Source organism: Nocardia sp. NPDC051570 (genome assembly GCF_044454005.1).
In the GTDB taxonomy this organism is placed as follows: Bacteria; Actinomycetota; Actinomycetes; order Mycobacteriales; family Mycobacteriaceae; genus Nocardia.
Map to the genome: position 1 here is coordinate 113910 of NZ_JBITDI010000002.1, position 110961 is coordinate 224870.

124 protein-coding genes, 2 pseudogenes and 1 riboswitch (2 of these 127 running past the window's edge) are annotated in these 110961 nt (G+C 67.6%); of the genes and pseudogenes, 62 read left to right on the top strand and 64 right to left on the bottom strand.

The window, feature by feature from the left end; all coding sequences use genetic code 11:
* A protein-coding gene (locus tag ACIA76_RS04040; RefSeq protein ID WP_397148226.1) for a DHA2 family efflux MFS transporter permease subunit crosses the window boundary here: on the bottom strand, positions 1–811 show its 5' portion. The gene continues 725 nt to the left of window position 1, outside the view; 811 of the gene's 1536 nt are visible here — the first part of the coding sequence; it begins with the start codon at positions 809–811; its stop codon lies beyond the left edge, outside the window.
* A gap of 174 nt (positions 812–985) precedes the next feature.
* On the opposite strand from ACIA76_RS04040, the gene ACIA76_RS04045 reads away from it, so the two are divergent.
* The 6 genes from ACIA76_RS04045 (at position 986) to ACIA76_RS04070 (ending at position 6484) form a co-directional block, all read left to right on the top strand.
* Positions 986–1225 carry a hypothetical protein gene (locus ACIA76_RS04045; RefSeq protein ID WP_397148228.1) on the top strand — a complete coding sequence of 80 codons (240 nt, stop codon included), beginning with the start codon at positions 986–988 and terminating at the stop codon, positions 1223–1225.
* Positions 1226–1239: 14 nt separating this feature from the next.
* On the top strand, positions 1240–2361 hold the full coding sequence (locus ACIA76_RS04050) for a flotillin family protein (protein WP_397148230.1): 1122 nt from the start codon (positions 1240–1242) through the stop codon (positions 2359–2361).
* A gap of 43 nt (positions 2362–2404) precedes the next feature.
* Positions 2405–2770, top strand: a complete 366-nt coding sequence (locus ACIA76_RS04055; protein ID WP_397149379.1) for a cold-shock protein — start codon at positions 2405–2407, stop codon at positions 2768–2770.
* 89 nt (positions 2771–2859) lie between these two features.
* A complete protein-coding gene (locus ACIA76_RS04060; protein WP_397148232.1) occupies positions 2860–3951 on the top strand; it encodes an ATP-dependent DNA ligase in 1092 nt (363 codons plus the stop codon).
* Complete coding sequence (locus ACIA76_RS04065; RefSeq protein ID WP_397148234.1) at positions 3948–5003, top strand: DNA polymerase domain-containing protein; 1056 nt, start codon at positions 3948–3950, stop codon at positions 5001–5003. The genes ACIA76_RS04060 and ACIA76_RS04065 overlap by 4 nt, the downstream gene beginning before the upstream one ends.
* 53 nt (positions 5004–5056) lie before the next feature.
* On the top strand, positions 5057–6484 hold the full coding sequence (locus tag ACIA76_RS04070; RefSeq protein WP_397148236.1) for a purine-cytosine permease family protein: 1428 nt from the start codon (positions 5057–5059) through the stop codon (positions 6482–6484).
* Between the two features lie 3 nt (positions 6485–6487).
* On the opposite strand, the gene ACIA76_RS04075 is transcribed toward ACIA76_RS04070, so the two are convergent.
* From ACIA76_RS04075 to ACIA76_RS04085, 3 genes are all read right to left on the bottom strand, one after another.
* Positions 6488–7111: a TetR/AcrR family transcriptional regulator gene (locus ACIA76_RS04075; RefSeq protein ID WP_397148238.1), complete on the bottom strand. Its 624-nt coding sequence runs from the start codon at positions 7109–7111 to the stop codon at positions 6488–6490.
* Positions 7112–7121: 10 nt separating this feature from the next.
* Complete coding sequence (locus ACIA76_RS04080; protein ID WP_397148240.1) at positions 7122–8267, bottom strand: acyl-CoA dehydrogenase family protein; 1146 nt, start codon at positions 8265–8267, stop codon at positions 7122–7124.
* A 64-nt stretch (positions 8268–8331) separates the two neighbouring features.
* Positions 8332–9018, bottom strand: coding sequence for a TetR/AcrR family transcriptional regulator (locus ACIA76_RS04085; RefSeq protein WP_397148242.1), 687 nt, complete (start codon positions 9016–9018; stop codon positions 8332–8334).
* 235 nt (positions 9019–9253) lie between these two features.
* On the opposite strand from ACIA76_RS04085, the gene ACIA76_RS04090 reads away from it, so the two are divergent.
* From ACIA76_RS04090 to ACIA76_RS04120, 7 genes are all read left to right on the top strand, one after another.
* On the top strand, positions 9254–10114 hold the full coding sequence (locus tag ACIA76_RS04090; RefSeq protein ID WP_397148244.1) for an alpha/beta fold hydrolase: 861 nt from the start codon (positions 9254–9256) through the stop codon (positions 10112–10114).
* A 23-nt stretch (positions 10115–10137) separates the two neighbouring features.
* A complete protein-coding gene (locus ACIA76_RS04095) occupies positions 10138–10347 on the top strand; it encodes a hypothetical protein (protein WP_397148246.1) in 210 nt (69 codons plus the stop codon).
* Entirely contained in the window at positions 10344–12308 is a 1965-nt protein-coding gene (locus ACIA76_RS04100; protein ID WP_397148248.1) for a hypothetical protein, read from the top strand. Before ACIA76_RS04095 ends, ACIA76_RS04100 begins: the two co-directional genes overlap by 4 nt.
* Positions 12309–12413: 105 nt before the next feature.
* A complete protein-coding gene (locus ACIA76_RS04105) occupies positions 12414–12860 on the top strand; it encodes a hypothetical protein (protein ID WP_397148250.1) in 447 nt (148 codons plus the stop codon).
* Positions 12861–12941: 81 nt separating this feature from the next.
* On the top strand, positions 12942–14408 hold the full coding sequence (locus ACIA76_RS04110) for an SDR family NAD(P)-dependent oxidoreductase (protein WP_397148252.1): 1467 nt from the start codon (positions 12942–12944) through the stop codon (positions 14406–14408).
* 314 nt (positions 14409–14722) lie between these two features.
* Positions 14723–15418, top strand: coding sequence for an O-methyltransferase (locus ACIA76_RS04115; protein WP_397148254.1), 696 nt, complete (start codon positions 14723–14725; stop codon positions 15416–15418).
* 27 nt (positions 15419–15445) lie between these two features.
* Complete coding sequence (locus tag ACIA76_RS04120) at positions 15446–15835, top strand: DUF2784 domain-containing protein (protein ID WP_397148256.1); 390 nt, start codon at positions 15446–15448, stop codon at positions 15833–15835.
* Here ACIA76_RS04120 and ACIA76_RS04125 read toward each other — a convergent pair.
* Complete coding sequence (locus ACIA76_RS04125; RefSeq protein ID WP_397148258.1) at positions 15816–15938, bottom strand: hypothetical protein; 123 nt, start codon at positions 15936–15938, stop codon at positions 15816–15818. The two genes, ACIA76_RS04120 and ACIA76_RS04125, sit on opposite strands and share 20 nt — an antisense overlap.
* 35 nt (positions 15939–15973) lie before the next feature.
* Positions 15974–16546, bottom strand: coding sequence for a TetR/AcrR family transcriptional regulator (locus ACIA76_RS04130; protein ID WP_397148260.1), 573 nt, complete (start codon positions 16544–16546; stop codon positions 15974–15976).
* Between the two features lie 102 nt (positions 16547–16648).
* Here ACIA76_RS04130 and ACIA76_RS04135 point away from each other — a divergent pair, with 102 nt between their 5' ends.
* Together ACIA76_RS04135 and ACIA76_RS04140 are read left to right on the top strand one after the other, a co-directional pair.
* A complete protein-coding gene (locus ACIA76_RS04135) occupies positions 16649–17851 on the top strand; it encodes an FAD-dependent monooxygenase (protein ID WP_397148262.1) in 1203 nt (400 codons plus the stop codon).
* Positions 17852–17955: 104 nt separating this feature from the next.
* A complete protein-coding gene (locus tag ACIA76_RS04140) occupies positions 17956–18975 on the top strand; it encodes a nucleoside hydrolase (RefSeq protein WP_397149381.1) in 1020 nt (339 codons plus the stop codon).
* 51 nt (positions 18976–19026) lie between these two features.
* Here the strand turns inward: ACIA76_RS04140 and ACIA76_RS04145 are convergent, their stop codons facing one another.
* The 5 genes from ACIA76_RS04145 to ACIA76_RS04165 form a co-directional block, all read right to left on the bottom strand.
* Positions 19027–20583, bottom strand: coding sequence for an adenylate/guanylate cyclase domain-containing protein (locus tag ACIA76_RS04145; protein ID WP_397148264.1), 1557 nt, complete (start codon positions 20581–20583; stop codon positions 19027–19029).
* A gap of 21 nt (positions 20584–20604) precedes the next feature.
* Positions 20605–21027 (bottom strand): hypothetical protein, encoded by a 423-nt coding sequence (locus tag ACIA76_RS04150; protein WP_397148266.1) that lies wholly within the window; start codon positions 21025–21027, stop codon positions 20605–20607.
* Positions 21028–21098: 71 nt separating this feature from the next.
* Complete coding sequence (gene meaB / locus ACIA76_RS04155; protein ID WP_397148268.1) at positions 21099–22106, bottom strand: methylmalonyl Co-A mutase-associated GTPase MeaB; 1008 nt, start codon at positions 22104–22106, stop codon at positions 21099–21101.
* Complete coding sequence (gene scpA, locus ACIA76_RS04160) at positions 22103–24376, bottom strand: methylmalonyl-CoA mutase (protein ID WP_397149383.1); 2274 nt, start codon at positions 24374–24376, stop codon at positions 22103–22105. Before scpA ends, meaB begins: the two co-directional genes overlap by 4 nt.
* Complete coding sequence (locus ACIA76_RS04165; RefSeq protein WP_397148270.1) at positions 24377–26239, bottom strand: methylmalonyl-CoA mutase family protein; 1863 nt, start codon at positions 26237–26239, stop codon at positions 24377–24379.
* A gap of 311 nt (positions 26240–26550) precedes the next feature.
* Here ACIA76_RS04165 and ACIA76_RS04170 point away from each other — a divergent pair, with 311 nt between their 5' ends.
* On the top strand, positions 26551–27234 hold the full coding sequence (locus ACIA76_RS04170) for a TVP38/TMEM64 family protein (protein ID WP_397148272.1): 684 nt from the start codon (positions 26551–26553) through the stop codon (positions 27232–27234).
* A gap of 2 nt (positions 27235–27236) precedes the next feature.
* Here ACIA76_RS04170 and ACIA76_RS04175 read toward each other — a convergent pair whose 3' ends face one another.
* From ACIA76_RS04175 to ACIA76_RS04200, 6 genes are all read right to left on the bottom strand, one after another.
* Positions 27237–27392: a hypothetical protein gene (locus ACIA76_RS04175; RefSeq protein ID WP_397148273.1), complete on the bottom strand. Its 156-nt coding sequence runs from the start codon at positions 27390–27392 to the stop codon at positions 27237–27239.
* Between the two features lie 113 nt (positions 27393–27505).
* Positions 27506–27676: a hypothetical protein gene (locus ACIA76_RS04180; RefSeq protein WP_397148275.1), complete on the bottom strand. Its 171-nt coding sequence runs from the start codon at positions 27674–27676 to the stop codon at positions 27506–27508.
* A 19-nt stretch (positions 27677–27695) separates the two neighbouring features.
* Positions 27696–29111, bottom strand: a complete 1416-nt coding sequence (locus ACIA76_RS04185; protein ID WP_397148277.1) for an amidase — start codon at positions 29109–29111, stop codon at positions 27696–27698.
* Between the two features lie 65 nt (positions 29112–29176).
* On the bottom strand, positions 29177–29758 hold the full coding sequence (locus ACIA76_RS04190; protein WP_397148280.1) for a histidine phosphatase family protein: 582 nt from the start codon (positions 29756–29758) through the stop codon (positions 29177–29179).
* Positions 29755–30609 (bottom strand): CbtA family protein, encoded by an 855-nt coding sequence (locus ACIA76_RS04195; protein ID WP_397148282.1) that lies wholly within the window; start codon positions 30607–30609, stop codon positions 29755–29757. The genes ACIA76_RS04190 and ACIA76_RS04195 overlap by 4 nt, the downstream gene beginning before the upstream one ends.
* 23 nt (positions 30610–30632) lie before the next feature.
* Positions 30633–30848, bottom strand: a complete 216-nt coding sequence (locus ACIA76_RS04200; RefSeq protein WP_397148284.1) for a CbtB-domain containing protein — start codon at positions 30846–30848, stop codon at positions 30633–30635.
* Between the two features lie 36 nt (positions 30849–30884).
* Positions 30885–31025: riboswitch (cobalamin riboswitch) on the bottom strand.
* 50 nt (positions 31026–31075) lie between these two features.
* Between ACIA76_RS04200 and ACIA76_RS04205 the strand changes: the two genes are divergently transcribed.
* A complete protein-coding gene (locus tag ACIA76_RS04205; RefSeq protein ID WP_397148286.1) occupies positions 31076–31273 on the top strand; it encodes a hypothetical protein in 198 nt (65 codons plus the stop codon).
* A 187-nt stretch (positions 31274–31460) separates the two neighbouring features.
* Here the strand turns inward: ACIA76_RS04205 and ACIA76_RS04210 are convergent, their stop codons facing one another.
* The gene (locus tag ACIA76_RS04210; protein WP_397148288.1) at positions 31461–31793 is read right to left on the bottom strand and encodes a transglycosylase family protein; all 333 of its coding nucleotides are present in this window, start codon (positions 31791–31793) and stop codon (positions 31461–31463) included.
* A 602-nt stretch (positions 31794–32395) separates the two neighbouring features.
* Between ACIA76_RS04210 and ACIA76_RS04215 the strand changes: the two genes are divergently transcribed.
* The 3 genes from ACIA76_RS04215 to ACIA76_RS04225 are packed head-to-tail and all read left to right on the top strand — an operon-like array spanning position 32396 to position 34988.
* Positions 32396–33145 carry an ABC transporter permease gene (locus tag ACIA76_RS04215; RefSeq protein ID WP_397149385.1) on the top strand — a complete coding sequence of 250 codons (750 nt, stop codon included), beginning with the start codon at positions 32396–32398 and terminating at the stop codon, positions 33143–33145.
* Entirely contained in the window at positions 33142–34200 is a 1059-nt protein-coding gene (locus ACIA76_RS04220; protein WP_397148290.1) for an ABC transporter substrate-binding protein, read from the top strand. The genes ACIA76_RS04215 and ACIA76_RS04220 overlap by 4 nt, the downstream gene beginning before the upstream one ends.
* Positions 34197–34988, top strand: a complete 792-nt coding sequence (locus ACIA76_RS04225; protein WP_397148292.1) for an ABC transporter ATP-binding protein — start codon at positions 34197–34199, stop codon at positions 34986–34988. The genes ACIA76_RS04220 and ACIA76_RS04225 overlap by 4 nt, the downstream gene beginning before the upstream one ends.
* Positions 34989–35144: 156 nt before the next feature.
* On the opposite strand, the gene ACIA76_RS04230 is transcribed toward ACIA76_RS04225, so the two are convergent.
* Both ACIA76_RS04230 and ACIA76_RS04235 read right to left on the bottom strand, forming a co-directional pair.
* Positions 35145–35447: a hypothetical protein gene (locus tag ACIA76_RS04230; RefSeq protein WP_397148294.1), complete on the bottom strand. Its 303-nt coding sequence runs from the start codon at positions 35445–35447 to the stop codon at positions 35145–35147.
* Positions 35448–35603: 156 nt separating this feature from the next.
* Positions 35604–36188 (bottom strand): TetR/AcrR family transcriptional regulator, encoded by a 585-nt coding sequence (locus tag ACIA76_RS04235; RefSeq protein WP_397148296.1) that lies wholly within the window; start codon positions 36186–36188, stop codon positions 35604–35606.
* Positions 36189–36295: 107 nt separating this feature from the next.
* Here ACIA76_RS04235 and ACIA76_RS04240 point away from each other — a divergent pair, with 107 nt between their 5' ends.
* Both ACIA76_RS04240 and ACIA76_RS04245 read left to right on the top strand, forming a co-directional pair.
* Positions 36296–36916, top strand: coding sequence for an SRPBCC family protein (locus ACIA76_RS04240; RefSeq protein WP_397148298.1), 621 nt, complete (start codon positions 36296–36298; stop codon positions 36914–36916).
* 26 nt (positions 36917–36942) lie between these two features.
* A complete protein-coding gene (locus ACIA76_RS04245; protein WP_397148300.1) occupies positions 36943–37260 on the top strand; it encodes a hypothetical protein in 318 nt (105 codons plus the stop codon).
* A gap of 176 nt (positions 37261–37436) precedes the next feature.
* On the opposite strand, the gene ACIA76_RS04250 is transcribed toward ACIA76_RS04245, so the two are convergent.
* Genes ACIA76_RS04250 through ACIA76_RS04260 form a run of 3 tightly spaced genes read right to left on the bottom strand, consistent with a single transcriptional unit; the run spans position 37437 to position 39286 of the window.
* Positions 37437–37562, bottom strand: a complete 126-nt coding sequence (locus ACIA76_RS04250) for a hypothetical protein (RefSeq protein ID WP_397148302.1) — start codon at positions 37560–37562, stop codon at positions 37437–37439.
* Positions 37563–37589: 27 nt separating this feature from the next.
* On the bottom strand, positions 37590–38855 hold the full coding sequence (locus ACIA76_RS04255; protein WP_397148304.1) for an SPFH domain-containing protein: 1266 nt from the start codon (positions 38853–38855) through the stop codon (positions 37590–37592).
* Positions 38855–39286 (bottom strand): NfeD family protein, encoded by a 432-nt coding sequence (locus ACIA76_RS04260; RefSeq protein WP_397148306.1) that lies wholly within the window; start codon positions 39284–39286, stop codon positions 38855–38857. The genes ACIA76_RS04255 and ACIA76_RS04260 overlap by 1 nt, the downstream gene beginning before the upstream one ends.
* Positions 39287–39452: 166 nt before the next feature.
* On the opposite strand from ACIA76_RS04260, the gene ACIA76_RS04265 reads away from it, so the two are divergent.
* Entirely contained in the window at positions 39453–40274 is an 822-nt protein-coding gene (locus ACIA76_RS04265) for a DUF3097 domain-containing protein (RefSeq protein ID WP_397148308.1), read from the top strand.
* Positions 40275–40327: 53 nt separating this feature from the next.
* Positions 40328–41137 carry a hypothetical protein gene (locus ACIA76_RS04270; RefSeq protein WP_397148310.1) on the top strand — a complete coding sequence of 270 codons (810 nt, stop codon included), beginning with the start codon at positions 40328–40330 and terminating at the stop codon, positions 41135–41137.
* A 59-nt stretch (positions 41138–41196) separates the two neighbouring features.
* Here ACIA76_RS04270 and ACIA76_RS04275 read toward each other — a convergent pair whose 3' ends face one another.
* The gene (locus ACIA76_RS04275; RefSeq protein WP_397148312.1) at positions 41197–41655 is read right to left on the bottom strand and encodes a nuclear transport factor 2 family protein; all 459 of its coding nucleotides are present in this window, start codon (positions 41653–41655) and stop codon (positions 41197–41199) included.
* 97 nt (positions 41656–41752) lie between these two features.
* Between ACIA76_RS04275 and ACIA76_RS04280 the strand changes: the two are divergent.
* Both ACIA76_RS04280 and ACIA76_RS04285 read left to right on the top strand, forming a co-directional pair.
* Positions 41753–42112, top strand: a pseudogene (locus ACIA76_RS04280) (FBP domain-containing protein); the annotation flags it as partial.
* Positions 42113–42128: 16 nt separating this feature from the next.
* On the top strand, positions 42129–42560 hold the full coding sequence (locus ACIA76_RS04285) for a pyridoxamine 5'-phosphate oxidase family protein (RefSeq protein ID WP_397148314.1): 432 nt from the start codon (positions 42129–42131) through the stop codon (positions 42558–42560).
* Between the two features lies 1 nt (position 42561).
* Here ACIA76_RS04285 and ACIA76_RS04290 read toward each other — a convergent pair whose 3' ends face one another.
* Entirely contained in the window at positions 42562–43149 is a 588-nt protein-coding gene (locus ACIA76_RS04290) for a hypothetical protein (RefSeq protein ID WP_397148316.1), read from the bottom strand.
* A 142-nt stretch (positions 43150–43291) separates the two neighbouring features.
* Here ACIA76_RS04290 and ACIA76_RS04295 point away from each other — a divergent pair, with 142 nt between their 5' ends.
* The gene (locus tag ACIA76_RS04295; protein WP_397148318.1) at positions 43292–44410 is read left to right on the top strand and encodes a glycoside hydrolase family 3 N-terminal domain-containing protein; all 1119 of its coding nucleotides are present in this window, start codon (positions 43292–43294) and stop codon (positions 44408–44410) included.
* Positions 44411–44413: 3 nt separating this feature from the next.
* Here the strand turns inward: ACIA76_RS04295 and ACIA76_RS04300 are convergent, their stop codons facing one another.
* From ACIA76_RS04300 to ACIA76_RS04310, 3 genes are read right to left on the bottom strand one after another with little or no spacing between them, the layout of a single operon-like run.
* Positions 44414–46711 (bottom strand): FtsX-like permease family protein, encoded by a 2298-nt coding sequence (locus ACIA76_RS04300; protein ID WP_397148319.1) that lies wholly within the window; start codon positions 46709–46711, stop codon positions 44414–44416.
* Positions 46708–47391 (bottom strand): ABC transporter ATP-binding protein, encoded by a 684-nt coding sequence (locus tag ACIA76_RS04305; protein ID WP_397148321.1) that lies wholly within the window; start codon positions 47389–47391, stop codon positions 46708–46710. Before ACIA76_RS04305 ends, ACIA76_RS04300 begins: the two co-directional genes overlap by 4 nt.
* Entirely contained in the window at positions 47388–47912 is a 525-nt protein-coding gene (locus tag ACIA76_RS04310) for a PadR family transcriptional regulator (RefSeq protein ID WP_397148323.1), read from the bottom strand. The genes ACIA76_RS04305 and ACIA76_RS04310 overlap by 4 nt, the downstream gene beginning before the upstream one ends.
* A gap of 134 nt (positions 47913–48046) precedes the next feature.
* Here ACIA76_RS04310 and ACIA76_RS04315 point away from each other — a divergent pair, with 134 nt between their 5' ends.
* Positions 48047–49216 carry a serine hydrolase domain-containing protein gene (locus tag ACIA76_RS04315; protein ID WP_397148325.1) on the top strand — a complete coding sequence of 390 codons (1170 nt, stop codon included), beginning with the start codon at positions 48047–48049 and terminating at the stop codon, positions 49214–49216.
* 159 nt (positions 49217–49375) lie between these two features.
* Here ACIA76_RS04315 and ACIA76_RS04320 read toward each other — a convergent pair whose 3' ends face one another.
* The 4 genes from ACIA76_RS04320 to ACIA76_RS04335 form a co-directional block, all read right to left on the bottom strand.
* Positions 49376–50206 (bottom strand): hypothetical protein, encoded by an 831-nt coding sequence (locus ACIA76_RS04320; RefSeq protein ID WP_397148327.1) that lies wholly within the window; start codon positions 50204–50206, stop codon positions 49376–49378.
* A 12-nt stretch (positions 50207–50218) separates the two neighbouring features.
* Positions 50219–50980 carry a hypothetical protein gene (locus ACIA76_RS04325; protein WP_397148328.1) on the bottom strand — a complete coding sequence of 254 codons (762 nt, stop codon included), beginning with the start codon at positions 50978–50980 and terminating at the stop codon, positions 50219–50221.
* Positions 50981–51151: 171 nt separating this feature from the next.
* Complete coding sequence (locus tag ACIA76_RS04330) at positions 51152–51652, bottom strand: VOC family protein (RefSeq protein ID WP_397148330.1); 501 nt, start codon at positions 51650–51652, stop codon at positions 51152–51154.
* A 19-nt stretch (positions 51653–51671) separates the two neighbouring features.
* Positions 51672–52481 (bottom strand): SDR family NAD(P)-dependent oxidoreductase, encoded by an 810-nt coding sequence (locus ACIA76_RS04335; RefSeq protein WP_397148332.1) that lies wholly within the window; start codon positions 52479–52481, stop codon positions 51672–51674.
* A 113-nt stretch (positions 52482–52594) separates the two neighbouring features.
* Between ACIA76_RS04335 and ACIA76_RS04340 the strand changes: the two genes are divergently transcribed.
* A complete protein-coding gene (locus tag ACIA76_RS04340; protein WP_397148334.1) occupies positions 52595–53035 on the top strand; it encodes a MarR family winged helix-turn-helix transcriptional regulator in 441 nt (146 codons plus the stop codon).
* A gap of 180 nt (positions 53036–53215) precedes the next feature.
* Here the strand turns inward: ACIA76_RS04340 and ACIA76_RS04345 are convergent, their stop codons facing one another.
* Positions 53216–53644 (bottom strand): DUF4254 domain-containing protein, encoded by a 429-nt coding sequence (locus ACIA76_RS04345; RefSeq protein ID WP_397148336.1) that lies wholly within the window; start codon positions 53642–53644, stop codon positions 53216–53218.
* A 44-nt stretch (positions 53645–53688) separates the two neighbouring features.
* The gene (locus tag ACIA76_RS04350) at positions 53689–53922 is read right to left on the bottom strand and encodes a hypothetical protein (RefSeq protein ID WP_397148338.1); all 234 of its coding nucleotides are present in this window, start codon (positions 53920–53922) and stop codon (positions 53689–53691) included.
* Between the two features lie 323 nt (positions 53923–54245).
* On the opposite strand from ACIA76_RS04350, the gene ACIA76_RS04355 reads away from it, so the two are divergent.
* From ACIA76_RS04355 to ACIA76_RS04365, 3 genes are all read left to right on the top strand, one after another.
* Complete coding sequence (locus tag ACIA76_RS04355) at positions 54246–55091, top strand: helix-turn-helix domain-containing protein (RefSeq protein ID WP_397148340.1); 846 nt, start codon at positions 54246–54248, stop codon at positions 55089–55091.
* Complete coding sequence (locus ACIA76_RS04360) at positions 55088–55297, top strand: DUF397 domain-containing protein (protein WP_397148342.1); 210 nt, start codon at positions 55088–55090, stop codon at positions 55295–55297. Before ACIA76_RS04355 ends, ACIA76_RS04360 begins: the two co-directional genes overlap by 4 nt.
* A 630-nt stretch (positions 55298–55927) precedes the next feature.
* Entirely contained in the window at positions 55928–56299 is a 372-nt protein-coding gene (locus ACIA76_RS04365; RefSeq protein ID WP_397148344.1) for a fucose-binding lectin II, read from the top strand.
* A 138-nt stretch (positions 56300–56437) separates the two neighbouring features.
* On the opposite strand, the gene ACIA76_RS04370 is transcribed toward ACIA76_RS04365, so the two are convergent.
* From ACIA76_RS04370 to ACIA76_RS04400, 7 genes are all read right to left on the bottom strand, one after another.
* Positions 56438–57004 (bottom strand): EF-hand domain-containing protein, encoded by a 567-nt coding sequence (locus ACIA76_RS04370; RefSeq protein WP_397148346.1) that lies wholly within the window; start codon positions 57002–57004, stop codon positions 56438–56440.
* Between the two features lie 204 nt (positions 57005–57208).
* Entirely contained in the window at positions 57209–57640 is a 432-nt protein-coding gene (locus ACIA76_RS04375) for a bleomycin resistance protein (RefSeq protein ID WP_397148348.1), read from the bottom strand.
* Between the two features lie 252 nt (positions 57641–57892).
* The gene (locus tag ACIA76_RS04380; protein WP_397148350.1) at positions 57893–58219 is read right to left on the bottom strand and encodes a hypothetical protein; all 327 of its coding nucleotides are present in this window, start codon (positions 58217–58219) and stop codon (positions 57893–57895) included.
* 259 nt (positions 58220–58478) lie between these two features.
* Positions 58479–60857, bottom strand: a complete 2379-nt coding sequence (locus ACIA76_RS04385; RefSeq protein ID WP_397148352.1) for a germacradienol/geosmin synthase — start codon at positions 60855–60857, stop codon at positions 58479–58481.
* Between the two features lie 78 nt (positions 60858–60935).
* The gene (locus tag ACIA76_RS04390; RefSeq protein ID WP_397148354.1) at positions 60936–61841 is read right to left on the bottom strand and encodes a polyprenyl synthetase family protein; all 906 of its coding nucleotides are present in this window, start codon (positions 61839–61841) and stop codon (positions 60936–60938) included.
* A 175-nt stretch (positions 61842–62016) separates the two neighbouring features.
* Positions 62017–62745: a hypothetical protein gene (locus ACIA76_RS04395; RefSeq protein ID WP_397148356.1), complete on the bottom strand. Its 729-nt coding sequence runs from the start codon at positions 62743–62745 to the stop codon at positions 62017–62019.
* 255 nt (positions 62746–63000) lie between these two features.
* Positions 63001–63945 carry a LysR family transcriptional regulator gene (locus ACIA76_RS04400; RefSeq protein WP_397148358.1) on the bottom strand — a complete coding sequence of 315 codons (945 nt, stop codon included), beginning with the start codon at positions 63943–63945 and terminating at the stop codon, positions 63001–63003.
* Positions 63946–64015: 70 nt separating this feature from the next.
* Between ACIA76_RS04400 and ACIA76_RS04405 the strand changes: the two genes are divergently transcribed.
* The 3 genes from ACIA76_RS04405 (at position 64016) to ACIA76_RS04415 (ending at position 67176) form a co-directional block, all read left to right on the top strand.
* Positions 64016–65182 carry a TDT family transporter gene (locus ACIA76_RS04405; protein WP_397148360.1) on the top strand — a complete coding sequence of 389 codons (1167 nt, stop codon included), beginning with the start codon at positions 64016–64018 and terminating at the stop codon, positions 65180–65182.
* 76 nt (positions 65183–65258) lie between these two features.
* Positions 65259–66239, top strand: coding sequence for an amidohydrolase family protein (locus tag ACIA76_RS04410; protein ID WP_397148362.1), 981 nt, complete (start codon positions 65259–65261; stop codon positions 66237–66239).
* Positions 66240–66273: 34 nt separating this feature from the next.
* The gene (locus tag ACIA76_RS04415; protein WP_397148364.1) at positions 66274–67176 is read left to right on the top strand and encodes an alpha/beta fold hydrolase; all 903 of its coding nucleotides are present in this window, start codon (positions 66274–66276) and stop codon (positions 67174–67176) included.
* Positions 67177–67330: 154 nt separating this feature from the next.
* Here ACIA76_RS04415 and ACIA76_RS04420 read toward each other — a convergent pair whose 3' ends face one another.
* From ACIA76_RS04420 to ACIA76_RS04435, 4 genes are all read right to left on the bottom strand, one after another.
* The gene (locus ACIA76_RS04420) at positions 67331–67903 is read right to left on the bottom strand and encodes a cupin domain-containing protein (protein ID WP_397148366.1); all 573 of its coding nucleotides are present in this window, start codon (positions 67901–67903) and stop codon (positions 67331–67333) included.
* A gap of 120 nt (positions 67904–68023) precedes the next feature.
* Positions 68024–69163: an FAD-dependent oxidoreductase gene (locus ACIA76_RS04425; protein ID WP_397148368.1), complete on the bottom strand. Its 1140-nt coding sequence runs from the start codon at positions 69161–69163 to the stop codon at positions 68024–68026.
* 54 nt (positions 69164–69217) lie between these two features.
* Positions 69218–70048 carry a class I SAM-dependent methyltransferase gene (locus ACIA76_RS04430; RefSeq protein ID WP_397148370.1) on the bottom strand — a complete coding sequence of 277 codons (831 nt, stop codon included), beginning with the start codon at positions 70046–70048 and terminating at the stop codon, positions 69218–69220.
* A 53-nt stretch (positions 70049–70101) separates the two neighbouring features.
* Entirely contained in the window at positions 70102–70578 is a 477-nt protein-coding gene (locus ACIA76_RS04435; RefSeq protein ID WP_397148372.1) for a MarR family winged helix-turn-helix transcriptional regulator, read from the bottom strand.
* 41 nt (positions 70579–70619) lie between these two features.
* On the opposite strand from ACIA76_RS04435, the gene ACIA76_RS04440 reads away from it, so the two are divergent.
* The 3 genes from ACIA76_RS04440 to ACIA76_RS04450 all read left to right on the top strand — a co-directional run bounded on the left by ACIA76_RS04440 (position 70620) and on the right by ACIA76_RS04450 (position 73976).
* Positions 70620–71531, top strand: a complete 912-nt coding sequence (locus tag ACIA76_RS04440) for an alpha/beta hydrolase (protein ID WP_397148374.1) — start codon at positions 70620–70622, stop codon at positions 71529–71531.
* 93 nt (positions 71532–71624) lie between these two features.
* Entirely contained in the window at positions 71625–73154 is a 1530-nt protein-coding gene (locus ACIA76_RS04445) for an FAD-dependent monooxygenase (RefSeq protein WP_397148376.1), read from the top strand.
* 153 nt (positions 73155–73307) lie between these two features.
* The gene (locus ACIA76_RS04450) at positions 73308–73976 is read left to right on the top strand and encodes a GDSL-type esterase/lipase family protein (RefSeq protein ID WP_397148378.1); all 669 of its coding nucleotides are present in this window, start codon (positions 73308–73310) and stop codon (positions 73974–73976) included.
* A 72-nt stretch (positions 73977–74048) separates the two neighbouring features.
* Here the strand turns inward: ACIA76_RS04450 and ACIA76_RS04455 are convergent, their stop codons facing one another.
* Both ACIA76_RS04455 and cspE read right to left on the bottom strand, forming a co-directional pair.
* Complete coding sequence (locus tag ACIA76_RS04455; protein ID WP_397148380.1) at positions 74049–74438, bottom strand: VOC family protein; 390 nt, start codon at positions 74436–74438, stop codon at positions 74049–74051.
* Between the two features lie 199 nt (positions 74439–74637).
* On the bottom strand, positions 74638–74847 hold the full coding sequence (gene cspE, locus ACIA76_RS04460) for a transcription antiterminator/RNA stability regulator CspE (protein WP_397148383.1): 210 nt from the start codon (positions 74845–74847) through the stop codon (positions 74638–74640).
* A gap of 509 nt (positions 74848–75356) precedes the next feature.
* On the opposite strand from cspE, the gene ACIA76_RS04465 reads away from it, so the two are divergent.
* From ACIA76_RS04465 to ACIA76_RS04480, 4 genes are all read left to right on the top strand, one after another.
* The gene (locus ACIA76_RS04465) at positions 75357–75485 is read left to right on the top strand and encodes an ATP-binding cassette domain-containing protein (RefSeq protein ID WP_397148385.1); all 129 of its coding nucleotides are present in this window, start codon (positions 75357–75359) and stop codon (positions 75483–75485) included.
* Positions 75486–75582: 97 nt separating this feature from the next.
* A complete protein-coding gene (locus ACIA76_RS04470; protein ID WP_397148387.1) occupies positions 75583–76965 on the top strand; it encodes a hypothetical protein in 1383 nt (460 codons plus the stop codon).
* A gap of 110 nt (positions 76966–77075) precedes the next feature.
* Positions 77076–77588, top strand: a complete 513-nt coding sequence (locus ACIA76_RS04475; RefSeq protein WP_397148389.1) for a GNAT family N-acetyltransferase — start codon at positions 77076–77078, stop codon at positions 77586–77588.
* A 145-nt stretch (positions 77589–77733) separates the two neighbouring features.
* Positions 77734–78342, top strand: coding sequence for a hypothetical protein (locus ACIA76_RS04480; RefSeq protein WP_397148391.1), 609 nt, complete (start codon positions 77734–77736; stop codon positions 78340–78342).
* A gap of 32 nt (positions 78343–78374) precedes the next feature.
* Here the strand turns inward: ACIA76_RS04480 and ACIA76_RS04485 are convergent, their stop codons facing one another.
* Positions 78375–79022, bottom strand: coding sequence for a GntR family transcriptional regulator (locus ACIA76_RS04485; RefSeq protein ID WP_397148393.1), 648 nt, complete (start codon positions 79020–79022; stop codon positions 78375–78377).
* A gap of 93 nt (positions 79023–79115) precedes the next feature.
* Here ACIA76_RS04485 and ACIA76_RS04490 point away from each other — a divergent pair.
* Both ACIA76_RS04490 and ACIA76_RS04495 read left to right on the top strand, forming a co-directional pair.
* Positions 79116–79643 (top strand): annotated as a pseudogene (locus ACIA76_RS04490) (YbhB/YbcL family Raf kinase inhibitor-like protein); the annotation flags it as partial.
* 631 nt (positions 79644–80274) lie between these two features.
* Positions 80275–80967, top strand: coding sequence for a DUF5995 family protein (locus tag ACIA76_RS04495; RefSeq protein ID WP_397148395.1), 693 nt, complete (start codon positions 80275–80277; stop codon positions 80965–80967).
* Between the two features lie 7 nt (positions 80968–80974).
* Here ACIA76_RS04495 and ACIA76_RS04500 read toward each other — a convergent pair whose 3' ends face one another.
* Positions 80975–81268: an antibiotic biosynthesis monooxygenase family protein gene (locus ACIA76_RS04500; protein ID WP_397148397.1), complete on the bottom strand. Its 294-nt coding sequence runs from the start codon at positions 81266–81268 to the stop codon at positions 80975–80977.
* 39 nt (positions 81269–81307) lie between these two features.
* Positions 81308–81799 carry a pyridoxamine 5'-phosphate oxidase family protein gene (locus tag ACIA76_RS04505; protein ID WP_397148399.1) on the bottom strand — a complete coding sequence of 164 codons (492 nt, stop codon included), beginning with the start codon at positions 81797–81799 and terminating at the stop codon, positions 81308–81310.
* A 115-nt stretch (positions 81800–81914) separates the two neighbouring features.
* On the opposite strand from ACIA76_RS04505, the gene ACIA76_RS04510 reads away from it, so the two are divergent.
* A complete protein-coding gene (locus ACIA76_RS04510; protein WP_397149388.1) occupies positions 81915–82655 on the top strand; it encodes a serine protease in 741 nt (246 codons plus the stop codon).
* 58 nt (positions 82656–82713) lie between these two features.
* Positions 82714–83220, top strand: a complete 507-nt coding sequence (locus ACIA76_RS04515; RefSeq protein WP_397148401.1) for a flavin reductase family protein — start codon at positions 82714–82716, stop codon at positions 83218–83220.
* 7 nt (positions 83221–83227) lie between these two features.
* On the opposite strand, the gene ACIA76_RS04520 is transcribed toward ACIA76_RS04515, so the two are convergent.
* From ACIA76_RS04520 to ACIA76_RS04545, 6 genes are all read right to left on the bottom strand, one after another.
* Entirely contained in the window at positions 83228–83965 is a 738-nt protein-coding gene (locus ACIA76_RS04520; RefSeq protein WP_397148403.1) for an MspA family porin, read from the bottom strand.
* A gap of 123 nt (positions 83966–84088) precedes the next feature.
* Positions 84089–85024 carry a phosphotransferase family protein gene (locus ACIA76_RS04525; protein ID WP_397148405.1) on the bottom strand — a complete coding sequence of 312 codons (936 nt, stop codon included), beginning with the start codon at positions 85022–85024 and terminating at the stop codon, positions 84089–84091.
* A gap of 208 nt (positions 85025–85232) precedes the next feature.
* Entirely contained in the window at positions 85233–85766 is a 534-nt protein-coding gene (locus ACIA76_RS04530; RefSeq protein WP_397148407.1) for a DUF2165 domain-containing protein, read from the bottom strand.
* A 69-nt stretch (positions 85767–85835) separates the two neighbouring features.
* Positions 85836–86084 (bottom strand): hypothetical protein, encoded by a 249-nt coding sequence (locus ACIA76_RS04535; RefSeq protein WP_397148409.1) that lies wholly within the window; start codon positions 86082–86084, stop codon positions 85836–85838.
* 143 nt (positions 86085–86227) lie between these two features.
* Positions 86228–86719, bottom strand: a complete 492-nt coding sequence (locus ACIA76_RS04540; protein ID WP_397148411.1) for a M15 family metallopeptidase — start codon at positions 86717–86719, stop codon at positions 86228–86230.
* A gap of 42 nt (positions 86720–86761) precedes the next feature.
* A complete protein-coding gene (locus ACIA76_RS04545) occupies positions 86762–87118 on the bottom strand; it encodes a hypothetical protein (RefSeq protein ID WP_397148413.1) in 357 nt (118 codons plus the stop codon).
* Between the two features lie 102 nt (positions 87119–87220).
* Here ACIA76_RS04545 and ACIA76_RS04550 point away from each other — a divergent pair, with 102 nt between their 5' ends.
* The 3 genes from ACIA76_RS04550 (at position 87221) to ACIA76_RS04560 (ending at position 89826) form a co-directional block, all read left to right on the top strand.
* Complete coding sequence (locus ACIA76_RS04550) at positions 87221–88090, top strand: helix-turn-helix transcriptional regulator (protein WP_397148415.1); 870 nt, start codon at positions 87221–87223, stop codon at positions 88088–88090.
* A 95-nt stretch (positions 88091–88185) separates the two neighbouring features.
* On the top strand, positions 88186–88350 hold the full coding sequence (locus ACIA76_RS04555) for a hypothetical protein (RefSeq protein WP_397148417.1): 165 nt from the start codon (positions 88186–88188) through the stop codon (positions 88348–88350).
* A 51-nt stretch (positions 88351–88401) separates the two neighbouring features.
* Positions 88402–89826 carry an FAD-binding oxidoreductase gene (locus tag ACIA76_RS04560; RefSeq protein ID WP_397148419.1) on the top strand — a complete coding sequence of 475 codons (1425 nt, stop codon included), beginning with the start codon at positions 88402–88404 and terminating at the stop codon, positions 89824–89826.
* A 1-nt stretch (position 89827) separates the two neighbouring features.
* Here ACIA76_RS04560 and ACIA76_RS04565 read toward each other — a convergent pair whose 3' ends face one another.
* Positions 89828–91504 (bottom strand): fumarate hydratase, encoded by a 1677-nt coding sequence (locus ACIA76_RS04565; RefSeq protein WP_397148421.1) that lies wholly within the window; start codon positions 91502–91504, stop codon positions 89828–89830.
* Positions 91505–91712: 208 nt separating this feature from the next.
* Here ACIA76_RS04565 and ACIA76_RS04570 point away from each other — a divergent pair, with 208 nt between their 5' ends.
* The 8 genes from ACIA76_RS04570 (at position 91713) to ACIA76_RS04605 (ending at position 98219) form a co-directional block, all read left to right on the top strand.
* Positions 91713–92192, top strand: a complete 480-nt coding sequence (locus tag ACIA76_RS04570; protein WP_397148423.1) for a MarR family winged helix-turn-helix transcriptional regulator — start codon at positions 91713–91715, stop codon at positions 92190–92192.
* A 136-nt stretch (positions 92193–92328) separates the two neighbouring features.
* Complete coding sequence (locus tag ACIA76_RS04575; RefSeq protein WP_397148425.1) at positions 92329–93222, top strand: STAS domain-containing protein; 894 nt, start codon at positions 92329–92331, stop codon at positions 93220–93222.
* Positions 93223–93237: 15 nt separating this feature from the next.
* Positions 93238–93627: an STAS domain-containing protein gene (locus tag ACIA76_RS04580; protein WP_397148427.1), complete on the top strand. Its 390-nt coding sequence runs from the start codon at positions 93238–93240 to the stop codon at positions 93625–93627.
* Positions 93617–94030, top strand: coding sequence for an ATP-binding protein (locus ACIA76_RS04585; RefSeq protein ID WP_397148429.1), 414 nt, complete (start codon positions 93617–93619; stop codon positions 94028–94030). The genes ACIA76_RS04580 and ACIA76_RS04585 overlap by 11 nt, the downstream gene beginning before the upstream one ends.
* Positions 94023–94661 carry a SpoIIE family protein phosphatase gene (locus ACIA76_RS04590; RefSeq protein ID WP_397148431.1) on the top strand — a complete coding sequence of 213 codons (639 nt, stop codon included), beginning with the start codon at positions 94023–94025 and terminating at the stop codon, positions 94659–94661. Before ACIA76_RS04585 ends, ACIA76_RS04590 begins: the two co-directional genes overlap by 8 nt.
* Positions 94658–96907 carry a SpoIIE family protein phosphatase gene (locus tag ACIA76_RS04595; RefSeq protein ID WP_397148433.1) on the top strand — a complete coding sequence of 750 codons (2250 nt, stop codon included), beginning with the start codon at positions 94658–94660 and terminating at the stop codon, positions 96905–96907. Before ACIA76_RS04590 ends, ACIA76_RS04595 begins: the two co-directional genes overlap by 4 nt.
* Positions 96908–96955: 48 nt before the next feature.
* Positions 96956–97768, top strand: a complete 813-nt coding sequence (locus ACIA76_RS04600) for an SAM-dependent methyltransferase (RefSeq protein WP_397148435.1) — start codon at positions 96956–96958, stop codon at positions 97766–97768.
* A 118-nt stretch (positions 97769–97886) separates the two neighbouring features.
* Positions 97887–98219: an STAS domain-containing protein gene (locus ACIA76_RS04605; RefSeq protein WP_397149390.1), complete on the top strand. Its 333-nt coding sequence runs from the start codon at positions 97887–97889 to the stop codon at positions 98217–98219.
* On the opposite strand, the gene ACIA76_RS04610 is transcribed toward ACIA76_RS04605, so the two are convergent.
* Positions 98216–99253, bottom strand: a complete 1038-nt coding sequence (locus tag ACIA76_RS04610) for an LLM class F420-dependent oxidoreductase (RefSeq protein WP_397148437.1) — start codon at positions 99251–99253, stop codon at positions 98216–98218. The genes ACIA76_RS04605 and ACIA76_RS04610 overlap by 4 nt on opposite strands.
* Positions 99254–99603: 350 nt before the next feature.
* On the opposite strand from ACIA76_RS04610, the gene ACIA76_RS04615 reads away from it, so the two are divergent.
* A complete protein-coding gene (locus ACIA76_RS04615) occupies positions 99604–100251 on the top strand; it encodes a cyclodeaminase/cyclohydrolase family protein (protein WP_397148439.1) in 648 nt (215 codons plus the stop codon).
* A gap of 18 nt (positions 100252–100269) precedes the next feature.
* On the opposite strand, the gene ACIA76_RS04620 is transcribed toward ACIA76_RS04615, so the two are convergent.
* The gene (locus ACIA76_RS04620) at positions 100270–101499 is read right to left on the bottom strand and encodes an alpha/beta hydrolase fold domain-containing protein (protein ID WP_397148441.1); all 1230 of its coding nucleotides are present in this window, start codon (positions 101497–101499) and stop codon (positions 100270–100272) included.
* A gap of 269 nt (positions 101500–101768) precedes the next feature.
* Here ACIA76_RS04620 and ACIA76_RS04625 point away from each other — a divergent pair, with 269 nt between their 5' ends.
* Entirely contained in the window at positions 101769–102512 is a 744-nt protein-coding gene (locus ACIA76_RS04625) for a L,D-transpeptidase family protein (RefSeq protein ID WP_397148443.1), read from the top strand.
* A gap of 1 nt (position 102513) precedes the next feature.
* Here ACIA76_RS04625 and ACIA76_RS04630 read toward each other — a convergent pair whose 3' ends face one another.
* Positions 102514–103365: a bifunctional 5,10-methylenetetrahydrofolate dehydrogenase/5,10-methenyltetrahydrofolate cyclohydrolase gene (locus ACIA76_RS04630; protein ID WP_397148445.1), complete on the bottom strand. Its 852-nt coding sequence runs from the start codon at positions 103363–103365 to the stop codon at positions 102514–102516.
* 208 nt (positions 103366–103573) lie between these two features.
* On the opposite strand from ACIA76_RS04630, the gene ACIA76_RS04635 reads away from it, so the two are divergent.
* A complete protein-coding gene (locus ACIA76_RS04635; protein WP_397148447.1) occupies positions 103574–104443 on the top strand; it encodes a YdcF family protein in 870 nt (289 codons plus the stop codon).
* 41 nt (positions 104444–104484) lie between these two features.
* Positions 104485–105270, top strand: a complete 786-nt coding sequence (locus ACIA76_RS04640) for a putative protein N(5)-glutamine methyltransferase (protein ID WP_397148449.1) — start codon at positions 104485–104487, stop codon at positions 105268–105270.
* 1 nt (position 105271) lies between these two features.
* On the opposite strand, the gene ACIA76_RS04645 is transcribed toward ACIA76_RS04640, so the two are convergent.
* Positions 105272–106099: an SDR family NAD(P)-dependent oxidoreductase gene (locus ACIA76_RS04645; protein WP_397148451.1), complete on the bottom strand. Its 828-nt coding sequence runs from the start codon at positions 106097–106099 to the stop codon at positions 105272–105274.
* Between the two features lie 95 nt (positions 106100–106194).
* Here ACIA76_RS04645 and ACIA76_RS04650 point away from each other — a divergent pair, with 95 nt between their 5' ends.
* The gene (locus ACIA76_RS04650) at positions 106195–106881 is read left to right on the top strand and encodes a TetR/AcrR family transcriptional regulator (protein ID WP_397148453.1); all 687 of its coding nucleotides are present in this window, start codon (positions 106195–106197) and stop codon (positions 106879–106881) included.
* Here ACIA76_RS04650 and ACIA76_RS04655 read toward each other — a convergent pair.
* The 3 genes from ACIA76_RS04655 to ACIA76_RS04665 all read right to left on the bottom strand — a co-directional run.
* The gene (locus tag ACIA76_RS04655) at positions 106878–108371 is read right to left on the bottom strand and encodes a flavin-containing monooxygenase (RefSeq protein ID WP_397148455.1); all 1494 of its coding nucleotides are present in this window, start codon (positions 108369–108371) and stop codon (positions 106878–106880) included. The genes ACIA76_RS04650 and ACIA76_RS04655 overlap by 4 nt on opposite strands.
* 68 nt (positions 108372–108439) lie before the next feature.
* Positions 108440–110323, bottom strand: a complete 1884-nt coding sequence (gene recD / locus ACIA76_RS04660) for an exodeoxyribonuclease V subunit alpha (protein ID WP_397148457.1) — start codon at positions 110321–110323, stop codon at positions 108440–108442.
* Positions 110320–110961: the final stretch of a UvrD-helicase domain-containing protein gene (locus ACIA76_RS04665; protein ID WP_397148459.1), read on the bottom strand. It continues 2811 nt past the right edge of the window; 642 of the gene's 3453 nt are visible here — the last part of the coding sequence; the start codon falls outside the window, past its right edge — the gene reads right to left on this strand; its stop codon occupies positions 110320–110322. The genes recD and ACIA76_RS04665 overlap by 4 nt, the downstream gene beginning before the upstream one ends.

Sequence of the window (110961 nt, forward strand, 5' to 3'; positions counted from 1 at the left end):
GATCTATCAACGGATGTTCGGTGCGCAACGCGTGGAAGACGAAGGCCACCATCAACACCAGCCCGAGCGCCGCCGGGATCAATACCCGCGCGGCCATGACCGTATGTTTCTCCGGAATCGAGGACACGCCGAACAGGAACAGCGCCAACCCGGGTGAGGCCAGCACCATTCCGAGCAGATCGAAGCTCTGCGACGGCTCCGGCCGGTCGGCGGGGAAGACCACCAAGGCCAGCACCAGCGCCACGATGCCGATCGGCACGTTGATCAGGAAGATCAGCTTCCAGCTGAATCCGATCAGCCAGCCGCCCAGGATCGGGCCGAGGATGGGTCCCAGCAGCATCGGCACGCCGAGCACGGCCATCACCCGGCCGATCCGCTGCGGGCCGGCGGCGTGGGTCATGATCGTCATGCCGAGGGGCATCAGCATGCCGCCGCCGAGGCCCTGGATCACGCGGAAGGCGATGAGCGTCTCGATATTCCATGCCGTCGCGCACAGCATCGATCCGAAGACGAACAGCACCAGCGCCATCATGTACAGGCGTTTGGTGCCGAATCGGTCGGCGGCCCAGCCGGTCAGGGGGATGACGCTGGCCAGGGCCAGCGTATAACCGGTCATCGACCAGGCGGCGACGGCGGTGGAGGTGTGGAATTCGGTCTGGAACTTCGGCAGAGCGATGGTGACAACGGTGATGTCCAGGATCGACATGATCGCCCCGAGGACGACCACACCGGCCACCTTGAAAACGGCGGCATCGAGTGCGTCCGATGCCGAGTCGGGCCCTGCGGCCCGACTATCCGGAGGTTGGGTCACCGGTTCAGCCTGCCAGGCGCGCCAGCGATATACCAGCACATTCTTCGGCCATCTGCGCTCACCCTCCACAGCCCGCGCGATCCTCGATCCGATCCCAGGTGGCGCCGTATTTCCGCGGCGGGCGTACGCTGAGAGGTCACCCGGTTCCCATTGCGGGGCAAGGAGATCGATGTGATGACCGACCCGGTGCACGGATTGACCGGTACGCTCACATCGCCGATCCGAGGCGCAGACATGCTCGGTGAGGTTCTGGTCGCGATCCGAGGGGGCACAGAAATCTACCTCGCGCGATCCACCCAGCCGCTGGCGGCGGGCACTGCGGTGCTCGTGATCGGCGTGAACCCGGGCCGGATCGTGGACGTAGTTCCCTGGATACCGCTCGACTTCGGACCGGGTGGGGATTTACCGAAATAACAAGGAAGACAACAGTGCTGGGGTACCACGTACCCGATCCCGACGAGGCCATGCTGGTCAGCGGCGGGCGCGCCAAGGACAACGCGCCATTTCGGGTGATAATCGGGCACGGCGCCTTCGTGGTGCCGATGTTCCGTAAGGTCCGCTATCTGTCGCTGTCGATGTCCGAGGCCGAGATCGGTGAGCGATGCGTCACCAAACAGGGTATTCAGCTGGATGTGCGGGCGGTGATCGCATTCAAGGTCGCCAACGACACGCCGTCGATCGTCAATGCGGCGCAACGGTTCCTGTCCGAGCAGGAGCGGGAGATGAGCGTCCTGACCGGACGGATCTTCTCCGGACATCTGCGCTCGATCGTGGGCTCGATGACGGTCGAGGAGATCATCCGCGAACGCCAGAAGCTCGCCGATGAGGTGCTGATGGCCTCGAAGGTGGAAATGAGCAGTATCGGGCTGTGGGTGGATTCGTTCCAGATCCAGTCCATCGATGACGGCAATCTCGGATACATCGCGGCGTTGGCCGCGCCGCACAATGCCGCGGTGCAGCGCGATGCGAAGATCGCGCAATCCCAGGCCGCGCAGGAATCGGCCAAGGCCGAACAGGAGTCTCAGCGCAGACAGGCCGAATATCAGCGCGAGACATCCATTCTGCGCGCGCAGTACCAGCGCGATATCGACAAGGCCAATGCCGAAGCGGCGCAATCGGGTCCGCTCGCGCAGGCCAACGCGCTGCAGGAGGTGCTCTCCGCGCAGGCCGTACAGGCCCGCAAACAGGCCGAACTGCGCGAACAGCAGCTGCAGGCCGAGGTGGTCAAACCCGCGCAGGCCGAGGCCGAACGGGTGCGCATCCTCGCGCAGGCCGAGGCCGATCGCACCCGCATCCAGGCCGATGCCGCGGCCTCCAACAACCGCATCGCCCTGGATCAATTGCTGATCGAACAGTTGCCGGAGATCGTCGCCCAGGCGGCCAAGGGTCTGTCGGGCGCCCATCTGACGGTCCTCAACGGTCCCGACGGCGTGGGCGAGCTCGTCAACGGGATGGTCGGACAGGGCCTGACGGTGTTCAATTCGCTGCAGAAGGCACTTTCGCCCAACAACGAACACAACACCAGCACGGTGGATAGAGTGCAGGAATAGGGACGGCGACGAGGAGCGGGTGTAGGTGTCGATCGGGAAATTGGTGTCCTTCGACAGTTCTCGGGGGTTCGGTTTCATCCGTCCGGAAGACGGTGGCCCCGATGTGTTCGTTCATGTGAACGACATCGGATTGGACGAGGACGAGCTGAGGCAGGGTCGGGTGTTCGAATTCGAGGTGACCGAGGGTGACCGGGGGCCGAAGGCGGTGAATCTGACCGCCGTCGGCGGGCAGCCCGCGCCGCGCCATCGCGGCGCCCGCACATCCGGGCAGCTCACCCCGACCGAACATAAGCGGCTGATCACCGAGTTACTACTGGATGCGAGCCCGGCCCTCACGGCCGGGGAGATTCTCACGATCCGCGACCGGTTGACGGATTTCGCGGATCAGCACGGATGGCTCGAGAACTAAGAGGCATACGATCTTGGCTGACAGTGTGCGGGCGATGAATTCTCTTCGCTCGCACCGTCCACATGCATGAGACTTCCGAGGAGGATCGTGTGGACCTGCCCGTCATGCCGCCCGTGAAACCGATGCTGGCGAAATCCGCGTCGGAACTGCCGCGCGATCCGGCGCTGTACTACGAACCGAAATGGGACGGCTTCCGCGCCGTCGTATTCCGCGACGGCGACGAGGTGGAACTCGGATCCCGCAACGACCGGCCGCTCACGCGGTACTTCCCCGAACTGGTGGAGTCGCTGCGCGCCGCACTCCCGCGGCGATGCGTGATCGACGGGGAGATCGTCGTGGTCACCGACCACGGCCTGGACTTCGACACGCTGCAGCAGCGGCTGCATCCGGCCGCCTCGCGGGTCAACAAGCTGGCGGTGGAGACCCCGGCCAGTTTCGTCGCCTTCGACCTGCTGGCCCTGGGCGATGAGGACCTGACCGAGCAGCATTTCGCGCAGCGTCGGCGGCTGCTCGAGACGATCGTCGACAACTCCGTGCCGCGACTGCATCTGACCCCACTGACGTCTGATCCCGATACCGCGCAGGACTGGTTCACCCGCTTCGAGGGCGCGGGCTTCGACGGGGTCATGGTCAAGGCCACCGATCTGCCCTATCTGCAGGACAAGCGGGTGATGATCAAGGTCAAACACGAGCGCACCGCCGACTGCGTGGTGGCCGGATTCCGTTGGCACAAGGACGGACAGGGCGTCGGCTCGCTGCTGCTGGGGCTCTACGACGACGAGGGCCACCTCCATCACGTCGGCGTCGCGAGCAGTTTCACCGCCGCGCGCCGCACGGAGCTGGTGCAGGAGCTGGCCCCGTTACGCGAGAACGCCCTGGACAATCATCCCTGGCGGCACTGGGCCGACGCCGCCGCCCAGGCCAAGGCCGACGGGAAGATGCCCGGCGGGGTGAGCCGCTGGACCGGCGGCAAGGATCTGTCCTGGGAGGCGCTGCGACCGGAACTGATCGCGGAGATCCGCTACGAACATGTGATGGCCGGGCGACTGCGCCACGGCGGGCGGCTGGTCCGCTTCCGCGACGACCGCACCCCCGAATCCTGCACCTACGCCCAGCTCGACGAGGTCGCGCCCGCCGAATTGGCCGATATCTTCGCCGAGGCGAAGCGGGCCCGGTCATGAGCGCATCGATCGATATCGAGGCCGACGGCCGGATCGTGCCGATCAGCAATCCGGACAAGGTCTACTTCTCCAAACACGGTGAGACCAAGCTCGATCTGGTGCGCTACTACCAGGCCGTGGCCGAGCCGATCCTGCGCACGATGGGCGAGCGACCCGTTCTGCTGGAACGCTATCCCGACGGCGCGGGCGGAAAGTCGTGGTTCCAGAAGCGAGTTCCCGCATCGGTGCCGGACTGGCTGCGGACCACGGTCGTGTCGACCCCCAACGGCACCACCAGCGACGCCCTCGTCGCCGCCGACCTGGCCCACATCCTGTGGGCGGTCAACCTGGGCTGCTTGGGATTTCACGTCTGGCCCACCCACGCGGGCGCCGCCGAGCAGAGCACGGCTCCGGTCGTCCACGACGCGGCCGGACAACCCCTGCCCCCGACCGGGGTGACCGACGAACTGCGCATCGACCTGGATCCGTCCCCCGGCACCACATTCGACGATCTGCGCGAGACCGCGGCCGCGACCCGCGACCTGTGCACCGAACTGGGCATCGACGCCCGCGTGAAGACCTCCGGCTCGCGCGGGCTGCACATCTACGTCCTGCTCGAGCCGCGCTGGGACGGCTATCAGGTGCGCACCGCCTCGGTCGCCCTGGCCCGCGAACTCGAACGCCGCCATCGCGACCTCATCACCGCGGCGTGGTGGAAGGAGGAACGCGGCCGCCGCGTCTTCGTCGACTACAACCAGAACGCCCCGCACCGAACGGTTTTCGGCGCCTGGTGCGTGCGGCCCAAGGTCGGCGGTCAGGTCTCCACACCGATCGCCTGGGACGAACTCGACACCGTCATCCCCGATGAGCTGACCCTGGCCACGGTTCCCGCCCGCGTCGCCGAACGGGGCGACCCCTGGGCCGACCGGACTCCCCAATCGATCGAGCCGCTGCTGGAAATGTCCGCGCGCGACCGGGATTCGGGCCTGATGGACGCCCCCTGGCCGCCGGTATACCCGAAGATGCCCGACGAGCCGCCGCGCGTCCAGCCGAGTAAGGCCCGCAAGGTCTGAACGGCTCCGCGAAAACCGTACTGTGCGTTCGGTTCGACTGGTTGTATCGACGTATGAGTCACGATCGACCCGAGGCCACCGCCCTCACCCCCGAACGTCGCACCATCGACGTCATTCCCGATGACGAGCGCCACGGGCGGCCGGTCAACCAGTTCACGCTCTGGTTCGGGGCGAATATGCAGATCACCGCGATCGTCGACGGCGCGCTGGCGGTGGTGTTCGGCGCCGATGCGATCTGGGCGATCGCGGGCACGCTGGTCGGGAACCTCGCGGGCGGCGCGGTGATGGCGCTGCATTCGGCGCAGGGGCCGCGGCTGGGACTGCCCCAGATGATCTCCAGCAGAGCGCAATTCGGGGTGCGCGGGGCGGTCGTGCCGCTGGTGCTGGTGGTGCTGATGTATCTCGGCTTCGCCGCGACGGGCACGGTGCTAGCGGGCCAGGCGATCGGGAAGTTGCTGCACAGCGAGAACCGGGCCGTGGGCATCGTGGTCTTCGGGGCGCTCACCGGTGTGGTCGCGGTGCTGGGGTATCGGCTGATTCACGTGGTGGGGCGGATCGCGACCGTGCTCGGCGTGCTCGGATTCACCTATCTGGCGGTGCGACTGTTCGTGCGCTACGACGTCGGCGCGCATCTGGGCGGACACGGTTTCGCGGCCGCCACCTTTCTGCTGGCGATCTCGCTCGGCGCGAGCTGGCAGTTGACCTTCGGACCGTATGTCGCCGACTACTCGCGCTATCTGCCGCGAAACACCTCCGCGCGCAAGACATTCTGGTTCACCTTCGCCGGCAGCGTGCTCGGCTCGCAGTGGTCGATGACCTTCGGCGCGCTGCTGGCGGCCTGCGCGGGCACGGCGTTCACCGTCGATCAGGTCGGCTTCATCGGCGCGCTCGCCGGTCCGGCCGCGGTGGCCGCGCTGATCTATCTGGTGATCGTGGTCGGGAAGCTGACCATCAACGTGCTCAACGCCTACGGCGGATTCATGTCCATCCTCACCACGGTGACCGCCTTCGATCCGCGCACGACCGTCTCCCGCACGACCCGCGCGGTGAGCATCCTCGGCTTCACCGCGGCCTCGATGCTCATCGCGCTGGCCGCCAGCGCCGACTTCCTCGACAACTTCAAGAGTTTCGTGCTCGTGCTGCTGCTGGTGTTCACCCCGTGGAGCACGATCAACCTCATCGACTACTACCTGATCTCGCGCGAGCGCATAGATATCCCCGCCCTCTACGACCCGACCGGCCGCTACGGCTCCTGGAACCTGCCCGCCCTGGCCTGCTACGCCGTCGGCATCCTCGCCCAGATCCCGTTCCTCGCCCAGAAGCTCTACACCGGCCCGATCACCACACTGCTCGGCGGCGCCGACATCTCCTGGCTCATCGGCATTCTCATCACCGCGGCGCTGTACTACCCGGTCGCCACCCGCACCGCCCGACCACCGCAGCGGATGATCCCGCCGGCGCGGACAGCCGCACTGTCCTAGCCGCTACGCACCGCGTTCGATCTTCGGAAAGGACTTGGTGACCAGGGCCAGCAGCATATCGGCGAGCAGGTGGTGGACCTGGGCGCGATTGAGGGAGCCGCGGGTGATCCATTCGCGCCCCGCGGCTTTCACCAGGCCGCCGTAGGCGCGGACCAGGGCGCGTAGTTCGTCGCCGTGGGCGGAATCGGCGAGGCCGACCATCTCCAGCAGGCGGTCGGCGGCCGCGTCGTCGGCGGCGTCGAGGATGCGCTGTACCTCCGGATCCTCGCCTACGCCCTCGTGGCCGGTCACCTTCACCCAGGTGCTGCCGTGTTCGCCGATGGTGTCCAGCAGCCACGACACGCTGGCGTCGACGCGTTCGCGGATGGTGCCGGTCGGCACGATCATCTGGCCCGGGCGCGGCAGCGTCACCATGCGGCGCACGACCGCCAGATACAGGTCGCGCTTATTGCCGAAGTAGTGGTTGATCAGGCCCCGCGCCACGCCCGCGCGCTGCGCGAGCTCGGCCGTGGACACCGCCGCGTACGGGCGTTCGCCGAACATGGCGATGGCGCAGTCGAGTATCTGCGCCCGCCGTTCGTCGGGTTCGAGCCGACGCCGGCGCGCGGTCGCCTCGGCGTCGGACATGGTCGTCGTATCAGAGTGAGCGGGCAATGAGATCCTTCATCACCTCGTTGGCGCCTGCCAGGATGCGCAACACACGCGCGCCCGTGTACAGCTGGGAGATCGGGTACTCCGTCATATATCCATAGCCACCGAACAGTTGCAGACAACGATCCACCACGATACCCAACTGGTCGGTCAGCCAGTACTTCGCCATGGCCGCGGTCGGAATGTCGAGCTCGCCGCGCAGGTGTTTCACGATCGCATCGTCGAGGAAGACCCGGCTCACTCGGGCGAGGGTGGCGCATTCGGCCAGTTCGAATCGGGTGTTCTGCATCGCGAACAACGGCTTGCCGAATGCCTCGCGGCCCTTGGTGTAGTCGACGGTCAGATCGACCGCCTTCTCCATCATCGCCACCGCCATGACCGCGGTGACCAGCCGCTCCTGCGCGAGCAGTTGCATCATCTGATAGAAGCCCTGCCCCTCGGCCTCGCCGAGCAGATTCGCCGCAGGCACCCGCAACCCGTCGAAGAACAGCTCAGCGGTGTCCTGCCCCTTGCCGCCGATCTTGGACAGGATACGTCCGCGCGTGAAACCCGGTGTGTCGTCGGCGATCTCGGCGAAGATCAGCGAGACCCCGGCCGCGCCCTTACCAGGATCGGTCTTGGCGGCGATGATGATGCCGTCGCACAGCCGGCCGTTGGAGATGAAGATCTTCGAGCCGGTGATGACGTATTCGTTGCCCTCGCGCACCGCGCGGGTCTTGATGTTCTGCAGATCCGATCCGGTGCCCGGCTCGGTCATTCCGATCGACAGCACCATCTCCCCGCTCGCGGCCAGCGGCAGCACTCGGCGCTTGAGCTCCTCGGAGCCGAACTGCTGGATATACGGCGCGATGATCGACGAGTGCACCGGCATGCCCAGCGCGCCGTCACCGAGATAGGCCTGCTCCTCGATGATGGCCGCCTCATGCGCGAAACTGCCCCCGCCGCCGCCGTATTCGCTCGGCACCGCGGCACACAGCAGCCCCAGCTCCCCCGCGCGGCGATACAGCTCGCGGTCGGGGTGGCCTTGCGCGGCGAATCGCTCCTCGTGCGGGATCACCTCCTTGTCGAAGAAGGTCCTCGCCAGTTCCCGGACGGCCTCGACCTCGTCGTCGCTCCATGCCGCGCGCGCCATCGTCGCCACCCTTCGTTCCTGCCCGATCTCGTGGGCACCAGAGTGCAGTTCTATTGGCATGCTGTCAATAAGACGGGTTGCGCGCCTGATTGACCTCGGCCAACGTCGTGAAGATCGGGGTCCGCGCATCGGCGGTGATGTCCTGGCGGCGCAGGAATCCGTCGATCAGCCCCCAGACCAGTTCGCTGGCCTGATCGACGAATTCCGCGGCGGCCGGTGCGGGCGCGGTCTCGAGCCACAGGTCGGTGATCGCCACGACCGCGCCGACCACGGCCCGCGCGAGATAGTCGATGCCCGCGGTCTCCAGCGGCACGGCCTCGGCGACCGCGCGGGCCAACTTGCCGAACCGGCGAGCGGCCTCGCGCCCCAGATCGAACTGCAACACCGCCCCCTCGCCGCTGCGCGCCAGCGGAGCCAGCGCCAGGAAGCGAAAGATGTTGGGGTGGGCGAGAATTCCCTCGGCATAGCCGGTGAACACCCGGCGCAGCGCCGCGCCGGGCGGCTGCAGCATCAGCGTCATATCCTCGCCGGTGGCGGCGAAGGCGCTGCGCGAGAACCGATTCGCGATCTCGGTGTACAGATCGGCCTTATCCGCGAACTGCCGATACAGCCGCGGCTTGGTGATACCCGCCTCCCGGGCGATATCGTCCATGCTCGGGCGGGGGCCGTCTCGATCGATCACCCGGATCGCCGCGTCGACGATATCGTCGCGACTGATCGGCGCAGTGGTTCTACTGCTGGCTCGGGACACGGTGACTCGGCTCCGATGCGGGGAGGAATGTCTGGGACGCGAGCATACACGTACCGCCGGTACGCGGCCTGCCACCGCAGCCGTCGAGGGCGATGAGCACGGCCGATCACTGTGATTCACTGCACACCGATCCGCTTCGCCGCGGCATTGCTTCCGGCGTTCCGTACTGCCAGTATCAGGAACCGTACTGGCGGTACGTATGGCGTGGCCCCGGCCACGCCCCGAGGTGAACGAGATGACCCCACTGCCCGACATCACCCCCCGCTCGCGGGTCGTGTCCGGACCCGGCGGCGACCTGGCCGTCCGCGAATACGGCGACCCGAAGGCCGACACCCTGGTGCTGGTGCACGGCCTCACCGACACCCAGCGCATCTGGAATCCGGTGGCGCACATGCTCGCCGACGGCTTCCATGTCGTGACCTACGATGTGCGCGGCCACGGCCGCTCCGCGAAATCCCCACGGCCACACGACTATCGGCTCACCGGACTCGTCGAGGACCTCTACGCCGTCCTCGACGCGACCAGCCCGCACCGGCCCGTCCATCTGGCCGGACACGGCTGGGGCGCGATCCAGGTGTGGGAGGCCCTGGGCGATCCGCGGGCCAACACCCGCATCGTCTCGGCCACCGCGCTGGGCGCACCCGGCCTCGACCACCTCGCGAACGCGTTGCGGGAACCGCGATTTCCACGCGCGCCGTGGTGGCGGCTGCCCGGCCTGGGCTGGCTGGTACTCGGTCGCAGACTGCTGCGCTGGCCGCGCATCCGCCGCGCCCCGCGTTCGGCGCTGCGCCTGTCGCCGGCGGATCTGCTGTCCGGCGCGCGCATCGTGGCGGCCAATCTCCCCCACCGCCTGCGACATCCGCGCGAGCGCCGCATCGCGGTGCCGGTGCAATTGATCGTCGATCGCGCCGACGCGGCCGCCCTGCCCGCCGTCGGCGCGCAGCTGCGCCGCGGCGTGGACCGGCTCTGGTGCTATCGCCTGCCCGCCGATCACTGGCTGCCGATCACCGAACCGCTGCTGGTGGTGGAGGCGATCGCCAACTTCATCGACGATCTGCGCGCCGACAACAGCCCGATCGAATACTCCCCGCGCTAGCCGAAAGACCTGGAGGCACACCCATGTCCGCCGAACTGCTGACCCGCACACTCGGGGCTCCGTTACCGGAGGAATTCACCCGGCTGTCCGATGCCGAACTCGGCGAACTGGATCGCCTGCTGCGCGAGGCGCAGATCCGGCGCGCGAAACGGCTTGCGGCGGCACTCGATTCGTCGATGGATTTCATCCCGCGACTGATGCGTCCCGCCGTGAAGAAGGCGCTGGGCCTGTGACCGACCGCCTGCTCGCCCGCGCCGAGACCACCAAACTCGCACGGCTGCTGGATATCCCGGATCCGGACGCGCTGGAATTCCTCACCGCACTGCCGCCGGAGGCGATCCGCGCCTTCCGCGAACGCGCCACCGATCTGCTGTTCGACGCCGACGGCCCGAAACTGCGGCGGATCGCCGCGGCCACCAAACTGGTCCCCACGCCGATCGCGGCCAGGGCCGCCGAACGCGCCTTCGGCCCCGGCCTGTGCGCGGCGGTCGCCGCCCAGGTCGAACCGGCCCGCGCGGTCGATATCGCCAAGGCGCTGCCCGCACCGTTCCTCGCGGAGGCCACGATCCAGCTCGATCCGCGCCGCACCGCCCAGATCATCCCCAAGGTGCCGCTGCCCATGGTGGTGGCGGTCGCGCGTGAATTGCTCTCGCGGGGTGAGCATGTCACGCTCGGCCGATTCGTCGGCGTGGTCTCCGAGGAGATGATGGCCGCGGCGGCGGAGGTGATGGACGACACCGATCTGCTGCGCACCGGCTACCTGCTCGAGGACAAATCCTCGATGGACAACCTGCTCGAGATCGTCGCCGCCCGTCTGCCCGGCGTCGTGCGCGCCGCCCACGAACAGGCCATGTGGGCCGAGGGCATCGACCTGCTCGCCACCGTGAACCCGGCCAACCGGGCCCGCATCGGCGATCTGAGCGCCCAACTCGGCGGCGAGATCCTCGACAGCCTGGTCGAGGCCGTCTACGAACTCGACGCCTGGGCCACCCTGCTCCCGGTCACCTCGGCCATGAGCCACGACAGCCTGGCCGTCTTCGCCCAGCGCCCGATCGTGCACACCGAGCCGGTGCTCACGGCGATCGTGGATGTGGCTCTCGACCACGGTCTCTGGCTGGATCTGCTACCGCTGGCCACCCACCTGCCCGCCCAGCCGCTGGCCTTCATCGCCGCCCGCGTCGCGGCCGAACCCGACCACGAACTAGCGGAGTTGATCGGCCAGGCCGATGCCGCCGACCTGTGGGACGCGATGATCCCGATCGCCCTGGCCATGACCGATCCCGAGCGCCGCCGGATGGCCGGCCTGCCGGTGATGCAGGATCCGGACGTGCTGCGGGCCATCACCGTCACCTGCGCGCGGCACGAATTGTGGTCGCAGGTCCTGCCTTTGGTCGACGCGCTGCCGGAGGCGGGCAAGAAGACCCTCGGCCTCTGCCTGGCCGAACTCACCGACAAGCAGGTGCGCGCGGCCGTACTGGCGGCCGCCGAGGGCGAGAACTTCGGTGTCCTGGTCGATCTCGCCATCGCCGAGGGCCTGTGGCTGGATCTGCTGCCGTGTGTCACCGAATTGGCGCAGGCGCCAAGGGAATTCGTGGCCGGTCGCGTCGCCGCCCACACCGACGAACGACTCGCCGAACTCGTCCGCGAAGCCGACGGTGCGGGACGCTGGGACGCGTTGATCCCCGTCGCCCTCGCCATGACCGAACCCGACCGCCGCCGCGTGGCGGGGCTGCCGATCCTGGCCGAACCGCAGGTGCTGCGCAAGGTGATCGACACCGCCGCCGCGCACGAACTCTGGCCGGAGGTCCTGCCGCTGGTGGACGCGCTGCCCCAGCAGGTCAAACCCACCATCGCCGCCTGCCTCGGCGACCTCACCCGCGAGCAGCTCCTGGCGGCCGTCCGCGCCGCCGCCGACAGCGCCGACATCCCGGCGCTGGTGGAGATCGCCCTCGCTCAGGACCAGACGGGCCGCGCCCGGATCCTCGACCTCATCGACGGCATGCCCGATCTCGACGACTTCCTCACCGCCCTGACTCCGGCCACACCCGAGGTGGTGTGGAACGCGTTCACCGAGGTGCGCGCCGAGATTCCGGCCGGGCTGCGCGAACGCCTGGCCGCACGGGCTCGTGAACTCGGCCACACCGGATACGCCGAAGGCCTCATCGATTCAGGTTTCGCGACACCGAACAACTAGCTACTGTTCAGTTATTGCCGATCCGGCGGCCCTTGCTCCAGGACCGGACGCTGCTCGAGGGATCGACCCAGGAGATCATCGCCAGGACTAGCGAACGGAGTTGTCATGACACGGGTTTCGCATGTTCTACTGCCCACGGCCGCCGCGGCGGCGGCTTTGCTCTGCGCCCCGCTTCCGGCCGCGACGGCCGACGTGGGCGGGATCGCGGTGATGTACACCGGCTCCGAGGGCCCGGTGATGGGCTGCCCGCATGAAGTCGGATTCAGCCTGTACGACCCGGTGCTACCCGACACCCGGGTCTTCATCGACGGTATCGAGACCGGACCGCTCAATCCCTATCCGTACAGCGGCTATTGGGTCCGCTGGACTCCGGACCGGCTGGGCTGGCACACCATCGAGATCGTCAATTCCGAACCCGGCGGGCGCGAATCCCGCAGGCGTCTGGACATCGCGGTGAATCGGGTCGGCATCAACGCGGGCAGTTCCTGCATCGCCAACGGTTTCCCGCTGCCGATGGATACGCAGAAGGGCACCCTCGGCCAGTTCCGGTAGGCGTGGGCGGGCCCACATGCGGGGCGATGCGACAATGGGCGCGGCAAACCGTTCCCGCACGAAGGGTCATACCCCAGCACGATGGCCGATCAGGACTCGACCACGATCACCGCCGCAGCACCCGAGCCGGTCATCGACCGCGACGAGCTCGCGGTCTGTCTGCGCGTGCTGGATCAGGCCGGACAGCTCGACAAGAACCATCCCGATTCGATCGCCGTGCAGCGCGCGGTCGGGTATCTGTTCAAGGAACTCAAGCGCCGGCGCCGGATCGAGGCGCGCGATGCGGTCTCCGAGGCCGACCGCGCGGTGGTCGCCGCCACCGCCACCGGATCGCCGAACCGGATCGACGACGAGACGGCGGGAATCCCGTTGTCCTCCAATACCTCCGACGGCACCGCGGGTGAACTGCTGCGGCCGCGGCCCTGCTACATCTGCAAGCAGCGCTACACCCGCGTCGACGCCTTCTACCACCAGCTGTGCCCGTCGTGCGCCGAGCTGAACCACGCCAAGCGCGACGCCCGCACCGATCTGTCCGGTCGCCGCGCCCTGCTCACCGGCGGCCGCGCCAAGATCGGCATGTACATCGCGCTGCGGCTGCTGCGCGACGGCGCGCACACCACCGTCACCACCCGCTTCCCCAATGACGCGATCCGCCGCTTCAAGGCCCAGCCCGACAGCGCCGACTGGATCCACCGCCTGCGCATCGTCGGCATCGATCTGCGTGATCCGGCCCAGGTGGTCGCGCTCGCCGACAGCGTGGCGGCCGCCGGACCGCTGGACATCCTCATCAACAACGCCGCCCAGACCGTCCGCCGCTCCGCCGGCTCTTACAGCGCACTGGTCGAGGCCGAGAACGGACCGCTGCCCGCGGGCGAGCTGCCCGACACCGTCAGCTTCGGCAAGACCATGCAGGCGCATCCCACCGCGCTGACCGCCTCGCTCACCCCCGCCCTCTCCGCGGCCGATATCACCGATCTCGCCCTCGTCGCGGGATCGGCCACGCCCGAACGCATTTCGCGCGGCGTGGCCATCGATGCGGGCGGTCTGGTCCCCGATCTCGCGCATACCAACAGCTGGGTGCAGACCGTCGGCGAGGTCGACGCCACCGAACTGCTCGAGGTGCAGCTGTGCAATTCGGTCGCGCCGTTCATCCTCATCTCCCATCTGCGCCCGGCGCTGGCCGCCTCCCCCGCCCGCCGCAAGTACGTCGTGAACGTCTCGGCGATGGAGGGCGTCTTCGCGCGCGGCTACAAGGGCGCGGGCCATCCGCACACCAATATGGCCAAAGCCGCGCTGAACATGCTCACCCGCACCAGCGCGAACGAGATGTTCGAGGCCGACCGCATCCTCATGACCGCGGTCGACACCGGCTGGATCACCGACGAGCGCCCGCACTACACCAAGATCCGCCTCGCCGACGAGGGCTTCCACGCACCGCTGGACCTGGTCGACGGCGCGGCCCGCGTCTACGACCCGATCGTGCGCGGTGAGAACGGCACCGACCTGTACGGCTGCTTCCTCAAGGATTACGCCCCCTCGAATTGGTGACCCACGCGATCCCCCAGGCCGGTCGGCTCCCTTCTCGGTGCTGGTTTTCAGTGGGTCGACACTACGGCCTGACATGTTCAGATGCGCATATCTGCGTATAGATATTATTGTGATTGCCGGTCCCTCGTCCTGGCCGCGCGGCACTCCCGCAACCCCAGGAATCTCGGCGTTCGCCGCCGCGGTGTGCCCGCGCATAATCGGGGGGCGGGTACGGTCCGAATACTGGAGGACATATGGGCGGCAAAGGATTTGGGGCGCGATGGCGGGAGCGGATACCGTTCGCGCGATGGTCGTGGGTGCGACTCGGGCTGGGAATGACCACCTTTCAGCGAACCGGCCAGGTCGGGGACGGACGGGAGGCGGCGCTGCGCGATCATGTGCTTGCCCATGCCGCGGCCGGCGATCCGGACGATGTGCTCGCCACCATCGACGATTTCGCGCGCCATCGCAGCATGCTGGTCACCATCGGTGACGAGAAGGGCCTGATACTCGATGCGGCCGTGCGGCGTTCGGCGCCGCGGCGGCTGCTGGAACTGGGCACCTACTGCGGTTACAGCGCGGTGCGCATCGGCCGGGCGATGCCGCCGGGCGCGCGGCTGGTGTCGGTGGAGTTCAGCGCCGCCAATGCCGAGATCGCCCGCGCCATCCTCGCGCATGCGGGCCTGGGCCAGCGGGTCACCGTCGTGGTCGGACGGATCGGCGACGGCGGAACCACGCTGCGCCGCCTCGCCGTCGATCACGGATTCGGTTTCGGCACATTGGATTTCACCTTCCTCGATCACGCCAAGACCTCCTATCTGCCGGATCTGCGCATCCTGCTCGCCACCGGCTGGCTGCATGCGGGCACCGTCGTGGTCGCCGACAACATGCGCCTGCCCGGCGCACCCGACTATCTGCGCTATATGCGTGAGCACGAGGGCGAGAGCTGGCATACGGTCGACCATCCGGCGCATGTGGAATACCAGTCACTGCTCAAGGATCTGGTCCTCGAGTCCGAATACCTCGGCTGAACCCGCGCCCGCGCCTACGCTGGAAGGATGTATCGACTGCTCGCCGAGGCGACCGTCGTGGTGCATTTCCTGTTCGTCGCCTACGTGGTGACGGGCGGCTTCCTGGCCTGGCGCTGGCGCTGGACCATCTGGACCCATGCGGCCGCGGCCGCATGGGGTTTCAGCACGGTGCTGTTCGGATTCGACTGCCCGCTCACATATCTCGAGAACTGGGCGCGCGGCCGCGCGGATGAGGCCGGACTGCCGCCGAGCGGATTCATCGACCACTACATCACCGGCGTGCTGTATCCCCGCGACGCACTCGAGCTGGTGCGCGTGCTGGTCCTGCTCGTGGTCGCGGTGTCCTGGATCGGCTACTGGCGACTGGCCCGGCCGCGCCGCCCGATCACCGATCCGCTCAGGCCAGCCGGGCGGTGACGAGATCGGCCACGGCGCCGGGCTTTTCGTCGAGATAGAAGTGCCTGCCCGGGAACGTCGTCAACTCGAACTCCCCCGTCGTATGCCCTTGCCACCGGCGCATCTGCTCGGGGGTGACGGTGGGGTCCGCGTCGCAATCTACTTGCCGCGCAGCGTTTTCACCGCCAGCTCGACATCGTCGCCGGTCAACGGGTCGCTCGCGGGGGCCAGCAGCCAGTGCATCGCCATACCCTGGAACAGGGCCAAGTACAGCTTGCCGACCGCGCGGGCTCGGTCGGCCGACAGCTCCGGATACACCTCGCGCAGCGTCTGGATCAGACCGGCGTAGGCCCCCTCGACCGCATCGGCCATGAACGCCTGCGACTCCGGCGAACGAATGATGTTGGTGGCGTTCTCTAAACTGAGCATCAGCTGCTCGTGGTAGTTCTGCACCACATCGAACATCCCGTTCCAGGTCGGCCCGAGCGACTCCCACAGCGAATGCCCCTCCCCCGCATCGCGGATCGCGGCATCGATGCCGTCGCCGATCTGGCTGCCCGTGGACATGGTGACGGCCTCGGAGATCAGCCGGTCCTTCGAGCCGAAGTGATAGCCGATCGCCGCCAGGCTCACCCCGGCGGCCGCGGCGATATCGCGGGCCGTCACCTTGGCGAGGCCACGTTCCAGTAGCGCCTTACGCGCCCCCGCCAGCAGGTCTTCTCGATTTCCCATCACCCCACCCTATCAGCGTCTTAGACATTTGTTCTAGACAGGTGTGCCACCATCGTGTTACACATTTGTCTAAGACATCCGAACAAGATGGGATACGACATCATGAGCACCCCCCACATCCTGATCTCCGGCGGCGGCATCGCGGGCAATGCCGTTGCGCTGCAACTGCTTCGGGCCGGAATCCGGGTCACGATCGTCGAGCGGGCCGCCGAGCCGCGGCCGGGCGGGCAGGCGGTGGATCTGCGCGGGCAGAGCCGGGAGGTCGCCGAACGGATGGGTCTCATGCCCGGGATCCGCAAGCTCCAGCTGCGCGAGACGGGTTGGAAGTGGATCAACGAGAAGGGCGAGGTGTATGCCCGGATGACCGCGGACATGTTCGGCGGCGAGGGCCCGGCAGCGGAGATCGAGATCCAACGCGGCGATCTCAATCAGGTACTGCTGGATCTGATTCATGAGCAGGGCGGAGAGCTGGACTATCGCTACGGCGAGTGGATCGAGCAGATCACGCAGGACACCGACGGGGTCTCTGTCACCTACGCCTCCGGCCCCAGCGAGCGCTTCGACCTGGTCATCGGAGCCGACGGCGTGCACTCGGCCACGCGACGACTGATCTTCGGCCCCGAGGAGCGCTTCGCCACCCATCTCGGCGGATATATGGCCTTCTTCACCATGCCCACCCCGGCGGATATGGAAGCGGACTGGCTGGTCGGACTCGGAATTCCCAGCGGCTTCTTCGGAATTCGCCCCGACCGGGATCCGTCGAGCGCCAAGGCTCTCATCACCCTGCGCTCGGATGCCGACCCCGCGCTGCACCGGGACGTGGCCGCCCAGCAGCGGTTCATTCACCAGCGCCTCGCCGACGCGGGATGGAAGGCCCCGCAGATTCTCGACGAGATGAGCCGCACGCCGGATTTCTACTTCGACGAGCTCGCCCGCATCGATATGCCCTCGCTGTCGTCGGGGCGGGTGACCCTGCTCGGCGACGCCGGATTCTGCGGCTCGCCGATGACCGGAATGGGAACGGCCATGGCCATCGTCGGCGCCTATGTGCTGGCCGGAGAGCTCGCCGCGAGCCCCGGCGATATGCCCGGTGCGCTGGCCCGCTACGAGGAGAAGATCACGCCGTTCCTGGACAAGGCCAAGGAGCTGCCGGGCGGCGGCATCAAGGCGATCTGCCCGAAGTCGAAGCTGGGCCTCCGGATGGGACGAATCGGCATGCGGCTGATGACATCTCGCGTCCTCTCGCCCCTGGCACGGAAGATGTTCACGCCCAGGACCGAGGATTACGTGCTGCCTACCTACTGAGTCCGGGCGCGACCACGGAGGGGAAATCCCCGGCCACCGATGTGGCCGGGGATTCGGCCGTCGTGACCCCTCGCTAGGCTCGTCTGGTGCGGCAGAAGATCATCATGGATGTCGATACCGGAATCGACGATGCGCTCGCCCTGCTCTATCTCCTGGCCAGCCCGGAGGCCGAGATCCTCGCGATCGCGTCCACCGCGGGTAACGTCCCCGCATCGCAGGTGGCCGCGAACAACCTTGCGCTGCTGGACCTGTGCCGCGCGCCCGAGATCGAGGTGGCGCTGGGTTCGCTCACGCCGCTGGCGATTCCGTTGCGCACCACCGAGGATACGCACGGGCCGCAGGGCATCGGATACGCGGAGTTCCCACCGTCACCGCGGACGCTGTCACAGCGATCGGCGGCACAGCTGTGGGTGGATCTGGTGCGCGCGCATCCGGGCGAGATCGTCGGGCTGTGCACGGGCCCGCTCACCAATCTCGCGCTGGCGCTGCGGCTCGAGCCCCGCCTGCCGCGACTGCTGAAACGGCTGGTGGTGATGGGCGGCGCGTTCAATCATCCCGGTAACACCACACCGACCAACGAATGGAATGTGCACGTCGATCCGGAGGCCTGGCAGGAGGTCTTCGACGCCTTCGCCGCGGCCCCGGCCGATCGCAGGCCCCTGATCTGCGGGCTCGATGTGACCGAGACGATCGAGATGTTGCCCGACCATCTGCCGCGGCTGGCCGAGCGCGCGGAAAGCATTCCGCGCCACGAGATCTCGGAGACCGATACGCCCGGTACCCGGTCGAAGGCGAGCAATCCGATCGTGCGATTCGTCACCGACGCGGTGCGGTTCTACTTCGAATTCCATCGCGCCCACGACCAGGGCTATCTGGCACATATGCACGATCCGTTCGCGGCCGCCGTCGCCCTGGATCCCGGGCTGGCCGTGACCCGTCCGGCCACCGTCGACGTCGAACTGGGCGGCACGCTCACCCGGGGCACCACGGTGGCCGACTGGGCGGGCATGTGGGGGCGAGAACCCAACGCCGACATCGTGATCGGGACCGATCCGGCGCGGTTCTTCGATCGGTTGATCGCCCGGGTGGGCGATTTCGCACACGCGGTGTATCCACCCGCTTGAGACAGGAGGTCGCGAACGCCGCCCGCCTGTTCGCCCTCGACTGACCCCTGCTCACGGGCGAGCCAGCCGAGTCGGCTGCACCCGGCCCCGCAGCGTCACCGATTCGCCGAGCGTCCATCGGGTCTGTTCGCTCGGATCGGCGCAGAGCACCGCGGCGGCCGACGCCAGCAGTCGGGCCGGATCCTGTTTCGCGAGTTCGCAGAGGCGGGCCGCCTCGTTGACGGCGTCGCCGATGACGGTGAATTCGTAGCGGCTGTGCGCGCCGACGTTGCCCGCGACGACGCTTCCGGCGGCAACACCGATTCCGGCGTCGAATTCCGTTGTGGCGGAGATACGTTCGCAGATCGCTCGGGCCGCGGCCAGAGCCGCGCCCGGCGGGTCGGGGATGGGGGCGGGGGCGCCGAAGACGGCGAGGGCCGCATCGCCCTCGAACTTGTTGACCAGGCCGCCGTGGCGTTCGACCTCGTCGACGACGATCTCGAAGAAGCGGTTCAGAATGCTGACGATCTCGGGGGCGGGACGGGTGGCGGCCATGGTGGTGGAGCCGGTGATATCGACGAACAGCGCCGCCGCCTCGAGTTCCTCGCCGCCCAGGCCCGGATTGCGGGCCAGCGCGGCGGTGGCGACATCGTGGCCGACGTGGCGGCCGAACAGATCGCGCAGGCGTTCGCGTTCGCGCAGGCCCGAGACCATGCGGTTGAAACCGCTTTGCAGCTCACCCAATTCGGTGCCGTCGTAGACGGTGACCGCGACGTCGAGGGCACCGTTCTCGACCCGGCGCAGCGCGTTGCGCACGCCGCGGATCGGCGCGACCGTCGCCGAGAGCGTCTGGGTCATCAGCAGCAAGCCGAACACCAGGGTCGCACCGCCCAGCGACAACACGCACACCGCGAGCCGCTCGGTACTGACCGACTCACCCGTCAGAGCCAGCACCGCCACGACCATCAACAGCGCCACCGGCGTCGCGGATCCGACGATCCACATCAGCACCGAACGACCGAACACACCGATCCCCCGCCGCCGTCGCGACGGCGCCGCATCGAGCACCCGCGCGGTGACCACCCGCAGCGCGAATTCGGCGAGCAGATAACTGTTGGCGCACACCACGATCGCGCTGAAACTCGTGCCCAGCACGAACTTCGGCAGGAACGCCGGATCGACGCTGGCGTACATCGGTGTCAATATCAGCATCCCCGCCAGCCACAGCACGGCCTGCTGCACGACCAGCCGCCGCGGCACCGTCGCGGCCGAAATCTGTTCCCGCTCGGTCGGAACGCGCTCGTCGTCGGTCGCCCAGCGCAGCGTGCGCAAACCCCACCGGGTCCCCCACACCAGTCCGATCAGCAGTGCCAACGCGATATAGAGCGGCGCGGCAACGAAATTCAGATATACCAGCGACCAGGTGAGCACCGGCGGACCGGGCAGCACGAACACGTCGAGCACGATCGCCACCGCGACGCCGACCAGATTGGCCATGATCAGCGGCAGGGTCAGCAACAGCTGCACCCGGATGCGGCGGCGCACCGCACCCTCCACTGCCGGGCCCAGCAGCCGAGATCCCCACGGCGCCGGACCCAGCGCCACGGGTGTCATGTCATCGTCGACCATGAGTGCAGCGTAGGGGCAAGATCACCCCCAGCGCGACGACCCGGCGACGAGGGCGCGAATGTAGTTCACCCGCCGCTCGGTATCGAATACCTGCTCGGGGCTGCCGACCGGCACCTGGGTGGCGTAGTAGAAGTCCGGTCCCTGCACGCTGACCTGGACGAAACCCTCGATACGTTGCTCGCGGATCGCCAGAAACAGCAGGCCGAGGAAGCAGGCGAGGACAAACAGCACCGCCAGCACGATGGCATAAGTCGGAATGCGCTCGCGGACGGTGGTCTGATGAGTGAGGATCCAAGTGGTCCCGGCCAGCGGATGCACGCCCGAGGGGGTGTAGACCAGGGTCGAGCTGCATCCGATATCGCCCACAGTGACCAGGATCGAATCACCGGGCGGATGATCCGGCGGCAGTGACATCGGCGGGCCGGCGATCGGATTCCGACTCATGGTCACATCGACGCTACTCGCCAGCTACTTCCACGCGATCGGATTGTACTGTTTGGAGCATTTCCAGAAAATCAGCGCTCGTCGAAGGCCCGCAGAATCTCCTGGGCGGCCAGCGCCGGGGTGAGCGAGCCGTCGCGGACCTGCTTCTCCACCTGGGAGCGAAGCGATTTCACGCCCGGATTGTCGGCCAGGCGGCGCAGCAGCTGATCGTGCACCATGGTCCAGGTCCAGTCGACCTGCTGGCGGCGGCGCTTCTCGGCGAATTCACCCGCCTCGGTGAGGATGCGGCGGTGTTCCAGGACGGTGTCCCAGAACGTGTCCAGCCCCGTGCCGTTGAGTCCGCTCATGGTGAGAACCGGTGGGCGCCACAGGGATTCGCGCGGATGGATGAGACGCATGGCGCCCTGCAGTTCGCGGGCGGCGGCGCGGGCCTCCACCTCGTGCCGGCCGTCGGCCTTGTTGACCGCGACCAGATCGGCCAGCTCCAGCACACCCTTCTTGATGCCCTGCAACTGATCGCCCGTGCGGGCCAGGGTCAGGAAGGTGAACACGTCGACCATATTGGCGACGGTCACCTCCGACTGGCCCACGCCGACCGTCTCCACCAGGATCACGTCATAGCCCGCGGCCTCGAGCAGCACGATCGTCTCCCGGGTCGCCTTCGCGACACCGCCGAGCGTGCCCGCGGTCGGCGAGGGCCGGATATAGGCGTTGCGCTCCACGGCCAGCCGCGCCATCCGCGTCTTGTCGCCGAGGATCGATCCGCCGGTGCGTGTGGAGGACGGATCCACCGCCAGCACCGCCACCCGATGCCCCTGCCCGATCAGATACATCCCCAGCGCGTCGATGAACGTGGACTTGCCCACGCCCGGAACACCGGTGATGCCCACACGATTCGAGTCGACGGCATCGGAATCGGGTGTCACCGCGAGCAGTAATTGCTGCGCGAGCTCCCGATGATCGGCACGGGTGGACTCGACCAACGTGATGGCCCGCGCCAGCGCGGCCCGTTCCCCCGCGCGGACCGACGCGGACAACTGGTCGATATCGATCGTGCGCCCCGGCGCGCGCTCGGTCATTCGGCCGCGGCGGGTTGTCCTGTGCCCCCGCCGATCTCGTGGCCGAGCTCGGCCGCCAGCTTCTTCAGCAGATCGATCGCGGCATCGGCGATCACCGTGCCCGGCGGGAAGATCGCCGCGGCGCCCGCGCGATACAGCTCGTCGAAGTCGCCGGGCGGGATCACGCCGCCGACGATGACCATGATGTCGGGCCGCCCGACCTCGGCCAGTGCCTCGCGCAGTGCGGGCACCAGCGTGAGGTGACCCGCCGCCAGCGACGACACGCCCACCACATGCACATCGTTGTCGGCGGCCTGTTGCGCCACCTCTTCCGGGGTCTGGAACAGCGGGCCCACATCGACGTCGAATCCGAGGTCGGCGAAGGCGGTGGCGATGACCTTCTGACCGCGGTCGTGCCCGTCCTGGCCCATCTTGGCGACCAGGATGCGGGGGCGGCGACCCTCGGCGTCGGCGAACTCCTCGACCAGTTCGATCGCCCGGCTGATATTGCTCACCTTCCCGGCCTCCTCGCGGTAGACACCGGACAGCGTGCGGATCTCGGCCTGATGCCGCCCGTAGACCTTCTCCAGGGCGTCGGAGATCTCTCCGACGGTCGCCTTCGCGCGCGCGGCGTCGATGGCCAGGGCGAGCAGGTTGTCACCCATGCCGCCCTCCGACGATGCCGCGGCCCTGGTCAATTCGTCCAGCGCGTGTCGCACCTGGACCGGATCGCGTTCGGCGCGCAACCGGAGCAGCTTCTCGGCCTGTTCGGTGCGCACGCGGGTGTTCTCGACCTTGAGGACCTCGATCTGCTGATCCTCTCGCACCTGATACTTGTTGACTCCGATCACCGGCTGCTGGCCGGTGTCGATGCGGGCCTGGGTGCGGGCCGCGGCCTCCTCGATGCGCAGCTTCGGGATGCCCTCCGAAATCGCCTGGGCCATACCGCCGTGCGCGGCGACCTCGGCGATATGCGCGCGGGCGCGCTGGGCCAGCTGATGGGTCAGCCATTCCACGTAGTAGGAGCCGCCCCACGGGTCGGCGGGCCTGGTGGTGCCCGATTCCTGCTGTATCAGCAGCTGGGTGTTGCGGGCGATGCGGGCGGAGAAGTCCGTCGGCAGGGCCAGCGCCTCGTCCAGGGCGTTGGTATGCAGCGATTGGGTGTGGCCCTGGGTGGCGGCCATCGCCTCCACACACGTGCGTGCCACGTTGTTGAAGACATCCTGCGCGGTCAGCGACCAGCCGGAGGTCTGCGAATGTGTGCGCAGGGCAAGCGATTTCGCGCTCTTGGGCTCGAATTCGGCGACCAGCTCGCTCCAGAGCAGCCGTCCCGCACGCAGTTTCGCGACCTCCATGAAGAAGTTCATCCCGATCGCCCAGAAGAACGACAGCCGCGGGGCGAACTGGTCGACGGCCATGCCCGCGTCCAGTCCGGCCTTGATGTACTCCACGCCATCGGCGAGGGTATAGGCCAGCTCCAGATCCGCTGTGGCACCGGCCTCTTGGATGTGATAGCCGGAGATGGAGATCGAGTTGAACTTGGGCATCTTCGCCGAGGTATAGGCGAAGATATCGGAGATGATCCGCATGGACGGCTTGGGCGGATAGATGTAGGTGTTGCGGACCATGAACTCCTTCAGAATGTCGTTCTGAATGGTTCCGGCCAGCTGTTCGGGCTTGACGCCCTGCTCCTCCGCCGCCACGACATACAGCGCCAGGATCGGCAGCACCGCGCCGTTCATGGTCATCGATACCGAAACCTGGTCCAGCGGAATCTGATCGAACAGCTCCCGCATATCGAGGATGGAGTCGATGGCCACCCCGGCCATGCCGACGTCACCGGTCACGCGCGGATGATCGGAGTCGTAGCCGCGGTGGGTGGCCAGATCGAACGCCACCGACAGGCCCTTCTGCCCGGCGGCGAGGTTGCGGCGATAGAAGGCGTTGGAATCCGCGGCAGTGGAGAAGCCCGCGTACTGGCGGATCGTCCACGGCTGGTTCACATACATCGTGGGGTACGGCCCGCGCACGAACGGCGCGATACCGGGCAGACTGTCGAGCGGATAGCCCTCGGCGGCAACGCGATCCCGGTCGGCCTTGGTGAAAACAGGTGGGACGTCGATACCTTCGGGCGTCGCCCACACCAGCTGATCGGGGGTCTGGAAGTTCGCGCCCGCGGCGGTCGCGACGAACTGTTCGACCTGCTCCGCGCTCACCTCGGCCGCGCGCGGCCGGTCCAGCGGCACCTCGGCGAAACTGCCGATCACATGCTTGAATTCGCGTGTCATCAGCTATGCTCCCAGCTTGTCGAGCAGCTCGGACAGGCCCGCCACCGCATCCATGCGGGCGGTGAGGAATCCGTCCGGCCGCTGCGCGCCGTCCAGGTCGGCGACCGCCTTCTCCGGTCCGGCCAGCAGCACGGTCACGATTCCGGCCGCGCGCAGGCGATCCACCGCCGCACCGGCTTCCGCGCCGTAGCGGGCGTCCGAGCCGCACAACACCGCCAGGGACGCACCGGATTCGGTCGCCGCGGCCGCGATCGCGTCGATCCCCAGCACGCCCGGATTCATCGTCTCGATTCCGCCGGAGGCGAGCAGGTTGGCCGTGAACATCACGCGCACATTGTTTTCCGCGACCGGACCCAGCGGCACCAGCAGCGCACTCGGCCGCGTGCCGTGGGCGGTGAGATAGGCGTCGGATCGGTCGCGCAGCCGCTCGAACGACGCACCGTAGCGGGCGATCCCGCCCGGGGTCCGGGCCGCCTCCGATAGTGGCTTCTCGCCCAGATTCGGGAATTCGTTCACCCCGGTGACGGCCGTCTTGCGGTGCGCCACATCCGAATCGCGCGTCGTCCTGGTCTCGGCGATGCGCTCGGCGAGCAGGCCCGAATCCAGTGCGGCGCGGTAGCCGCCCGCGCGCTCGATCTCCCGCATGAACTCCCATGCCGCGGCGGCCAGTGCGTCGGTGAGGCTTTCGACGTACCACGACCCCGCGCCCGGATCCTGTACGAAGCCCAGATGCGATTCCTCGAGCAGCAGCAGCTGGGTGTTGCGGGCCATCCGGTCGGAGAATGCCTGCGACACTTCCAGTTCCCCGGGCGGCAGCGCCGAGTCGAAGGGCAGCACGGTCACCAGATCCGCGCCGCCGACGCCCGCGCCGAACGCGGCCAGCGTCGTGCGCAGCATGTTCACCCACGGATCACGCTGAGTCATCATGGCCGCCGAGGTCACCGCGTGCTGGGGCGCATTGCCCAGATCCGGCGCGCCGAGCTCATGCGCGACGCGGGCCCACAATCGCCGCGCCGCACGGAATTTCGCGATCGTCGCGAACTGGTCGTCGGTGGCGGCGAAACGAAAACTCAGCTGCCGCAGTGCGTCGAGGGTGTCGATATCGGCCTCGGTGAACGCGCGCAGATAGGCCAGGCCCGCGGCGATCGCCGCACCCAGTTCCTGGGCGTCCGAGGCGCCCGCATTGTGGAACACCTCACCGGAAACCACCACGGTACGCACGGTTTCGGGCCGGGCGCAGGCGTGGCGCGCCAGCGCCACGGTGCCGTCGAGATCGATATCGGCGACCCCGGCGAAGCGGTTGGTGAGCGGGGCCGCGCCCAGGATCACGTGAATACCGTCGCGCTGCGGGGTCTGATACTCATCGAGAATCGAGAACAGCCGCGCGGCGGCCTCGGTGGTGTCGGCACCGGCCTCGAGGGTCAGCGGGGCGAGCTCGAACAGCAAGCCGTCCACCGCGATCGGCAGCTCGGCCACCGCCACGCCGTGCGCCCCGACGCCCAGCCACACCGCGCTCACACCGTTGTCGAGGCCCCCGAGGATCTGCCGGTTGACCGCGGCGGCATCGGGGCCGCCGAAGCGGGCGCTGACATACCAGCCGCGTCGCACATCCCGGGTCGCGTCGTTACCGCGCACGAATGGGAACTGTCCGGGCAGCGGCTGTTCGGGCAGCTCGTCGCGGCGGGTGTAGAGCGGGGAGACGGTCAGCCCGTCATAGGTCGACACCGCCAGCAGCCGCTCGGGCTCGTCGCCGAGTGCGGCGGGCTCCACCCTGCGGGCCTTGGCCAGCACCCCGGCCACGCCCTGGCGCCACGCGGCATATCCGGGCACCCGATCCCCTGGGCTCGGATCCGAATCGTTGCGCATCGCTGCTGTTTCCTCTTCCACTCTGGTCCGACACCTTCAGCTCTACCGGATACCCACGTTCGCGCCCAACCCTTCGCAGCGGCTTCGCAGTCCGCTGTGCGAGTCGTTCACAGTGGTTCACGAAACCCGTTCGAGCAGGTCGGGGGCCTGTCGATAAGTTAACGAGAATTCTCAGCCTGCGCCGATGTTACGCGCACCACAGCATCTCATCGGATCGCCGCGCCCCGATCACCAGGTACCGCACCAGAGTTCGATCTCTGTTCCGAAGGCCGTTCCCTACCGGCGGCGTCGCCGCCGGTAGCCTTGCGGCTGTGCTGAGGAGATTCCGCGACCCGCGCGTCCTGGCGCTGCTCGGGCTGATCGTCGCCCTGGTCGTGGCCACCCTGCTGGCGCCGCATCCCTCGCCGCAGCAGATTCGCGACTGGGCGCATTCGGTCGGTCCGCTGTTTCCGGTGGTCTTCTTCCTCGTGCACGCGCTCGTCACGGTCGCGCCGTTCCCGCGCACCGTCTTCACCCTCAGCGCCGGACTGCTGTTCGGTCCGGTACTCGGCATCACCCTCGCGGTGGCGGCGACCACGGTCAGCGCGCTGCTGGCGCTGCTGCTGGTGCGAACCCTCGATCGCGAACAGGTCGCCGCGCGGCTCAAACATCCCGCGGTGCGCGCGGTGGATCGGCGGCTGCAACGCCGCGGCTGGCTCGCGGTCGGCTCGCTGCGCCTGATCGCACCCGTGCCGTTCTCGATCATCAACTACTGCGCGGGCCTGTCCTCGGTGCGGCTGCTGCCCTATCTGCTGGCCACCCTGATCGGCGTCATCCCCGGCACGATCGGCGTGGTGGTGCTCGGCGATGCGCTCACCGGCCGGACGAATGCGGGGCTGCTGGTGCTGTCCGGGGCGTGCATCACCCTCGGCGTGGTCGGCCTGATCGTCGATGCCCGCTGGGGCGCGGCACAATTCACCGAACCGGCCGCCGAGGCCGAACCCGTCGACGCCTAGGCTCACCGCTCACCCAGCGCCGCACGAATCGTCTCGCACAGCCAGCGCTGCGCCGGATCGTCGTCGAGCCGGACATGCCACAGCAGACACACCTCCACCTCCGCGATCCGCACACCGTCGCCCAGGCGCTCGCCGCGACCGGGCCCGGCCGCGCCCATGAGGGTCGTGACCGCCTTGGTCTCCGGCGCCGAGCTCGGCCTGCGGACGGTGGGGTGACGGTGCTCGTCCTCGGTGCGCTCGTCGTCGGCGAATCCCTGCTGGCCCGGCGCGGTCAGTCGGCAGGGTTGGGACCCCGATAGGGCGCGTAGCCGCCGCTCGGATCGAGATACCGGGCCTGGTCGACCGCGTACAGCAGATCGGCCATGCCGCGCAGCGTCTCCGCGAGCGCGGCGATGGCCGCGTTCTCCCGTTCGTCGCCGGGCCAGGGCGAATCGGTGCTCATCGCAATGCCTTTCGAGAGATCAGCGCAGGGCGGTGGGACGACGGCGGTGATGTTCGGTGCGGCGCTGATAGGCGTCGGCGGCGCGCAGCACGGTGGCATCGTCGAAATGCCTGCCGCTCACCGACATCGACAGCGGCATCCCGTCGGCGCCGGGGCCGATCGGGAAGGCGACGGTGGGATTGCCCAGCGGATTCCAGTATCCGCAGTGCAGGCCCGCCAGCACCGCGACCGGATCGTACTGGTCCAGCTCCGCGACGAGGGTGGCGCCGCGATGTCCGGTGGGCGTCGCGATCAGGTCCACCTCGGTGAGCAGCGCCGCCATCCGGCGCTGCGCCAGATGCCGGACCCGTTGCGCCTGAACATAATCCGACCCACTCACTCCCGCACCCCCGGCGAAGGCGATGCGCGTGCCGCGGGCGTAATCGTCCCATCGCGAACGCAGCGTCGGATGATGAAAGGCGCCCGCCTCCGCGGACACCACGATGAGCGCCACGGCCATCAGCTCGGGGTACATCGGGAGCTCGACCGGAACGATCCGCGCCCCGGCCCGCCGCAACGTCTCCACCGCCGCGCCGAATCGCGCGGGCTGCCCGGGATCGGCGAGCCCCGCGGCGAAGCGGTTCAGATCGTCGACGCCGATGGTCACCCCGTCCAGATCGCCGACGAGGGCGGCCGGATAGTCGGGTACGGGTTCGGCGGCGCTGTACTGATCGGCGGCGTCGTACCCGGCCAGCACCGACAGCATCAGCGCGCAATCGGCGGCCGTGATCGCCATCGGACCGGTGTGATCGAGGGTGTAGGCCAGCGGCACCACACCGGATTTCGGCACCCGGCCGAAGGTCGGCTTGAATCCGGTGACGCCGCAGTAGGCCGCCGGAATCCGCAGGCTGCCCACGGTATCGGTGCCCACCGCGCCGAGGAACATCCCCGCCGCCAGGCCGCTGGCCGAGCCGGAACTCGAGCCGCCCGCCCAGCGCCGCGGATCCCACGGATTGCGCGGAATCGGGAAGGGCTTGTCCGGATCGGGCACGCCGATCGCGAATTCCATGGTCGTGGTCTTACCGGTCACGATCCCGCCCGCGGCCTCGAGCCGTCGCACCACCGCACTGTCGCCCGCCGACACGGCCCACGCCGGATCCAGCACCAGGCTCTGCGCGGTGGTCGGACCGGCCGAATGCGCGTAGATATCCTTGACCCCCAACGGAATTCCGTCCAAAGGCGCCAACGGCAGCCCTGCCGCGATCTTGCGGTCCACCCGCTCGGCCTGTTCACGGGCACGCTGATCGAATCGGGTCAGATACACCCCGAGGGTTTCGTCGTAGGTATCGGCCGCGGCCAGCGCCCGCTCCACCAGCTCGGTCGCGCTCACCGCACCGTCGCGCAGCGCGGCCGCGGCCGAGGCGAGGGTCGTTGGCGTCGAAGAGGTTTCGAACATCTCACCCCAATCGCTCGGTCCCCAGATCTTGCCACGGCGACCGGCGACGCGCCGGACGGAAACGCCTACCCGACAGGGGTCAGGGGGTGGGCCGTGGTGCGCAGGGTCCAGGCCGAGGGGCGGCCGTGCAGAGTGGTGACCGACAGCGGCGGAATGTCCACGCGCCACAAGGATTTCGGGGGCGCGTCGAGCGCGAGCAGGACCACGGCGCGCACGATCGCGGGATGGGTGACCGCGGCGATGCGCCGGGGCGATGCGGTGAGGGTCCCCAGCCAGGTCCGGACGCGCTCGAGCAGTTCGACGATCGATTCGCCGCCGGGCGGCCGATGAGCGGGATCGGTCAGCCAGGCCATGAGATCCTCGGGCGCGAGTGCGTCCATGGACCGCCCCGACCAGTCTCCGCAGCGCCAATCCCCCAGCGCCGGTTCGGATGTCGCGGCCAGACCCAGCCCCTCGGCGGTCTGGCGGGTGCGCAGCTCGGGCGCGGTCACGACGAGCTCGGCACGCTCGAGCCGCACCGGGCGGGCGGCGCGGGCCACCGCCCGCGCACCCGGCTCGCTGAGCGGTTCATCGGCCGGGAAGCGGGCCGCGGTGACCGCCTCGGTGACCGCATGGGTCACCAGCGCGAGCCGGGTGACCTCGCTCATACCAGCGGTGCCGTCGCGGTCTCGCCGCGCACGGTGTCGCGCCCGAACAGCCGGGTGCTCAGCGAGGCGAAGCCGACGCCGATCACGGTCCACAGGATCGCCTGCGCCAGCACCGAATACAGCCGGAAGTAGAACAGATCGTCGGCCGGGAACCCGGGGAAGACGATCCGGCCCGACGGATCGGTCAGCGGCTGCGGCGTCTCGGTCGCGAAATCGCCGTAGGCCTTGTCGACCGACAGATGTCCCAGTGACGGCAGCAGCGCGATCACCACGGCGATCACGACGACGAAGGCCACCGCGGACACCAGTGTCGCGTACCAATTGCCCAGGCGTGCCTGGAGTCTGCGGCCCAGCCAGATCGCCGCCAGCAGCAGCACCACGGAGAGCAGCATCATCAGCAGGTACAGGCCGGTACGCTCCTTGATGGACTCCGGATGCCCGATCGACGGCGGATTGGCCGGATACTTCAGGAACGGCACGGCATACAGCGCGAGGAACATACCCCCGGCGACCAGCAGCGCCAGTGGACGCGGGGCGAGGCGGCCGACCCGGCCGAGTGCGAGGGTGTACACCACCGCGAACAGCGCGCCCATGGCCAGACCGAAGACGATCACGCCGAATCCGAGTCCGATGTTGGACTGCACCGTGCGGGTGAACAGCTCCACGTCCTGGGTGTGGTCCATGCCGTGCCCGGCGGCCTTCTCCAGCGCCATCTGCGCATCGTCACGGCCGCTCTCGTAGTCGATGGCGCGCCCCATGACCGGCTCGGCCAGCACGCGGGCGAAGAGGAACGCCAGCAACCCGCCCAGACCGCCGAACAGCACGCCCAGGCCGATGATTCGCTTTTCCATTGTGTGAACTCGATTCCCGCGGACTAGTGGCAGGGGAATCCGAGGAAATGCCGGCCGTCGTGCACGAACTCGTGGACGTGCATATCGCTGCCGAAGATCGACACCGCGCCCTGATCGACGCCGATGAAGTACAGGGCCAGCAGCGCCAGCACCGTGGTACCGACCAACCACAGGGCGGTGCTGGGAATCGAGAGTGATACGGCGGGCGCGCCGGATCGGGGAGCGTAGGACGTAGCCACGAAAACTCCTTAACTACAGGGGATTACGCGTCCCCGTCGTCGGACAGTACCGGCGATGTGAGGGTCTGGCTCGCACCCCGGCGGGGTGCTCACAGTGGCGCGACCGCTCCGGCTTCACACCGGATTCCTCGACTCATCGCCCACTCACCATACGAAACCGCCGACTTCCAGGTCAATCGCCGCGCACCGCACACAACCGGTGCCGCCCGCCCCGGGCTCCGCACAGAGTGCGCAACGCTGATGTGCTCGACGCGCCGCTGCCCACCGCACGCGAGATCGAGGGCGGGAAGCACTGTTTCACACTGGTCGAGCAGGAGGATTCGACGGTGCGGCAGCTCATCGCCACACTCGATGGCGGGCGCGGACATCGAATCTTCGTCGGGACGCCAGAACAGGTTGCCGATGAATTGCATTGTTGGTTCTAAGCGGATGATTCGGAGGGTTTGACCATCATGCCGACGTATCTTCCGGGCGGGCTGGAGGATTTCATCGATCGGATGGCTCCGATCCTTCGGGAGCGCGGTCTGTTTCACACTGAATACACCGCGGATACAAGAAACGGTCCGCCCTCGACATTCGAGGGCGGACCGTCGTACGCGGGTTTCGCGAACCTCAGAGGTAGGAGCCGCACACGGGCCACGCGCCGGGGCCCTGGGTGGCGAGCACGTTCTCCGCGACGCGGATCTGCTCGGAGCGGCCGGCGTGGGCGGGGTTGCCCGAACCGCCGTTGGCACTCCAGGTGCCCTGGGTGAACTGCAGGCCACCGTAGAAACCGTTGCCGGTGTTGGCGCCCCAGTTGCCACTGGACTCGCATTCGGCGACGGCATCCCAGTTGTGACCGCTCTCCGCGGAGGCGGCGGCCGACAGGCCGAACGGAACGGCGACCAGAGCGGCGGCGACAGCGGTGAATCCGAATGCGCGGGTGAACTTCCGGTTCCGAGACATAGTGGGTTTCTTCCCCTGCGCCCAGCCGGCCCGGCGGCAATGCGTCACCGGGTCCCCGTCCCCAGGAATGTCGGGTTCGAACTCGGATCGTGGGACAGGGTTGCCGGTGTTCACCGATCCGAGTTGCGGCCCGCCTCTGCGAGCCGGAGATGACGGTAACCAGAAAATCGCTGCCAATCACGTAGCGATAACATAAACGCAGTCTCAACCGATGAATGAGACTGCCATCGTTTGCGCAGATCGCATGGGAAGAAACGCGGACTACATATCTGTAGTTACCCAGTCGTTATGTGGGTGAGATCACCGCTTGATAGTGATTCGGGTCGCAACCGCCTTGACAGGCCCGCGCGGGCATTCGAATCACGCTGAGCGTGGATCTGGGCAGGAGGCCGGTCCGCGGGCCAGGATCGGCCCGGATGGTCGCGGGCTCGTACCGATCGACCGGTCGGATCGGGTGCGAGAGAGGTGGCCACGGGGTGTCGGAGATCGGCCTGCGGAGAGTAAGGAGAGGGGCCGCAGGGGTCACCGTCCCGGCCGTCGCGGTATCACCGCGGCTGCGTCGCCTCGGGGTGCGGACGCTGTCGGTGATCGCGTTCGTGGCGCTGTGGTGGGCCGTCACCGCGGCCGCGCTGGTCGATCCGCAGTTCCTGCCCGGTCCGGGCGCGGTATGGCATGCGTTCATGCGGGCGAACAGCTGGCACGAGCTGGCGCCCGGGGTGCCGCGCGAGGTACGTGGCGAGCAGAACTACTTCCTGTGGGAGCACCTGGTCGCCAGCCTGCAGCGCATCGGCGCGGGCGCGGGCGCGGCGATCGTGCTCGGCCCGATCACGGGTTTCGTGCTGGGCACCTCGAAGGTCGTCGCGGCCGTGGTGGAGCCGTATCTGAACTTCCTGCGGGCGCTGCCGCCGCTGGGATATATAGGACTGCTCATCGTATGGTTCGGCATCGGCGACACCTCCAAGATCTGGCTGCTGTTCCTGGCGGCGTTCCCGCCGGTGGTGATCGCGACCGTGGCCGGGGTGCACGGGGTATCGATCGATCGGATCAATGCCGCGCGATCGCTCGGCGCGAACCGGGTCCAGGTCGTCACCCGGGTCCTGCTGCCCGCGACACTGCCGGAGGTGATCGGCGGCATCCGGGTCGCGATCGGCTTCGCGTGGACGACCGTGGTCGCGGCCGAACTCAACAACGGCATCCCCGGCGTCGGCGGGCTCGCCTATCTGGCCGGTCAGCGCCTGGACACGGCGCTCACGCTGGCCTGCATCATCGTCATCGGCATCACCGCGCTCGCGTTGGACGCGGCGATCAAGGGGTTCGGCGCGGTCGCCGTCCCGTGGAAAGGTAAAGCATGAGAACGACTTTCGCCGCCGTCGCGCTGGCCGGGGCGCTGACCATGGCACTGACCGGATGCGTGGAATCCGGGCGCACCGACTCCTCCCGGTCCACCGGTCCCGCGGTGGCCTGCCCGGTACCGGTCGACGAAACCTTCACCGGCAGTGTGCGTCTGGGGTATCAGGACATTCCCAACGGCGATCTGATCGTCAAGGACACCGGGTTGTTGAACACCTGCCTGCCGAACGGGAAGTTCACCTGGTCGAAGTTCGCCTCCGGCGCCGACGTGATCCAGGCCTTCGGCGCGAATTCCCTCGACGTCGGACTGCTCGGCAGCGCGGCACTGTCCCGGGCGCTGTCGGCGCCGCTGCGACAGAACCTGCGGGCCATCTGGATTCACGATGTGATCGGCACGGCCGAATCGCTGGTGGCCAAGGATCCCGCGATCACCTCGGTGGCCGCGCTGAAGGGGAAGCGGATCGCGGTGCCGTTCGCCAGCACCTCGCATTACAGCCTGCTCGCGGCGTTGTCGGCGGCCGGGATCGACAAGGATGTGCAGCTGGTCAATCTCGCTCCCGACGCGATTCTCGGTGCGTGGAAGGGTAATCAGATCGATGCGGCGTTCGTCTGGGAGCCGACGCTGGCGCAGCTGCTGAGCGACGGTCATATCGTCGTCTCGGCCGCCGAGACCGCCAAGGCGGGTAAGCCCACCTACGATCTGGCGGGCGCGCGGGCCGACTTCGTCGCGGCCAACCCGGCGTTCCTCCAGGTGTGGACCGCCGCGCAGAACTGGGCAGTCGGCCAGATCAACGGCGACCCGGCGGAAGCGGCCACCCATATCGCCGCCCAGCTCGGCATTCCGGTCGACGCGGTGCGCAGGCAGCTGGGTGAATACACCTACCTCGACGCCGGAACCCAGTCCGGCACCACGTATCTGGGCAGGCAGCTGGGCGCCGATCTGCGCGGCGCGGCGGAATTCCTGCTGAGCCAGGGTGAGGTGCAGGGCGTCGCCGCGCCCGAGGTGTATTCCGGCGCAAGCTATTCCGAGGCCGCGGCGAAGGTGGGCGCCAAATGACGACGGCCGTCGGCGACCGCGTGGTGCTGACCGGGGTGTCGAAGACCTACGACACCGCCACCGGCCGCACGGTCGCCCTGGCACCCACCGATCTGGTCATCGAGCCCGGCGAATTCGTCAGCGTGGTCGGGCCGTCGGGATGCGGGAAGTCGACACTGCTCAATCTGCTCGCCGGATTCCTCGCCCCGACCGACGGTCGCCTGCTGATCGGGCTCGATCCGGTCACCGGGCCCGCGCCCGAGCGCGGCGTGGTGTTCCAATCGCCGACGCTGTATCCGTGGCTGTCGGTGCGCGGCAATGTCGAATTCGGGCCGAAATGCCGTGGGGTGGACCGCAGGACACGCCGCGCCGAGGCGCTGCGGCTGCTCGATCTGGTCGGCCTCGCCGACGCCGCCGACAAGCGCCCCTACGAGTTGTCCGGCGGTATGCAGCAGCGCGCCCAGATCGCCCGCGTCCTGGCCAACGATCCGGGCATCATCCTCATGGACGAGCCCTACGGCGCATTGGACCAGCTCACCCGCGAACGACTGCAGGTCGAACTGCTGCGACTGTGGCGACGAGCGGGCAAAACCATTGTGTTCGTGACACATTCGGTGGCCGAGGCGGTCTTCTTGTCCACCCGCGTACTGGTGATGAGTGCCCGCCCCGGCCGGGTGATCGTCGACCGCACCATCACGCTGCCCGGTGATACCGCCGACGGCGTACGCGATCTCGCGGTCACCGCGACCCCGCAGTTCCAGTCTCTCAAATCCGAACTGGCACAGGCGATCTACGACGCGCACGGCTGAGCAGTGCGGTCATGCCGCCCCCAACGCGACGGCGGCCGAGCGCAGTTCATCGGCGGCTGGTGGGAAACCGGTAACGCTGTTGTGGTGAATCGGCCCGGCGCGCATATTCGGCGTCGATCCGAGCCGATCCACGGTCATCGTCGAGGAGAGCGACGGTTACATGCCGCTACCGGTCGGGGGCAGGCCCGGTGCGGGCTGGCCGGCATTGTCGCGGTCCCAGCCGCCGTCCTGGCGACGGTGCCAGTCGCCGGGGCCACGGTCGCGGCAGAAGTCGTCACGGTCCCACGGGTTGCAGTGATGGTGCCAGTCGTCGTCGACGAACTGCACCGACGGGCCGGATGCCGTGGTCTCCGCGGCCATGGCGGGTGCGGCAACCATGACGACAGGCACGGCCACCACCGCGGCGGCCGCACCGAGACGAGCCGCGATGCGACGTCGACGAATCGTTTGAACTGACATTGGGCAATTCCCTTCGGAGCGTACAAATACGCTGGTGTGCGCAGAGTCGGCCGCCTCGGGCCGCTCGACCGCTCACTACACTCGCCCTGCCTGTGGAACACCCCGGCCGACCGCTGTGAAGTTCCTGAACCCGGTATACCGCGCGGACCGATTCCCTCACGGCGTCGAGAGCCCGTCCACCTCGTCGGCGAACAGCACCGCCGGGTCGAATCCCATCCCGGCGAAGTGTCCGGCCAGTTCCAGCGACAGCACACCGTGCACCCGGGTCCAGAAGATCAGCGCGCCACGCCTGCGGCCGTGCTCGTCGGCGGGAGCCGCCGGGCCCCTGCCGTGCGCCTCGAGCAGCACGGTCATGATCTCGTCGGAGATCGCGGTGGTGTCGGCGGGCGCGTGATAGCCGGGGACGGGCGTTCCATAGACGAGGAAGTAACGCTGCGGATCGCTCAACGCCCAATCCCGCACGGTATAGGCCAGTTTCGCCACATCGGCCCCGGCATCGAAGGCCGCCCGGACGGTGTCGGCGAGGCTTCGGTAAGCATCGCGGATGAGTTCGGTGATCAACTCGTCGCGGCTGGCGAAGTACCGATACAGCGCGGGTCCGCTCATACCCACCTGTTTGGCGATCGCGTTGAGCGATAACGACGTTGCGCCCGCGGCGGCGATCTGACCCCAGGCGTGTTGCTTGATCTCCGCGCGCATCTGCATGCGATAGCGCTCTCGCGGACTCTTCGCCTCCGTCATGAGTTAGAGGTTATCACTTTTCCTATTGACTCTAACGAGACAAGCGTTATAGCCTCTAACCATTGTAAGAGGTACCAACACTCTGGGCCCTGACCAGGAGAACAACGATGAACACCACCCGCCGCGCCGCACTGCTGACCCTCGCGCTGACCGCCGGAATCCTCGGCGCCACCACCCCCGCCCTCGCCGCCGCACCGAGCGGATCGGCCATCCCCGCCGTGCCGCTGAGCTGCGACGGCAACACGATCGCCCCCGGCGCCGAGATCCACTACCGCACCGAGACCATGATCAAGGCGCCGCTGGACACGGTCTGGAATCTGCAAACCGATGTGGCCCAGTGGCCGTCGTGGCAGCAACCCGTCACGAGCATGCAGCGCCTCGATGCCGGACCGCTGCGCCCGGGCTCGCAATTCCGTTGGACCACACCGGCGCCCGCCACCGCCGCCTCCCCCGCGACCACCCTGGTCATCACCTCCACCGTGCAGCAGCTGCGCGATCGGCAGTGCCTCCGCTGGACCGGACCCGCGATCGGCGAGGGCGCCCGCATCGACCTGGGCACCCATGTCTGGAACTTCACCGCCGTCGAGGGCGGCACCCTGGTCCGCACCGAGGAGAGCTGGAACGGCCCGCAGGTCGAGGCCGATGTGCCCGCCTCCACCGCCCTGCTCGGCGGCGGACTCGAGGCCTGGCTGGCCGATCTCCGGACCGCCGCCGAGGCCCAGGGCTGAGCCGACCCGGCATTCAGGAGAAGACCATGTCCCCCAGCACATCTCGCGGCGTCATCATCGCGGCGTGGCTCGCACCCGCCCTCATCATCGGCCAATTCGCCCTCGTGGCAGCCGTTCCGGTCGCGATCGTGTCGATCGGCTCACTACGAAACCGGCGACTGCGGTGGTGGGCAACGGCACTCGCCACGGCCTACGCGATCCCGCTCTGCCTCTGGATACTCCGGCCCGATCGCGCGCCGAGCCTGTCCAAGGACATCCATCCCGCCCTCGCGGCGCTCGTCGTCGCGACGTCCGTCACGGTCGCGGTCGTCGCTCACCGCACACGCGGACGCGCCACAGCGTAACCTGCTGGGCGGCAACGGACGCTCGTTGCTTTGATCGAATCGAAAGGGCTAGCACATGGAACTCTTGGGTGTCGTCGCACAGTTCTTGACCACGATGATCGGGGCGCTCACCGGTAGCGCGGCTGCCTGATCGGTACGTCCCCGGGGTCGACGGTCACAACCGTCAGCCCCGGGGGTTATCCGGTTCGGGCAGCGGGCCACTGGTCGAGCATGGTCGGCAGCGGCAGGATCGGATTCAGTAATCCGTTCAGCCACAACCACATTCGCACCCCGATGTGCTCCTGCGGATAGGTGCTGCGCATCGGACCGGCCTCGATCCCCGTGCGCGGTCAGCGCCCCGGATACTCCGGCGGCTGCCACGGGCGGGCCTGATCGTCGCCGCGGGGCTGCGGCTGGGACTGCGGCGGCTGATACGGCTGCGGCGGCAGATATTGCGGCGGCTGCGCCTGCCCGATTCCGGGCTGCTGCCCCAGGTTTCGCGACAGCGCGGACGGCGGGGATTCCGCCGGGGTGGCCGCCGCGGCCTCGGCCGCCCGCACCGCGCGCTCGGCGGCCGGATCGGTCTTGACGTCGAACCAGTCGGCGACCTCGTCGGAATCGTCCTCGGGCCGCGCACCGGTCTCGCCGTCGGGGCTGGCCTCGTAGCGGAATACGCCGTCCTCGCCGCGCTCGCCGAACTGCTTGGCGAAACCCTCGAGCGCCTTGCCGAAATCGCTGGGCACCACCCACACCTTGTTGGCGTCGCCCTTGGCGACCAGCGGCAGGGTCTGCATGTACTGGTAGGCAAGCAGTTCCGGGGTGGGCTTACCGGATTTGATTGCGGCGAAGACCTTCTCGATGGCCTTGGCCTGGCCCTGGGCCTGCAGATACGAGGCGGCCCGCTCACCCTGGGCGCGCAGGATCCGGCTCTGCCGTTCACCTTCCGCGGACAGGATCGCCGACTGCTTGGAACCCTCGGCCGAGAGGATCTGCGCCTGCTTGGCGCCCTCGGCGGTCTTGATCTGCGCCTCGCGATTACCCTCGGCGGTCAGGATGATCGCGCGCTTCTCACGGTCGGCCTTCATCTGCTTTTCCATCGACTCCTGGATCGACGGCGGCGGATCGATGGCCTTGAGCTCCACGCGCGACACCCGCAGACCCCAGCGGCCGGTGGCCTCGTCGAGCACGCCGCGCAGCTGGGAGTTGATCTGATCGCGGGAGGTCAGCGTCTCCTCCAGGGTCATGCCGCCGACCACGTTGCGCAGTGTGGTGATGGTCAGCTGCTCGACCGCGGCGATGTAGTTGCTGATCTCGTAGACCGCGGCCTGCGGGCTGGTGACCTGGAAGTACACCACCGAGTCGATCTGCACGGTCAGGTTGTCCTGGGTGATCACCGGCTGCGGCGGGAAGGAGACGACCCGTTCGCGCAGGTCCACCCGGGCCCGCACCCGATCGGCGAACGGCACCAGCAGCGTCAGCTGACCCGACACCGTGCGCGAATAGCGGCCCAGGCGCTCGATGACTGCGGCCTCGGCCTGCGGCACCAACGCGATCGAACGGAATATGACCACCACTATCAACAACACGAGGACAATGGCGACGATCAGTACAGCCATTACGGCCCCTTCCAGACGACGGCGTGCGCGCCGTCGATCCTCATGACGTAGACGGTCTCACCCGTCGGGTACACCTCCGACGGAGCGAACGAGCGAGCACTCCACACCTCGCCATCGATCTTCACCCGGCCCTGATCCTCGTCGACCGTCTCGAGCACCTTGGCGGTCTTACCGGGCAGCGCATGCACATTGGTGGGCGTGGTCGGTCCAACGGCGAAGCGCCGCAACAACATCGGCCGCACCAGGAACAGCAGGCCCAGAACACTCACGGCGAAGACGATGGCATCGATCAGCACCGAGGTATCGGCCACTCCCGCGACGCCCGCCGTGACCAACGCGGCCCCACCCAGCATGAGCAGCGTGAAGTCCCCGGTGAGCATTTCGGCGGCCGCGAGCAGAATCCCCGCGACCAGCCACACGATTGCGGCCACGCCATTCAGCTTATCCGCCTCTCCGCGTATTCAGGCCATACGAGTCAGTGCCACGCCGGTCGGTCGGCTCTCGAGCGTTCCCGACGAGTGACCCATGTACTCACGAAATCAGTTGTTACGTTGCCATATCCGCGACTCGGCGCCCCGACGAGGTATTTTCGGGCACGTGAGTGGGCGCGAGTACGGAGACATCTATGACCGACACGCCAGGACGCGCAAGCGTGCGGCGCCACAGGTGGAGGCCACCCGCGATCTGGTGGCCGAGGACGCGGCGACCGGGTTCTGCGGCGCCGTGGTCGGATTCGAGCGCACCTACGACGGCGAATTCGTGAAGCTCGAGGATCGCCACGGCGGCGTGCGACTGTTCGCGTTGCGCGAGGCGGCGTTTCTCATTGATGGGCGGCCGGTGACACTCGTCCGCCCGAAGGTTGCCACGCCGGCGAAAGCGGTCCGTTCGGCGTCCGGATCGACGCGGGTCGAGGGGCTGCGCGCGCGGGTGGCGCGGGCCAGCCGGATCTGGGTGGAGGGCGTGCACGACGCGGCACTGGTCGAACGGGTGTGGGGACACGATCTGCGCGTCGAGGGCGTGGTCGTGGAACATCTGGAGGGACTGGACAATCTGGCCGAACGGCTCACCGAATTCGAGCCCGGTCCGCAGCGTCGGGTGGGGGTGCTTGTCGATCATCTCGTTCAGGGTTCGAAGGAGACCTCGCTCACCACCGGACTGGGCCCGCACGTCCTGGTCACCGGCCATCCCTACGTCGATGTCTGGCAGGCCGTGCGGCCCGCGGCACTGGGCATCGCGGCCTGGCCACAGGTGCCGCGCGGCGAGGATTGGAAGACCGGCATCTGCGAGCGGCTGGGCTGGGGCACACCGCAGGACGGCTGGCGACGGGTGTACGGGGCGGTCGAATCGTTCCGGGATCTGGAGTCGCCGTTGATCGGCGCGGTGGAGCGACTCATCGACTTCGTCACCGAGCCGCGGTAACGGCCTTGCCCACCGGCCGGTGCGTACGCAACGGCGCAGTTATGCTCGAAAACATGTGTTCCCCCAGTGCGACGCTGACGGTATGGGCCGGCTCCTGGCTGGCCGGCCGCAGCGCGCCCGACGACGTGCTGGATGCGCTGCGGGCCTGGGCGACGCGGCAGAGTGTCGCGGCCGGCGACCCGGTCACCGGCGGACACACCGGACTGCCCTGGCCCGCCGCCGAACCGCTCGACGCCGGTTCGGGAATCATGGTGCTGCTCAAGGTGATCCGTGAGGCCATGGTCGATCCGCGGGCGCAGCTGCGATTGGTCCTACCCGTCCCCGGGGACGCGCGCGGACTACCCCCGGGCACCGAATTCGCCTCCGCCGCAATGGATGCCGAGGAGGGCATCCTGATCGGCACGCCGGGCGCCGAGGGCACCGGCCTCGTGCCGCAGTGGTCCGACGAGGACATGCTGCAGTGGACGGTCTACCACACCACCATCCCCACCCCCGTGCCCGATGTGGCCCTCGGTGAGGCGGAATACGCCATGCGCCAGGCGGTCCGCGACGCGGCCGACGCCCTGATGCGACTGCAGACCACCGGAATCGGCACCGGCGACGACGATCCTCGCGAGCTGATCGAGGCCGAACTGGCCGATTACTCCCGCCACATCTATCCCGACTCCGCCCCGCTGCGCGCCCGGCGCATCCTCGACTCGGCCGATCATGTCGCGGCGATTCTCACCGTCGCCCAGCAGACTCCGGCCTCCTCCCCCGCCTCGGCCAGCGCGATGCAGGCCCAGGAAACGCTGCTGCGCCCGCTGTGGGATGCCATCCGCACCGCGCGCCTGGCGGCCATCCACACCGCGTCCGCCCACTGACCCCGCGCTGGCGACCGCGGGGTCAGTGGGACTCGAATTCAGTTGGTCATGAGCGTCGTTCACGCATCCGCGAGCGCGGGCAGCTCGGTCGCGCCGAAGGCGACCATCTGCCGGATCGGATCGTGATAGGTCGTCCACTCCGCGATCTTGCCGTCCCGGAATCGGAACACGGTCAGATAGTCGTTGCGATACGCACGCCCGGTGCTGCGCACGAACAGATCACCCTTGACCGTGACCAGCCACACATCCGGATCGAGCATCGGCTCGATCCCGGTCACGATCTGCCGATAGGAGTCGTACCACTCGAGCGCCGGTTTCCCCACCGCCCGCACCGCCTCCTTCCCGACGACCTCTCGAACCGACACGAAGGGATCGAACGGAATCCGCATCCGCAGATCATCGGTACACAGTTTCAGCACGCTGTCCAGATCCTTGGCCGACGTGCGCTCGTAGAAGCTCTCGATGACCGCGCGCATCCGTGCCCGGTCCTCGGCGAAAGTTGCATCAGTAGTGGTCATACGCCAACCGTAACAAACTATACGACCAGTCGGTCACATTGTATGCCAGATCACTCCACCACCCATGCGGGCAGCGGTTTCCGCGCCGCCGACCAGCTGGAGCGATCCGTCGCTACCCGGACGCTGCTATCTGGTTGTGCCGCAATACAATCGTCTCGTGGGAGTCGCTATGCGGTACCAGAGTGGCGGTTCCGGCCGCGCGCAGATGTGCACCATCTGCCTGACCACCCACACCGCCCACGGCGTCTCGCTCATGACCGCACCCAGGGCCGGCGAATCCGGCCGCCTGGGCAATTCGATCGGCACCTACATATGCACCGATCCGGCTTGCTCCCTGTACGCCCGCGACCGGAAACGGCCAGCCCTGGGCGCCCGCTACCGTGAGAGCCTGACCATCGAACAACGGGCCGAACGAGTACACACCAATATCGACGCTTTTCTGATCCGACTGCACTGACGGAGGTTGCACAGATATGCCGAGGAAGTTCACCGAAGCCGAGCGCCAGGAATTCCTTGCGGGACAGCATGTTGCCGTGCTGTCGGTCGCGGCGCAGGACGGCCGCCCGCCCGCGAGCGTGCCGATCTGGTACGGCTACACACCCGGCGGGGACATCCTGGTCAACATGGGTGCGGGGCGACGCAAGGCCAGGCTCATCCAGCAGGCCGGTATGGTCACGCTGGTGGTTCAGCGTGAACAGCAGCCCTACCAGTACGTCATCGTCGAGGGCACCGTGGTCGACACCACCACACCCACCCCGGAATCCACCCGCGAGACCATCGCCGCGCGTTACCTCGGCGAGGAGGGTGCCCGCGAATTCATCCGCAGCATGGCGGGAATCGACACGATCCTGTTCACCATCCGCCCCGACCGCTGGCTGACCGCCGACTTCTCCACCGATATGTAGGTCACCGACCGGCGTCCGGTCGCGGGTCGACCGCGAATCCAGCGGACAATGCCCGCCGGGTCGACTCCGGGGTGAGCACCAGCACCCGAGTCGACGCCGCCGGCGGCGTCGACTCGGTATAGCCGCGATCGCGATCCCACGCGTAAGCCGCACCGTGCCACAGCAATACGAGCTCCCCGTCGTGACGCACGAACGTCCCGGCGGACAGACCGCCCACCTCCGCATACACCAGCACGGACCGTTCCCGATGCAGTACCGAGTCGACCACGTCCACCGACACCGCCGCATCGAACGCCGCCGCCTTGTATTCGACCAGCCGCCGATGCTGACACTCACCACACGGCCGATGCCCGGCCGCCAACGCCACGGCCTCATCGAAGAAGAACAGCTCGGTGTACCGACGCCCGGGCTGCCGAAACACCCGCTCTCGCCCGTTGAAGTCCAGCTGGCAATAGATCCAATGCACACTCGCCCACTGCCGACGCCCCGACTTCTCCGAAATCGGCCCACCCCGATTCCCCATCCAGGCTCCCCGATACGACGCGGCGACGATCTCCCCGGTGGGCAGCACGCGATTACGATGTGGCACAGCCTATCCTCGCTCATCCAGCGGATCCGCGACAGATCCGACGCACGCGTAGGGGCGGCCCGGGCATATCCCGGGTGAAGTTGCCCCCGCACGGCACCCGGGTGCGCGACCATCCTCTTATCCGAGTGGTAGGGAGTTCGTTATGGCGCGATCAGTAGGTCCCAGCCGCCGAGAGTTGCTCGCGGCCGCCTCGGCGGGCCTGATGGTGTCGGTGGCGGCCTCGGCCGTATCCGGCCAGGCACAGCCTTCGGCGCTGACGCCGCCGCAACTGGCCGGGCAGCGGGTGATCTACTCCTATCCCGGCCCGACCCCACCCCCAGCCCTGTTCGATGCCATTCACGCGGGCCGGGCCGCCGGTGTGATCTTCTTCGGCGACAACATCACCGACCTCGCGCAGATCGCGGGAGTGGTCGCGCAATTGCGGCAGGCGCAGGCGCAGAGCCCGATCGGGGTGCCGCTGTTGTTGATGACCGATCAGGAGGGCGGGCTGGTGCGGCGGCTGCCCGGCGAGCCGGTGCTCTCGGCCAAGCAGGTCGGTCAGTCCGCCGATCCGGTGAGCGCCGCCGTCGCCGCCGGGACGGGGGCGGGGCGCACGCTGCGCGGGGTCGGCATGAACGTCAATCTCGCTCCGGTGCTGGATGTTTACGACACACCCGGCAACTTCATCGACGGCACGGGCCGCTCGTTCGGCAACAACCCGGGCCTCGTCGCCACCCTCGGCACGGCATTCCTCGCCGCGCAGCAGAACGTCACCGGCGTCGCCGCCACCGTCAAGCACTTCCCAGGCCTGGGCAGGGCGGCCGCCGACCAGAACACCGATGAGACCCCCGTCACGATCCCAGCGGACATCTCGGCACTGCACGCGGTCGACGAGGCGCCGTATCCGGTGGCCGTGACCGCCGGGGTGAAGCTCGTCATGCTGTCCTGGGCCGTCTATCCCGCCCTGGACCCCGATCACCCGGCCGGTCTGTCGCCCACCATCATCGGCCGAGAATTGCGCGACCACATCGGTTTTCGCGGCGTCACCATCACCGACGCCCTCGAGGCCGGTTCACTCGCCGCGTTCGGCAGCACCGGCGAACGCGCGGTGGCCGCCGCATCCGCCGGCATGGATCTCATCCTGTGCGCGGCCCGCGACGTCGGCCAGGGCGAGGCCGCCACGACCGCCCTGGCCGACGCCTGCACCGGCGGCCGACTCGACCCTGCCGCATTCACCGACGCCGTCGGCCGAGTGACCGCCCTGCGCGCGGGCCTGTTCTGACTCTCATTCGGTGCGCAGATCCTCGAGCCGAGTGGCCTGCCGCAACAACGGAATGGTCAACACGGTGACGGCGACGCATGCCAGGACGGCGGCCGCGACCAGCACACCGATCAGCGTGGGGTCGAGCACGATCGGCACATCGGCCACCCGCAGGGTCGGCACGGTCAACCCTATCCCCGTCGCCACCGCGAGAAGCACACCCACCGCCATCGGAATCATGTTCTGCCAGAAGAACACTCGGACCAGCACCCATACCGGCACCCCACCGGCCGTCAATGCGGCCAGGGCGCGGCGCTGCCCGGCGATCTGCTCGATCGCATGCAGCAACAGGCTGGTTCCGGCCACCGCCAGCACGAACAGCGAGATCAGCAGCATCACCGCACGCATCCGCGCCAGGCTGTCGCCCTGCCGATCCCGGAACCCGCTGGGCATCACGGTGACATGCCAGGACAGCGGGGCCAGTGCCACCGCCACCCGATCGGCAACGTCATCCGCGGTACCGGAACCGTTCACGTAGATCTGGGCCCGATCGGTCGGCACGACCACACCGTGCAGCGCCGCGGGAGTGATCAGCAGCTCGCGAGACTCGTAGCGCGCGGCCCGTGCCGCCGAGATGTGCTGCACGACAGGTAGAGTCGTCCACGTGGGTCCGGCGTCTCGAGACTGGTTGCGATACCCGTCGAATCGCACCTCGCCTGAGGGGAGTTCCGGCTCGGGGTACGGGCCGGACGGGTCTCGATCGATCGCGAAGACATCGCCGTCCACACACGGACCGATCGACGCCAACACGGCCAAGGCCGCGCAATCGCCGATCCAGGCCCGGCTCGAATCCGCGCCCGACGCCACGAATGTCGATGTCAGCGTGTGCCTCTCGGTCACCCCGGACGCGTCCAGTCGCCGCCCGATCTCATCCGCATATCGACTGTCGGCCTCCACCCGCACCGCCCCGGGCGCTCTGGTTGCCGGCCGGGTATCGCCGTACGCCCTCTGGTTCATCGAGACGATGGTCACCTGGATCAGAATCGCCCCCGCCAGCACCACGACCAGTCCGGACACCACGCGACTCGGTGTGCCGCTGTCCAATCGCAGCCGCCGCACCGCCAGCTCCCACGAGAGCGGCCCACCGCGCAACCGATGCGCCAACCGTTCGACGAGCCAGGGCAACAGTGCCGCCATACCGAGCAGCAGCAACCCGTTACCCGCGAACAGCGCCAACAGCACGGCATCGAGATCAGACCGGACCGGCGCGAGCAGCGTCAGCAACATCACGACCGCCCCCACACCGAGAATCGCCCAGCGCCACCACATTCGGCGACGCGGCGGCTCGGCCTGCCGGGCCACCCCGAGCGGCTCGATGATCGTGCGGCGCAACCCGGCGATCGACGCCCCGACGGCGAGCACCGGAATCATCAACGCGATCAACACCGCCAGCACCGGCGCGGGCACGAGATCGGCGCCGGACACCCGAATGCCGTAGAACTGCACACCAGCCAGCAGCGGACGAGCGGCGAGAACCAGTGCGGTACCGAGGATCAGCCCGGCAACCGCGCCGATCAGCGATTCCGCCGCGGCGACCCGCCGCACGCGGTGGATCTCGAGCCCGAGCAACCGCAATGCCGCCAACCGCCGCTCACGCTGGGCGGCCCCCATGCGCGAGGCCGCGGCGACGAAAATCAACAGCGACGCCAGCAGGGCCGCCACCGCCGCGGCCAGCACGGCGCGCAATGCGAAGTCCCGTCGGTGATCGTCGGTGCGCACGCTGAATCCGTAGACCGCCTCCGAATCCGGGTCCGCCCTCAACTGTTCCAACGGAGCACCGACATACACCTCGAGATCGTTCGGCTCCACCAGAGCAGGTCCGGCGATCTCACCGATCACCGCGCCGGGGATCTGCGCGCGGTAGGAAGGACCGTCCGGCGAGGCGAACGCCCGCGCCACTCCCGGCGAGACCACCAACTCTCCCGGCGCCGGCACCCTCGACACTCCCGGCGGCACAGGCGAATTCGGACCGGATGCCGCGATCCAGCGCACTCGCACCTCCGTGCCGCGCACCAGACGGAAGCTGGACATGATCCCGCTCTGGTAAAGCGGCGCGATATCGGGTCGCACCTGCTTGCTCGCCAGCTTCCCGGCGAAGCGCTCGCTATGCGCGTCCACCGCGTGCACGAGCGAGACCGCGCCCACAAGCACGGCGGTCGCCAGGCCCAGACCGACGGTGATCAGGGCGAGCCGCAACACCTTCGGACCGGATCCTCGATCCCCCAGCGCCAGGCGAAGTCCCAGCAGCAGATCCCTGATCACAAGATCACCTCCCGTTCCACGGTCGTACCGTCGCGGACGATCAGTTCGCGGTCGGAATACGCCGCCACCCGGGGCTCATGGGTGACCAGTACGACCGCGGCATCGCTGTCCCGGGCCGCGCTGGTGAGCAACTGCATGACCTTCTCGCCGTTGAGGGAATCCAGCGCGCCGGTCGGCTCGTCGGCGAACACCACCCGCGGATCGGTCACCAATGCCCGTGCAATGGCCACCCGCTGCCCCTGCCCACCGGAGATGTCGCCGGGCCGATGGTCGGCGAGATCGTCGACCTCCAGGCGCTGCAACCACTCTCGCGCCTTCGCCGCGGCGACCTTGCGCTCGGCCCGATCCAATCGCAGTGGCAGCGCGACGTTTTCCAGACAGGTCAGCTCCGGCAACAGCTGCCCGAATTGGAAGATGAAGCCGAATTCCCCGCGCCGCAACGCACTTCGCTCCCGATCACTCATCGCCGTCAACTCCGCACCGCGATAGGTCACCGAACCCGAATCGGGCCGGATGATCCCCGCCAGGCAATGCAGCAACGTCGACTTCCCGGAACCGGACGCACCCATCAGCGCCACGACCTCCCCGGCCCGAACCGAGAGCCCGGCCCCGGCCAGCGCCACCGTCTTACCGAACGCCTTGTGCAGATCCCGTGCCGTCAGCAGCGTGCCCTCACTCATCCGGTCACCGCCTCGGCGAGCTCGTCGAGCCGCGCCGCGGTCAGTTCCAGCCAGCGCAGATCGGCCTCGAGATGAAACAGCGCATGATCGCAGATGAGCTGATCGGCCAAGTCCCCCTTCGCCTTTCGCCGCGTCAGCGCCCGCATCAGAGCCAGATGCTCCCCGCGCTGCGCATCCAGCAGTCGCCCGGCGTCGCGCCCGGACAGCAGCGCCAGCACGACCTTCGCATAGAGGGTGTTCTGCAGATACGGCTGCGGACTCTCCGGCGTCGCCAGCCACTGTTCGACATCGGTGACGCCGGCGTCGGTGATGGTGTACCGCTTACGATCCGGCCCCTCCCCCGCCTCCACCCCGGCGACATCGATCAGACCGTTGCGCAACAGTCGCGACAGCGTCGAATAGACCTGCCCGTAATGCAGCGGCCGATCATGACCGAACTGTTCGTCATAGACCTTCTTGAGGTCGTATCCGTGCCGCGGGCCCGGTTCGAGCAGGCCGAGCAGGGTGTGCCCGATAGACATGCCGAGGACTATAACCGCGGTGTATACACCACGTCTATAGTCGACGCGTCCCGGCCGTATTCCATTGCACTACAACCCGATTCCTGTACCGTGACGGTCAGGGATGACTTATCGGCCGAGGGGGGTGTCGATTCATGCGACGGATCGTCGTAGCGATCGTGACGGCAGCCGTGCTGACGGGCTGGACCGGGACCGAGGCGGCGGCCGGGCCGCCGGGCGCCGATCGCGCGGCGCTACAACAGGCGATGAACGATCTGGTCACCCAGGGAGCCGCGGGCGTTCAACTACGCCTGCACGACGCGCAGGGCGAGTGGACCGGCAGCGCCGGGGTGGCCGAAGTGGGCCGCCCGGAGGGTGTGCCGACCGACGGACGATTCCGGATCGGCAGCATCTCCAAAACCTTCCTCGCCACGGTGATGCTGCAACTGGTCGGGGAGGGCAGGCTCGGCCTGGACGATCCGGTGGCCCGCTATCTGCCGCAGTTCGGCCTGGACCCGCGCATCACCGTGCGAATGCTGTTGCAGCACACTAGCGGATTGTTCAACTACACCGGCGAGCTCTCCCCCGACGGGACGCTGGAGCCCGGCCTGATCCCACCGTCGGGTAAGGACGCGGTCGAGGTCTTCTTCCGCGACCACACCCCGGAGGAACTCGTGCGCATCGCCACGAGCAAACCGGCGCGGTTCGCACCGGGCACCGACTGGAGATACTCCAACACCAACTACGTCCTGGCGGCCCTGCTGATCGAAAAGCTGACCGGCACACCATATGCCGCGCAGATCTACGGCCGCATCATCCTGCCGCTCGGCCTGTGGGGCACGATGCTTCCGGGCCATTGGCCGGGCATCCTCGGCCCGTACGCCCACGGCTACGACGCCTACAAACAGGACGACACCCTGAAGGCCGTCGATTTCACCAACCAGAACCCGTCCTGGGCCTACGGTGCGGGCGAGATCATCTCCACGACACAGGATCTCGACACCTTCATCACCGCCCTACTCGGCAGCCGACTTCTCGCCCCCGCGCAACTCGCCGAGATGCGCGACTGGCGCACGGTCTCCCCGGGCGGTGCCTACGGTCTCGGCCTGATGCACGTCACCCGAGGCCCCGACTGTGACTACATCGGCCACAACGGCGAGGTGCCCGGCTACAACTCGGACCTGCTCAGCACGACCGACGGCACCACCCGCGTAGAACTGTCGATGACCCACGGCCCGGGCATAGACCAAGACGATATCCACGCGGTCCTCACCCTTTTGGAGGCCACCGACAAGGTCGCGACCCTCGCCCTCTGCGGCAACTGACCGCGGTCTCCCGCAGACTCGCCACCCGAACACCTGGGTTCTGTGTCGAAGTAAGCCGTGGATGTTGTTGTCTGCGTTGACAGATGGCCGGGGTCTGCGGTGCGGCCCATACTCACTCCAGCGGCGGCAAGCACCGATACGAGCGAGCGCGCCGCGGTATCAGCGCCGACGGCGGAAGGCCTTGCTTCCTGCGACCGCGAGGACCGAGATGATCAGAACCGTCATCAGGCGCAGGGGATTCCAGCCGACGACCGGTGCCATCGACAGTGGGGCCCGCTCCGCCGCGCGGTATCGGGGTGGCTGCGGCGCGACGGGTGGCGTGGGTTCGGGCGGGGGCACCGGTATCGGAGTGGCGACCGGCACAACGACTGTCGGCGGGACAGGGACGTTCGGGACGGGCGGCGGAGGCGGGCTCAGCTGCAGAGGGCTTTCCGGTGCGGGCGGCGGCGGAACGCCGGGCACTAACAGCAGGCAGGTCAGCAGTGCGCTGCCGGTGACCGCGCTGCCCACCGCCGCACTGCCCAGCGCGGAGCCGCCCGAACCTGTCACCACCGAGCCGAGACTCGATCCCGGTCCCACCGATCCGAAACCGAGCACCCCATGGCTACCCCCGCTGCCGGTCAGCAGCCCGAGCAGCAGCGCCGTGCCGCCGACGATCGCGCTTCCGGCACAGGCGGTTTGGACGCTACCGCTGTCGGGACTCGGTGGCACGCCGGAGCCCTCCGCCACCGATCCGTTCCCGGGCGCCGGAGCCGGAATCGCGAGTTCCTCATCGACAGCCCGTCTTTCGTGCCGCGTCGGAATCCGCACCGGCTGCGCGGCGGGCGGATGCAGATCCAGCGGTAGTTCGGCCGACGCACTGCCGGTGGAGATCTCCGGCATCGCACTGCCGCTGCCGAACGGTGTCGGATCGGCGACCGCGGCCGGGCAGGAGAGAAGCATCGCCGCGGTACCGACGGCGAGGGCTGCTGCGGATCGTGGGATTCCCATCGCTGAACCGGCTCAACTGATCTGCTGATAGGTCGCCATCGCATTCTCGAATGCGCTTCTGGGAACCTGGGTTTGGCCGGAGAAGGGCCGCTCGAGATTATGTATCTGCAGCAGCACCGACCCGATCACGATACCGAGCAACCCGATCATCAGCGCACTGCCCAAACTCACACGGATACCCGACAGCACCGGACTCAGCAGTACCAGCACCGTCCCGACATACAGCGCCAGTACCAGGAACTCCGGCACATCCCGATCGGCGTCTATGGCACGGTCCTGACGCGCGTCGACCACGACTTGAACACTGTCGAATGCCTTGCCGCGCAAATCGGCAACGGTGGGATCGTCCACGGGCACCGCGGCTATCGCATCGTGCAGTTCGCTGAGCGTCTCCTGAGCGAGCCGCCCCAGCCGCTTCTCCCGGTCCATCAGCGTCCACTCCGGACCGAGGACCTGCTGGGTGTACTGACGCACCAGCCCCTGAATCCGCGTATGCGCCGGTTCGGGCAGCGAGTGCGCGATCCAGTACGTGGCCACGAGCCCCTTGGCCTCGTTGATCGTATGGTTCTCCGCGTTGTCGTACTGCTGCCAGCACAGCACCACCACGAACGCGACCACGGCCACGAAGAACGTGGTGATCAGATCCAGTACCTGATCCCTGGCTATCTCGTGCCCGTCCCGCTGCCACTTCTTCGGCCACACCCTGGCACCGACCACGAACACCAGCACCGCCACCGCCGCACTGACAACGGCGACTATCAAAGCCAGGACCATATCCACTCCCCGCCATCACACGATTCCATCGAACCCGAGTACATGATGAAGCCGCCGAGGTATAATCTCGACCCGCGCACGTCGAAAGCTGCTGTGGTCTAACAGCATTCGTACGAGGTATTCGTCACCGACGGCCGGGCGGATGTGTGCGGAATGCGGGTTGTTTCCGGATCAGCCCTCGGAGACGCCGTCGAGCCCGGCCGTGGCGATCCCGTTGAGATAATCGTCGGCAGCGCCGCTGAGATAGGTCGCCAGCCCCGGACCGACGTGTCCGATATCCATCAGCTCCAGGCGAATGCCGTCACTGGTCTGGTGATAGCTGAACGGCGCGTCCACGACCTTGTCGTACGCCTGCTGCAGCAACGGAATGCCCTCGGCGGTCAGATGTTCGGATTCGGCGGGCACATCGTCGACCCACAGACCCAGATGATGCAGTCCGGTCTCGGCCCAGATCGTGCCGGGCGACTGCTGCAGGAGCTCCAGATACGCGGGTCCCTGCTTGGAGTAGGTCATCCACGTCGAATACGGCACCTTCTCACCGCCGACGATGAGGTCACTCTCGTTGCGAACCGGTGCGTGCCACTCCAGGCCGATCTTGCCGAATTCGGCCATGGCCTGACGCAGATCGGCGACGACGATACCGATGTGATAGCTGGGCAACATGATTGGCATCGGAACTTCCTCTCCTTGACTATCGGGAAACGACGCCGACGGTGGCGTCACTGATCGCCCAGAGCGCGCGGGCAGTGTCGAGATCTCCGGTGGCACGCGATGCGCGGGCCCTCCGGTTCCGGAAGTAGTACTCTCCGTGCAGCGGTTCATCGGTCTCGGCCAGATAGACGAGCGTCTGCGCGCCCCGCTCGGGAGTGGTCAGGATCAAACGACCCAGCGGACTCCGCAGCACCTGTCCGGTGCGGCCCATATCGCGGTTGAAATCCGAGGCGATACCGCCGGGATTGAAATCAGCGACGCCGATATCGGGATATCGGCGCGCGAATTCGCGGGTCAGCAGCGCCTCGGCGAGTTTACTTGTCGCATAGACTCGCATCGGCCGATAGTCGCGCTCGCTGTTGAGATCGTCGAGATTCAACCGGCCCTTCTTATGCTCGGCCGACGAGGTGACGATGACCCGCCCTGCACTCGCCCGCAGCCGATCGGCGAGCAGCCGCGCCAGCAATGTCGGCGCGAGCGCATTCACCTGAAGCGTTTGTTCATATCCGTCCACGGTGATGACGCGCCGTGACCACAGCCCTCCGGCATTGTTCGCGAGCACATCGATGCGTGGATACTGCTCGAGCAGACCCTCTGCCAGCCTGCGGACCGAGTCCAGATCGGCGAAGTCCGCGATCCAGGGCCGCACACCGAGTTCGTCGGCGATCGCCGCGGTCTTATCCGGCGACCGCCCGACCGGCACGACGAGCGCACCCCTGCGATGCAGTTCCCGCGCCGCCGCGGCGCCGATACCCGAGCTGGCACCGGTGATAACGACAGTTTTCGACATCAGCGCACCGCCTTCCGATCTACTTGGAGTCTCCAAGCTTCTCCAGCTAACAATGCGCTACAGATATTAGCCTGTCAAGATTTGAGTCTCCAAGCATATTGTAAGATGCCGTTATGGCTGCAGAACCCTCTGACCACGCGCTGGGCTATGCATTGATCACCCAGTTCCAGGTTGCCGCGGGCCAGATGGGCGCGGCGGTGGCGGATGCTCTGCGTGAGCTGGATCTCACCGAACCCTCCGCGAATCTGGTGTGGCTGCTCGACCCGGCGAACGAACCGCCCTCGATGCGGCAGCTCGCCGCGGGGCTGTTCTGCGACCCCTCGACGATCACCTTCATCGTCGACAAGCTGGAGAAACGCGGCATCGTCGAACGACGACCCAGCGCCAGCGACGGACGCGTGAAGGTCGTCGCGCTCACCACCGAGGGCGCGCGACTGCGCCGCGAACTGGTAGCGGCCGTCACCGCGCGCTCCCCCATGAGCCGCCTGTCTCTGCGGGAGAAGCGGCAGCTGCATCGGCTGCTGTCGAAAGCGATTGCGGCCGCGGCCGATTGACCATGTTCGCTGCAGTCCTGGACCGCTCCCACACGGTTCTCGACTGTCACCGCCACCATCACCGTCCCCGACCGTTCGTTACAGTCCTAGAGCACCCCCACGGGACCGGCCGGTCACATCACGGTCCTCGAGCGCACCCCCGGCCCCATCCGCTTCCATCACGGTCTTCGACCGCACCCATCACGGTCCACCTGGAAGGCGGCGGCGGCCGGTGGTCAGATCGGTAGTGAGATCGGCATAGCCGATTGCCAATTCCGCCAAGCGCTCCCAGGCGTCCCAGAGATTCCAGTCGCCCTGGGTGGTCAGTGCGGCATAGGCCGTGGTGGTGCGATGGGCCAAACGATCGATGACAGCACCGAGGGTTTCGGTATGAATGGACGCCGAGCCGTGCGAAGGCGGAAGTTGAGATGTTGTCCAGCGGTCGATTTCCGCGATGAGCGTGGCTCGGCGAGCATCGGATTCCGTCGGCGGGGATGCCGGGGCGCACAGCAGTTGTTCGTGCAGCGCGGTGAGTTCGTGGGCGCAATGCAGGATCGGGTGATCAAGCGCGGGTTCGGCCCGGCACGCCTGCAGTAGCTGATGTTTGGAGGGGAACGGATCGGCGAACATCACTGCTCCTGACTCTCTCGGAATAGGAATTCGAATCGACCGAATCAGGTCCCGATATGGGGCACATCGGCCGGGACCATTCGATTCGACTGGACCAGAATCCATTTGGCATGCCGTTTCGCCGGACACACCGTGACCGGATGGTCGATATGCGCCTGCATCACCAGATGAGCCTCCCCTGGCGTCCAGGTCTCCCCAGGTGGGGGCGCCGTGCAGACGAGCAGGACCGGATGGGCTTGCGGCAGCATGGATTCGGCCTCTTTCGAATGGATGAGCATGGGCGCACCCGGGGCCGGGGCCGAAAAGCGCCATCCGGCACCGATACTCCATGATCGACGCCGGATGTTCCGCCACAGCCCGACGCGGCGGAATTGGGGAGTGGCAGCTGTCCCGGACCCGGGTGCGAGAACAGCAAACCTCCGAATGCGATGTTGCCGCAATGGTTTCCGACTGGATTTCGGCGGAAATCTGACGAAGTTGCAGTTTCGGGAGGAAGCAGGGTGCAGAATGGCCTCGACGCGGCGAAGTTCTGAACCCTCATCGAAAGTTGGAGTGGATGAACGATAGTCGGCAACAAGGTTCCACTGTCCCCTGCAGGCTGTTGGCCGCGCTGCTGCGGAAGCTGCGTGAAGACGCGGGGGTGAGCGCGGAGGAGGCGTATCGCACGATTTCGGTCAGTAAACACACGCTGTGGCGGATGGAAACGGGTCAGATGACCAAGTACGCGCCGCATACGGTGAAGGCACTGTGCGAGTTGTATCGGGCCACGGCGGATGACACGCAGGTGGCGATGGTGCTCGCGGAGGAGTCGAAGGTCAAGAGCTGGTGGTTGGCGTTCGACGACACCATGCCGGCGGGCTTCGCGTACTTCATCGGTCTCGAGGAGGCGGCCGATCGGATTTGGACCTATCAGAACACCCTGCTGCCGGGCCTGGTGCAAACCGCCGATTACCGGCGAGCGCTCGCATGGGTCGAAGTGCCGAACATGCCGACCGAGGAAGTCGAACGGCGTGTGGAGCTTTCGATGAAGCGCCAAGAGCGACTGACCAACAGCAGAAATCCACTGAAGCTGTCGATTCTGCTCGACGAGGCGATTCTGCACAGACCCATCGGCGGGAGGCGCGTAATGTCCGAACAGCTCCGGCACCTTGCCGAAGTCGGCTCGCTGCCAAACGTCTCCATTCGGGTCGTCCCCATATCGGCAGAGGCGTATCTCGGATTGGCCAGTCAACTCTTCGTAGTGTTCGACTTCCCATTGCACCCGACGGCCCGGCTGACCGTGCCTCCCGTGATATTCGTCCAGGGCTTTCTCGGAGACGTTTATCTGGAGAGCGAGACGGAGGTCCGGTTGTATCGTGAGGCCTACGCGGCCATCGAACGGGTGGCCCTGGATGAGGACGCCAGCTGTGCACTCATCCTTCGAGTAGCAGAGGAGTTGAGCGAGTGAACGAAGATCTGACCGACGCCGGCTGGTTCAAGAGCAGCTACAGCGCCAGCAAGGACTCGTGCGTCGAGATCGCCTTCCTCGACCACGATCTCGTCGGCGTCCGCGACTCCAAGAACCCCACCGGCCCGGCCCTGGTATTCGCCTCGCACGAGTGGGCAGCATTCACCGACGACGTCCGCACCGACGCCTTCGGCTCCCAGCACTAACCAAGCACCACGGCACCTTTCGGCCCTGTCCGGCGCCCGGCCGGACAGGGCCGATCGCATGCCTCTGTGCACCCACGTGTTGCATGCTCGAACCCTGTTCAATCGACCTCACTTCGGTCGGGAGGGCCACTGACCGGCGATCAACTTCTGCCGCCGATCGACCTGCAAGGCCTTGACTCGAGCTGGTTCGTCACACAATGATCTTCGGCGTCCTCCGCCCATGGGTAGTTCGAGTGGATCGCCGATGATCATCGAATGGTTTTGGGGCGTAGCAGAAACCGCGGCGGGGCGGTCCGCTCGTGTAGATGATCGTGGTGTCGCGGTTGGAATGATGTCGCAGGCAACCGGATTTGCGAACGCCGCTCGACACGGATGTCGAGCTGAGACCATAGAGGCGATAGAGATTCCGCCGCCATCACACTGGACACCGTTGGAGTCGCGATGGGCAGAGCAACGTCCGATGACAACTACCGAAGTAATGTCGAAATCGCTACCAGCCCTTCGGGGTAGCAGTTCCTCCAGGCGACGCGACCATCGGCGACGCCGCCGACAAGTCGTGCACAGCCAGCGGACAGAGCCCAGTCCCGCGATGACGGCAGGGCAATCCACAAGAACAGAGGGTGAACAGAGATGACCACAGCTACATCCGGAAGTGTCGCCGTCAACCTACCGACATCGTCGAGCGCATCGTCTACCGTCACGGCAACCAGCAACGCCGCGGCCACTCAGCGAGTAACGATCAGTGACAACAACGGGAATCAGCTCGATCAATTCGTGGGTTCGGGCCAACGGAGCCAAATCGGCGCTGCGCAACTGAGCGGCAACGCTTTCCAGGTGCTCCTCGAATACTCCACCGACGGCACCACATGGAATACCTCGGCCACCAGAGTGGGTGGCCCCTACGTGATAGGCAGCAGCGGGTTCGCCATCGTGGTCGGCGAAAATGGAGACGATTCCGACTATAACGACGCCGTACTTCAATTCGCCTGGAAGTCTAGTTAGCACATATCAATAACCGGAGATCGATCCGGTTCCGCCGCACCTGCCCATCGGCTACTTCGCGGATGTCGGACCACCGCCCGACAACGCGCCCTGCGGCAGTTGCGGCGTTCGCGCGAAACCCCTATCGCCCAGCCGGGATCAGGGCAACGGGCCGAGCAGCCAGCTCCCCGCCGAGTCCGGTGCTTCGTCGAAGTAGTAGGCACGAATAGCGTTCAGGATCTCGGTGCGGTCGATATAACCGTCACCGTCGGCATCCAGGCGGCGGCCGATCACCTCGGCATGCTCGGCGGGAACGCTCATCAGCGCCTTGATCCACCTCGCGTGTTCGACGGGAGTCAGCCGACCGTCATTGTCGACATCGGCGATATCCATGATGGCATCCAGAAATGGCACGTACCCCGCGTCGAACGATTCAGGAGTCTCCAACATCCCTGCGTTGAACGCGGTCTTGTACTCCGCCAGGGTGACCCGGCCGTCGCCGTCGCGATCGGCAGCCGCGGCCAGCCGGTCCCACAGCCCCAGGAACAGCTCGGTGAGCTGCTGTAGCTTCTTGTCATCGGCTGACAAGTTGTACTCGCGTGCCATGCCGTCGACAGCGAGCTGGAAGTCGCTGCGCTCGATGAACCCGTCCCCGTCCAGGTCGTAGGTGCGGAAACGACGTTCGAGCTTGCGATCGAGGAAATCGGAGATCTGCTTCTCGGACATGAGGTTGCCTCCACGGTGTCGGGATAAGAACCCTGCTCTTCAATAATCGCTGTAATCCCTTGCAGCGTGGGCAGATTGCGATATTGATCCCGACAAGGAGCCTGCACCGCACCGCCAGCGGCGTTCGTACCGAACCGACGCGCCTGCGCGGCTTCCACTCTCGACCGGTCGAGATCACGAACCACTCCGTTCACAGGGCCTGGATCACGCTGAACCGTTGCCGCTCGTGCCGAGCGGTTCGACGAAGCGCAGAAGGTATCCATCGGGATCCTGAATCAGGTACTCCCGCTGGCCCTCCTGATTACCATCGACGTCGTACCATTCGTCGAGCATGTCACGAAACAGCGGATGGCCGGCTGCCACGATCCGGTCTCGCAGCACGGTGACGTTCTCGACCTCGATCTGCAGGTTGATCCCCCGTCCGCGTGGTGCGCTCAGTTCACTGGTCACCCAAGCCTCCGGATCGTCCGCCACCAACATCAGCTGCGCTTTTCCAAGGGACAGATAGACGAAAAGGGGATCGCCGCGTTCAAATACAGCGGTCAACCCGAGACGTCCGACATAGAAGGCGTGGCTTCGGGAGAAGCTACTCACCAATAGCTCGGGCACCATCGGATTCCAGTACACCCCGGCCACTTCAGGTCGTTTCTTCCCATGGGTTGACTGATCGGCCCGCTGCGGCGTAGCCGGCCGAGCGAGGCATCCGCCGCGAGCGTCGAAGCTCGACGAGTTCAAGTCGATGTGTTGTCGCGGGTATTCGAGGCGACAGAGTGGCTATGCCAGCGGATCCCGATGTCGGTTACCGGTGGTTCCTCGGGGGATTCGAGGTTGTTCCAGGTCGGTCTTACAGGTCGCAAGCCGTGATCGCCTTGGCCCGGCGTGAATCGCTCAGGCGCACCGGAACTTGAACGGCGCGACCGCGGTACCGCCCGCGACCACATTCACCGTGACGTAGGCGATGCTGTCGAGACCGCACCCGGTCGGGACGGAGGTGACCTGCGCCTGATAGCAGCCCGGGGCGAAGTCTTGCAGAGCCGTGCCCTCCCGCCCGGCGGTGGTGAGGGTGGCCAGGACGGGACCCGCGGCGCAGGTGGTCACACCGACGGCCACACCACTCACTCCGAAATCGTCGGTGGTGGCCTGCACCGTCAACGTGCCCTGGCCCGCGGCGGGGTCCGCACCCGCCAAGGGCGCCACCACACCATCTCCGATCACGCAGAGACCACATCCGGCAACAATCGCCGCGCCCCAACCTACGATGTGACGCCGACCCATGAACGTCCCCTTACGTCGATGATATGCGCTGACGGAGCAGACTCGCCCCGACGAGAAATCCACTGCGCCAGCCGGATTGAGGCCCAGGCTAGCAGCAGGCTACCGATCGCGCACCAACCATCGTGCCGGGTCGACCGGCGCGTTCGACACACCGCAGACCGACTCGCCGGAGGAATGACGACAAGCGTTGCGTAACGGGCTACTTGCCGAGCCGCGCGGCGCTGGTGCCCACGCCTCTCGGTCGAGCGAACGGTTGCGGTGAACGAAGGCCGTCCATCGTCGACCGCGATCCGCGGAATCGGTCGCGGTCGAGGAGCTGGGCTTCGGGGTAGCGGCCGGTCTCGATGTGCCAGTGGAGGATGCTGGCCATCCAGTCCTGCAGCTCGGTGGCGCGTCGGTCGAGGGTCCTGCGAGCTCCCTCATCGAGCTCGTATTCCCGGTACAGATTGGGCAGTTCGGTGGTGACCACATTCTCGAACTGATGCATTCGTGCGGTGATGAGTTTGCCGACGATGTCGACGGCCTGGTCTCGATCGCATTCGAAGAAGTTCTGCATGACGCGAACGGCGTTATGGAAATCGCCGTCGAATTGCGTTTCCTTCTGATACGAGAACAAATCGTTGATCATCACGGCGACGTCGCTGGCGGTGTTCTCCAGATTCGCGATCGTCTGTGTCGCATGGACTTCCGCGGGAACCTGGTCGCCGTGGGAGAACCTGGAGAGCGCTTTGGTGAGGTCCGAGCCGAAGGTGTGCCGGCGCATCTCGGTATAATCGACGGGATCGGGGATTCGGTTCAGGGCGAAGTTGGCGATCTCCCATTCGCAAGCCATGAGGAAAAGCTCTATGGCCCGCCGGAATTCACGCTTCTGGCTCTCGCTCATCATGGCTGTCGTCCGGTGCCAGAGGTCGGTCAGCCCCAGCTCCACCGGATTGGCGCCAGGCGCGGCCTCGGCCGCCTCGCTCGCCGTGCAGTCCAAGAGCCGCCGACTCTGCAGTTTCGCACCGACCACGTCCTTGTCCCGGCCGAACACTTCCGGATAGTAGTCGTCGATGTAAGTGCCCCAGGCCAGCCAAGCGCTCGCCAGATCCAACTCCTCCGGCGTGCCGTCCGGGTCCAATCCCGCGGCACAGAGGGCGAAGTCGAATTCGCGAAGATCCTTCTCACGCCACAGGCCGGGACCGGCCACACGAGGTATCGGGCCGAGAAATCCTGTCCGACGGCACCATTCGACGAGGTTCTCGCGCGCATCGTCGAGGTGCGGGTTGTGCTGCACCCGGTAGGGCATGTAGATCTCCGGCAGTGGAGTCGGGCCGACTTCCCTGGGGCCGGTGTCGGTGAAACTCTTGTACCTGCCCAATCCCAAACTGTCGCTGGGGTGGGCGGTGGTCGTCCGGCTCTGGTTCATGTATCGGCTCGATCGCATATGCCATTCGTGTCCCCCCGACTGCCAATCCTGCAGGCCTTTGGCGTACGCCAGCACCTGCGCCTGTTCCGGCGGGGCAACGCCGAATTCCGCGAACAGCAGCGGTAATTCGGTGAGCGCGGTGTGTTCGAACTGCTGCAATCGCGATGTCAGCAGATCGTTGATGATGTCCGCGGCCTGCTGGGTATCGCAATCGAGGAATCGCTCGGCCACCAGGATCCCGTTGGCGTTCTCCCCTTCCTCCTGGACCTCGCGTTGATAGGAGAAGATGTCGTTGCGCAGATGGACGCTATCGGCGAAGGTATCTCGCAGCACCTGCAGAGGCCTGGTCTCGGCAAGTCCCGCAGGGATTTCCGCGTGCACCGCGTGCTCGACCAGATTGGCCGACCAGGGTGCGCCACCGACCTTGCGGCGCATCTCGATATACTCGATCGGGTTGGCGACTCGGTCGTCGGATATGTTGGTCAATTCCCAGCGCGACTCCTCCAGGAGTGCTCTGGTGGTCGCGATGAAGCGGCGCCGCCAGTCGGCCGACATCCTCGGTACGGTGCGTGGCCATAGATCTGCCAGTCCACGTTCCACCGGATTCGTCGGTTCGGGCATGGTATCGCCGTCCACCGGCATGAATTCGAGCAGCCGCTCCAGGTACGCCTTGGCGCCCGCGGTGTCCTTGGTGCGCTTGAACAACTCCAGGAAATGATCGTCGAAGTAGAACACCCAGACGTACCAGTCGGTGATCAGATCCAACTCGGGGCCGTCGCACTCGGGATGGGTGTAGGCACACAGCAGCCCGTAGTCGTGACGTTCCAGGTCGTCCTCGTCCCAGATGCGGTGGCCGTGTTGCGGTTCGAAGAATCCCATCTCCGCGGCCCACCGCCTGGTGTGCTGGCGAGCACCGTCGACATGGGGGTTCAACCGCGCCGGATAAGGCATGTAGAAGTCGGGTAACTCGAATGGCTGTGTGGAATGTCCTCGTTCGGGGGGCGCGTCCGACTCGGATTGCGGCGCCGGATCGGGACTTCCGACGACGACCTGGTGCTCACGGTCGGCGCCTTCGATGGGTGCGGTGCGGTCCTGCAGCAGGTCGACAATCCGGGTGGACGTCGTGCCCAATCCGGTGGGGCCGCTGAAGAGATGCGTGCGTTCGGTCATCCGGCTCTGCTCCTCGACTCTGGATGTGAACGGATGCGGTCAATGGCCGGTCGCCTCGAGAGATATCTCCCGAGTCCGCTACCGGTCTCTGCGACCGACCATGAGGGCCAATGCCATCAGATCGTCGGTGACCGACTTATCCGGTAATGCTTGGATCGCGATCCGTACTCGCTGGTCGGCATGCTGCTGGGTGACGTCGCGACCTCCGATGTCATCGATCAGAGCCGCGGCGCGTTCGGTGTCCGCCGAGCCCGCGGCGGCGGTGTGCTGATAGATAGCGGCCAATTCGGCCGCGGCATCGGCGCTCGATCCGAGCGCGATCACGACGGGCAGTGACAGCTTACGGCGCGCCAGATCGTTCGCCGGTTTTCCGGTGAGCCGGGAATCGCCCCAAATGCCCATCAGGTCGTCCATGAACTGGAAGGCAAGCCCCAGTTGGCGTCCGAACTCATCCATCGCCGATATCGCGGCGCCCTCGGCCCCGGCACACAACGCGCCGAGCGCGCACGCACAGCCCATCAAGGCGCCTGTCTTACCCATCGCCATCCGGGTGTACTCCTCGACATCCACTCGTCGGCGGTTCTCGAACGAGCAGTCCTCACACTGGCCTCGACACATCTCGGCCACTGCTGCTTCCATCCGCGAGACCGCTTCCGTCCCAACGGTTCCCGGCAGACCAGCGACCAATACTCTGGCGGCCAGGGCGTGCAGAGCATCGCCGAGCAATATCGCATCGGCGATACTCCACACATTCCATATCGTGGGCCGGCCGCGCCGGATCGGATCGGCATCCATGATGTCGTCGTGTATCAGGGAGAAGTTGTGGACCAGCTCGATCGCCGTCGCGGCATGGACCGCCCTCGCCTCGGCACCGCCCAACGCTGCTGCGGCACAGAGCGTCAGCGCCGGTCGCAGCGCCTTTCCGGATGTTGATCCGGTCGGCGTACCGGCCTTGTCCCACCAGCCGAAATGATATCCGGCCATGAGCCGCAACGGATTCGGTAACAGCTCGACCGCTTCCCGCAAGTACGGCTCGCACGTCCGCCGCGAGCGTGCCAGAATCTCACCGGCCCTGGGGTGAAGGGGCGCTGGCGTATTCGTCGTGATCATCGAAACCCCGTCTTCTACTACGGCACGAGGGGTGCACGTCCAGTATCGGTCAGTCGGTCTGCCGGGCGACCAGGACGTTGTCGAGCACGCCCAGTGCGTCGGGTACCAGTACGGCTGCCGAGTAGTAGCAGCTGACCAGGTAGGAGATGATCGACCGGTCATCGATACCCTTGAATCGGATGTTGAGACCGGGCTCGTATTCGTCGGGTAATCCTGTCTGGTGCAGACCCACCACGCCTTGATCCTTTTCGCCGATGCGCATGGCGAGTATCGAAGTCGTCTGGGTGTTGCTGACCGGGATCTTGCCGCACGGGTAGATAGGTACCCCGCGCCACGCGGGAATCCGATGACCATCGACGTCGATCGGTTCGGGGTACAGGCCGCGTTTGTTGCATTCTCGGCCGAATGCGGCGATCGCTTTCGGATGTGCGAGAAAGAGTTTCGTGTGGCGCCGCATGCTCAACAGTTCATCCATATCATCCGGAGTCGGCGGACCGGCCTCGGTGTAGATGCGTTGTTTGAGGTCGCAGTTGTTGAGCAGGCCGAAATCGGGATTGTTGACCAGGTCGCCGTTACCGACGGTATGGGTCAGACGGCGGTTCACGCGGTAGACGCCGCCTTTGACCTCCACCCAGGGCAGCATGCGGGTCAGCCACCAAGAGGTGATGCCCTGCATCTGCGGTTCGGATTTGGTGGTGTGGGCCAGCTGTGCGGCGGCCGTCGTACTCAGACTTTTGCGGGCTTGACTCTCGGAGGTTGCTGGCAGATCGATGGTCATGCGTCGGTCCTTACCTCGAGGTGGTGTTCGCGCCGACGAAGCAGGCGATTACCGCCTGCGGAAACTGATTACTCGAGCGAGGTCTCGTGCGCTACAGCACGTTCCAGCAGGATTGATGGTAGATCTTGCGGTCGGGTGGGCGCAGCAGATCGCGGAAACCCGTGCTGCGGTAACGAATAGGGAACGATCGCCGCACCCTCCGAATACCAACGAGTTACGTACTGTTCGCCTTGTAGTAGCTATCCTGATGCCCCGTCACGAGGTAGCGGAATCGCGCCGGGCTCCGTCGGGAACGGTCGTCTTCTGCGCGACGGCGAGCAGATCCCTGGCCGGACCCGCGGGACGCTGGCCGTGGGGCCAGATGGCCCGCAGCGGGCGGCTCAGATCCAGATCGGTGAGGGTGGGCGACATCAAAACGCCCTCGATCAGTTCGGTGCGCACGGCCAGGGAGCTGAGCACCGCGGGCCCGACGCCCTCGGCGACAGCGCTCTTGATGGCCGTGGTGGAGGACAGTTCCAGCAGAACCTCGGGCCGCCAGTCGGGCAACCGTCGAATCATGGCCTGTTCGAAGGCGATTCGCGTGCCGGAGCTGGGCTCGCGGCAGATCAGTGGGGTACGGGCGAGTTCGGCCGGGGTGATCGAGGCGCGTGTGGCCCAGCGATGGGTGGGTGCGACGACCACGACCAGATGATCGTGGGCGACCACCTCGCCGTCGAGTTCATCGGGCGCATCGGGGATTTCGACGAAGCCGATCGTCGCGCGGCCCTCGCGCACGGCGCGGAGCACCTCGGCGGAGTTGCCCGCCTCCAGGGCGATCGCGGTATCCGGAAGCCGGTTCCGCAGGGCCATCAGCCATTTCGGGAACAGGTATTCGGCGACGGTTTGACTGGCCGCGACGCTCAGATGCGAATCGCGTTGTGTCCGCAGCGTTTCGATACCCGCGTCGAGGCGCGCGGCGGCATCGATGACCGCGCGCGCCCATTCGGCGATCAGCGCGCCCGCGGCGGTCGGGCGCGAGCCGAGGGTGGTGCGCTCGAGCACCGGCACCCCGACCAGCTTCTCGAGGTAGCGGATCCGCGAGCTCGCCGACGGCTGGCTGATGCCGTGCGCCTGCGCGGCGCGCCCGAGACTGCCCAATTCGATCACCGACAGCAGCAGATCCAGGGCGGCCAGATCGGGCACTCGAGGCGACAGCGGCATAGAACGATTCTATGGACCCATCGATACGTGGCCCGTACCCGGCACGCCGGATCCCCGCGAGGCTGAGGACATGACCACGCTGACCGATCGCCCAGTCCTCGGGACCGATCACCCCGACAGCGGACCCCGAGCTCCCCGCGGTCGCCGCTTCCTGAGCGCAGTGGACCGGCCCGGCGACGCGTTCGCCCACATCGGGCCCAACTGGTTCGCCGCGGTGATGGGCACCGGCATCGTCGCCAACGCGGCGGTGACCCTGCCCCTGCAGCTCCCCGGGCAGCGGGCCTTCGCGACGGTCGTCTGGTTGCTGGCGGCCGCGCTGCTGGCCGTCGTGACCGCCGCGTGGGCGGTGCATTGGCGGCGATTCCCCGCCGCGGCCCGGGCGCACGGCGCCCATCCGGTCATGTCCCAGTTCTATGGCGCGCCGCCGATGGCCCTGCTGACCGTCGGACTCGGCGCGCTGCTGGTGGGCCGCGATGTCATCGGACTCACCGCGGCCGTGACCGTCGACTGGGTGCTGTGGTCGGCCGGATCGGCGCTCGGCCTGTTGAGCGCCTTCGCGATCCCCTACCGCATGATCACCCGGCATCGCTACGAGGCGGATGCGGCATTCGGCGGCTGGCTGATGCCGGTGGTGCCGCCCATGGTCTCGGCGGCCACCGGCGCGATGCTCGTGCGGCATATCCCCGCCGGGCAACCGCGACTCACCTTGATACTGGCCTGTTTCGCGATGTTCGGCCTGAGCCTGATCGCCGCCCTGATCACCCTCGCCCTGATCTGGTCGCGCCTGCTGCATCACGGCCCACCCGCCGCGGGCGCGGTCGCGACGGTCTGGCTCGTCCTCGGCCCCCTCGGCCAATCGGTCACCGCCGCAGGCCTGCTCGCCAACACCGCCCCCCTCGCACTCCCCCCGCTCTACGCCTCGGGCCTCGATGTCTTCGCGGTCGTATACGGCGTCGCCACCTGGGGTTTCGCCATGCTCTGGCTGGCGCTGGCCCTCGCCGTCACCCTCCGCGAACGAAACACCATGCCCTTCAACCTGACCTGGTGGGGCTTCACCTTCCCCCTGGGCACCTGCGTCACCGCCAGCACCCTCCTCTACACCCGCACCGGCGCAACCCTTTTCGCCCTCACCGCCACCGCCCTGTACGCCCTGCTGCTCGCGGCCTGGGTCCTGGTCACGGCCCGCACCACCAAGGGCGTCTACACCGGAAGCCTCCTCCGCCCTCCCGCTCGCTGATCATGCGGCGGCGAAAACTCTGACACGCATCGAACGTATGTTTAGCGAAAGTGGATTCCGACACGAAGGATCGGTCATGACAGTCATCGCGATCGAAGAACACTGGACCACACCGGAGCTCACGGCGGCGCTCGCGGGTCTTCCCGAGGAGAGCCGGGATGACAGCCTGGCGTTGAACGATATGGGTGACAACCTTTCCCGCCTGGAGGATATCGGCGACGCGCGCCTGGCGATGATGGACGAGCAGGGCATCGATATACAGATCCTCTCGGTGGCACCGCCCGCGACCGGTCCGCTCGCCGCCGCCGACGCGGTCTCACTCAGCAGACGAATGAACGACCTGGCCGCAGAAGCGGTGCGCCGCAATCCATCCCGGCTGCGAGCCATGGCCACCTTGCCGATGGCCGAGCCCAGCGCGGTGGCCGGGGAGCTCGAACGTGCCGCCGGACTCGGATTCGTCGGCGCGATGGTCTACGGCCGAACCGGCGACACCACCCTCGACGATCCGTGCTATGACGACCTGTTCGCGACCGCCGCGGCCCTGCGCCGGCCGATCTTCATCCATCCCCAGATACCCTCGCGCACCATCCGCCGGGCGGCCTATGCCGGATTCGACCCCATGACCGACCTCGCGCTGTCGACCTTCGGCTGGGGATGGCATCTCGAGGCCGCGCTCGCCGCGCTGCGCCTGATCACCCGAGGCACCTTCGACCGGCACCCCGAACTCGAGATCATCCTCGGTCACTGGGGCGAACTGCTGCTGTTCTGGCTGGACCGGGCCGACAGCATCTCCCGCATCGCGGGCCTGGAACGAAAGGTATCGGACTACATCCGGTCCAACGTCTTCATCACCAGCTCCGGCATGTTCAACCCGGCATTGCTGCACCACACCCTGACCGCCACGACGATCGACCGGCTGCTCTTCTCGACCGACTACCCCTTCCAGCGACCCACCCGGCCCGAAATCCAGCAATTCCTGACCGAATTCGACACCGACGAGGACCGGGAGAAGTTCACCGGCGGCACTGCGCGCCGCCTTTTCGGAATCGAGGTTTGACCCTGACCCTACGTCAGGGTTGCAGCCTGGTCGCATGACGAACATCAGCGCTCATCCGACCCGGCTCGATCCGCCGATCGGCGGATTCCAGGAGATCGACGGCCGCCGCCTCTTCGTGCATCGGTCGGGTAGCGGCGGACCGGCCGTCGTGTTCCTGCCGGGCGCCAGTGCGGTCGGCCTGGATTATCTCGGTGTACAGCAAGGCGTTTCGCGATTCACCACCGCCGTGGTGTACGACCGCGGGGGCACGGGTTACAGCGATCCGGTCCCGTTGCCGCGCACCGCCGCCGCGGTCGCCACGGAACTGCGTGAGCTGCTACGCGCCCAGAACATCGCCGCCCCATACGTTCTCGCGCCGCACTCCCTCGGCGGCCTCTACGCGCACCGGTTCGCGCAACTGTATCCGCGGGATGTCTCGGGCCTGGTCTGGTTGGACGCCCTGCACCGCGACTGGGACGCCTTCATGCCTCCCGCAGCGAGTTTGGCCGCGACCGAGCGGATGTCGCCCGGCCCGGAACAGATCGCGCACATCCGTTCGGCGCTGCGCGAGATGAGCGCCGAATTGCTCGCGGACTATCCGGAGCACGTGCGGCAGCCGCTGATCGAGGCCAAGGTGAGCGACGAGTGGCTCCGCATCGGCATCGCCGAATGCGCGGGATTGGCCGAACTCGCCACCGAACTGCGGGCCGGGCCGGACATTCCCGACGTGCCGGTGGTCGCGCTCACCGTGCTGGGCATCGACCCCACCCAGCGGGCGCCGACGATGCACGAGATGCACGATGGCAGAACGAGAATGGATGCGACCCTGGTGAACGCGGTCTCACACGGGGAACAGCGCATCCTGTCCGACACCTTCCATCACCGGCTCTGCTTCGACCGCCCCGACGCCGTGGTCCAGGCGGTCCGCGACGTCGTCGACCGGGCGGCGCACCCCTAGACTCGGCAGATCGCACGAAGATCCGAGGAGGACGGGACGGCCGGTCGGCGAGCCTGGAGCTGATCGTGTCCCGGATCTCCGAGGCATCACCGGCCTGGGAACGCATCCTCGATGCGCTCGTCCACCGCGCCGAGCGGCGGCGGACGGCCGTGCGCTAACGCTTCGGGATGCCGCGGTGCTCGGCGCCGACCGTCACACCGAGGAGTTTCGCCGGTTCGTCGCCGTCGTTACGCCAACTGTGCACCACGCCGTTGATCACGAGCCAATCACCCGGCTTCAGGTGAACCTCGGTGTCCTCCATGATGAATACCGATTCGCCGGACAACTGCAACACGAGGTCGACGGTCGCGGTGGCGTGCATGCCCGCGACGCCCGGCAGTGAGCCGTAGCTGCCACGCGGGTTCGGGTCGACCATGAATCCAGCCCGGGCCAGGGATTCCGGATCCAGCAGCTCGGTCGTATCGAGCAACGCATCCGGGTTGTACTTCGGCGGGAACGCCAACTCGAGCACCTTGACTCCACCGGGCGGCGGGACCTGTGAGGTGCCCGCCGCCGGTGCGGTGCCGTCGTCGGGAAGGCTCACGGTGGCATCGGCGGCCCAGACCGCCCAGCGCCCACCGAATTCCGGCGGCGCCACCGACGGCACCTGTTCGTCAGCGACCACGATGGCCTTACCGGAGCTGTCGTGACCGGTGACGACCCTGCGGATGGTTTCGTAATCTGTCATAGCGCCAGCCTTGTTCGCGAACCGATCTCCGCGCAAGGCATTCAACCCGTCCGGTTTCGGCCGAATCATGGTGAGCGACTCGGCATTCCACTCGGGCTTCTTGCCACCGTCGGGAGAGCCTCAGGAGGCCTGCTCGTGTCGGGTGAACGCGGTGAGCAGGCTCTCGGGTGCGTTGTCGCCGAAGAGCGCCGCGAAGATGTCGGGGTGGGGGCCGGCGGCCTCGGCGCTCCGGGCGAACATGGCCTGCTCGTATTCGGTGAGGGCGGCCTCGATATCGTCGGGGTGCGCGCCGAGGGCCTTGCCGAGTTCGGCGCCGTCGAGCATGGCCAGGTTGGCGCCCTCGCCGTTGGGGACCGACAGGTGCGCGGCGTCGCCGACCAGGGTCACGCCCGGCACCCGATCCCATCGGTGCTCCACCGGCAGAGTGAAGTGCGGGCGGTGGACCGGTGCGGTGTCGGCGTCGGTGATCAGTGCGGTGAGTTCCGGTGCCCAGCCGTCGAATTCGCGCGCGATCCGCGCGGTGGCCGCGGCCGGATCGGTGAAATCGATGGCGGCGAACCACTCCATCGGTTCGGCGATCACCACGTAGGCGTGCAGGGTCGCGCCCTTCTCCCGGTGCGCGTGGATCTCCCGGCCCGGTGTGGGCGCGGAGGTGAACATCGACCCGCTGCCCACCGCTTTCGCGGCCGCGGGGTGGCGGGTATCGGCGTCGAACAGGTACGTCTCGACGAACGACTCGCCGATGTATTCGGGGGTGTCGGTGGTCAGCAGCGGCCGGATTCGTGACCACGCGCCGTCCGCACCGACCAGCAGGCCGGTGACGACGGTGCCGTCGTCGGCGAAGGTCACCTCGTAGCGGCCCGCACCGAGAGCCCGTGCGCCGGTGACCTTTCCGCCCCACACGACGGTGCCCGCGGGCAGCGAGTCGAGCAACATCTGCCGCAGCTCGCTGCGCAGAATCTCGGGGCGTCCGCCCGTGCCGTCATCGGCCTTGTCGAACAGAACGATCCCGTCCCGATCGAGCACCCGTAGCGCCTGGCGCCCCTCCAGAACCCGGCTTCGGAACTCCGCCATCAGACCGGCCGCCTCGACGGCGAGTTGCCCGTTGTAATCGTGGATATCGAGCATCCCACCCTGGGAACGCGCCGTCGGCGAGCTCTCCGCCTCGTAGACCGTGGCCGCGATTCCGTGGACGTGCAGGACGCGGGCGAGGGTGAGCCCGCCGAGTCCGGCACCGATGATCGTCACTGAAGTCGTCATGGTGACGAGCGTGCCGACCGGTGATTGCGCCGCTCTTGCGCCCGGCTTGCATCGTCATGCGGGCCTCCAGATGTCGATGGCGATCGCACGGGTGTGCTCGCAGAACATTCCGCTGGGGCTGGCGTCGTGTAGTAGTTGCCGCAGTTCGGACTCGAACCGAATACGGTTGTCCGCGAACAGATGCGGTGCCGAGCTGGACAGGGAGAAGACCGCGGCGACGACGTCATCGTTTGTGCGAGTGACCATATCGCCGGAGATGTCGATTCGACGTTCTCGCGTGAACCCCGCAGCCTGGTAGATCTCGTCCTCACCGGCCGCCGTGCCGTCCGGCAACGAGCCCCGACCGGCGCGGCGAACCGACCCGAGGTACGTGCGGACCAGTTCCTCGATCGCTGGATATGGCGGTATCGGGTGCGCGGCCGCGGCCGGATCCCCTCGATGCGTCGTGGCATGCACGTGCAGGCACACTCCGCCGGGATGGAGCATATCGTGCACTGCCGCAGCGACTTTCGGCCGATCCATCCAGTGGAACGACTGAGCGAAAGCGATCAGCTCGAAACGGCCGAGCCCGGCGGGCAGTTCCTCGGCACGCATACACAACCAGTCGATATTCGTCCTGCCACCCTGTCCGGCGAGCCGAGCGGCTTCCTCGATCATGTCGGGGTCCGCGTCGAGCCCGACGGCCCGCTCGAACTTCTCGGCCAGCAGCAGGGTCAAGGAACCGGGCCCGCATCCGATATCGAGTAGACGGCCGCGGCCGTCGAGGTGAAGCTCGGCGGTCAGGGCGTCGGCGAGCGCGCCGGGATACGGCATTCGACCTCGCGCGTAGTACGCGGCGCTACCGCGGTACAGCGACGGATCCCACTGCCATGCGCTCGGAGCCACGACGACCAGCATAAACACGCCTCGAGTGAACGACCCGCTCGGCCGAATGCCCTTCAGCCTGCGGGCAGGCCGATCCTTTCCCGTTCAAGCGCGGCCCGCAGCTGCGAAAGCAACTGTGCGGCAGCCGATAACGACGAGCCGGACAGGCTGGCGTCGAGCAGCTCGGCCAGCCGCTCGGTGAAGGTTTCCCCCGCTGCCTCGACGAGCCGGATGCCGTCCTCGGTCAAGGCCAGCAGCGACGATCGGCGATCGGATGGATTCGGTTGCCGCGCAACCCATCCCTGACTTTCCAGGCGGTCCACCCCTTTGCTGGTCGCCCCGATGCCCGTGGCGAACTCGGTCGCGAGGTCTGCCACCCGGGACCCGGGATGATCGGCCAGGAAGCGCAGGAACTCGTACTGCGAGGTGACGATCCCGTGCCGCTCGCGAAGGCGGTCGTTCAGCGCGTTGTAGAGCCGTGTCTCACATCGGACGAGATCGGCGAAGAAGTCCGGTAGGTCGACAGCATCGCGACTCAATTTAGATGCCATGGCATATACTGTACAGGAATACTCTTCCTGGGAAGGCGATGATGAGCAGAGAACAACGTGCCAGGATCGACGCGCTACTGCGGCAGCCCGCACCTGCCGGGCCTCGATCGGTGGCGGAACTGCGAGCCGGATTCGACAAGCTGATGGCCGGGATGGTCGTGCCCGCCGGGATACGCACCCACACCGTGACACTCGGCGACCGGCCCGCGGTGCTCGTCGAACCGCCGGGCACCGCGCGAGCCGGGACGATTCTGTACTTCCACGGCGGCGGCTTCGTCTACGGTTCCCCCGATACGGCGATGTCGCTGACGGGAAACCTGGTGTCCAGGACCGGATTCCGGGCCTTCTCGCTGGACTACCGACTGGCCCCCGAGCATCCGTTCCCGGCAGCGATCGACGATGCGCTCAGCGCTTACCGGGCACTGCTCGACAGCGGCGAACAGCCGTCGGCGATCGCCTTCGCCGGGGACTCCGCCGGCGGCGGCCTGACCGTCACCACCTGCCTTGCCGCCCGCGACGCGGGCCTGCCCATGCCCGCCGCGATCGTGGCCTTCTCCCCCGGGCTCGACATGACCAGGACGGGCGCGAGCATGGACAGCAAGGCGGAGAGCGACCCGCTGTTCACCCGCGAAGGCCTCGAATACACCGGAGCCATGTACCGCGCGGCCCACGACCCCCGTCAGCCCCTGCTCAGCCCGGCCGTCCACGCCGACCTCACCGGCTTTCCTCCGCTACTGCTGCAGGTAGGCACGAACGAAATGCTCCTGGACGACTCCACCCGCCTGGCGACGCGCGCGACGGCGGCCGGGGCGGACGTCATCCTGGACATCACCGCCGACGTACCCCACGTATTCCAGGCTTTCGCCGGAGTCCTCGACGAAGCCGACGAGGCCCTCGATCGCGCGGCTCTGTTCCTCGGCCAGCGCATCCGCAGCCGGGACATCGGCGACTAGGAATGCGGAACGAGGCCGCGGGCGGGTGACCGCGCAGGCGCGCCGCAAGCGTCGTGCCAGCGTGATGCAAGCGGTGTCGAAAAGCATTGGGTCATGAAAGAATTCGATGTGGTGATCGTGGGGGCCGGGCCGGTTGGTCTTTTCCTCGCCTGTGAGCTCGGTCTTGCGGGGTGCTCCGTGCTGGTACTCGAGCGGGAGGCGGAGCCCGGATCTCCGTGGCGGGCGGAACCGCTCGGGATGCGGGGGCTGTTCGGGACGTCGGTCAAGGCGTTCCATCGCCGTGGGATGCTGCATCCGCTGCTGGTGGCGGCAGGCGTCGGTGACGATTCCGGGGCGAACGTCGACTCGGATGAGCCGTCGCCCCCTCCCATCGCGGGCCACTTCGCCGGTATCATGCTCGATCCGGCCGATGTCGACCTCGCCGCCCTGCCGTTCCGGTTGCCCAGTCCGGCACCGGAATTCGTGATGACGAGTCTCGTGGCGATCGAGACGGTGCTGTCCGAGCGGGCAGCCAAGCTCGGCGTGCAGGTCCGGTACGGCGCCTCGGTCTCGGCCATCACTCAGGACGACGAGAGTGTGGTCGTGCATGCGGGCGACGGTGAATACGTAGGGCGCTGGGTCGTCGGCTGCGATGGCGGACGCAGTGCGGTGCGCGGGCTCGCGGGCTTCGAATTCGTCGGCACCGAGCCACAATTCACCGGCTACACCATGCTCGCGAGCATCGCCGACCAGGAGAAGCTGAGTCCTGGGTTCTTCAATCTGACGCCGACGGGTTTGTACATCCGAATGTCCGCGCAAGGGCATATCGGCATGATGGATTTCGACGGCGGCGCGTTCGATCGCTCGCAGCAGCCGACCCGCGAGCATCTTCAGGCGGTGTTGCGCCGGGTGTCCGGCACCGACGTGACGTTGAGCGAGGTCCACCTCGCCTCGAGCTTCACGGATCGGTCGATGCAGGCGACGACCTACCGGCGCGGACGCGTCCTGCTCGCGGGCGATGCCGCGCATATCCATTCCCCGCTGGGCGGGCAGGGACTCAATACCGGCCTCGGCGATGCGGTGAATCTGGGCTGGAAGCTCGCCGCGACCGTGCGCGGGAACGCGCCCGACGGGCTGCTCGACACCTACTCCGGCGAGCGCCATCCGATCGGCGCCCGGGTGCTCGACTGGTCGCGCGCCCAAGTCGAGGTCATGCGGCCGGACCCGCATGCTCAGGCTGCCCAGGGGTTTATCCGAAATCTGCTCGGGACCCGTGACGGCACAACCTATGTGTTCCAACGGATCTCGGGCGCGTGGATCCACTACGACCTCGGCGGCAAGCACCCGCTGGTCGGCCGTAACGCCCCGGACTTCCGGCTCGAGGATGGCACTCGGCTCGGCGACCTCATGCACGACGGACGTGGCGTCACACTCGATTTCAGCGCCGACCGATCCCTGCACGAGGCGGCGATGGGCTGGGAGGGCGGGATACGGTATGCCGCCGGGCGGGCGAGGAACGACCTCGGAGTGGGTGCTGTGCTGATCCGGCCCGACGGCGTAGTCGTCTGGGCAGATGGTCGCGACCCCGACCGGGCGGCGTTCGAGCAGGCCGCCGGCCGGTGGTTCGGTAGTCCGGCAATCTGATTCGCCCTCATTGGTGCGGCAGGGCTCGCTCGCCGACGCGCCGAAAGTGGCCCTTGCCGTAGCAGTGCCCGGCTTCCCGTGCCCGGGATTGGCCAGTCCGATCAAGGCTCGACGCCGACACTTCCTCTCCTCCACCATCTTTCAGGAGTACAGATGACGATCACCCTTCGGCCGGGAAGCACCGTGATGTTCACCGGCGATTCGATCACCGACTCCCACCGGCTGGACAGCGAACACGGCCTCGGATCCGGCTATCCGCTGCTCATCGCGGGCGAATGGGGGCTGCGGCACCCCGAGCGGCCCGTGACCTGGCTGAACTCCGGAGGCGCGGGCGATAAGGTGATGGACCTCGAAACCCGTTGGCAAGCAGATATTCTCGACGCGCGCCCGGACGTGGTATCGATCCTCGTCGGCATAAACGACGTCGGATGGCACTCGTTGGCGCCGGACGGTTACGTGATCTCCCCGCAGGATTACGCCGCAGGATACGACCGCCTGCTCGCACCTCTCGCCGAGGCCGGCACCGAGTTGATCCTCATCGAACCGTTCCTCCTGCCGATCAGCGGCCTCATCGAGGTCGGCAACGGCCATGCGGTCCTCGACGAGGAGGACCGCAAGAAGTGGCGCGCCGACCTGGACCCGAAGATCCAGGTCGTGCGCGAACTCGCCCACGAATACGGCGCACACCTGCTCGCCGCCGACGATATGTTCGCCGAGCTCGCCGCGACGACCGGACCGGAGTATTGGGCCGAGGACGGCGTGCACCCGACACCAGCGGGTCACGCCGCACTCGCGGCGGCCTGGCTGCGTCTGATCGCGTGACCGTGCCCCACGATCACAACTCGGCACCCGCCATTTTCGGATCAGCAGGAGGATGTTCTTGCGCCGCTTGCTTCACAGACTCAGCGGTTGGACCAGCCGCAGCAGGTAGCCGTCGGGATCCTGAACCAAGAGCTCACGGTGGGATTCTTCGCCACCGCCCACGTCATATACCTCGTCGGCCAGGTCTCGGAACAAGGTGTGCGCAGCGGCAAGGATGCGGTCGCGCAGGGACGTGACGTCATCGACCTCGATCTGCAGATTGCAGCCACGTCCCCGAGGAGCGCGCAGGTCTGCGGTCAGCCACGCCTCGGAGTGGTCCTGCACGATCATCAACTGGGCGCCGCCGAGAGCGAGATAGCTGAACCGATCCTCGGCGCGCTCGAACACGACGGCAAAGCCCAGCACATCGGTATAGAAGGCACGACTGGCCCGATGGTCGCTGACCAGCAGTTCGGGCACCATCGGGTTCCATTCCATGCGTCATCGATAGACCACGCGACGACAGAACGGCAACCGAGTTTCCCGGACCGCCGATCAATTGGCACCGACTCCCCCCGCGGTGCGGCGCCTCAACCCACCATCCCACCGGGGCCCAACAACAGAAAGCACTATGCCCCACCGTAGTTGGCAATCTACGGTGCCGTTCGGCGGTGCGGTCGGTTCAGATCGGGGAGACGTTCACCGCGGATGGCCCCTTGGCGCCGTCCTCGACCTCGAATTCGACGTTCTGCCCCTCGGCCAGGGTCTTGAAGCCGCCACCCTGGATGGCCGAGAAGTGCACGAAGATGTCCTTACTTCCGTCCGCTGGGGTGATGAATCCGAAACCCTTGGACTCGTTGAACCATTTGACCTGCCCCTTGAGCTTGGCCATCGGTACTGCCCCCTTCTGACGGGCCGCGTCGCGGGGTGCGGCGGGCTGATAGCGCTCAGCCTACCGAGATCCGCCGCCATCATGATCGAAATACGGACAGAACGGGTCCGCGACGCTCAGCGTACGCCCAAATCGACTGGGGCCATGCGTCATTCGCGCCGGGAACCGAGCAACCCACGTTCTCCGCCACGCCCGTCTGCGTCGTTGGCGCAGACGGGCGTGGCCGGGTCGTCCGGTCGTCTTGGTCCACTAGTACATTCCGGAAGGTGGGGTGGTCGAGTTCCGGGTGGACCTGGCCGGTGGCCTACCCGCCTATCGGCAGCGGGTCGACCAGGTCCGGGAGGCCTTGCGGATGGGTGGCTGGCACCGGGTGATCAGCTGCCGACGGTGCGGGGCGTGGTGGCCGGCAGCGGAGTCAATGTGAACACCGCGCACGAGGCGGGGATGGAATACGAGGACGTGGCGGCCCTGATGGGAGCCGTTCTCGCACAGGACAAGGACAACCGGGCATGACCAGAAGCGTTGCCGCCGAGGAGAACTTCGCACCCGTCGGGCAGAACGGGGCGGGTAAGTCCACGCTGCTCGGCGTGCTGTCCGGTCTGCTCAGCCGCATTTGTCCCGTCTCCCCACCCCGATGACCACCGGATTCCGCGAATAGGGTTGCGCAGCAGAGCGAACAGTCGAGAATCGTCGGTGGCGATGGCGCCCTCACGTCTGGAAGGACACAACCATCGGATGAGGCAGATCGATCGATTCGTCGCGGGTGTCGACGCGCACCCCGTATCCGCTCTGCTCGCCGCGGTGACCGTGCTGATTCTCCTGGGCGGCGTGGCCGTATGTCTTCGGCGGGTGTCGAGAATTGTTCGACGCCAGGGGATCACCGCCGAGCAGATCGGCACGGTGATGGCCGCGGCGATCGCGACGGGGGTGAGCGCGCAGGGCATGTGGGTGTTCTTCGAGGAGTCGTTGCGGCTGACGTTGTCGCTGCGGATCATGTTCTTCGCATTCCTCGAGATCATGGTGGTCACCTCGGCGTTGCGGGCGCGCGCCGCACAGCAGCACAGCGGGTCGGCCGGTGTCGACGGTGTCGCCATGTGGGTGCTGACATGTCTGTCCGCGGTGCTGGCGGCCACCGACGCGGGCAATCTCGGCACCCTGCTGATCCGGTTGTCCGCGCCGCTCGTGGCGGCGTGGGGCTGGGAACGCAGCATGGCGTTGGAACGTCGCCGCGCGGGTCATCTCCGGACGATCAACTGGCGAATCACGCCCGAGCGCGTGCTGATTCGGCTCGGGCTCGCCGATCCGACCGATCGGACGGCCAGCGAGGTCGCCACCCAGCGTCGCCTGGTCGAGGTCGCCCTGGCCCACGATCGTGTGCGCGCGCTGCGCGATTCCGGCGCCCGCGAATGGCGTATCCGGCTTGCCCGGCATCGGCTGCAGAAGGTCATGCGGGCCGCGGTCGAAGAGGGCGGCCTGGTGACCGCGTCCGGTCAGCGGGCCGTGCTGCTCGATACGATCGGCATGCTGTCCAGCACCTCGGCGCTGCTGGATATGGAGATGCCGAATCCATGGCAGCCCACCGAAACACACAGCGGCAGCAGGGCTTTCGACACACCGACGCCGGTATCGACCGACGTTGCGGCAGAACTGATCCAGCCCGAGTCCAGGGCAGGGTCACCGGCCTCGGCCGAAAGCGAAGCGCCCGACACCGAGACGTTCGAGACTGAAGTCCCCGACACCGAGGTGCTCGAGACTGACGTGCCCGACACCGAAGCGACCGACATCGAAGTGCCCAACACCAAATCACCCAACACTGAAACGCCCGACACCAAGGCGCCGGGCCCCGAGCAGAACGACCCCACCCCGGCCCGACAACGCCGACGCGACCCGGCCATGCGCGAACGCGTCCGCGAACTCCACGCCGCGAATACACCCCCGACCGAGATCGCCACCCGACTGGACACCAGCCGCCGCACGGTCGGCCGCATCATCGCCGACCTCGAAACCGAACGACGCAACAAGCTCCCCGGCGTCCTGGCCGGTACCGATATCCCCCCGAATCCGGTGCCGCAGAACGAGGGTCGAACGCTGGCAACCAGCCGGAACGGTTCGCATTGAACGATATCGCCATCCCGGCCAATCGAGAAATGGCCGGATTCCGGCGGCCGGGCCCACGGGTAGTCGATATTCACTTCCGGTCGGAGCGGATCGCCGGATAGGTTCGGTCCGTGATCAATCCGCCTTCCGATACCCTCTCGACCTTTCTCCCCGATTCCACGGTGGCCCCGTTCCGCACCGAGGATCTCGCGGAACTCGTTGTCCTCCAGCGATGCTGCTGGGTCGAGGAGGCATTGATCAACGACACCTTGAACATTCCCGCGCTGCGCGAGACCCCTGACGAGGTATCGGACTGGGCGATGACCTGGACGACTCTGGTCGTCCGCCGAGAGCAGCGCCTGGTCGCCGCGGTGCGAGGCAGAGCAGAGGGCGCCGACTGGCAGGTGGGCCGTCTCATGGTCGCCCCGGACCTGGCCGGTCGCGGAATCGGTTCGGCCCTGCTCGGTCTCATCGAGGGCCTCGCCCCGCCACAGGTCGAACGGTTCGTGCTGTTCACCGGTGCCCGCAGTGAGCGGAACATCCGCCTCTATCAGAAGGCCGGCTATCGAATCAGCGCGGTGCCCGGCCTGTTTCCCCACGGCCATATCGACAACGCCGTTCATCTGGTCAAACCGCGGATGTGACACCGATATCCACTGACGTTAAGCGCCACCTTATATCGGTCGCCCGTCCGACTCGTTGGCCCTATCCTTCGATCGCATATGCACGCGGGAGAACCGCACCACCGACATCACAGACTGCACTGGGGAATGCGCGAGGAACCACTTGATGGGTAAGCACTCCGCCCGACGACATCCGTTCACCGCGAAGCGGGTGGCCTTCCTCTCGGCCACCGCGGTGGTCACGGCGGTGGTCGCCACCGACCATCGCCCCTCGCCCGAGGAGCACACCGCGACCGCGCCGACGGACGCCACCGGCCTGTCCGCCTCCCGGGAGTATTCGGAGCCGATCGCGCCACCCGCGCCGGAGCAACCCGGCGAGGAGCTCGCACCGCCGGTCTATCAGGCCGGACCCCTCGAACCGGAGGCGAAGCACCCGGAACGGATTCCGGCTCCGGCGGTCACGGCCTCCACCCGCCGCGACGCCGATGTGGTCCCCGACGACACCCTCCATCGCCTGCACGATGTCCCCGAACACAATCCGGCCATGGCCCACGATCTCGACACCATGTCGCGCAGTGTCACCTCGAGTATCAGCGTGGCGATGGACGCGAGTGACGCGCTGACCCAACGTGTCCGCCCCGGCGCCAGCACCAGGACACCCCAGCGCGACCGCGAACTGGCCGATATCGCCGCGGCGATCAACAAGGCGCTGACCGATCTGGCCGCCGCCCTGCAGGCCGCCGTGGCGGCCGTCGATCCGAACCTCTCCCGCTAGCGCTCGGAGTCGTTCCGGCACCGGGCGATTCGTCAGACTTCCAGTCCGGCCGCGGTCAGGGTGAGGTGTCGGGCCAATGTCTCGGCGGCGGTGTCGGCGTCGCGGGCCAGTGCCGCCTCCTCCAATCGGCGGTGCTCCTCGACTCCGTCGCGGTCGGGATTGCGGCGGGCCGACCAGCGGCGGGCCAGTTCGCTCGCGGTCCACAATCGGTCGAAGGTCTCCAGCAGGACCGGGTTGCCGCAGCCCTCCAGCAGGGTGCGGTGGAAGATCCGATGGGCCTGCGACCATGCGTCGCTGTAGTATTCGCCCTGCTCCGGCACCCAGGCCGGGGTGCGGGCCAGACGATGATGCGCGGCGCGCACGCGTGCCTCCCAGTCGAGGTCGCCGCGCTCGATGGATATGCGCAGCAACACCGGTTCGATGGTCCGGCGGGCCTCCGCGATGTCCTGCCAGCGGCGATCGGAGAAGGCGGGGACGGCGAAGCCGCGGTTGGGCAGCCGATCGGCGAGACCCTCGCCGACCACCCGCACGAGCGCCTCGCGCACGACGGCCAGGCTCACACCGTGCCGTTTGGCGAGGTCCTGCGGTTTGAGGGCGTCACCGGGGGCGTAGTCCCCGCGCATGATCGCCTCTCGCAGATATGTGTAGATCTGCTCGGAGAGCATCTGCTTCCCGTCCATGCGGCCATCATAGATGATTCGATCGATAATCGATTATCCGTGCTAGGGTCGATCGTGGCCGATGACCAGCGACGGCCTGAAAGGAACGACGCGATGAGCGCCAACGACCCCTTCGCCCGCCTTCCCGAGGCGGCCTCCTTCACCGTGACCAGCACTACCGTCGCCCACGGCGCCGCCTGGTCGCCCGAGCAACTCTCCGCCAGTGTCCCTGGCGGGAAGGACGTTTCCCCGCAGCTGTCCTGGAGCGGGGCGCCGGAGGGCACCAAGAGTTATGCCGTCACCGTCTACGATCCCGACGCACCCACCGGATCCGGGTTCTGGCACTGGGCGGTCGCCGACATTCCGGCCGACGTCACCGAGCTGCCCGAGGGCGCGGGCGACGACACCGGTTCGGGTCTGCCCGAGGGCGCGTTCCAGTTGCCCAATGACGCCCGCGCGGCCCGCTACCTCGGCGCCGCCCCGCCCGCCGGACACGGTCGGCATCGCTACTTCATCGTGGTGCACGCCCTCGATGTCGAATCCCTCGGCGTCCCCACCGATGCCACCCCGGCCCTGCTCGGATTCACCATGAGCAGCCACATCCTCGGGCGCGCGGTCCTGATCGCCACGGCACAGAACCCGCACGCGGACAACGACATCCAACGGATCGAGGTTTCCCGGCTCATCCCCGCCTCCGCCGAGGCCGTCTTCGCGATCCTGGCCGATCCGAAGGGCCACGTGGATATCGATGCGTCGGGAATGCTCCTCGATGCCGACGGCGATCCGGTCACGCGGACGGGCGATCGATTCCTGGTCCATATGGATCGTGAGGCCCTCGGCGATTTCCCGTTGGGCAAATACGACATCGAGGTCGTCATCACCACGCTCACCCCCGCACGGGAGATCGCCTGGACCGTCGAGGGCCGCTTCCGCCCGCATGTCGGCCATATCTACGGCTACCGACTCGAACCGGCCGAGGGCGGCACCCACGTCACCTCCTACTACGACTGGTCGGCAATCGACGACCAATGGCGCAGCCGCCTCACCTTCCCGGTGGTCCCCGAATCCGCGCTCAAGGCCACCCTCGGCATCCTCGAGCGAACCGTTCGCCGCAGGGCCACCGCGTAACCATGCCGTGACGGAATACCCGATACCGTCGTCCTGACCCGGGCTCTGTCGCGCGGTGGTCTGCGGGTGGAACGTGTTCTGCCGCAACCGCTCTGGGCGATCGCGGCCCCGATCCTCCGGCCGGTCGCGTCGAGGTCGGTCCGGGGTGGAACCGGCCGCATCGTCAACGCCTTCACCGATCCGGGGGCACACCGCCCCGCAACCATCCGGTGATCCCGGCGCTGCGGTAGGTAGCCCGGGTGCGGCGGTCCTGCAGCTGCAGCGGAATCCGGGCGCCTTCGACGATCCCGAGTGGGCGCATCGGATCAGCCTGGAGCTGCTGTCCCGGTTTCTGCGCAACCTGCACGCCGAGTTCACCGGAGCATCCCTGGACGCACAGTGGGCGCGCTACTTCGAGCTGACCCGCCGATGTGAGCTGTCCCCGGCACGGGTGGCGATGACCGGCTACGACGCCCACCTCGGTGTCGACCTGTCGTATTCCGTTGCGGCCGTGGGTACGACACCGGCGAATGCCCGCGACTACTTCACGATGATCGACGCCATCGCGGCGCGAGCGGACCTGATCATCGACGGCACCAGATCCGTCTACGGCGGCGATCTCGGACCGCTGTGGCGGTTCTACTTCCTCGGCGACGGGCTCGACGCGGTCCTCGGTGCCGGTGTCGCGAGCGGCCCACTGCTGCGGCTGGCCGACGCCGGTGCCAATGTCGTGATCTTCTCCAACGGCCTCGCCCTGCGGAATCCCGCGCTGGCGCCCGCGCCCGCCGCGGAGATCGACCTGCTGTGGCGCACCGCGGACGCCGCCTTCGACGTGCTCGCGGCCGGGGGCGGACTGTAACCGGTGATCAGCGCCGCAGGGCGAAGACCGGGCGGCACGGAATCGGCTCGATATGTTCGGTCAGAGCGGCGACCTGGGCCGAGAAGGCGATGAACTCCGCCTGCGCCCGCGCCTGCGCATACAGTGCGCCGCTTTCCCATTGGGCATAGTTGACCAGCCGCGTCGATTCGGCGTCGCGATGCAGATTCGCCGAGACGAATCCGGGCTGCTGGGAGATGAACTCCCGGGTGTTGCGTTCGATGAGTTCGAGCGGCGCCTCGCAGTTCTCGGGCTTGACATCCAGGACGATGATCAAGGTCAAGATATCAGCGTCGGTAGACACGTTCGCGGCCCTTCGGAGTCAGTGTTTCCGGACCACGTACTCGCCGTGGCCGGGCTTCCAGATGATCACATCCATACGATCATCGCTCACCTCGATCGCCGACGCGGAGGTGATATCGGCGGCGTAGAAGGGGTTGAACGCGTGGCCGCGCAGGTCGAAACCCGTGTCCTCGTACAGGGATTGGGCATAGCGTTGATGCAGGGCCTCGTCGCGGACGTCGTGGACGGTGCCGAAGAGTTTGGCGTCGCCCTCGGTCACCTCCGGGTCGGTGGTGGCGGTGTGCAGGCAGAAGCGCGGATCGCGGCGCAGGTCGGCGAACTTGCGGGTTTCGGGCATGCCGCCCAGCCACAGTTCGCCCTCGAATACGCGCGGTTCGAGCGGGCTGATCCGCGGATAGCCGTCGGCGCGGGTCGTCGCCAGCAGGCACAGGTTGCGGGTGGCGGTGTGCCGGCGCCGGAAGATCTCCGCGATACGCGGGGCCGCCGCCGCGAATTCGGTCCAGGTGCTCACCCTTCCTACGGTAGGCGCGGGTACCGACGGATTTCGAGCTCGGCATGGTCACGTGCGGTCTGATTGAATGAGCCGGCAATGATCGGTCGAAGCCTGGGAGGGTGAACTCGTGCGGATGTTCGGTCGTGGGGCCGCGCTGGTGGCGGCGGCATTCCTCGGGCTCGCCGTCGCGGGTCCGGCGCAGGCCGTCGTGGGCGGGCACGAGGTCGACGCCTCGGCGTATCCCTGGCTCGCGGCGATCGGTTCGCCGGCGTTCCCGCTGCGGGCGGGCGGCCAGTTCTGCGGCGGTGCGCTCATCGCGCCGGATCGGGTGTTGACCGCCGGACACTGCGCGGTGCTCGCGGCAGCGGTTCCGGCCGCGCTGCAAGTCACCTTCGGACGCACCGAGATGGCATCGGGCGGCGGAATCACGGTGGGTGTCAAGTCGATTCGGGTGCATCCCGATTTCCACCCGTCCCTGTTCGACGGGGATCTCGCCTGGCATCACGACGTCGCGGTTCTCACGCTGTCCCAGCCGGTCGCGCTGCCCACCGTGGGTATCGGTGCGCCACACGGTGATTCGGGCACGGTCGTGGGCTGGGGCGCCACCTCCGACGACGACCTGTCCAATACCCGCCTGCACGCGGCCACCATCCCATTGCGCTCCGACGAGGCGTGCGCGACCGCCTACGGCTCCGATTACGACCCCGCCGAGGCACTGTGCGCGGGCTCCCCCGTGGCCGATACCGGCGAATACGACAGCGGCGGACCACTTCTGGTGGACGGGAAAATCGCGGGCATCACCTCCTGGGCGAAGGGAGCCGCCCAGCCCGGGTATCCGGGCGTCTACGCGCGCATCCCCGCTCTCGACTTTTGATTGAAACGGTTCGTTTCCCGATCCCGATGACACTGGACAGCACGATCGAGGAGAAGCCATGTCCGGCGCTACCGAACCGATCCAGGAATACTTCGACGAGTTCGTCGCGGCCGCCGATCATCCCGTGGTCGTGGTCACCACCGAATCCGCCGGCCGCCGCGCGGGCTGCCTGGTCGGATTCGCCACCCAGGTGAGTATCGATCCGCGCCGCTATCTCGTCGGATTATCCAAGGCCAACAACACCTTCCGCGTCGCCGCCGACGCCGCCGCGCTGGCGGTGCATCTGCTCGATGCCGGTCAACTCCCGCTGGCCCGCCTGTTCGGCTCCGAAAGCGGCGACGGCCTGGACAAGTTCACCCACTGCGAATGGCATCCCGGCCCCGACGGGCTGCCGATTCTGTCCGCGGCGCCCGGCTGGTTCACCGGAAAGATCCTGGAACGCTACGACTTCGGCGATCACGTCGGCGTACTGCTCGAGCCAACCACCGGCCAGATGCGCGGCGGCCATCCGGCGGTGCTGCGCTACGGCGCGGTCGCCCACCTCACCCCGGGCCATCCGAGCTGAGCCGCGGCTACAGGACGACGGGGTCGCTGTAGATCGTGCGCGTGGTCTGCCCGGCCGCCGTGGCGACCGTCAGTTTCACATACATCCGCAGATTCACCTGTCCCAGTGCGCCTTTCACGCTCATATGCACATTCGACAGGTCGAGGTAGACCAGCGGACTGGTGAGAGTCAGGGTGGCGAAGCTCTTCTCGTCGATGCCGCCCGGATTCACCGAGATCACCAGCTCCTGGGAGGGCAGAACCGTCGCCGTGGCGCCCGCCTGCGCACCCACTTGCGGGCTGATGCCGATCGAGGGCCCGCCCTGTCCGATGGTCAGTGGGACCGACACTCCGGCGTTCACACCGCCGTTGACCGCCAGGCTGGGCGTGTACACGTCCACGGCGATGTTCTGCAGCGACCACGGCACCCCGACCTCGAAACCGACGTCCAGCGTCGCGCCCGAGACGGTCGCGCCGACCGGGCCGTCGATCTGACCGATCGCCACGCTCGACAGGAAGGCCTCGCGGGTCATCGGATTTCCGTCCAGCGGCGGCACACTGCGCGAGGTCGTATTCGCCTCGGTCACCATCAATCGGAAACCGTCCAGCGTCGAGGCCGAATCCTGATGCAGGATGCGCAGCCCGAGGGAGGCCGGATCGACGAATTCCGCCGAGGCGGGTTGTGATCCGGCGAGCCCGATCACCAGGGCGGTGCCGACAACGCCCAACGATCGTTTGCCGATCGATAGCGGATTAACTCTATTCACAGGCACTCCCCGGCTCGAGACATGCACTGACCGAAGCTGCCATGAGATCTACGACAGCCGCATGTTGTTGCTTCTTATTAGCCGGAGTGTATGGGCTATTCGCGATATCGCCCATGACGGGGATCACACCCGATGGATCACCATCGATGCCACCAGCGACGAGGACGGCAGCCGCCGCCAGCCCGGCCACGGGCGCGGGCCCTCGTCGCCGCGCAGGCAGGCCACCCGATGCAGGGCCTGGCCGCGATAGGCCGAATGGGTGCGCGCGGCGTGGGTGGCGTGGGTGGTCAGATTCAGTTCCCGGATATCACGCAGCAAGTAGTAGCCCGGCCAGCGCAGCACATCGCATCCGTAGGCGCGGGTGAATTCGGTGTACTGGGATGCGGTGGTCCAGCCCAGCGACATCAGTTCCAGGGCGGTGGGGACCAGATCCCATTCCGGCGGACCGACCGTCAGATGGTCGAGATTGCGCACGACCACGCGGCCGTCGCGGGTGACGATCACCGAATTCGGGGTGGCATTGCCGTGGATGACCGTCCAGGGACGTCCGGCGGGCAGCGCGGTCCACCGATCGCGCAGCCAGGCCACATGGTCGACCAGCCAGTTCCGATCGGTCTCGCTCAGGAAGTGCGCATGCCGGATGCGCAGCTCCAGCGGGCCGAACGGCTCCACCAGCCCGAGTTCGGGTTCGGTGGGCCGGGGCAGCTCGTGCAGGCGCGCGAGGGCCGCGGCCACCTGTGCGGGCGCGCCGGGGCGGAAGGGCGGCAGTTCATGCCAGAAGGTGACGCCGCGATCGTGGCTGCGGACGGGTTGCTCGATACCCGAAACCGGTTGTACCGCATCAATTCCCGAGGCGCGCAGCCAGCGCGCGCCGACGACCACGCGCCGGGCGGCGGCCATCCGCTCGGGCCGATGGATGCGCGCGACCATACCGCCAGGCAACCGGAATACCGCACTCGAGCCCAGGCGCAGGGGTTCGCGGACGGCGGGAATGCCTGCCCGCAGGCAGGCTGTCCGCAAGACCGCCCGCATATCGGGGCTGCTGATATTCGCGGTCATCCGGCCCCCACCATCGTGCCGTGGTCGTGCCCGAGGTCGAACTGCTAGGTTCCCATGGTCGCACAGCGTGCCGGATTGCGATGCGGAGCAAGCGGATTCGCCGGAGGTTGGCTGAGACGGCATGGAGGCGCAGCCTCAACGCGTGGCTCGAGTGAAATCAGGTGCGCCAGGATAATTCGGATCGTCATCGCGCTCGCCCGCGAAACGCTCAACTCGGCTCCGTGTGCGACGCCCGATCCGGCAGATACATCAGAATCAACCCCACCGACGCGATAAGGAAGTTCTGCAACGCCGCCGAGGACGCATTGACCTCCTTGTTCGCCCACATGCGAAACCACTCGCCGCCGATGGTGAGGAATCCGCCGAGGAACAACAGGATCGCCATGATCCAGCCGAGCGTGGCCAGTCTCGTGGCAAGGGCCTCGGCCGGGCGGCCGAACAGCGTCCGGATCCACGCGACCGCGGCCGACAGCAGAACCAGCGCGGTGAGCAGCTCCCAGATCACCACGATGATGTAGGCGATCCACACGACGGTGCCGTTGGTGATGGCATGCCAGTCGATCGACGGGTGATGAATCGTCTGCCGCATCGACAGCACCGCCGTGACCCCGCGCCGATTCGTATCGGTATCGGTGCAATTGGTGATTCCGACGATCAGGTAGTACAGGCCGGTGATCGTCGCGAGCACCGTCACCGCCATGCGGCGGCTGCCGACCACATCCAGAAATCCGCTGATACGCATCAGGCTCCCCCTCGACGATGTACTGCTGTCGGAAATGATTCTGTCACACTGGAATTGCGGTGAGTACGCTCAGCGCGGCGCGGGCAGCACCACGACCTGTGCGGGGCGTTCGAAGGTCGGCGCGGCGTGCTGGGCGTAGCCGAGCCAGCCGGTCCCGACGAATACGGCCAGCAGCAGTGCGATCGGCAGCTCGAGCAGCAGCCAGCCAGGCGGGCAGTACGAACGGAGGCCGGTCGCTACAGGTTTGCGCGCCACCTCTGCATCGGCCGTGCCGAACGGCACGGACCATTCGATCACTCCCGCGGACCGCTGTCCCACTCGAACCCTCCGTCATCTCGAGCGCCCGGCCGTTTGCCGAGCTACCGCAGCACAACAGAATGCCGGACGCGAGGGCCGAACGCACGGATTATCGACCGGACAATCCGCGTGTCCGCATAAGTTTGCTGGGAGGTAGGCCGTAGCTATCGCTGACTGGCGTCGGGCAGGCGCGGCGGACAGGTTCCACCCGGAATCGTCGCCAGCTCGAAATGCCAGTACTCGTTGTCGAACGTCCGGCACAGGCCCCAGCGGTTACCGTGCTCCTCGAGCCATCGCGCACCCTGTTCGGGCCCCACATCCACGGCCCGGCCCTGCACATGGGTCGACTCGCCGGGTGGCAGCACCCACCGCCGCGCCGCCTCGGGACTGCCGTGGGTGCGGATGCCGTCCTCCCACAACCACTCCTGTTCGGCCTCGGTGCGATAGCCCGAAGTGATCGACAGCGGCACGCCCGCCGCATGCGCGTCCTGCTCGGCAAGGGTATAGGCGGCGGCGAGCGCCGGATCCAAACCGGCTGTGCCGGTGGCGGATTCGAGGGCATGGGCGGGCCCGGCCAGCATCGGTCCCCAAACAACGATGGCCGCCACGACCGCGGATCCGGCTAATTCTCGCAACACGCCGCCGATCGTAACCATTGCTACCGATCCGATCGCCCGATGCCCGGCCGGGCCGTCGTGTCACCGCGCAGCAGTCCCAGCGACAGCAGCGCGGTCGCCAGTATCAGCACCGCACCGATCGCGAGGCTCACGCTCATGCCGTGCCGCATTCCGTCCGGGCCCGCCAACAGCGCGCCGAAGACCGCGACCGCCAGCGCCCGCCGACAGCAGCAGCGCGGCGAACATCAGCGTGTAGCCGTCGAGCACCCATTGCAGCCCGGACATATCCGCCCCGAGCCGGCTACCCAGTAGGGGCAGGGCCACATTGACCACCGAGGCGTCCAGGATGATCAGAAAACTGCCGAACAGTGCGGGGATCAGCACCGCCGACGGCCGGTGCGCGGTGGTGACCGGCCCGGAATACAAGGTCATCGACATGGGTCGAGTGTGTGCGCGGCGGCGCGAAACAGGAAGGCCGCGCGCTTCCGGGGTGTGCGACAACCCCTTTGGCCGCTCGGACGTTTTCTACAATGGGTTGCGATGACCGATTGCGGAGAACTGGGCAGATATCTGAGAGCGCGACGCGAACGGGTGCGGCCGGCCGAGGTGGGCCTGCCGACGGCCGGGGTGCGCCGCACTCCGGGTCTGCGTCGCGAGGAGTTGGCCACCCTGGCCGGGGTGAGCGTGGATTACTACGTGCGGCTCGAGCGGGGTAGGGAGACCAATCCCAGTGCGGCCGTGCTGAGTCGGCTGGCCGAGGCGCTGCTGATGACCGAGGCCGAGGCGGCACATCTGACCGCCCTGGCCGGCCGGATCGCCGGGACGCTGCCCGCTCGTCGCGCGGCCGACCGCACCGTGCGGCCGACCGCGCGACTGCTGCTCGAGGCGATGCGGCCGAATCCGGCGTTCATCGTGAGCCATATCAACGACGTCCTCGCCGCGAATCCCGCTGGGCTGGCTATCTTTCCGGGCATTACGGACTTTCCGCCGCTGCGGCGCAATCTGATTCGCTATCACTTCCTGCATCCGGCCGCGCGCAGCCTCTGGACGGACTGGGAAGGCCTGGTGACCCGCAGCGTCGGACATCTGCGGGCGGCGGCGGGCACCGATCCCGACGATCCGGAACTCGCGGCACTCGTCGGCGAACTCTGTGTCAAGAGTCCGGAATTCGCGCGGCTGTGGAATCGCTACGACGTCTGCCCGCGCAGCACCGGCACCAAGACCTACAACCATCCGACCGTCGGCCGCATGAGCCTGGACTTCGAACATCTGCCGCTGGCCGACGGCAACGGCCAACGCCTGGTCGTCTATCTGGCCGAACCGGGCACACCGGACCACGACGCCATGGTCCTGCTCGATCTGTCCACCCAGCCCACCGTGTCCCACCCCTACCGGGCCGAATCGGGCTGATCCGCCCCCGCGTGTCCGTCGAGAGTGCAAGCAACGCACCGGCTACCGTCGTATCCGGATCCGCGATGCAATGCCTCGACGGCAAGGAGCGTGTGGTGGCACTTCCGATCTCGACGAATGCGCTCGTGCCGCTGATAGCCGCGCTCGGCCCGGCAACGCTGATCGCGCTGACAGCGATCGCTCCGCAACGGGAGTACTCGCCGGACGCCGAGCCGGAGGACTCGCAGGACGGCCATGCGGCCGAGCCCGCGAGCGGCTGAGGCCGGGCACAGTGGGTACTGCACGAGGAATGGGCGAGGGATCGAGGATTCGTGGGCGAGCACGAGCACGGCCGCACCGGGCTGTCCCGGCGGATGTTGATCGCTGCGGCGGGCTCGCTGGCGGCACTGGCGGTGGGGACGGCGCGCGCGGATGTGATCGACCCCGGGGCGTGGGAATCGTTGCGGCGGCAGGTGCGCGGGACGGTCGTACGGCCCCCAGACGCTGAATTCGGCTCGGCCAAGGCGCTTTTCGATCCGCAGTTCGACGGGTCGACGCCGGTGGCCGTGGTGGGCGCGGCCGATGCCGACGATGTGCGGACCGCCGTCGTCTTCGCGCGCGATCACGGACTTCCGCTGGCGGTGCGGGCGGGCGGGCATTCCTATGTCGGGGCCTCGGCGACCAGCGGTGCGCTGATCGTGGATGTGCGCCGGCTGGCCGAGATCTCGATCGACGGCGATCTGGTCACCCTCGGCGCGGGGGCGACGATCATGGCCGTCTGCGAGGCGTTGGATCGGGTGGGCCGCACCCTGCCGCTGGGCACCTGCCCGACCGTGGGCGTAGCGGGGCTCACGCTCGGCGGCGGGCTCGGGGTGGAATCGCGGCGGTACGGGGTGAGCTGCGATCGGCTGGTGTCGGCGAAACTGGTGCTGCCCAACGGAAGTACGGCCGACGCCTCCGCCGAGCGGCTCCCCGGTCTGTTCTGGGCGGTGCGCGGCGCGGGCGGGGTCACCGGCATCGTCACCTCGCTGACCGTGCGTACCTGCCCGGCGGAATCGAAAGACATTGTGCGCATGGACTTCCCGGGCGATGCCGCCGCGCGGGTCCTCGACGGCTGGGCGCGCTGGCTGCCCGCCGCCGATCGCGCGGTGTGGTCGAACATCCAGATCGCCACCCGCGCGGGCGAATTGGGCTGCACGGCTCTGATCACCTGTCCCGCGGGCCGCGGCGAGGCCGCCGCCACCGAATTGGCCGCCGCCGCAACGGTTCCACCCGCCTCGGTGGATCGCCGCACATTCTCCGCCCTGGACGCCGCCCGCGATCTGGGCGGCGGCCCGTCGACGGCGCGGTCGACCAAGGTCGCGGGCTCCGATGTGCTCACCGCACTGTCCCCCGCCACCGCCGAGTCGATCGTCGACGCCATCCGATCCCGCGGCGACGCAACCGGTTACGTCCTGATCGATCCGCTCGACGGCGCGATCCGCGACACCGCCCCCGACGCCACCGCATTCCCCTGGCGCGCCCACGCCGCGACCCTGCAGTGGATCGTCGACCAACCCGACTCCCCCGCGACCGCCCGCGCCTGGATCGCCGGGGCTCATCGCGCCGTCGCCGCGGCGTCGGCGGGCGCGTACGTCAACTACCTCGAGCCGGGCGACGATCCCCGCCGCTACTACGGATCGAATCTGGACCGGCTGCGCACGATCCGCCGGACCGTCGACCCCGACCGCCGTCTGCGGCCGGGCCTCGAGGTCTGACCTAGACCCGCTCCTTCGACCGCGTGCGCACCCGCAACGCGATCGGCTTCTGGGTCTCGGCGAAGAAGTCGTTGCCCTTGTCGTCGACGACGATGAAGGCGGGGAAGTCCTCGACCTCGATCTTCCAGACCGCCTCCATGCCGAGCTCCTGATACTCCAGCACCTCGACGGATTTGATGCAGTCCAGGGCAAGGCGCGCGGCCGGGCCGCCGATCGAGCCGAGATAGAAGCCGCCGTGCTCCTTGCACGCGCGGGTGACCTGCGCCGAACGGTTGCCCTTGGCCAACATGACGAATGAGCCACCGGCGGCCTGGAATTGGTCGACGTAGGAGTCCATCCGCCCGGCGGTGGTCGGACCGAACGAGCCCGAGGCGTAGCCCTCGGGCGTCTTGGCGGGCCCGGCGTAGTAGACGGCCATATCCCGCAGGTACTGCGGCATCGGCTCGCCCGCGTCGAGGCGCTCCTTGATCTTGGCGTGCGCGATATCGCGCGCCACCACCAGCGGACCGGTCAGCGAAAGCCGGGTCTTCACCGGGTATTTCGACAGTTCCGCGCGGATCTCGGACATCGGGCGGTTCAGGTCGACCTGCACCACGTCACCGCCGAGGATCTCCTCGGTCTGCTCCGGAAGATACTGCGCCGGTTCACGTTCCAGCTGCTCCAGGAAGACGCCCTCGGGGGTGATCTTCGCCAGCGCCTGCCGGTCGGCCGAACACGATACGGCGATGGCCACCGGACAACTCGCGCCGTGGCGCGGCAGCCGGATCACACGCACATCGTGGCAGAAGTACTTGCCGCCGAATTGTGCGCCGATACCGAAGGATTGGGTGAGCTTGAACACCTGCTCCTCGAGCTCGAGATCCCGGAAGCCGTGCGCGGCCATCGATCCCTCGGTCGGCATGGTGTCCAGATAGTGCGCCGAGGCGTATTTCGCCGTCTTCAAGGCGAATTCGGCCGAGGTGCCGCCGATCACGACCGCCAGATGATACGGCGGGCAGGCCGCGGTGCCCAGCGAGCGGATCTTCTCGTCGAGGAACTCCAGCATCCGATCCGGATTCAGGATCGCCTTGGTCTCCTGATAGAGGAACGACTTGTTCGCCGAGCCGCCGCCCTTGGCCATGTAGAGGAACTTGTAGGCCGGATGCGCGGGATCACCTGCCGTGGAATACAACTCGACCTGCGCGGGCAGATTCGTGCCGGTGTTCTTCTCGTCCCACATGGTGATCGGAGCCAGCTGCGAATAGCGCAGATTCAGCTTGGTGTAGGCGTCGTAGACGCCGCGGCTGATCCATTCGGCGTCGTCGACACCGGTCAGCACACCCTCGGACTTCTTGCCCATCACGATCGCGGTGCCGGTGTCCTGGCACATCGGCAGCACGCCGCCCGCGGAGATGTTGACGTTCTTGAGCAGATCCAGCGCCACGAAGCGGTCGTTGCCCGAGGACTCCGGATCGTCGATGATCCGGCGCAGCTGGGTCAGATGCGCCGGGCGCAGATAGTGGCTGATGTCGTGCATCGCCTCCGCGGTCAGCAGCCGCAGCGCCTCCGGATCGACCTGCAGGAAGGTGCGCCCGCCCGCCTCGAAGGTGCGGACGCCCTCGGTGGTGAGCAATCGGTACGGGGTGTTGTCGGCGCCGGTCGGCAACAGATCCGAGTAGAGGAAATCAGGCGCGGTCACGATCGCACTCCTATGGGCGGGTTCAGGGTCAAGCTCGAATCGCACTGTAATCACGACCCGGTACGCCACCGATCTCAGGCAAGCCTAATCTTCCCGGCGAAGGACCCAGGTTGCACCTTCAACCCGCGCGGTGTACCTCTCGTTGAGAAGTGGTGGTCGACAACGCGGAGGCAATAGCATTGACAAACCAGGGACCTGGAGAGGAATCGTGACCGAACCCCGTTGGCTCGACGACCTCGAGAAGCGCGCCTGGCTCGGCTTCGTGTTCACCCGCGATCTGATCGCCGCCGCGGTGGGACGCGATTCGCTGCGCGCCTCCAATCTGACGTATGTCGAGTACACGGTCCTGTCCCGCCTCGCCGACGCCGCCGAACATCGCCGGAGTTTCGCCGAACTGGCCGCCGTGCTGGAGTGGTCGCAGAGCCGGTTGTCGCATCAGATCACCCGGATGGAGAAGCGCGGACTGGTTGCGCGCGAATCCATTCCGGACGACGCCCGGCGCACCGCGGCGGTGCTGACGGCCAAGGGGGCGGAGGTGCTCGACACCGCGGCCCCCGCACATGTGACCAGTGTTCGTCGTCACATGATCGACGTGCTCGACCGCGATCAGCTCAACGCGCTGGCCGATATCTACGACACGCTGCTGGCCCATCATCGCCAGGACGAGCGGGAAGTGCGACAAGCCTGACGGACAGGTTTGGTTTGAGCCCCATCGAGTATCGGGTAAGACTAGGCTCGACAATGACAAGCGATGGGCAGCCGCGCTCCCCGCACGCACGGGGATGAGCCCCGACCGACCCTCACGAAAGGGGCAGGAGATTCCAATGTCCGACGTGTCCATCGGCCTGTCGCCGGATTCCCGGCCGGCCGGCCCGGTCGACAACCTCCTCCCGGAGCTGGTCGAACACCTGCGTCAAAACCGCACCGAGCTGCGAGAGGAATGGGCGCGTCGCATTACCGACGCCCAACTGCTCACCGCGATGACGCCGGAGGAGATCTTCTCCGAGGCCACCTCGATCTTCGACAACTACGTCGAGGTGCTCGAGACCGGTAGCGTCGAGGCGCTGCAGGCCTACGCGCGTGATCTGTCCGAGCGCATCATTCCCCGAGGCGTCGAGACCGACGAGGTCATCGGCATCGTGTTGTTGCTGCGAGATGTGCTCTCGCGCAGCCTGTTCGAGAAGTACCAGTCCGACTTCGGCCTGCTCAAGCGGGTGCTGGACGCCTACGAGCCGGCGGCCAACCGCATCGCGAACACGGTGAGCATCTCGTTCGTGCAGGAGCGCGAGCGTGTCATCCGCCAGCAGCAGGAGGCCATCCGCGAGCTGTCCACGCCCGTGCTGCAGGTGCGTGAACAGCTGCTGATTCTGCCGATCATCGGCGTGCTGGACTCTCAGCGCGCCCGGCAGCTCACCGAGCAGCTGCTGCGCGCGATCCGAGCCAACCGCGCCAAGGTGGTCGTCGTCGATATCACCGGTGTCCCCCAGATCGACTCCACGGTCGCCAACCACCTCGTGCAGACGGTCGACGCCTCGGGCCTGATGGGCGCGAGCGTCATCATCACCGGATTGTCGTCGGAGATCGCGCTGACCCTGGTCACCATCGGCCTCGATCTGACCAAGATGAACGCGGTCGGCGACCTGCAGGGTGGTATCGAAGAGGCCGAGCGATTGCTCGGCTACGAGGTTTCGCGACTGACCGATCGCGACGGACGCTAAGCCAAGGGTGGGTAAATGCCGGTACCCATTCTGAAGCAGGGCACCTATCTGATCGCCTCGGTGCAATCGGCTCTGACCGATGCCGACACCGAGCGGCTGCAGGACGACCTGATGAAGTTCGTCAGCAAGTACCGCGCGCAGGGAATCATCGTGGACGTCACCGCGATCGATGTCATGGATTCCTTCGCCGCACGCTCGCTGCGTACCATCGCGCACATGACCAAGCTGCGGGGTGCGGAGACGGTCATCGTCGGCCTGCAGCCCGAAGTGGCCTTCGCCATGGTGCAATTGGGCCTCACCTTCGAGGATATGCACACCGCACTGGATCTCGAAGAGGGTCTGGCGTGGCTGAACAAACAGATCCCGGCCCGGCGACAGCAATACGGTCGTGATCGTGACCGCTGACAATGTGGTGATCGCGGTGAAGACGTCCAACGACATCGTGACCGCACGTCAGGCCGGGCGGGAACTCGCGGCGAAGCTCGGGTTCACGCTCACCGATATCACCATGATCTCCACCGCGATCTCCGAAGTGGCCCGCAACATCACCAGTTATGCGGGCACGGGCGAGATCCGGATCACCGTGGAAGAGCGCGAGGGACGGCGTGCGCTGGTCGTGCAGGCTCAAGATCAGGGACCGGGCATTCTCGATATCGCCCGGGCGTTGGAGGACGGCTATTCGACCGGGCGCGGACTCGGTCTGGGATTACCGGGCGCGCGGCGGCTGATGGATCGGCTGCTGATCGAATCGACGCCCGGTCAGGGGACGCTGGTGGAGATGTGGAAGTGGGTGCCGCCCCGTGCATGAGGACGGTCACATCGGGGCGATCGAATGGGCCTTCGCGGGCCGTGCGCTTCCGGGACAACGGGTTTCGGGCGACCGTTCGATCGTGCTCGACGCCGGGGGCGGTTCGGCCCTGTTCGCGGTGCTCGACGGCCTCGGCCACGGCAATGCCGCCGCCGACGCCGCCGACCGTGCGGCACAGGTGCTTTCGGAGAATCGCGCCGAACCGCTGGACGTGCTGATGGTGATGTGTCACCGGGCGATGTCCGATACGCGCGGTGCGGCGGTCTCGCTCGCGCTGTTCGATTCCGCCGATCGGCTGACCTGGCTCGGGGTCGGCAATGTGGATTCGCGCGTGATCGCCGCCGGTCCGGTCCGGCCGACCGTGCGGGCGGCCGCGCTGCTCACCGGCGGCATCGTCGGCTATCTGCTGCCGCCGAATCTGCAGACCCAGACGGTGGTCGTGCGGCCGGGCGATCTGCTGCTGATGTCCACCGACGGCATCGTCAGCGATTTCGTCGACAGCATCGATCTGGCGAAACCGACCGCCGAGATCACCGCGGGCATCCTCACCGAACACGCCAAGGACACCGACGACGCCCTGGTACTGGCGGCGCGACATCGCGGACACAGTCCCGGCGAGGCCCTGATATGAGTTCGGTCCTGGCGGCATTTCGCGAGGCGTATGCGAATGCGCTTCGGCTGCACCTGGATTCGCCGAGTCAGAACACCCTGGCCGAGGGCTACGAACTGGGCCGACGCGCGCTGGTCGAGGGCGTCAGCATTCTCGACCTGACCGAACATCACTTCCGGCTGCTCGACCGCGAGGACATCCTCGACACCGAGGCGGCGCTGGAATTCCTGCTGCAGACCCTCGCCGCGCTCGATGTGGCCACGCGCGGATTCCTCGACAGCACGCGCAGTTACGAGCTGCAGCGGCTGCGCGCGGAGGATCTCGCCGATCGCGACGCGTTCCGCACCGCCCTGGTCGAATCGCTGCAGGACGGCTTCTTCGTCGCCGACGCGCGCGGCACCCTCACCGAGGTCAATTCCGCCTTCGGCGCGCTGACCGGCTATGGGCCCGACGCGGTTCCGTACACGCTGCCGCATCCGTGGACGCTGCCCGAGGACGGGGAGTATCCGGATCTGGGCACCGAGGCCGCCCGGTTCGTGCTGCCGATCCGTCACCGTGACGGGCGGCAGCTGTGGCTGGCGGTGAGCACCTCCTCGGTGGTCAAGCCGGAGAACGAGGAACGGGTCTACGTCGGCACCATTCGCGACGTCACCTCCGAACACGATGCGCAGGCACGCGATCAGGCGGTCTCACGGCTGGCCACCGCGGTGGGCGCGGCGACGAGTGTGGTCGAGGTGCTCTCGGTGGGGCTCGAGGAGCTGCGCCGGGCCATCGGCGCCGAGACCGCGGTGGTGTCGGTATGGCCCAATCGGCAGGGGCCCCCGGATCTGTATGTGTCCGGACCGGTCGCGGGTTCGATGAACGGATCCGGTAGCGCCACGGGCGAATCCGAGGCGGTCTCGCGGCAGGTGCTCGACGCGCGGGCGCGGGCGCTGCTGGATCGAGTGCGCACCCGGCCGGGCCGGGCGGTCTTCGCGATTCCCGAGGGCACGGCCAGTTCCGAAGGCCTGGTGGCCCCGCTCGGCGAGGCCGCGGATGCCGGACTGTGGCTGCGGTTCGCCACCCCGCGCGTCATCAGCGCCGCCGATCGGGCGCTGTTCTCGCTGCTGGTCGGCCATCTCAGCCTGGCCGTGCAGCGGGCCCGCAACTTCGATCAGGCCCGCGCCACCTCGCTGACACTGCAGCGGGCCATGCTCGGCCCGATCGAGCTGCCGCCGCGATTCTCCGTACATTACGAACCGGCGCTGCCGCCGCTCGAGATCGGCGGCGACTGGTACGACGTGGTGCGGTTACGCGACGGAACCATCGGCATCGTGGTCGGCGACTGCGTGGGGCGAGGCCTGTCCGCGGCGGTGGTGATGGGCCAGTTGCGCACGGCCGCACGGGCTCTGCTGCTGCGCGGCGCGGGCCCGGCCCAGCTGCTGGCCGAACTGGACACCGTCGCCGCGCGCATTCCCGGCGCGATGTGCACGACCGTCTGCGCGGCCGTGCTCGATCCGGCGCGCGGCACCCTGCGCTATTCCAGTGCCGGACATATGCCGCCCGTACTGTCCGAGCCGGACACCAAGGGACAACTCCTCGAGGGTGGCCGCGCGGTGCCGCTGGCGACCTTCGATCCCCCGAGCCGCCCTGAGGCGACCACCGTACTCGCGCCCGGATCGACCCTGGTGCTGTTCACCGACGGACTGGTGGAACAGCGCGGCATCGATATCGATATACGCTTCGACGAGCTCGCCGACGAATTGTCCGGCGCCGCACCGTATCTTCCGCGCGAGGTGGCCGACGCGGTGCTGTCGCGGCTGCGTCCGGTGGGCGGCTACGACGACGACGTCGCGATGGTGGTGTACCGCCAGCCGCCGCGACCCCTGCACGTGGACGTCCAGGCCGAACCCCCCTGCCTGGCCGGGGTGCGCCGCGCGCTCACCACCTGGCTCGCCGCCGCGGCGGTTCCGCACGAACTGGCCGCCGATCTGGTCGCCGCCGCCAACGAGGCGTGTAGCAACAGCGTCGAACACGCCTATCGGAACGGCTCTTCCGGCCGCGTGGCCCTCACCGCCGAATGCACGATGGATCGCGTCGTGATCGAGGTCTCCGACACCGGCGCGTGGCGCCCGCAACCCGAGGATCCGGGTCACCGCGGCCGCGGCATCGCGATGATGCGCGCGCTCAGCGACGAACTCACCATCGATCATCTCGGCGTCGGCACCCGGGTGCGCATGATCGCCCAGCTGCCCGCGGTCTCGGTGACCCCGGCGGGCCGGGTCTGAACCGCTACGCTCGCAGAGGTTGATTCGCGAGTTTTGTGAGGAGCGCCCGTGCAGTCACCGGCCGACTGGTCCCCGGACGATATCGATCCGAACATCCCCAGTGCCGCACGCATGTACGACTATGTGCTGGGCGGGTTCAACAACTTCCAGGTCGATCGCGATCTGGCCGACTGGGTGGCGCAGACCATGCCCGAGGTGGCCCAGGGCGCCCGGGACAATCGGGCGTTCCTGCGGCGGCTGATCGAATACCTCGTCCTCGACGCCGGTATCGATCAGTTCCTCGATCTCGGATCGGGCATTCCGACCGCGGGCAATGTGCACGAGATCGCCCAGCGGCTGCGGCCCGGCGCGCGGGTGGCCTATGTCGACATCGATCCGGTGGCGGTGAGCGTGGCCCGCCGATTGCTCAGCGACAACCACGATGTCACGGCCGTGCGCGGCGATATCACCGATATCGAACCGGTCCTGGCCGATCCCGAAATCCTCGGGCTGCTGGACTTCTCGCGGCCGGTGGCCGTCCTGCTGGTCTCGGTCCTGCATTTCGTGCCGGAGCAGGCCAGCCCGCGCGAGGTGCTGACGCGGGTACGACATTCCCTGGCGCCGGGCAGTTATCTTGCCATCTCACACTTTTCGGACATACAGCGTGACAATGCCGACCGCATCGCCGCCATGTCCGAGCGCACGGCCAACAAGTCCACGCCGCGCTCGCGGGCCCAGATCGAGGCGCTGTTCGAGGGTTTCGCGTTCGTCGAGCCCGGACTGGTGGATGTCTGCGATTGGCGGCCAGAGGATCCCGAGGAGCCGGCCAGAGGTTCGGGTTGGTACGGCGGATTGGGCGGGCTCGCAGGCGAGCCACGATGACGGTTCGGTGCGAATCCGCCATCAATCCGGGCCACGATGCAGCGCGCGGCGCGGGTTCATGGCAGATTGGTTCGATGTGACCAATACATCCGGAGACGCGTATCCCCTCGCCGACACGATGACCACCTCGGTCGCGGTGCACGACGAAGCGACGGTGCTCACCGTGGCCGGTGAGGTCGACCTGGCGACTGCCCCCGCACTCGAGAACGCCATCGAGGCGACGCTGGGCGGTAAACCCGCCGCCCTGATCATCGATCTGTCGCAGGTGACCTTCCTGGCCTCGGCGGGTATGGCCGCCCTCGTCGCCGCGCATCAGCGGGCCGGGGAGTCGACCCGGATCGCGGTGGTCGCCGACGGCCCGGCTACCGGCCGTCAGCTCAAGATGACCAACCTCGATCAGGTCTTCGCCCTGTACCCGACCCTGGACCTGGCGCTGGAATCCCTGCGCTAGACCAGTTCCCGCAACTGCTCGACGAGTTTGACTCGTTCGGCCGGGGTGGCGGCCAACGGCACCACGTTGAGAACTGTCACCCCGGCCGCACGGAAGGCCGCCACCCGTTCGGCGACGAATCCGGCCGGGCCGATCAGCGAGATATCGCGGACCAGCTCGTCGGGGACCGCCTTGGCGGCCTCCTCTTTCTTGCCCGCCAGATACAGCTCCTGGATGCGATCGGCCTGGGCACCGTAGCCGTATTTGGTGGCCAGGGCGTGATAGAAGTTCTTGCCCTTGGCGCCCATACCGCCGATGTAGAGGGCCAGATGCGGTTTGACGAATTCGAGCAGCGGCTCGACATCCTCGCCGATCGCCAGCGCCGGACCGGCGTACACCTCGAGTTCGCCGAGGGCCGGATCGCGCTTGGCCTTACCCGCGGCCAGCGATTCGCCCCAGACGTCGTTCGCCTTCTCGGGCAGGAAGAAGATCGGCTGCCAGCCCTCGGCGACCTCGGCGGCCAGCTCCACGTTCTTCGGCCCCAGCGCGGCCAGCAGCACCGGAATGCGTTCGCGCACCGGGTGATTGATGAGCTTGAGCGCCTTGCCCAGGCCGGTGCCCCGTTCGGCCGGCAGCGGCAGCTGGTAGTACTTGCCCTGGTATTCCAGGCGTTCGCGCCGCCACACCTTGCGGCAGATCTCGAGGATCTCGCGGGTGCGGCCGATCGGCGCGTCATAGGGCACACCGTGGAAGCCCTCGATCACCTGCGGACCCGACGCGCCCAGACCGAGGATATAGCGGCCGTCGGAGACGTAGTCCAGGCCCGCCGCGGTCATCGCGGTCAGGGTGGGTGTGCGGGTGTAGAGCTGGAGGATGCCCGAGGCCAGCTCGACGCGTTCGGTTTTGGCGGCCAGATAGCCCAGGGCGCTCACCGCGTCGAACGAATAGGCCTCGGGCACGAAGACGATATCCAGCCCGGCACGTTCCAAATCGGCGACCTCAGCAGCCACCTCTTTGAATCCACCGGCATAGTTGATGCCTAATCCGATACGCATATACCGAACCTAACTCACACTCTCACGTTCGTCCGTGTTCGGTAGGTCGAACTGAATACCCCGAACGCCCGGCGACTCACGCGAGTGTTCGCGGCCGTCTCGCCGTTCAGCGGTCGAAGCGCATGCGCGAAGCGCGAGTCTCGATCGCTGAACGGCGAGACTCGGGGCCGCGAACACCGCCGGAGCGAAGCGCAGGCCGATGTCACAGCGCATGCGCGAAGCGCGAGTCTCGAGCGCTGAACGGCGAGACTCAGGGCCGCGAACACCGCCGGAGCGAAGCGGAGGCAATCAAACACAGTACGGTTGTCGGCGGACTGTATTCCGAATCATCCCCCGGGAGGCCCCACCTCATGTCCGCCGACACCGCGTCGACCACCACCTTCTCGAGCTCGACGATCGGCCGGTATCTCGACGATCTCGCCGCGAAGATCCCCGCGCCCGGCGGCGGTGCGGTCGCGGCGCTGCATGCGGCCCAGGGCGCCGCGCTGGTGGCGATGGTCGCCCGCTACACCACCCGCGCCAAGGATGCCGACAACCGCCCGGTGATCGATCGCATCATCGCCGCCGCCGATACCGCCCGCGAACGTGCCCTCGCCCTGGCCGATGCCGACGCGGCCGCGTTCACCGCGGTCGGCGCGGCCTACAAGCTGCCCAAGGACACCGACGACGAGCGCGCCGCCCGCGCGGACGCCATCGCCGAGGCATTGCTGCGGGCCGCCCGCGTCCCCGCCTCCGTCGTCGCCGAGGCCGACGAAATCCTCTCCCTGGCAACGGATCTGCTGCCCATCGGCAATCCGAACGTGGTCACCGATATCGGCGCCGCCGCCGACGCCGCCCGTTCCGCGGCCGCCAGCTCACAACTCAACATCGCGATCAACGTGGCCTCGCTCGCCGACCACCACGCCTCGGAGTTCGAGCCGGTGCTGCGGCGGATCGAGGAGATCCTCGCCCGCGCCGACGCATTGCACAACGACGTGGTCACCGCGATCGCGAGCTGACCCAGGACGTCACTCCGATCAGGAGTCGTGGCGGCGCAGCCAGTCCAGGACGACCTCGCGGCCGGTCTGGGCGCCGAGGTTGAGCACGCCGTCGTAGCCGTGGTCGTAGAACGGGAGTTCCACGTAGCGGTTCGGGATGCCCGCGGCGCTGAGCTTATCGGCGAAAGCGTTTGTGCGGGAGGCGAAGACGAGGTGGTCGGCCTTGCCCTGCAGCAATAGCGTCGGCGGGGAGTTCGGGCCGATCTGGGGTGCGGAGTCGGCGTAGGCGTAGCGCTCGGGGAATTGGGAGGCGGGGCCGCCGAGGTATTCGCGGCCGACCCGATGGCCCTCGGCGGAATCGCGTTCGGAGCCGGTCAGATCCACCGCCGGATAGTCGGCCATCACCGCCCGCACCCGCGGCAGTTCTGCGGGCGTGCCGCAGCTGGGACGCAGGGTGCCGTTGGCGATCTTGTAGGCCACATTGATCGCGAGATTGCCGCCCGCCGAATCACCGAAGGTGGCCAGCCGGTTCATATCCCAGTGGTATTCCTGCGCATGCGCGGTGACCCAGGTCAGCGCGCAGCCCACATCGGCATCCTCGGTATCCCAGCGCAGGTGCGCGGAGCTGGACAGGCGGTAGTCGACATCGATGAACGCGTAGCCGCGGTCGGCCAGCCAGCTGTTGTACGGGGTCGGTCCGCGGGTGCCGCCGGTGAAGCCGCCGCCGTGGATGCGCACGACCACCGGCACCGGACCCGAAACATGGTCGGGCAGATACAGATCCGCGTGCACCTGCTCACCGTCGAGGGTCGCGTAGGTGATGGTCTTGTCCGGGCCGTGCCCGTCGACGATCATCGGCAGCGGCGGACCGAACAGGAGCCATCGGCCCGATTCGTGATGCGCCGCCAGCGCCAGCCCGATCGAGGTGACCAGCGTGCACACCAGACCGAGCGCGGTCACCGCACCCACGGTCACCGCCGGGCGAGTTCGCTTGCCGCGCAACGCGATCGCCGCGAACACCACCGCGACGACGGCCACGATCACCGTCCACGATCCCCAGACGTCACGCAACCAGTCCAGGGCCATGATCGAGGTCTGCAGCAGCGACACGCCCAGCAGCGGCCGCGTCCACGACACGGGAATCACCGCGAACACCTGCGCCAGCACCAGCACGATGCCCAGGGCTCCGGCCACGACGAGCAGCACGGCCCGTCCGGGCGAGAACCGCCTCGCCGCCGACGGCGATTCGGATTCGGTCCGAACGGTCACACTCAGCCTCCATCGCCTCGCCCATCCACAACCCCTGGTCCGATGCTACGGGCGCACCGGCGGTGAACTGCGGTGACACCGCACACCCCACGCCGGATACGTCCGATTGACCCGCTCCGGAGCGGGTACAGCTATAGCAGATACCTCATTGCTATAACCGACGCGACATGCGACATTTTGGTCACGAAGCCGCCACTGTTCGGGCGACGGCGTGATCATGAACCGAGAATGGAAGTTTGAAAACCACACCACTCGAAGGGGTGGAAGCCATGCGGAACATGATTCGGCATGTGTTCCTGGCGCTCGTGATCGCGGCCTTGGCGGCGCTCACGTCCGGCACAGCAGCCGCGCTCACCGTCTCACCACAGCTCGACTATCCGGTGGCATCGATATCCCCGGCCAATGGCGCCCTCGTCGGCGTCGCTCATCCGGTGACGATCCGATTCGCCACACCCGTCCTCGACAAGGCCGGGGCCGAACGCTCGGTCACCGTCGCCACGCCCGGCGGCTCGTTCTCCTGGAACGGCGACCGGGAGCTGCGGTGGCATCCGAACGGATATCTGCCCGCCGACGCGAACCTGACGGTCGCCGCCGGCGGCGTGCGCTCGGATTTCCGCACCGACTCCGGCACCACCGCCGATGCGGACATGTCCGCGCACACCTTCACCGTCTACGTCCCGGGCGCCCCGCCGCGCGTGATGCCCGCATCGATGGGCAAGCCCGGGCGCGAGACGCCGGTCGGCACGTTCCCGGTCATGGAGAAGGACCGCACGATCATCTTCGATTCCCGCACGATCGGCATACCGCTCAGCTCACCCGAGGGCTACTACCTGCAGGGTGAGTTCGCCGAGCGGCTCACCACGGGCGGGGTCTTCGTGCATTCGGCGCCGTGGTCGGTCGACGACCAGGGACATCAGAACGTCAGCCACGGCTGCATCAATCTGGCCCCCGACGACGCCGAGTGGTACTACAACGTCGTGCGGATCGGCGATCCGGTGACCACCCACTGGTGAGTCAGGCGCGGGCCGCCTCGGCGGCCTGCACCACGTGTCGCATCAACAGCGCGGTCGTGACGGGACCGATCCCACCGGGAACCGGGCTCAGCGCGGCCGCGCGGCCCCGCACCGATGCCGCGTCGACATCGCCGACGATGCCGCCGTCGGGCCCCTCGTTGGTGCCCACATCGAAGACGACCGCGCCCTCGCGCACATGCGCCTCGGTGATCAGGCCCGCGCGCCCGACGGCCGCGACCACGATATCCGCGGCCGAGGTGACCGCGGGCAGATCGGTGGTGCGCGAATGGCACACCGTCACCGTGGCATTCTCGGCCAGCAACAGCTGGGCCAGCGGCTTGCCGACCACGTTCGAGCGGCCCACGACCGCGACATGCCGTCCCGCCAACGGGATTTCGTAGAACTTGGCCAATTCCACGACCGCCTGCGAGGTGGCGGGCGGGAAGCCGGGCAGTCCGGCCGCCAGCAGGCCCAGCGAATGCGGGCTCACACCGTCGACATCCTTGGCCGCGACGATGGCCGGGCTGACATCGGCCAGTCCGATGCCCTTCGGCAGTGGCGTCTGCAGCATGACCGCGTCCACCGCCGGATCGCCCGAGAGCCGTTCCAGTTCGGCGCGAATCGCCGCCGCGGTCGCGGTGGCACCGAGATCGACTGTGTCGCACGCGATTCCGAGCCGCTCGGCGGCGCGCTGCAGCGACTTCACATACCATCCGCTGGCCGGATCGTCGTTCGCCACCACCAGCACCAGCCGGGGCGCGGTCCCGGCCTCGGTCAGCGCGGCGGCGCGCGTGCGGGTCTCGGCGTTGAGGTCGGCGGCGAGCTGTTTGCCGGTCAGCGAAGTCGTGTCCACGACATCACACCCTATCGGGCGCGCTCGCGGCCGTGACGTCCGGAGCGGGCAACCTGCTACCGATCCGCTACCGCACCGGCGCACGAATCCGCCAGCGCCAAATCCCGGGTTGATACGCCGGCGGGTCGTATCGTGGTCTTGATCGTCCTCGAGCCAATTACCAGCAACACGTGCAGAACCCGGACTCCGGGGAAAGGTGTCGACTGCTGTGAGAATCGCAAGGCGTCTGAAGTATCTGCTCGCGGCCTGCGCCGCCGCGTTCGCCATCATCGGCCCGCTCGCGCCGGCCGCGACCGCCGATCCCCTCGTCCCCCTGTACAACGCCGCCCAGGCCAGCTTCCTCGATGGCAACGACTCCGCGGGCCTGGCCGCCCTGGCCGAACTGCTCGTGCAGAACCCCATCGATGCGCAGGCGCTGTCGCTGCAGGCCATCTGGTCCGATTACGTCGGCGATGTGCTCACCCGCGAGGTGGCGCTGACCCGGCTCGGCGCGATCGACGCGAATATGGCCGCGGGTACGCGAAACGTGATCGGCGCCATCGGCGCCGCCATGGGCACCCTGCCCAATCCGCTGCCCGCGCTGATCGGTCCGCATACCGGGATCGTGGTACTCGGATACGGCCTGCTGCCCGACGGCAGCATGCGCCCGGAGCTGGTGAACCGGCTGATCGCCGCGTGGGTGCAGGCCATCGCCGCGCCCTGGTCGCCGGTCGTGGTCACCGGCGGCAACCCGCAGAACGGCGTGTCCGAAGGGGCCGCGATGGCGGGCTGGCTGACCTCGCACGGCATTCCCGCCACGCGCGTACTGATCGAGGACCGCGCCGGATCGACCGTGCAGAACGCACTGTTCGGCACCGCCCGGCTGCGCGATGCGGGCGCCGACAGCGCGGTCGTGGTGACCTCGCCCAATCACATCCGCCGGGCGGTCGGCGATTTCGTCGTCGCCGGGACCCGGGTGGTGGGCGCGATGACCTCGCTCGATCAGTTGGTCTCGCAGCTGCCGCCGCCGAATCGGGTGGCCCAGCGCAGCATCTACCTCGACGCGACACGGACGTTCCTGCTCCCGCCCGCTCGGTAAACCATGCCGGGATCGGCGCCGGATGCGGGCACAATGAGCCGGTGATCGTCCCCGACATCGACTCGCTGGTGGTGCGGCTGCGCCGCGCCGGATGCGTCTTCGCCGAGGAGGAGGCCGCGCTGCTGATGGCGGCGGCCTCCTCCCCCGGCGAGCTGGAAACACTGGTGGCACAACGGATTTCCGGCGTGCCGCTGGAGCATCTGCTGGGGTGGGCGGAGTTTCGCGGGCTGCGGGTCGCGGTCGCGGCGGGGGTGTTCGTGCCGCGGCGACGGACCGAATACCTCGTCGCGCAGGCGGTCGCGCGCGGCGGCGCGGACGCGGTCGTCCTCGATATGTGTTGCGGCTCCGGGGCTCTGGGCCTGGCGGTGGCGACCGAGCTGAGCGCCGCGGGGATCGCGGTGGAGTTGGTCGCGAGCGATATCGAACCGGCCGCGACCGCCTGCGCACGCCGCAATCTCGCACCGCTGGCGGCCCGCGTGGTCCAAGGCGATCTGTTCGCCCCGCTCCCGGCCGATCTCGCGGGACGGGTCACCTTGCTGCTGGCCAATACGCCCTATGTGCCGAGCGGGATGGTCGAGCAGATGCCGCCGGAGGCCCGCGAGCACGAGCCCCGGTCCGCCCTCGACGGCGGGCCCGACGGGCTCGACATCGCGCGCCGCGTGGCCGCCGACGCCCCGCACTGGCTCGCCCCCGGCGGTCACCTGTTCATCGAGACCGGCCACTCCCAGGCCGCCACCGCCGCGGAGATCTTCACCGACACCGGACTGACCCCGACCATCGCCGAATCCGAGGAGTACTACGCCACCGTGGTGATCGGCACGCGATGAATCAGCCCTTGCGCCCGGTGAATTCGTCCATCGAGTGGTAGACGCCCACGGCGTTGAGGTACAGATCGCGGAGCTTCAGCGGCAGCAGCCCGGAGATGGCCCGGTTGAGCCGGGAGGTCCACGGCATCACCACCAGGGCCGCACCCTTCTTCATCTCCGACCAGGCGGTGTCGACGGCCTCGTCCTGTTCGATGATCGGGGTGAACAGAAAACCCTTGGCGCCGTCGAACATTCCGGTGTTGATGTAGGTCGGGCAGAACGTGGTGACCTTCACATGCCCGTTACCGGACTGCTCGAGCTCCAGCCGCACCGAATCCGACCAGCCCAGCGCGGCCCATTTGGACGCGGCGTAGACGCTCATCCGTGGATTGGACACCAGCGCTGCCGAGGACGCGATGGTGAGCACGCGCGCGGGGGTGCGCCGGGACACCATCGCGGGCAGGAACTCCAGCGTAATGTACATGGGCGCAAGGGAATTGATCGCGACCGTCTTATCGATATCGGCGGGATCCGCGGTCTCCCAGAAGTATCCGTTGCCGCGCACGATGCCCGCATTGTTGATCAGCACATCGACATCGCCCACCTCGGACCGCACCGCGGCGGCCGTTGCGGCGATCGCCTCCCGATCCGAGACATCGACGACGTAGGGGTGAATCCCGCTGCGGCCCACCGCCTCCAGCTCGGCCGCGGTCCGCTTCAACGCCTTCTCGTTGACGTCCCACAGCACCACCGCGGCCGCATCCTCGCGCACCGCGCGTTCGGCGAACGCACGACCCAACCCCATCGCGGCACCGGTGATCAACACCGTCCTACCGGCCACCGTGTCCATACCCGCATCCTCTCCACACCGCCATTAGATTAACACCGGTGTTAGCCTAATAACGGCAGTCCATGTTCTGTCAAGACATCCACGAGGAGCTAAAGATGCCGGGGGATGCGGTGCTCGTCTCGGACAGCAGCGCGCCGCGCCGGGGACGCCCGCCACAGACGCCCGAACAGGCCGATGAGGTGCGCGCCCGGATCGTGCTGGCCGCGGCCGAGGTGTTCACCGAGCTCGGCTCGCGCGGGCTGAGCGTGGCCCGCATCCTCGAGCGCGCCGGAATCTCGCGGCCGACCTACTACCGCTACTTCGGCAATGCCGAACAGCCGCTGCACGCGCTGCTCACCGCGTCGAACGAGAGGCTGGTCGGCGGAATCCGTGCGGCCCTGGACACTTCGGATGAACCGGTGTGGCTGGGGATCGGCATCATCGACGCCTATCTCGACTGGGCGCGCGGCCACGGGCCGATGTTGCGACCGGTCTTCGCCGAACTGCATGATCCGGCCTCGCCCGTATCCTCCTATCGGGAGGCGGCGTTCGACGATATCCGGGCCCTGGTACGCACGAAGTTCGCCGCGCTCGGGCGCCCGGCGCCCGCGCCGCTGGATCTCGACACCGCGCTGCAGGCCTGCGAATTCGTCGTCTACCGGATATCGACGACCGATCCGGATCCCGGCGAGTTGGCGGCCGCGCGGCTGACCATGATCCGCAGCGTGCTGGTCACCCTCGGCCGCCGCGAGGATGTCGAATTCGCGCTGACGCTCCCCGGAATCTTCGACAGCGCGGGCTAACTCGCGCTGTGCGCGGCCGCCCGGCGCGCGACCGAGGTGAAGCGCAGGGCGCGGTCGGCGATCCGGCGGTACCGGAAGGCGGGCAGATCGCGCAGATAGTTCATATGCAGCCGCCACGGCGTGCGATCACCGGCGGCCGGGAAGCGGTCGGCGGCGCGCAGCACGTATCCGGCGCTGAAGTTCGGCAGGAACGCCGTGGTGCCGACCGATTCGTCGCGGACCGGGGTGACCGCGGCGTATCCGCGGGCATCCATATGCCGCAGCAGCCGAACGATGTACTCGCACACCAGATCCGCCTTCAGCGTCCAGGAGGCGTTGGTGTAGCCGATGATGTAGGCGAAGTTCGGGACGCCCGAGAGCATCATCGCCCGATAGGCCATGGCCTTCGGCACATCCACCGGCGCACCGTCGACCGCCAGCTCGATGCCGCCGAAGATGAGCAGATCCAAACCCGTCGCGGTGACGATGATATCGGCGGGCAGCTCGGCCCCCGAACTCAGCCGCAGCCCCGTGGCGGTGAAGGCGTCGATATCGTCGGTGACCATCTCCAGCGCGCCCTTGCGGATGGCGCGGAACAGATCGCCATTGGGCACCAGGCACATTCGCTGATCCCATGGGTTGTAGCGCGGGGCGAAATGGGTGTCGATGTCATAGCCCTCGGGCAGCCAGTGCTGTTGCAGGCCACGGATCCACGCCCGCATCCGCTCCGGACGCCGTTGGCACAGTTGATAGATCGCGGTGCTGTAGGCGATGTTCTTGGCGCGGGCCAGCGTATAGGCGGCGCGGGAGGGCAGCATTCGCCGGAGCCGATCGGCGACCGCGTCGCGGGCGGGTACCGACAGCACATAGGACGGCGACCGCTGCACCATCGTCACGTGTGCGCCCAGCGCGGTGAGCGCGGGGCCGAGGGTGACCGCGGTCGCGCCGGAGCCGATGATCACGATCCGCTTGCCCTCGACCGCCAGTTCCCGTGGCCAGTGCTGCGGGTGCACGATCGTGCCCTCGAATCGGTCGCGGCCCACGAAGTCCGGGGTGTAGCCCTGGTCGTAGCGGTAGTAGCCCGAGCAGCAGAACAGGAAGTTCGCGGTCAGGGTGACGGTGTCGCCGGTGTCGGCGCGCCGGGCCGTGACGGTCCAGCGCTGCTCGTCGGAGGACCATTCGGCCCGCCTGGCCCGATGCCCGAACCGGATATGCCGATCGATCCCGGCCTCGGCCGCGGTCTCGCGCACATAGTCCAGGATCGACGGGCCGTCGGCGATCGCCTTATCCCCCAGCCACGGCCGGAACCGGTAGCCGAGGGTGAACATATCCGAATCGGAGCGAATCCCCGGATACCGGAACAGATCCCACGTCCCGCCGATGGCCGCGCGAGCCTCGAGGATCGCGTAGGTCCGGGCCGGGAACGCGCGCTGCAGATGATGGGCGGCCCCGATGCCGGACAAGCCGGCTCCGATGATGAGCACATCGAGATGTTCCACCGCACTGGTCATATCCCGAATCCTCGATCTCTCGCGTAGATCCGACCGGTACCCCTCCTTCCAGCCTAACCGTGCCGCCGCTACATCCGCAGCCCACTGGCGCGCAGCACGCGGCGGCCGATGCCGGCGCGGATCGCCTCCTCGGTGCCGATGATGCGCACGCGACGGCGGGCGCGGGTGATCGCGGTGTAGAGCAGTTCCCGTGTCAGCAGCGTCGATTCCGGGCCGGGCAGCACCACCGAGACGGTGCCGTACTGACTGCCCTGACTGCGATGGATCGTCATGGCGTACACCGTGGTCACGCCCGGGAACTGCGTGGGATGTACGAGATACGGTTCGCTGCCGCGCTGCAGGGCCGCGCGCAGGGCGCCATCGGGCGCGCGCACGATCACGCCGGTATCGCCGTTGTAGATGCGGGCCTCGTGATCGTTGGCGGTGACCAGCAGCGGCTGGCCCGGAAACCATTGTCCCGCACCGGCATCGACGCCGATACCGGCCGCGGCGACCCAGCCGCCGGCCAGCCGGTCCCACTGCTCGACGCCGAAATGCCCCTGCCGATGCGCGCACAGCAGCCGATGCGATTCCATCGCCTCGAGCGCTGCGGCGGCATCGCCGCGCTCGGCCGCGGCGGTGGTGGCGCGCGCGGTGCCCACGACATCGGCGCGCACATCGGCGACCTGATCGGGATCGCACAGCGACAGCTCCTCGCCACCGTCGGCCAGCAGCGCCAGCGCGGCCTCGGCATCGCCCGCGCGCACCGCGACCGCCAGATCCGCGATGCGGCCACCGAAGCGGCGGCCACGGCTGAGCCGAATGATGCCGCCGCGCAACCGATCCCGCTCGCGGGCCGACAGGGCCTCCGGATGCGCCGCGGCGCCGTCCTGATCGCCGAGGATCCGGTCGAGCACCGGATTCGGCTGCGCCACCACGGGTCCGGCCACCAGATCGGCCAGGACCGCACCGGCGTCCACCGAGGCCAGCTGATCCGGATCGCCGACCAGCACCAGCCGGGTGTCGGGCCGCACGGCGGGCAGCAGGCGGCTCATCATGGTCAGCGAGACCATCGAGGTCTCGTCGATGACGATGACGTCGTAGGGCAGCCGGTTGAATTCGTGATGGCGGAACCGGGTCGCGCCGCCGCGCTGCCAGCCCAGGAGCCGGTGCAGCGTGGCCGCGGTCAACTCCGGCAGCCGCAGGTCCCCGGCCTGTTCGCGCACCGATTCCTGCAGGCGCGCCGCGGCCTTGCCCGTCGGCGCCGCCATGGCGATGCGCAGTGCGGGCGCGCCCGGAATCGCCTCCTGCAGCGCCAGGAGCAGCGCCAGGATGCGCGCGATGGTATGGGTCTTGCCGGTGCCGGGGCCGCCCGCGACGACGGTGGTCCACTGCGTCGCCGCGAGGGCGGCGGCCACGCGCTGCCGGTCCGGCGGCTCGCCCGGCAGGTGGGAGTCGGGGAACAGCCGATCCAGGTGCTGCCGAACGGTTTCCGGATCGACCAGCGGGTGGGTACCCGCGCGCGCGGTCAGCGCCTCGCGGATCGTCTGCTCCTGGCGGAAGTACCGGTCCAGATACAGCAGCGGGCTGCCGCCGTCGGGTTCCACCAGCCGCAGCGGCCGCAGCGGTCCGGCCGGGCTGCCCTGCACCAGCGGACTCGTCCGCAGCGCGGTCAGCACGGCCTCGACCTCGGGCCAGGGCAGGGTCGCGGGATCGATGGCGTCGGGATCCTCGGCGTCGAATCCCTCACCGTCCACGCCGATATCGTGCATGCGCGGCAGTTCCAGACAGACCGAACCCGAGCGCACCGCGCGCACCGCCAGCGCCGCCGCGAACAGCACCGGCTCGCGGTCCTCGCGACCCAGCCGTCCCAGCCGCAGCGCGACATGCACATCGGCGGCGGAGAGGATTCCGGCGGCGTTGAACGTGCGCAACAGTCCGGTCGCCCGCTGCGCCAACTGGATCGCGGTCACGGCATCACCCGCCCGGCCAGCAGTGCCGACAACTCCTCGACGAGGGCCACAGGCGGATCCCAGTCGAAGACACCACAGCCGGACGGGGTTTCGGGTCCGATCATGCCGCGCACGAACAGATACCGGATACCGCCCAGATGTCGGGCCGGGTCGTAGTCGGGCAGTCGCCAGCGCAGAAAGCGGTGCAGCGCGGCCGAATACAGGATGGCCTGCAGCGGATAGTGCGAGCGCATCATCTCCGCGGCCATCCGGTCGCGGGTGAAGTGGGCGACGGTGAGGTCGCCGGCGCTGAGCCGGTTCGTCTTGTAGTCGACCACCACGAACCGCGGTCCGTCGACGCGCAGGACGGCGTCGATGCTGCCGGTGAGATATCCACGCAGGGGCAGATCGTCCAGCGCGTCGAGGTGGTCGGCGTACCCGGCGAACGGGTCGTCGGCGGGCAGGTGGGCGCGCAGCAGAGCCGCGATGCGGCGCAGGGTGATTCGCCGTCCGCCCGCCTCCTCGCGTCCGGCGAGCGGGAGTTCGAAGTCGAGTTCGTTGAGCCGGTCGCGGCTCGAGATATCGGCCAGGGCGCCGACGCCGATCGGGGTGCGCAGCACCGCGAGCAGGGCCGTGGCCAGCGCCTGTGGATCGATATC

Coding starts and splice junctions, on each gene's coding strand:
- ACIA76_RS04410 (WP_397148362.1), top strand. CDS start 65,259: ATGACAGTCATCGCGATCGAAGAACACTGGACCACACCGGAGCTCACG.
- ACIA76_RS04415 (WP_397148364.1), top strand. CDS start 66,274: ATGACGAACATCAGCGCTCATCCGACCCGGCTCGATCCGCCGATCGGC.
- ACIA76_RS04110 (WP_397148252.1), top strand. CDS start 12,942: ATGGCCGATCAGGACTCGACCACGATCACCGCCGCAGCACCCGAGCCG.
- ACIA76_RS04625 (WP_397148443.1), top strand. CDS start 101,769: ATGCGGAACATGATTCGGCATGTGTTCCTGGCGCTCGTGATCGCGGCC.
- ACIA76_RS04310 (WP_397148323.1), bottom strand. CDS start 47,912: ATGTCTATCGGGCACACCCTGCTCGGCCTGCTCGAACCGGGCCCGCGG.
- ACIA76_RS04405 (WP_397148360.1), top strand. CDS start 64,016: ATGACCACGCTGACCGATCGCCCAGTCCTCGGGACCGATCACCCCGAC.
- ACIA76_RS04045 (WP_397148228.1), top strand. CDS start 986: ATGACCGACCCGGTGCACGGATTGACCGGTACGCTCACATCGCCGATC.
- ACIA76_RS04165 (WP_397148270.1), bottom strand. CDS start 26,239: ATGCGCAACGATTCGGATCCGAGCCCAGGGGATCGGGTGCCCGGATAT.
- ACIA76_RS04610 (WP_397148437.1), bottom strand. CDS start 99,253: ATGCGTATCGGATTAGGCATCAACTATGCCGGTGGATTCAAAGAGGTG.
- ACIA76_RS04485 (WP_397148393.1), bottom strand. CDS start 79,022: ATGGACGGGAAGCAGATGCTCTCCGAGCAGATCTACACATATCTGCGA.
- ACIA76_RS04295 (WP_397148318.1), top strand. CDS start 43,292: ATGGCGCGATCAGTAGGTCCCAGCCGCCGAGAGTTGCTCGCGGCCGCC.
- ACIA76_RS04470 (WP_397148387.1), top strand. CDS start 75,583: ATGAGGCAGATCGATCGATTCGTCGCGGGTGTCGACGCGCACCCCGTA.
- ACIA76_RS04245 (WP_397148300.1), top strand. CDS start 36,943: ATGTCCCCCAGCACATCTCGCGGCGTCATCATCGCGGCGTGGCTCGCA.
- ACIA76_RS04550 (WP_397148415.1), top strand. CDS start 87,221: ATGACCGATTGCGGAGAACTGGGCAGATATCTGAGAGCGCGACGCGAA.
- ACIA76_RS04465 (WP_397148385.1), top strand. CDS start 75,357: ATGACCAGAAGCGTTGCCGCCGAGGAGAACTTCGCACCCGTCGGGCAG.
- ACIA76_RS04190 (WP_397148280.1), bottom strand. CDS start 29,758: ATGAGCGAGGTCACCCGGCTCGCGCTGGTGACCCATGCGGTCACCGAG.
- ACIA76_RS04435 (WP_397148372.1), bottom strand. CDS start 70,578: ATGGCATCTAAATTGAGTCGCGATGCTGTCGACCTACCGGACTTCTTC.
- ACIA76_RS04075 (WP_397148238.1), bottom strand. CDS start 7,111: ATGTCCGACGCCGAGGCGACCGCGCGCCGGCGTCGGCTCGAACCCGAC.
- ACIA76_RS04510 (WP_397149388.1), top strand. CDS start 81,915: ATGTTCGGTCGTGGGGCCGCGCTGGTGGCGGCGGCATTCCTCGGGCTC.
- ACIA76_RS04135 (WP_397148262.1), top strand. CDS start 16,649: ATGAGCACCCCCCACATCCTGATCTCCGGCGGCGGCATCGCGGGCAAT.
- ACIA76_RS04330 (WP_397148330.1), bottom strand. CDS start 51,652: ATGCCAATCATGTTGCCCAGCTATCACATCGGTATCGTCGTCGCCGAT.
- ACIA76_RS04070 (WP_397148236.1), top strand. CDS start 5,057: ATGAGTCACGATCGACCCGAGGCCACCGCCCTCACCCCCGAACGTCGC.
- ACIA76_RS04390 (WP_397148354.1), bottom strand. CDS start 61,841: ATGGCCGGATATCATTTCGGCTGGTGGGACAAGGCCGGTACGCCGACC.
- ACIA76_RS04130 (WP_397148260.1), bottom strand. CDS start 16,546: ATGGGAAATCGAGAAGACCTGCTGGCGGGGGCGCGTAAGGCGCTACTG.
- ACIA76_RS04425 (WP_397148368.1), bottom strand. CDS start 69,163: ATGACGACTTCAGTGACGATCATCGGTGCCGGACTCGGCGGGCTCACC.
- ACIA76_RS04305 (WP_397148321.1), bottom strand. CDS start 47,391: ATGAGTGAGGGCACGCTGCTGACGGCACGGGATCTGCACAAGGCGTTC.
- ACIA76_RS04285 (WP_397148314.1), top strand. CDS start 42,129: ATGCCGAGGAAGTTCACCGAAGCCGAGCGCCAGGAATTCCTTGCGGGA.
- ACIA76_RS04545 (WP_397148413.1), bottom strand. CDS start 87,118: ATGTCGATGACCTTGTATTCCGGGCCGGTCACCACCGCGCACCGGCCG.
- ACIA76_RS04220 (WP_397148290.1), top strand. CDS start 33,142: ATGAGAACGACTTTCGCCGCCGTCGCGCTGGCCGGGGCGCTGACCATG.
- ACIA76_RS04340 (WP_397148334.1), top strand. CDS start 52,595: ATGGCTGCAGAACCCTCTGACCACGCGCTGGGCTATGCATTGATCACC.
- ACIA76_RS04270 (WP_397148310.1), top strand. CDS start 40,328: ATGTGTTCCCCCAGTGCGACGCTGACGGTATGGGCCGGCTCCTGGCTG.
- ACIA76_RS04065 (WP_397148234.1), top strand. CDS start 3,948: ATGAGCGCATCGATCGATATCGAGGCCGACGGCCGGATCGTGCCGATC.
- ACIA76_RS04230 (WP_397148294.1), bottom strand. CDS start 35,447: ATGTCAGTTCAAACGATTCGTCGACGTCGCATCGCGGCTCGTCTCGGT.
- ACIA76_RS04145 (WP_397148264.1), bottom strand. CDS start 20,583: ATGGTCGACGATGACATGACACCCGTGGCGCTGGGTCCGGCGCCGTGG.
- ACIA76_RS04650 (WP_397148453.1), top strand. CDS start 106,195: ATGCCGGGGGATGCGGTGCTCGTCTCGGACAGCAGCGCGCCGCGCCGG.
- ACIA76_RS04195 (WP_397148282.1), bottom strand. CDS start 30,609: ATGGAAAAGCGAATCATCGGCCTGGGCGTGCTGTTCGGCGGTCTGGGC.
- ACIA76_RS04090 (WP_397148244.1), top strand. CDS start 9,254: ATGACCCCACTGCCCGACATCACCCCCCGCTCGCGGGTCGTGTCCGGA.
- ACIA76_RS04530 (WP_397148407.1), bottom strand. CDS start 85,766: ATGCGTATCAGCGGATTTCTGGATGTGGTCGGCAGCCGCCGCATGGCG.
- ACIA76_RS04480 (WP_397148391.1), top strand. CDS start 77,734: ATGGGTAAGCACTCCGCCCGACGACATCCGTTCACCGCGAAGCGGGTG.
- ACIA76_RS04120 (WP_397148256.1), top strand. CDS start 15,446: ATGTATCGACTGCTCGCCGAGGCGACCGTCGTGGTGCATTTCCTGTTC.
- ACIA76_RS04370 (WP_397148346.1), bottom strand. CDS start 57,004: ATGTCCGAGAAGCAGATCTCCGATTTCCTCGATCGCAAGCTCGAACGT.
- meaB (WP_397148268.1), bottom strand. CDS start 22,106: ATGACCGAGCGCGCGCCGGGGCGCACGATCGATATCGACCAGTTGTCC.
- ACIA76_RS04455 (WP_397148380.1), bottom strand. CDS start 74,438: ATGGTGCCCGAACTGCTGGTCAGCGACCATCGGGCCAGTCGTGCCTTC.
- ACIA76_RS04225 (WP_397148292.1), top strand. CDS start 34,197: ATGACGACGGCCGTCGGCGACCGCGTGGTGCTGACCGGGGTGTCGAAG.
- ACIA76_RS04450 (WP_397148378.1), top strand. CDS start 73,308: ATGACGATCACCCTTCGGCCGGGAAGCACCGTGATGTTCACCGGCGAT.
- ACIA76_RS04525 (WP_397148405.1), bottom strand. CDS start 85,024: ATGACCGCGAATATCAGCAGCCCCGATATGCGGGCGGTCTTGCGGACA.
- ACIA76_RS04365 (WP_397148344.1), top strand. CDS start 55,928: ATGACCACAGCTACATCCGGAAGTGTCGCCGTCAACCTACCGACATCG.
- ACIA76_RS04210 (WP_397148288.1), bottom strand. CDS start 31,793: ATGTCTCGGAACCGGAAGTTCACCCGCGCATTCGGATTCACCGCTGTC.
- ACIA76_RS04175 (WP_397148273.1), bottom strand. CDS start 27,392: ATGGGCGCGGCCGGGCCCGGTCGCGGCGAGCGCCTGGGCGACGGTGTG.
- cspE (WP_397148383.1), bottom strand. CDS start 74,847: ATGGCCAAGCTCAAGGGGCAGGTCAAATGGTTCAACGAGTCCAAGGGT.
- ACIA76_RS04595 (WP_397148433.1), top strand. CDS start 94,658: ATGAGTTCGGTCCTGGCGGCATTTCGCGAGGCGTATGCGAATGCGCTT.
- ACIA76_RS04345 (WP_397148336.1), bottom strand. CDS start 53,644: ATGTTCGCCGATCCGTTCCCCTCCAAACATCAGCTACTGCAGGCGTGC.
- ACIA76_RS04250 (WP_397148302.1), bottom strand. CDS start 37,562: ATGCGCAGCACCTATCCGCAGGAGCACATCGGGGTGCGAATGTGGTTG.
- ACIA76_RS04400 (WP_397148358.1), bottom strand. CDS start 63,945: ATGCCGCTGTCGCCTCGAGTGCCCGATCTGGCCGCCCTGGATCTGCTG.
- ACIA76_RS04615 (WP_397148439.1), top strand. CDS start 99,604: ATGTCCGCCGACACCGCGTCGACCACCACCTTCTCGAGCTCGACGATC.
- ACIA76_RS04275 (WP_397148312.1), bottom strand. CDS start 41,655: ATGACCACTACTGATGCAACTTTCGCCGAGGACCGGGCACGGATGCGC.
- ACIA76_RS04540 (WP_397148411.1), bottom strand. CDS start 86,719: ATGGTTACGATCGGCGGCGTGTTGCGAGAATTAGCCGGATCCGCGGTC.
- ACIA76_RS04235 (WP_397148296.1), bottom strand. CDS start 36,188: ATGACGGAGGCGAAGAGTCCGCGAGAGCGCTATCGCATGCAGATGCGC.
- ACIA76_RS04420 (WP_397148366.1), bottom strand. CDS start 67,903: ATGACAGATTACGAAACCATCCGCAGGGTCGTCACCGGTCACGACAGC.
- ACIA76_RS04445 (WP_397148376.1), top strand. CDS start 71,625: ATGAAAGAATTCGATGTGGTGATCGTGGGGGCCGGGCCGGTTGGTCTT.
- ACIA76_RS04440 (WP_397148374.1), top strand. CDS start 70,620: ATGAGCAGAGAACAACGTGCCAGGATCGACGCGCTACTGCGGCAGCCC.
- ACIA76_RS04575 (WP_397148425.1), top strand. CDS start 92,329: ATGTCCGACGTGTCCATCGGCCTGTCGCCGGATTCCCGGCCGGCCGGC.
- ACIA76_RS04515 (WP_397148401.1), top strand. CDS start 82,714: ATGTCCGGCGCTACCGAACCGATCCAGGAATACTTCGACGAGTTCGTC.
- ACIA76_RS04095 (WP_397148246.1), top strand. CDS start 10,138: ATGTCCGCCGAACTGCTGACCCGCACACTCGGGGCTCCGTTACCGGAG.
- ACIA76_RS04140 (WP_397149381.1), top strand. CDS start 17,956: ATGGATGTCGATACCGGAATCGACGATGCGCTCGCCCTGCTCTATCTC.
- ACIA76_RS04180 (WP_397148275.1), bottom strand. CDS start 27,676: ATGAGCACCGATTCGCCCTGGCCCGGCGACGAACGGGAGAACGCGGCC.
- ACIA76_RS04320 (WP_397148327.1), bottom strand. CDS start 50,206: ATGGGAATCCCACGATCCGCAGCAGCCCTCGCCGTCGGTACCGCGGCG.
- ACIA76_RS04115 (WP_397148254.1), top strand. CDS start 14,723: ATGACCACCTTTCAGCGAACCGGCCAGGTCGGGGACGGACGGGAGGCG.
- ACIA76_RS04385 (WP_397148352.1), bottom strand. CDS start 60,857: ATGACCGAACGCACGCATCTCTTCAGCGGCCCCACCGGATTGGGCACG.
- ACIA76_RS04125 (WP_397148258.1), bottom strand. CDS start 15,938: ATGCGCCGGTGGCAAGGGCATACGACGGGGGAGTTCGAGTTGACGACG.
- ACIA76_RS04080 (WP_397148240.1), bottom strand. CDS start 8,267: ATGGCGCGCGCGGCATGGAGCGACGACGAGGTCGAGGCCGTCCGGGAA.
- ACIA76_RS04325 (WP_397148328.1), bottom strand. CDS start 50,980: ATGGTCCTGGCTTTGATAGTCGCCGTTGTCAGTGCGGCGGTGGCGGTG.
- ACIA76_RS04645 (WP_397148451.1), bottom strand. CDS start 106,099: ATGGACACGGTGGCCGGTAGGACGGTGTTGATCACCGGTGCCGCGATG.
- ACIA76_RS04315 (WP_397148325.1), top strand. CDS start 48,047: ATGCGACGGATCGTCGTAGCGATCGTGACGGCAGCCGTGCTGACGGGC.
- ACIA76_RS04395 (WP_397148356.1), bottom strand. CDS start 62,745: ATGACCATCGATCTGCCAGCAACCTCCGAGAGTCAAGCCCGCAAAAGT.
- ACIA76_RS04240 (WP_397148298.1), top strand. CDS start 36,296: ATGAACACCACCCGCCGCGCCGCACTGCTGACCCTCGCGCTGACCGCC.
- ACIA76_RS04655 (WP_397148455.1), bottom strand. CDS start 108,371: ATGACCAGTGCGGTGGAACATCTCGATGTGCTCATCATCGGAGCCGGC.
- ACIA76_RS04335 (WP_397148332.1), bottom strand. CDS start 52,481: ATGTCGAAAACTGTCGTTATCACCGGTGCCAGCTCGGGTATCGGCGCC.
- ACIA76_RS04255 (WP_397148304.1), bottom strand. CDS start 38,855: ATGGCTGTACTGATCGTCGCCATTGTCCTCGTGTTGTTGATAGTGGTG.
- ACIA76_RS04185 (WP_397148277.1), bottom strand. CDS start 29,111: ATGTTCGAAACCTCTTCGACGCCAACGACCCTCGCCTCGGCCGCGGCC.
- ACIA76_RS04580 (WP_397148427.1), top strand. CDS start 93,238: ATGCCGGTACCCATTCTGAAGCAGGGCACCTATCTGATCGCCTCGGTG.
- ACIA76_RS04350 (WP_397148338.1), bottom strand. CDS start 53,922: ATGCTCATCCATTCGAAAGAGGCCGAATCCATGCTGCCGCAAGCCCAT.
- ACIA76_RS04105 (WP_397148250.1), top strand. CDS start 12,414: ATGACACGGGTTTCGCATGTTCTACTGCCCACGGCCGCCGCGGCGGCG.
- ACIA76_RS04605 (WP_397149390.1), top strand. CDS start 97,887: ATGACCACCTCGGTCGCGGTGCACGACGAAGCGACGGTGCTCACCGTG.
- ACIA76_RS04150 (WP_397148266.1), bottom strand. CDS start 21,027: ATGAGTCGGAATCCGATCGCCGGCCCGCCGATGTCACTGCCGCCGGAT.